General features: G+C 50.6%; 93 protein-coding genes, 1 tRNA gene, 1 pseudogene and 2 riboswitches (2 of these 97 only partly in view). Of the genes and pseudogenes, 68 read left to right on the top strand and 27 right to left on the bottom strand.

From position 1 onward, the window contains the following. The 12 genes from hpf to C557_RS0101090 all read left to right on the top strand — a co-directional run. Positions 1-468 carry the 3' portion of a ribosome hibernation-promoting factor, HPF/YfiA family gene (gene hpf, locus C557_RS0101145; protein WP_018749974.1) on the top strand. The gene continues 84 nt to the left of window position 1, outside the view, so the window shows 468 of its 552 coding nt (coding positions 85-552); its start codon lies beyond the left edge, outside the window; its stop codon occupies positions 466-468. Between the two features lie 221 nt (positions 469-689). Continuing rightward, a complete protein-coding gene (gene secA, locus C557_RS0101140; RefSeq protein WP_018749973.1) occupies positions 690-3,197 on the top strand; it encodes a preprotein translocase subunit SecA in 2,508 nt (835 codons plus the stop codon). Between the two features lie 152 nt (positions 3,198-3,349). Further along, positions 3,350-4,460, top strand: a protein-coding gene (gene prfB, locus C557_RS0101135; RefSeq protein ID WP_154656102.1) for a peptide chain release factor 2 whose coding sequence is annotated in 2 segments (ribosomal slippage) — positions 3,350-3,421 and positions 3,423-4,460 — 1,110 coding nt in all. Because the reading frame shifts where the segments join, the coding sequence is not laid out codon by codon here. 97 nt (positions 4,461-4,557) lie between these two features. Beyond that, the gene (locus C557_RS0101130) at positions 4,558-5,442 is read left to right on the top strand and encodes a YitT family protein (protein ID WP_018749971.1); all 885 of its coding nucleotides are present in this window, start codon (positions 4,558-4,560) and stop codon (positions 5,440-5,442) included. Between the two features lie 253 nt (positions 5,443-5,695). Further along, positions 5,696-6,748: an N-acetyl-gamma-glutamyl-phosphate reductase gene (gene argC, locus C557_RS0101125; RefSeq protein WP_026263226.1), complete on the top strand. Its 1,053-nt coding sequence runs from the start codon at positions 5,696-5,698 to the stop codon at positions 6,746-6,748. Between the two features lie 148 nt (positions 6,749-6,896). Then, the gene (argJ, locus tag C557_RS0101120; RefSeq protein WP_018749969.1) at positions 6,897-8,132 is read left to right on the top strand and encodes a bifunctional glutamate N-acetyltransferase/amino-acid acetyltransferase ArgJ; all 1,236 of its coding nucleotides are present in this window, start codon (positions 6,897-6,899) and stop codon (positions 8,130-8,132) included. 73 nt (positions 8,133-8,205) lie between these two features. Next, positions 8,206-9,045, top strand: coding sequence for an acetylglutamate kinase (argB, locus tag C557_RS0101115; RefSeq protein WP_018749968.1), 840 nt, complete (start codon positions 8,206-8,208; stop codon positions 9,043-9,045). Positions 9,046-9,084: 39 nt separating this feature from the next. After that, complete coding sequence (locus C557_RS0101110; protein ID WP_018749967.1) at positions 9,085-10,347, top strand: acetylornithine transaminase; 1,263 nt, start codon at positions 9,085-9,087, stop codon at positions 10,345-10,347. 3 nt (positions 10,348-10,350) lie between these two features. Beyond that, entirely contained in the window at positions 10,351-11,313 is a 963-nt protein-coding gene (argF, locus tag C557_RS0101105; RefSeq protein WP_018749966.1) for an ornithine carbamoyltransferase, read from the top strand. A gap of 20 nt (positions 11,314-11,333) precedes the next feature. After that, on the top strand, positions 11,334-12,569 hold the full coding sequence (locus C557_RS0101100; RefSeq protein ID WP_018749965.1) for an argininosuccinate synthase: 1,236 nt from the start codon (positions 11,334-11,336) through the stop codon (positions 12,567-12,569). Between the two features lie 41 nt (positions 12,570-12,610). Beyond that, positions 12,611-14,026: an argininosuccinate lyase gene (gene argH, locus C557_RS0101095; protein WP_018749964.1), complete on the top strand. Its 1,416-nt coding sequence runs from the start codon at positions 12,611-12,613 to the stop codon at positions 14,024-14,026. Between the two features lie 456 nt (positions 14,027-14,482). After that, a complete protein-coding gene (locus tag C557_RS0101090) occupies positions 14,483-16,483 on the top strand; it encodes a methyl-accepting chemotaxis protein (protein ID WP_018749963.1) in 2,001 nt (666 codons plus the stop codon). Positions 16,484-16,883: 400 nt separating this feature from the next. Here C557_RS0101090 and C557_RS0101085 read toward each other — a convergent pair whose 3' ends face one another. Further along, on the bottom strand, positions 16,884-18,131 hold the full coding sequence (locus C557_RS0101085) for a CynX/NimT family MFS transporter (RefSeq protein WP_018749962.1): 1,248 nt from the start codon (positions 18,129-18,131) through the stop codon (positions 16,884-16,886). A gap of 526 nt (positions 18,132-18,657) precedes the next feature. Then, complete coding sequence (locus tag C557_RS0101080; protein ID WP_018749961.1) at positions 18,658-20,124, bottom strand: VanW family protein; 1,467 nt, start codon at positions 20,122-20,124, stop codon at positions 18,658-18,660. Between the two features lie 223 nt (positions 20,125-20,347). Here C557_RS0101080 and ftsE point away from each other — a divergent pair, with 223 nt between their 5' ends. From ftsE to C557_RS0101055, 5 genes are all read left to right on the top strand, one after another. After that, positions 20,348-21,034 (top strand): cell division ATP-binding protein FtsE, encoded by a 687-nt coding sequence (gene ftsE / locus C557_RS0101075; protein ID WP_018749960.1) that lies wholly within the window; start codon positions 20,348-20,350, stop codon positions 21,032-21,034. After that, entirely contained in the window at positions 21,024-21,938 is a 915-nt protein-coding gene (gene ftsX / locus C557_RS0101070) for a permease-like cell division protein FtsX (RefSeq protein ID WP_018749959.1), read from the top strand. The genes ftsE and ftsX overlap by 11 nt, the downstream gene beginning before the upstream one ends. A 77-nt stretch (positions 21,939-22,015) precedes the next feature. After that, entirely contained in the window at positions 22,016-23,233 is a 1,218-nt protein-coding gene (locus tag C557_RS0101065) for a murein hydrolase activator EnvC family protein (protein ID WP_018749958.1), read from the top strand. 144 nt (positions 23,234-23,377) lie between these two features. Beyond that, a complete protein-coding gene (locus C557_RS0101060; protein WP_018749957.1) occupies positions 23,378-24,829 on the top strand; it encodes a S41 family peptidase in 1,452 nt (483 codons plus the stop codon). Between the two features lie 119 nt (positions 24,830-24,948). Next, on the top strand, positions 24,949-26,301 hold the full coding sequence (locus tag C557_RS0101055) for a PDZ domain-containing protein (protein WP_018749956.1): 1,353 nt from the start codon (positions 24,949-24,951) through the stop codon (positions 26,299-26,301). 78 nt (positions 26,302-26,379) lie between these two features. On the opposite strand, the gene C557_RS0101050 is transcribed toward C557_RS0101055, so the two are convergent. Further along, positions 26,380-27,168, bottom strand: a complete 789-nt coding sequence (locus C557_RS0101050) for an OmpA family protein (RefSeq protein ID WP_240472910.1) — start codon at positions 27,166-27,168, stop codon at positions 26,380-26,382. A gap of 98 nt (positions 27,169-27,266) precedes the next feature. Next, on the bottom strand, positions 27,267-28,100 hold the full coding sequence (locus C557_RS0101045) for a flagellar motor protein (protein ID WP_018749954.1): 834 nt from the start codon (positions 28,098-28,100) through the stop codon (positions 27,267-27,269). Positions 28,101-28,404: 304 nt separating this feature from the next. Between C557_RS0101045 and uvrB the strand changes: the two genes are divergently transcribed. Both uvrB and uvrA read left to right on the top strand, forming a co-directional pair. After that, positions 28,405-30,399 (top strand): excinuclease ABC subunit UvrB, encoded by a 1,995-nt coding sequence (gene uvrB, locus C557_RS0101040; RefSeq protein ID WP_018749953.1) that lies wholly within the window; start codon positions 28,405-28,407, stop codon positions 30,397-30,399. A 74-nt stretch (positions 30,400-30,473) separates the two neighbouring features. Further along, positions 30,474-33,353, top strand: coding sequence for an excinuclease ABC subunit UvrA (gene uvrA / locus C557_RS0101035; protein ID WP_018749952.1), 2,880 nt, complete (start codon positions 30,474-30,476; stop codon positions 33,351-33,353). A 140-nt stretch (positions 33,354-33,493) separates the two neighbouring features. Here uvrA and C557_RS0101030 read toward each other — a convergent pair whose 3' ends face one another. After that, on the bottom strand, positions 33,494-35,131 hold the full coding sequence (locus C557_RS0101030) for a nitrite/sulfite reductase (RefSeq protein WP_018749951.1): 1,638 nt from the start codon (positions 35,129-35,131) through the stop codon (positions 33,494-33,496). A gap of 318 nt (positions 35,132-35,449) precedes the next feature. On the opposite strand from C557_RS0101030, the gene C557_RS0101025 reads away from it, so the two are divergent. The 3 genes from C557_RS0101025 (at position 35,450) to C557_RS0101015 (ending at position 40,980) form a co-directional block, all read left to right on the top strand. After that, complete coding sequence (locus C557_RS0101025) at positions 35,450-35,659, top strand: hypothetical protein (protein WP_018749950.1); 210 nt, start codon at positions 35,450-35,452, stop codon at positions 35,657-35,659. Positions 35,660-35,838: 179 nt separating this feature from the next. Then, positions 35,839-38,706: a DUF6359 domain-containing protein gene (locus C557_RS22785; RefSeq protein WP_018749949.1), complete on the top strand. Its 2,868-nt coding sequence runs from the start codon at positions 35,839-35,841 to the stop codon at positions 38,704-38,706. A gap of 267 nt (positions 38,707-38,973) precedes the next feature. After that, positions 38,974-40,980: an FAD-dependent oxidoreductase gene (locus C557_RS0101015; protein ID WP_154656101.1), complete on the top strand. Its 2,007-nt coding sequence runs from the start codon at positions 38,974-38,976 to the stop codon at positions 40,978-40,980. 44 nt (positions 40,981-41,024) lie between these two features. On the opposite strand, the gene C557_RS0101010 is transcribed toward C557_RS0101015, so the two are convergent. Then, positions 41,025-41,921, bottom strand: coding sequence for a LysR family transcriptional regulator (locus C557_RS0101010; protein WP_018749947.1), 897 nt, complete (start codon positions 41,919-41,921; stop codon positions 41,025-41,027). Between the two features lie 259 nt (positions 41,922-42,180). Here C557_RS0101010 and pulA point away from each other — a divergent pair, with 259 nt between their 5' ends. The 11 genes from pulA to C557_RS0100950 all read left to right on the top strand — a co-directional run bounded on the left by pulA (position 42,181) and on the right by C557_RS0100950 (position 60,754). Further along, positions 42,181-44,211, top strand: a complete 2,031-nt coding sequence (gene pulA / locus C557_RS0101005) for a type I pullulanase (protein WP_018749946.1) — start codon at positions 42,181-42,183, stop codon at positions 44,209-44,211. Between the two features lie 311 nt (positions 44,212-44,522). After that, positions 44,523-45,893, top strand: a complete 1,371-nt coding sequence (locus C557_RS0101000; RefSeq protein ID WP_018749945.1) for an L-cystine transporter — start codon at positions 44,523-44,525, stop codon at positions 45,891-45,893. Between the two features lie 577 nt (positions 45,894-46,470). Beyond that, positions 46,471-52,017: a glycerophosphodiester phosphodiesterase family protein gene (locus C557_RS0100995; protein WP_018749944.1), complete on the top strand. Its 5,547-nt coding sequence runs from the start codon at positions 46,471-46,473 to the stop codon at positions 52,015-52,017. A gap of 605 nt (positions 52,018-52,622) precedes the next feature. Continuing rightward, positions 52,623-53,201 (top strand): glycerol-3-phosphate responsive antiterminator, encoded by a 579-nt coding sequence (locus C557_RS0100990; RefSeq protein ID WP_018749943.1) that lies wholly within the window; start codon positions 52,623-52,625, stop codon positions 53,199-53,201. A gap of 353 nt (positions 53,202-53,554) precedes the next feature. Further along, complete coding sequence (locus C557_RS0100985) at positions 53,555-54,373, top strand: HAD-IIA family hydrolase (RefSeq protein ID WP_240472896.1); 819 nt, start codon at positions 53,555-53,557, stop codon at positions 54,371-54,373. Positions 54,374-54,529: 156 nt separating this feature from the next. After that, the gene (locus C557_RS0100980; protein ID WP_018749941.1) at positions 54,530-55,876 is read left to right on the top strand and encodes an ABC transporter substrate-binding protein; all 1,347 of its coding nucleotides are present in this window, start codon (positions 54,530-54,532) and stop codon (positions 55,874-55,876) included. A 2-nt stretch (positions 55,877-55,878) separates the two neighbouring features. After that, complete coding sequence (locus C557_RS0100975; protein WP_018749940.1) at positions 55,879-56,760, top strand: carbohydrate ABC transporter permease; 882 nt, start codon at positions 55,879-55,881, stop codon at positions 56,758-56,760. Between the two features lie 36 nt (positions 56,761-56,796). Then, the gene (locus C557_RS0100970; protein ID WP_018749939.1) at positions 56,797-57,612 is read left to right on the top strand and encodes a carbohydrate ABC transporter permease; all 816 of its coding nucleotides are present in this window, start codon (positions 56,797-56,799) and stop codon (positions 57,610-57,612) included. A 24-nt stretch (positions 57,613-57,636) separates the two neighbouring features. Continuing rightward, a complete protein-coding gene (locus C557_RS0100965) occupies positions 57,637-58,512 on the top strand; it encodes a sugar phosphate isomerase/epimerase family protein (protein WP_018749938.1) in 876 nt (291 codons plus the stop codon). A gap of 872 nt (positions 58,513-59,384) precedes the next feature. Continuing rightward, positions 59,385-59,819: an NfeD family protein gene (locus C557_RS0100955; RefSeq protein WP_018749937.1), complete on the top strand. Its 435-nt coding sequence runs from the start codon at positions 59,385-59,387 to the stop codon at positions 59,817-59,819. Next, a complete protein-coding gene (locus C557_RS0100950) occupies positions 59,819-60,754 on the top strand; it encodes an SPFH domain-containing protein (RefSeq protein ID WP_018749936.1) in 936 nt (311 codons plus the stop codon). The genes C557_RS0100955 and C557_RS0100950 overlap by 1 nt, the downstream gene beginning before the upstream one ends. Positions 60,755-60,813: 59 nt before the next feature. Here C557_RS0100950 and C557_RS0100945 read toward each other — a convergent pair whose 3' ends face one another. Then, positions 60,814-61,494 (bottom strand): PspA/IM30 family protein, encoded by a 681-nt coding sequence (locus tag C557_RS0100945; protein ID WP_018749935.1) that lies wholly within the window; start codon positions 61,492-61,494, stop codon positions 60,814-60,816. A gap of 48 nt (positions 61,495-61,542) precedes the next feature. Further along, positions 61,543-61,767, bottom strand: coding sequence for a PspC domain-containing protein (locus tag C557_RS0100940; protein WP_018749934.1), 225 nt, complete (start codon positions 61,765-61,767; stop codon positions 61,543-61,545). Positions 61,768-62,032: 265 nt separating this feature from the next. On the opposite strand from C557_RS0100940, the gene C557_RS0100935 reads away from it, so the two are divergent. The 11 genes from C557_RS0100935 (at position 62,033) to C557_RS0100885 (ending at position 74,760) form a co-directional block, all read left to right on the top strand. Next, complete coding sequence (locus C557_RS0100935) at positions 62,033-62,599, top strand: flavodoxin family protein (RefSeq protein ID WP_018749933.1); 567 nt, start codon at positions 62,033-62,035, stop codon at positions 62,597-62,599. 390 nt (positions 62,600-62,989) lie between these two features. Next, positions 62,990-63,727, top strand: a complete 738-nt coding sequence (locus tag C557_RS0100930) for a glycerophosphodiester phosphodiesterase (protein ID WP_018749932.1) — start codon at positions 62,990-62,992, stop codon at positions 63,725-63,727. A 4-nt stretch (positions 63,728-63,731) separates the two neighbouring features. Further along, positions 63,732-64,922, top strand: coding sequence for an SLC45 family MFS transporter (locus tag C557_RS0100925; RefSeq protein WP_018749931.1), 1,191 nt, complete (start codon positions 63,732-63,734; stop codon positions 64,920-64,922). A 109-nt stretch (positions 64,923-65,031) separates the two neighbouring features. Next, complete coding sequence (locus C557_RS0100920) at positions 65,032-66,009, top strand: diaminopimelate dehydrogenase (protein ID WP_018749930.1); 978 nt, start codon at positions 65,032-65,034, stop codon at positions 66,007-66,009. A 1,053-nt stretch (positions 66,010-67,062) separates the two neighbouring features. Continuing rightward, on the top strand, positions 67,063-68,016 hold the full coding sequence (qoxA, locus tag C557_RS0100915) for a cytochrome aa3 quinol oxidase subunit II (protein WP_018749929.1): 954 nt from the start codon (positions 67,063-67,065) through the stop codon (positions 68,014-68,016). Positions 68,017-68,038: 22 nt separating this feature from the next. After that, entirely contained in the window at positions 68,039-70,015 is a 1,977-nt protein-coding gene (gene qoxB / locus C557_RS0100910; protein ID WP_018749928.1) for a cytochrome aa3 quinol oxidase subunit I, read from the top strand. Then, the gene (gene qoxC, locus C557_RS0100905) at positions 70,012-70,608 is read left to right on the top strand and encodes a cytochrome aa3 quinol oxidase subunit III (RefSeq protein ID WP_018749927.1); all 597 of its coding nucleotides are present in this window, start codon (positions 70,012-70,014) and stop codon (positions 70,606-70,608) included. The genes qoxB and qoxC overlap by 4 nt, the downstream gene beginning before the upstream one ends. Before the next feature lie 2 nt (positions 70,609-70,610). Continuing rightward, a complete protein-coding gene (qoxD, locus tag C557_RS0100900) occupies positions 70,611-70,895 on the top strand; it encodes a cytochrome aa3 quinol oxidase subunit IV (protein WP_026263221.1) in 285 nt (94 codons plus the stop codon). A gap of 144 nt (positions 70,896-71,039) precedes the next feature. Then, positions 71,040-71,462, top strand: a complete 423-nt coding sequence (locus C557_RS25320; RefSeq protein ID WP_018749925.1) for a metal-sensitive transcriptional regulator — start codon at positions 71,040-71,042, stop codon at positions 71,460-71,462. Between the two features lie 306 nt (positions 71,463-71,768). Then, positions 71,769-71,969, top strand: coding sequence for a copper ion binding protein (locus C557_RS0100890; protein ID WP_018749924.1), 201 nt, complete (start codon positions 71,769-71,771; stop codon positions 71,967-71,969). A gap of 556 nt (positions 71,970-72,525) precedes the next feature. Further along, on the top strand, positions 72,526-74,760 hold the full coding sequence (locus C557_RS0100885) for a heavy metal translocating P-type ATPase (protein ID WP_018749923.1): 2,235 nt from the start codon (positions 72,526-72,528) through the stop codon (positions 74,758-74,760). Between the two features lie 1,124 nt (positions 74,761-75,884). On the opposite strand, the gene C557_RS0100880 is transcribed toward C557_RS0100885, so the two are convergent. The 6 genes from C557_RS0100880 to C557_RS0100855 all read right to left on the bottom strand — a co-directional run bounded on the left by C557_RS0100880 (position 75,885) and on the right by C557_RS0100855 (position 80,795). Further along, positions 75,885-76,508, bottom strand: coding sequence for a hypothetical protein (locus tag C557_RS0100880; protein WP_018749922.1), 624 nt, complete (start codon positions 76,506-76,508; stop codon positions 75,885-75,887). Beyond that, positions 76,495-76,689: a type II toxin-antitoxin system antitoxin gene (locus C557_RS25315; RefSeq protein ID WP_018749921.1), complete on the bottom strand. Its 195-nt coding sequence runs from the start codon at positions 76,687-76,689 to the stop codon at positions 76,495-76,497. The genes C557_RS0100880 and C557_RS25315 overlap by 14 nt, the downstream gene beginning before the upstream one ends. 19 nt (positions 76,690-76,708) lie before the next feature. Then, on the bottom strand, positions 76,709-77,563 hold the full coding sequence (locus C557_RS0100870) for an SPFH domain-containing protein (RefSeq protein WP_018749920.1): 855 nt from the start codon (positions 77,561-77,563) through the stop codon (positions 76,709-76,711). A 405-nt stretch (positions 77,564-77,968) separates the two neighbouring features. Further along, entirely contained in the window at positions 77,969-78,613 is a 645-nt protein-coding gene (locus C557_RS0100865; protein ID WP_018749919.1) for a hypothetical protein, read from the bottom strand. 79 nt (positions 78,614-78,692) lie between these two features. After that, on the bottom strand, positions 78,693-79,514 hold the full coding sequence (locus tag C557_RS22775) for a TatD family hydrolase (protein ID WP_018749918.1): 822 nt from the start codon (positions 79,512-79,514) through the stop codon (positions 78,693-78,695). Positions 79,515-79,832: 318 nt separating this feature from the next. Further along, positions 79,833-80,795: a tyrosine-type recombinase/integrase gene (locus tag C557_RS0100855; protein WP_018749917.1), complete on the bottom strand. Its 963-nt coding sequence runs from the start codon at positions 80,793-80,795 to the stop codon at positions 79,833-79,835. Positions 80,796-80,992: 197 nt separating this feature from the next. Here C557_RS0100855 and C557_RS0100850 point away from each other — a divergent pair, with 197 nt between their 5' ends. Further along, positions 80,993-81,613, top strand: coding sequence for an HD-GYP domain-containing protein (locus C557_RS0100850; RefSeq protein WP_018749916.1), 621 nt, complete (start codon positions 80,993-80,995; stop codon positions 81,611-81,613). A gap of 228 nt (positions 81,614-81,841) precedes the next feature. On the opposite strand, the gene C557_RS0100845 is transcribed toward C557_RS0100850, so the two are convergent. Genes C557_RS0100845 through C557_RS0100830 form a run of 4 tightly spaced genes read right to left on the bottom strand, consistent with a single transcriptional unit; the run spans position 81,842 to position 84,875 of the window. After that, a complete protein-coding gene (locus C557_RS0100845; RefSeq protein WP_018749915.1) occupies positions 81,842-82,660 on the bottom strand; it encodes an ABC transporter ATP-binding protein in 819 nt (272 codons plus the stop codon). 42 nt (positions 82,661-82,702) lie between these two features. Then, a complete protein-coding gene (locus tag C557_RS0100840; protein WP_018749914.1) occupies positions 82,703-83,473 on the bottom strand; it encodes an ABC transporter permease in 771 nt (256 codons plus the stop codon). Beyond that, positions 83,470-83,763 carry an MTH1187 family thiamine-binding protein gene (locus C557_RS0100835; RefSeq protein WP_018749913.1) on the bottom strand — a complete coding sequence of 98 codons (294 nt, stop codon included), beginning with the start codon at positions 83,761-83,763 and terminating at the stop codon, positions 83,470-83,472. The genes C557_RS0100840 and C557_RS0100835 overlap by 4 nt, the downstream gene beginning before the upstream one ends. A gap of 38 nt (positions 83,764-83,801) precedes the next feature. Further along, positions 83,802-84,875, bottom strand: coding sequence for an ABC transporter substrate-binding protein (locus C557_RS0100830; protein ID WP_018749912.1), 1,074 nt, complete (start codon positions 84,873-84,875; stop codon positions 83,802-83,804). A gap of 163 nt (positions 84,876-85,038) precedes the next feature. Then, a riboswitch (TPP riboswitch) is annotated at positions 85,039-85,151 on the bottom strand. Between the two features lie 261 nt (positions 85,152-85,412). Here C557_RS0100830 and C557_RS0100825 point away from each other — a divergent pair. Beyond that, entirely contained in the window at positions 85,413-85,613 is a 201-nt protein-coding gene (locus C557_RS0100825; RefSeq protein WP_009223993.1) for a cold-shock protein, read from the top strand. 173 nt (positions 85,614-85,786) lie between these two features. Then, entirely contained in the window at positions 85,787-86,008 is a 222-nt protein-coding gene (locus C557_RS0100820; protein WP_018749911.1) for a cold-shock protein, read from the top strand. Between the two features lie 152 nt (positions 86,009-86,160). Here C557_RS0100820 and C557_RS0100815 read toward each other — a convergent pair whose 3' ends face one another. Then, positions 86,161-86,664, bottom strand: coding sequence for a CcdC family protein (locus tag C557_RS0100815; protein ID WP_018749910.1), 504 nt, complete (start codon positions 86,662-86,664; stop codon positions 86,161-86,163). Between the two features lie 139 nt (positions 86,665-86,803). Here C557_RS0100815 and C557_RS0100810 point away from each other — a divergent pair, with 139 nt between their 5' ends. The 5 genes from C557_RS0100810 to C557_RS0100790 all read left to right on the top strand — a co-directional run bounded on the left by C557_RS0100810 (position 86,804) and on the right by C557_RS0100790 (position 91,340). Beyond that, positions 86,804-87,898: a lactonase family protein gene (locus C557_RS0100810; RefSeq protein WP_018749909.1), complete on the top strand. Its 1,095-nt coding sequence runs from the start codon at positions 86,804-86,806 to the stop codon at positions 87,896-87,898. Between the two features lie 327 nt (positions 87,899-88,225). Then, positions 88,226-89,299, top strand: coding sequence for a sulfate ABC transporter substrate-binding protein (locus tag C557_RS0100805; protein ID WP_018749908.1), 1,074 nt, complete (start codon positions 88,226-88,228; stop codon positions 89,297-89,299). A 30-nt stretch (positions 89,300-89,329) separates the two neighbouring features. After that, entirely contained in the window at positions 89,330-90,160 is an 831-nt protein-coding gene (cysT, locus tag C557_RS0100800; protein WP_018749907.1) for a sulfate ABC transporter permease subunit CysT, read from the top strand. Positions 90,161-90,269: 109 nt separating this feature from the next. After that, complete coding sequence (cysW, locus tag C557_RS0100795) at positions 90,270-91,091, top strand: sulfate ABC transporter permease subunit CysW (RefSeq protein WP_420805381.1); 822 nt, start codon at positions 90,270-90,272, stop codon at positions 91,089-91,091. A 36-nt stretch (positions 91,092-91,127) separates the two neighbouring features. Continuing rightward, complete coding sequence (locus C557_RS0100790) at positions 91,128-91,340, top strand: YezD family protein (protein ID WP_018749905.1); 213 nt, start codon at positions 91,128-91,130, stop codon at positions 91,338-91,340. A gap of 89 nt (positions 91,341-91,429) precedes the next feature. On the opposite strand, the gene C557_RS0100785 is transcribed toward C557_RS0100790, so the two are convergent. Continuing rightward, on the bottom strand, positions 91,430-92,356 hold the full coding sequence (locus tag C557_RS0100785) for a hypothetical protein (RefSeq protein WP_018749904.1): 927 nt from the start codon (positions 92,354-92,356) through the stop codon (positions 91,430-91,432). 496 nt (positions 92,357-92,852) lie between these two features. Here C557_RS0100785 and ssuE point away from each other — a divergent pair, with 496 nt between their 5' ends. From ssuE to C557_RS22770, 9 genes are all read left to right on the top strand, one after another. Continuing rightward, positions 92,853-93,395, top strand: a complete 543-nt coding sequence (gene ssuE, locus C557_RS0100780; RefSeq protein ID WP_018749903.1) for an NADPH-dependent FMN reductase — start codon at positions 92,853-92,855, stop codon at positions 93,393-93,395. Positions 93,396-93,579: 184 nt separating this feature from the next. Beyond that, entirely contained in the window at positions 93,580-94,182 is a 603-nt protein-coding gene (locus C557_RS0100775) for a P-loop nucleotide/nucleoside kinase family protein (protein ID WP_018749902.1), read from the top strand. Between the two features lie 84 nt (positions 94,183-94,266). Then, complete coding sequence (locus C557_RS0100770) at positions 94,267-96,051, top strand: ABC transporter ATP-binding protein (protein WP_018749901.1); 1,785 nt, start codon at positions 94,267-94,269, stop codon at positions 96,049-96,051. After that, complete coding sequence (locus tag C557_RS0100765; protein WP_018749900.1) at positions 96,032-97,942, top strand: ABC transporter ATP-binding protein; 1,911 nt, start codon at positions 96,032-96,034, stop codon at positions 97,940-97,942. The genes C557_RS0100770 and C557_RS0100765 overlap by 20 nt, the downstream gene beginning before the upstream one ends. Further along, the gene (locus tag C557_RS0100760; RefSeq protein ID WP_018749899.1) at positions 97,942-98,709 is read left to right on the top strand and encodes an AAA family ATPase; all 768 of its coding nucleotides are present in this window, start codon (positions 97,942-97,944) and stop codon (positions 98,707-98,709) included. Before C557_RS0100765 ends, C557_RS0100760 begins: the two co-directional genes overlap by 1 nt. Positions 98,710-98,827: 118 nt before the next feature. After that, positions 98,828-99,694, top strand: a complete 867-nt coding sequence (locus C557_RS0100755) for an SDR family oxidoreductase (protein ID WP_018749898.1) — start codon at positions 98,828-98,830, stop codon at positions 99,692-99,694. A gap of 204 nt (positions 99,695-99,898) precedes the next feature. Further along, positions 99,899-100,591, top strand: a complete 693-nt coding sequence (locus C557_RS0100750; RefSeq protein WP_018749897.1) for a response regulator transcription factor — start codon at positions 99,899-99,901, stop codon at positions 100,589-100,591. Next, positions 100,569-102,647, top strand: coding sequence for a sensor histidine kinase (locus C557_RS0100745; protein WP_018749896.1), 2,079 nt, complete (start codon positions 100,569-100,571; stop codon positions 102,645-102,647). The genes C557_RS0100750 and C557_RS0100745 overlap by 23 nt, the downstream gene beginning before the upstream one ends. Before the next feature lie 359 nt (positions 102,648-103,006). After that, positions 103,007-104,500: a family 20 glycosylhydrolase gene (locus tag C557_RS22770; protein WP_018749895.1), complete on the top strand. Its 1,494-nt coding sequence runs from the start codon at positions 103,007-103,009 to the stop codon at positions 104,498-104,500. Positions 104,501-104,549: 49 nt separating this feature from the next. On the opposite strand, the gene nrdG is transcribed toward C557_RS22770, so the two are convergent. Both nrdG and C557_RS0100730 read right to left on the bottom strand, forming a co-directional pair. Then, positions 104,550-105,068 (bottom strand): anaerobic ribonucleoside-triphosphate reductase activating protein, encoded by a 519-nt coding sequence (nrdG, locus tag C557_RS0100735; RefSeq protein ID WP_018749894.1) that lies wholly within the window; start codon positions 105,066-105,068, stop codon positions 104,550-104,552. Next, the gene (locus C557_RS0100730; protein WP_018749893.1) at positions 105,065-107,041 is read right to left on the bottom strand and encodes an anaerobic ribonucleoside triphosphate reductase; all 1,977 of its coding nucleotides are present in this window, start codon (positions 107,039-107,041) and stop codon (positions 105,065-105,067) included. Before C557_RS0100730 ends, nrdG begins: the two co-directional genes overlap by 4 nt. Positions 107,042-107,521: 480 nt before the next feature. Between C557_RS0100730 and C557_RS0100720 the strand changes: the two genes are divergently transcribed. Together C557_RS0100720 and C557_RS0100715 are read left to right on the top strand one after the other, a co-directional pair. Then, the gene (locus C557_RS0100720) at positions 107,522-107,821 is read left to right on the top strand and encodes an MTH1187 family thiamine-binding protein (protein ID WP_018749892.1); all 300 of its coding nucleotides are present in this window, start codon (positions 107,522-107,524) and stop codon (positions 107,819-107,821) included. A 103-nt stretch (positions 107,822-107,924) separates the two neighbouring features. Continuing rightward, a tRNA-Thr gene (locus C557_RS0100715) sits at positions 107,925-107,997 on the top strand. 174 nt (positions 107,998-108,171) lie between these two features. On the opposite strand, the gene C557_RS24775 is transcribed toward C557_RS0100715, so the two are convergent. Further along, positions 108,172-108,351 (bottom strand): hypothetical protein, encoded by a 180-nt coding sequence (locus C557_RS24775; protein WP_205621578.1) that lies wholly within the window; start codon positions 108,349-108,351, stop codon positions 108,172-108,174. A 667-nt stretch (positions 108,352-109,018) separates the two neighbouring features. Here C557_RS24775 and C557_RS0100710 point away from each other — a divergent pair. The 3 genes from C557_RS0100710 to C557_RS0100695 all read left to right on the top strand — a co-directional run bounded on the left by C557_RS0100710 (position 109,019) and on the right by C557_RS0100695 (position 111,158). After that, complete coding sequence (locus C557_RS0100710; RefSeq protein WP_018749891.1) at positions 109,019-109,582, top strand: sigma-70 family RNA polymerase sigma factor; 564 nt, start codon at positions 109,019-109,021, stop codon at positions 109,580-109,582. Next, positions 109,572-110,075 carry a DUF3600 domain-containing protein gene (locus tag C557_RS0100705; protein ID WP_018749890.1) on the top strand — a complete coding sequence of 168 codons (504 nt, stop codon included), beginning with the start codon at positions 109,572-109,574 and terminating at the stop codon, positions 110,073-110,075. Before C557_RS0100710 ends, C557_RS0100705 begins: the two co-directional genes overlap by 11 nt. Before the next feature lie 219 nt (positions 110,076-110,294). Further along, entirely contained in the window at positions 110,295-111,158 is an 864-nt protein-coding gene (locus tag C557_RS0100695) for a copper amine oxidase N-terminal domain-containing protein (protein ID WP_018749888.1), read from the top strand. Between the two features lie 153 nt (positions 111,159-111,311). Here the strand turns inward: C557_RS0100695 and C557_RS0100690 are convergent, their stop codons facing one another. Then, the gene (locus C557_RS0100690) at positions 111,312-111,818 is read right to left on the bottom strand and encodes a hypothetical protein (RefSeq protein ID WP_018749887.1); all 507 of its coding nucleotides are present in this window, start codon (positions 111,816-111,818) and stop codon (positions 111,312-111,314) included. A gap of 127 nt (positions 111,819-111,945) precedes the next feature. Here C557_RS0100690 and C557_RS22765 point away from each other — a divergent pair. Both C557_RS22765 and C557_RS0100680 read left to right on the top strand, forming a co-directional pair. Beyond that, a pseudogene (locus C557_RS22765) lies at positions 111,946-112,960 on the top strand (AraC family transcriptional regulator). A gap of 159 nt (positions 112,961-113,119) precedes the next feature. After that, on the top strand, positions 113,120-113,914 hold the full coding sequence (locus C557_RS0100680) for an SDR family NAD(P)-dependent oxidoreductase (protein WP_018749886.1): 795 nt from the start codon (positions 113,120-113,122) through the stop codon (positions 113,912-113,914). A 207-nt stretch (positions 113,915-114,121) separates the two neighbouring features. Here C557_RS0100680 and C557_RS0100675 read toward each other — a convergent pair whose 3' ends face one another. The 3 genes from C557_RS0100675 to C557_RS0100665 all read right to left on the bottom strand — a co-directional run. Then, entirely contained in the window at positions 114,122-114,436 is a 315-nt protein-coding gene (locus C557_RS0100675; RefSeq protein WP_018749885.1) for a DMT family transporter, read from the bottom strand. Continuing rightward, complete coding sequence (locus C557_RS0100670) at positions 114,433-114,783, bottom strand: DMT family transporter (RefSeq protein WP_018749884.1); 351 nt, start codon at positions 114,781-114,783, stop codon at positions 114,433-114,435. The genes C557_RS0100675 and C557_RS0100670 overlap by 4 nt, the downstream gene beginning before the upstream one ends. An 82-nt stretch (positions 114,784-114,865) precedes the next feature. Further along, positions 114,866-114,965: riboswitch (guanidine-I (ykkC/yxkD leader) on the bottom strand. Positions 114,966-115,031: 66 nt separating this feature from the next. Then, positions 115,032-115,343, bottom strand: partial view of a DUF1836 domain-containing protein gene (locus tag C557_RS0100665; protein ID WP_018749883.1) — the 3' end only. 468 nt of this gene lie beyond the right edge of the window; only the last 312 of its 780 coding nucleotides appear in the window; the start codon falls outside the window, past its right edge — the gene reads right to left on this strand; it ends in the stop codon at positions 115,032-115,034.

Raw genomic sequence — 115,343 nt, 5'->3', positions numbered from 1 at the left:
AAGTACTTTGATGCACCCCCTAACTCTGACGGTACCGTAACCTTAAGTGTGGTGCGAGGCTTGCATGCGGTAGAGGTAACCATTCCTTTGACTGGTGTATTGCTTCGTGCAGAGGATCGCAGCAATGATATGTATGCTTCCATTGATGCGGTTGTGGACAAGCTGGAACGTCAGATACGCAAGCACAAGACGAAGATTAATCGCAAGCTTCGCCAACGAGGCGTGAAGGACATTCTGTTCGCAGAAGGTCAGGCTAACGGTTCTGTCGCCGTGGAAGAGAGCGAAGACGAACTGGAAGTTGTTCGCACCAAGCGCTTTATTATGAAGCCGATGGATGTAGAGGAAGCTATTCTGCAAATGAATATGGTTGGACATAACTTTTATGTATTTTCTAACATTGATACCAAGGAAGTTAATGTAGTATATAAACGAAATGATGGTAAATATGGTTTGATCGAGCAAGACTAAACAGCATCTTCGTTTCAAATTCGACGTTTGTATCGTTCAGGTGGTAATTCCTGTGGGCTACAACGTAAGTGAAACGAGCCTTATCCGCCCGCGGATAGGGCTCGTTATTCGTATACAAGGTGCTTTAACGCAATAGAGACGTGATAGAGCGTGTTGCGGCATGCCCTTCAAACTGTTACAATTTAGGCAAATCATCTGTTTATGCGTGAAAGGGGTAAACCATGCTGGGATTAGTAAAGAAAATCTTTGGCGACACGAACGACCGTGATGTCAAACGTCTGATGAAGACGGTGGATCATATTAACTCACTAGAGCCGCAATTTGAGGCACTCTCGGACGAGCAATTGAAAGCCAAAACTGCGGAATTTCGGGAGAGAGTCGAAAAAGGGGACACCCTGGAAGAACTGCTGCCTGAGGCGTTTGCTACGGTAAGAGAAGCCTCCAAGAGAACGCTGGGTATGCGTCATTTCGATGTGCAATTAGTCGGGGGTATCGCTCTGCATGAAGGGCGTATTGCCGAGATGAAAACCGGTGAAGGGAAAACATTGGTCGGAACCCTCCCGGTTTATTTGAATGCGCTCTTGGGCCAAGGCGTTCACGTCGTAACCGTCAATGATTATTTGGCACAGCGCGACAGCGAGCAAATGGGCCGAATTTATAACTTTCTCGGTATGACGGTTGGAGTTAACCTGAACGGTATGGACCATGGAGCCAAGCAAGAAGCTTATGCTTGCGATATTACGTATGGTACAAATAACGAATTCGGTTTTGATTACCTGCGTGATAATATGGTGCTTTACAAAGAACAAATGGTACAGCGTCCACTTTATTTCTGTATCATTGACGAAGTGGACTCCATTCTCATTGACGAAGCACGGACGCCATTGATTATTTCCGGGCAAGCAGAGAAGTCAACCCAGTTGTACTACGCTGCTGATGTTTTCGTCAAGCATTTGAAAGCGGAAGAGGATTTCACCGTAGATATCAAAGTCAAATCCGTATCGCTGACCGAAAAAGGGGTCGCTAAGGCGGAACATACTTTCGGCATCGATAATTTATATGATCACAAGCATGTAACAGTGAACCATCACATAGTACAAGCACTCAAGGCGAATGTTATCATGCGTCGGGATGTCGACTACGTTGTGACTGACGATGAGGTTATGATCGTTGATGAATTTACCGGTCGGCTTATGGCGGGCCGCCGTTATAGCGATGGCCTCCATCAGGCAATTGAGGCTAAGGAAGGCATTAAGGTTCAGAATGAGAGCATGACGCTGGCGACGATTACGTTCCAGAACTACTTCCGGATGTATCGCAAGCTGGCCGGGATGACCGGTACGGCGAAGACAGAGGAAGAAGAGTTCAAGAAGATTTATGGTTTGGAAGTATTGCAGGTGCCAACTAACCGTCCTAATCAGCGGGTGGACATGCCAGATGTCGTCTATAAGAGTGTTGAGGGCAAATTCAGAGCGGTTGTTGAAGAGATCGTCAAACGGCATAAGAACAATCAACCGGTCCTGGTGGGTACGATTTCCATTGAGAACTCTGAACTGGTATCGGAAATGCTGAAGCGCAAGGGCGTACCGCATAAAGTGCTCAATGCAAAACATCATGCAGAGGAAGCCGAAATTATTTCTCGTGCGGGTGAACCAGGGTCCGTGACCATCGCCACCAATATGGCAGGTCGTGGTACAGACATTTTGCTGGGCGAAGGTGTATCCGCCTTGGGTGGCTTGCATATCATTGGTACAGAACGCCATGAATCGCGCCGGATTGATAACCAGTTGCGCGGTCGTGCCGGTCGTCAGGGAGACCCGGGCTCCACGCAGTTCTATCTGTCGCTGGGCGATGAATTAATGAAGCGATTTGGCGCAGACAATGTGATGGGCATGATGGAACGCCTTGGCTTTGACGAAGATCAACCGATTGAGAGCAAGATGATTACCCGTGCGATCGAATCTGCCCAGAAGCGGGTTGAGGGCAATAACTTCGATCTCCGTAAAGTTGTCCTGCAATATGACGATGTAATGAACCAGCAGCGGGAGATTATCTACAAGCAACGCCGCGAACTGCTGGAATCCGATAATATTAAGCAAATCATTATTGATATGATCAAGCCGGTAATTGAGCGGGTTGTTGAAGCCCATACGTCGGATGAGCTGCCGGAGAACTGGGAATTACAAGATGTTGCAGAATATATGAACAGCAAGCTGCTGGATGAAGGCGCGATAACGAAGGACGATCTTTGGGGCAAAGAGCCTGATGAAATGGTGGAATTCATCTTCAATCGTGTCATAACCAAATATGATGAGCGCGAAGAAGCAATTGGTCCGGAAATGGTACGCGAGTTCGAGAAGGTTATCGCTCTGCGAGCTGTGGACAGCAAGTGGATGGACCATATCGATGCTATGGACCAACTGCGTCAAGGGATTCATCTGCGGGCCTACGGCGGGACTGATCCACTGCGTGAATACCAATTTGAAGGTTATGAAATGTTTAACAGTATGGTTGCCAGCATCCAAGAGGAAGTCGCCACATATATTATGAAAGCACAGGTTGAAACAAACCAGGAGCGTCAAGCTGTGGTGGACGAAGACAAAATCTCTACGAGTGGCGAGCCAACCGAGAAACGCCCGGTCAAGCGCGGCGACCAAGTTGGACGCAATGATTTGTGTCCTTGCGGCAGCGGGAAGAAATACAAGCATTGCCACGGTCAAAACGCTTAAGACACGTTGAGCAATAGGCTAGGGGAGGCGGGGGATTCAAGGATTTCCTTGAATCCCCCGTTTTTGCCCGTGAAGAACAAGTGAGAGTAATATAAAATGTATGATCAACAGCTGATCTTTTGAACAAACCTTACCAAAGAAGGGTGATATATATGATCGATGCGAACATCAAGCACGATATGCGTGAAATAGCGAAAAAATTATCCAACCTTAGGGGGTCTCTTTGACTTAGATCTTAAGCAAGAGATGATTGCTAACTATGAGGAGAAGATGGCGGCGCCTGATTTTTGGGACGATAACGACAAGGCTCAGGCTCTGATTGCGGAAATGAACGGGGTCAAGTCGTCGGTGGACCAGTATACAGCGTTGCAGAATGAATACGATGAACTGGAAATGATGATTGAACTGGCCGAAGAGGAAGGCGACCAAGCATTGGCCGAGGAGATCGGCGGATCAGTTGCCGGGCTGGTGAAGAAGCTGGAGGACTTTGAACTGCAGCTGCTGCTGAATCAGCCTTACGATAAAATGAATGCCATTCTGGAGTTGCATCCCGGAGCAGGAGGCACGGAGTCCCAGGACTGGGGACAAATGCTGCTGCGCATGTATACCCGTTGGGCGGAGAAGCGTGGCTTCAAGGTCGAAACACTGGACTATCTGCCAGGTGATGAGGCGGGCATCAAGAGCGTCACACTGTTGATCAAGGGCTACAATGCTTACGGTTATCTGAAGACGGAGAAAGGGGTCCATCGGCTGGTGCGAATTTCCCCTTTTGATGCCTCTGGACGCCGCCATACTTCATTTGTCTCCTGCGATGTCGTGCCGGAGATCAGCGACGATGTCGAAGTGGATATTCGCACGGAGGATTTGAAGATTGATACGTACCGCGCCAGCGGCGCAGGGGGGCAGCATATCAATACGACCGACTCGGCGGTACGGATTACTCATATTCCTACCGGTATCGTGGTGACGTGTCAGAACGAGCGCTCCCAGATCAAGAATCGGGAACGGGCGATGACCATGCTGCGTTCCAAATTGTATGAGCGCAAGATCGAAGAGCAACAGAAAGAACTGGACGAAATCCGTGGCGAGCAATCTGATATCGCCTGGGGCAGCCAAATTCGCTCCTATGTGTTCCATCCTTACAGCATGGTGAAGGATCATCGGACTTCCGTGGAGACCGGCAATGTAGGCGCAGTGATGGATGGCGATCTGGATGCCTTCATCGACGGTTATCTGCGCAGCCAGATTCGGACAGAAAGCTAAACAGGCGGGCATCCCGTCGATTAGGAGTAAAACCCACCTGAGCTGATGCCATGTCTCGGGTGGGTTTTGTCATGATGTTAATAAAGGAGGAGCCCTTGTGCCACCTAAGGTTCGCAGACGTAGACTTCAACAATATATACCGGTGACAGGCCCGGTTCGACATACATTAGATACAATCATGATTATCGCAGGCTCCCTGATTACGGCGCTGGCCTTCAACCTGTTCCTGGTGCCCAATGACATTGCCTCTGGGGGCGTCTCCGGGCTTTCCATTATCGTACAGGTTGTCTTTGGAATTGAACCGGCCTATACTCAATGGGCCTTAAATATTCCGTTATTTGTGGCAGGCTTTTTGCTGCTCGGGCGTGATTATTCGATTCGCTCCCTGCTGGGTACGGTAATTTTGCCGTTGTTTGTATTTCTGACGAGGGATATTCCGTTACCGACGACAGACCCGTTGCTGGCTTCACTGTATGGCGGGATCGGGGTTGGCTTTGGATTGGGCATTGTCTTTCGGGGACGGGGATCGACCGGGGGCTTATCTACGTTGGCGCAAATTATCCAGAAATACAGCGGCTTGAGCTTGTCTATGTGCGTTGTGCTCATGGATGGAATTGTCATTACGCTGGCAGGCTTCCTGCTATCACCGGAGAAGGCGCTGTATGCGCTGATCGGTCTATACATTACCGGCAAAATCATCGACTTCATCGAGCTAGGCTTTAATTATACCAAGGTGGCCTACATCATCGCCGAGCGCACCGAAGATATTTCGCAAGCCGTGCTGTCACAACTGGACCGGGGCTTGACCAAGCTCAATGGCCAGGGTGGTTATACCGGCGATGATCGCACTGTACTGATGGTCGTGGTTGGCCAGAGCGAGGTAACGCGCCTGAAGACCCTGGTGCAGAGTCTGGACCCGACCGCCTTCGTTATCATCACCAATGCCCATGAGGTACTAGGAGAGGGCTTCAAACGCGGATAAAAAAACTCCTCTATTTCAGTGAGACCTTGTCTTCTCGCGAGATAGAGGAGTTTTTTTAGATAATCAGATCCTCGTAAATGAAGTGCCTACAGGGAAAGCCTGACACAGCGGTGTAAATTTTTACTCAAACGGTTGTATTTATATAAGTGTAGTCGTATAATAATACATATTTATGACGGGTTATACAATTTAGTTGTTCATAGCTTCATAGAAGCGAGAGGAAACAAGTTGCCGGAAAGCGAGGTTGACCAGATTGAACAAAAATAAGATAAGAGTAGCAATCGTCGGTTCTACGGGCTATGGAGGCGTGGAACTGATTCGTTTTTTAGGGGGGCATCCGCACGTTGAGATTACCTCTGTGATTTCCGCTTCCAGTGCGGGCGAACGCTTGACGGATAGCTTCCCTCATCTTGCGGAGCTTGTAGTCCAGCCTTTGGACGGCGTGAACCCGCAAGAGATTGCCGAGAAGGCCGACGTTGTATTTACGGCAACTCCATCCGGGGTCAGCGGGAAGCTGGTGCCTGAGCTGCTGGAAGTGGGACTCAAGGTCATTGATCTTTCGGGCGATTTCCGTATTAAGGATGGAGCGGTTTACGAGGCTTGGTACAAGCATGAAGCTCCAGCACCTGAACTGCTGGAAGAGGCGGTTTACGGCTTGGTCGAAATTTACGGCGAATATGTTCGCGGCAAGCACCTGATTTCTAATCCGGGCTGCTATCCGACAGCTACGCTGCTGGGCCTGATTCCGGCGCTAAGTGCGGGATGGATCAAGGGTCAAGGCATTATTATCGATGCCAAATCCGGTGTGTCCGGTGCGGGACGAGGAGCTAACTTGACGACGCATTATGCGGAAATCAATGAAAATATGAAAGTGTACAAAGTCAACAAACATCAGCATATTCCGGAAATTGAGCAGGTGCTGACACAGGTTGCCGGCGAGCCGGTGACGGTGACCTTTACGACGCATTTAACACCAATGACGCGGGGCATCATGAGTACGATGTATGCGGAGCTGCAGGGGGCCTACACGGAGGACGATCTGATCGGACTGTACCGTCAGTATTATGCCGGGCATCCCTTTGTACGGATTCGGGAGAACGGCAAATGGCCGGCTACCAAGGAGGTATTTGGCTCCAACTATTGTGATATCGGCTTTGCCGCCGATTCGCGTACAGGGCGTCTTACTATCATTTCGGTGATTGATAATATCGTCAAGGGTGCAGCGGGCCAGGCCATTCAGAACCTGAACCTGATGATGGGCTGGGATGAAGCGACGGGCCTGCAATTAACGCCTGTATATCCTTAAATAGGTAGTTCAAAAAGTCTCTAGCTTCATCGGGGCTTAAGCGTTTTGAAAAAACGCACATCGGAAGCTTAAGCTTCGGTCCTGCAAACCTGACTTTTTGAACACGCACTAAAAGAGGATACCTTATATATGTGAAGGGAGAACAGCAATGGGAGTGGTTCGTTTATTTAGTGTAGAGTCGGCGGGGGGCGTAACCTCTCCGAAAGGGTTTAGTGCCGGTGGGCTGCATTGCGGCTTGAAGAAAACCTCACGTAATGATCTTGGCGCGATTGTATGCGAGGTGCCTGCGGTAGCGGCAGCAGTATATACGACCAATGTATTTCAGGCGGCACCACTCAAGGTGACGCGGGATAGCATCGTGAGCGGAGGACAGCGGCTGCGTGCCGTTGTCGTGAATAGCGGAAATGCCAATGCCTGCACCGGGGCGCAAGGGGAAAAAGATGCCTATGCCATGCGTGCAGCGGCTGCGCAGGCGTTTGGACTGAGCGAGCAGGAGGTGGCGGTTGCTTCTACCGGAGTGATCGGGGAGCTTCTGCCCATGGATCGGGTTTATACCGGCATTGCCGGCTTGCCGGCTGCGCTGGATGCCAAGGCAGAGGGAGCGGAGCAGTTCTGTCAGGCCATTCTCACCACAGACCTGGTGAAGAAGGAGATTTGTGTGAAGCTTGATGTGAACGGGCGCGAGGTGACGATTGCCGGGGCAGCCAAGGGCTCGGGCATGATACATCCGAATATGGCGACGATGCTGGCATTCGTGACCACCGATGCGGCTGTCGATTCGCAGTCGCTGCAAGGACTACTTGGACAAACGACAGATGTAACCTTCAATATGATTACGGTAGATGGAGATACAAGCACTAACGACATGCTGTTGACCATGGCGAGTGGTCTTGCCGGCAATGAGGAGCTATCTCCGGCCCATGCCGATTGGGATGCTTTCTCCGCTGCGTTTCGTCATGTGTGCCAGACGCTGGCTCAGATGATTGCCCGCGATGGCGAAGGGGCTACACGATTGGTGGAGGTCACGGTCACCGGGGCCGTAAGCGCTCTGTCGGCCCGAGCTATTGCCAAGACAGTTGTTGGCTCTAGCCTGGTCAAATCCGCCGTATTCGGAGCTGATGCGAACTGGGGCCGGATCATAGCGGCAGTTGGCCGGGCAGGTGAGCCGGTCAATCCGGAGACGGTGGATATCAGGCTGGGCGATATTGTCGTGCTAACCGGCTCACGCCCAATTCCTTTTGACGAAGAGAAGGCGCTGGCTTATTTACAAGGAGATACGGTAGTCATTTCTGTGGACCTGCATCATGGCAACGGTACGGCTACGGCCTGGGGCTGCGACCTTACATATGATTATGTCCGCATTAATGCGGCGTACCGGACGTAATGGATTCGCGTGAAACTGTGGCGATGGAACATGTTTGCAAATACCATTTGGGCAAAGGAGCTGTGGGTGACCGATGACTACTGCACGGAGTAATGAACAAATTCCAGCCAAGCCGCCTTCCGGAGGGCAGCGGTTTGTGATGAAGTGTGGAGGCAGTACGCTGGCGGAGCTGCCGGAATCTTTTTTTGGCGATCTCGTCAAGCTACAGCAAGCGGGCATTCAGCCGATTATTGTACACGGCGGCGGACCGGCGATTTCGGATAATCTGGGCAAGCTCGGAATCGAAAGCAAATTTGTTGGTGGATTGCGCTATACGACTGAGGAAGTGCTGGATGTTGTTGAGATGGTGCTGGCCGGCAGTATCAATAAAGCTATCGTAAGAGGCATTGCGCAGGCTGGGGGCAACGCCTTGGGCTTGTCCGGGACCGATGGCGGCCTGCTGCAAGCTAAACCGGTGGCTAATCATAAAGAAGTGGGGCTTGTTGGTGAGGTGACCGCTGTGAATGCTGACCTGATCGGGGGCATACTCGAGCTCGGCTACATGCCAATCATCGCTCCGGTAGGTATCGGAGCTACGGGCCAACGTTACAACATTAATGCGGATACTGCGGCGGGAGCGGTGGCTTCTGCACTCGGCGTTGCACAGATGATTGTTGTAACGGATGTGCCAGGTATTTTAAAGACCGCGGGTGGGGATAAGGTGGTACTTCCGTCCGTGACGGTTCAGCAGATTGAGGACATGATTTTGACCGGTGAAATTTACGGGGGCATGATTCCGAAGGTGCGAGCAGCGGTGGCCTGCATCAGCGGCAAGGTGAATGAGGTCGTGATTGTAGATGGCAGCGAACCGGGAGTTTTGGGCAAGGTGTTGGCCGGCGAAGCCATCGGGACGAAGATTGTACGAATGATGTAGCGACAAAATCTCAGGTGATGGATGGGAGTGAGGCAAGCGATGACACAACAAAGTGATGTGAAAGAAGCAGGGGCAGCGGCGGGGAATGTTACAGAAACGGCTGCCTTTGCAGCAGGGGAGGGCGTGAGCGCGCTATTCCCTACTTATGCCCGTTATCCCATTCAGTTGGTTAAGGGGAAGGGCAGTTTATTATGGGATGCCCAGGGCAAGCAATATCTTGACTTTATGAGCGGGCTGGCGGTAGCCAATCTGGGTCATGCTAACGAGAAGGTTGCAGCCAAGGTGAAGGCCCAATTGGATGAGCTGTGGCATGTCAGTAATTTGTTTCATATTCCGCAGCAGGAGGTGGCGGCGCGGAAGCTGACGGAGCTTAGCTGTGCGGACGCGGTGTTCTTCTGCAACAGTGGAGCCGAAGCGAATGAGGCGGCCATCAAGCTGGCACGTCGTTATCATCAGAAGATCAAGAATAATGGGCGCTACGAGATCATTACCTTCGAGCACTCGTTCCATGGCCGGACATTGGCTACATTAACGGCGACAGGGCAGCAGAAGGTGAAGGATGGATTTCTGCCTTTGCCGGAGGGCTTCGTAACTGTACCTCTGTATGATATCGCAGCTCTGAAGGCCGCCATTGGCCCGCAAACGGCGGCAATTATGCTGGAGATGGTTCAGGCCGAGGGTGGCGTTTACCCGGTCGAGTCTGCCTTTGTGGAGGAACTGGCGGCGATCTGCCAGCAGCATGAACTGCTGCTGATTATTGATGAGGTACAGACCGGTATGGGGAGAACGGGAAAATGGTTTGCGCATCAGCATTACGGCATTGAACCGGACATTTTTACCTCGGCCAAAGGCATTGCCAGCGGGCTGCCAGCAGGCGCAATGCTTGCCAAGGGATATTTACGCGAGGCCTTCTCCCCGGGCAGCCATGCGTCGACCTTCGGCGGTAATCCCGTCGTGTCGACGGCGATTATCGCTACGCTTGAGACGATGGAGGAGGAGCGTATTCCCGAACAGGCGGGCGAGAAGGGGCACTATTTGAAGGCGCTCTTGCAGGAGACTTTTAAAGATGAGCCGTTTGTGCTGGAGGTTCGCGGTCAGGGCCTCTTGATCGGCATAGAATGTGCAGCTCCGGTTGGAGAGATTGTGCTGCTTGGGCAGGAGCGGGGTTTGCTTTTTGTCACGGCGGGGCCCAATGTTATCCGGCTGCTGCCAAACCTCAAGGTGACGAAGGAAGAAATGGACCAGGCTGTGGCCATCTTGGCGGCGATTATTGCTGCGCATATTTCCGGGAAGGGGAACTGAAGAATGGGATTGCTGGAGCAAGCAAAGCAGAGTACCATTGATTTAAAGGGACGCGATTTGGTTGAGCTGACGGATTATACAACCGATGAGATTCACTACTTGATTGATTTGGCTGTGGAACTCAAGCGGAAGCAGAAGCAAGGGGAGGTCTACGAGCCGCTCAAGGGCAAAACCGTGGGCTTGATTTTTGAAAAATCGTCTACGCGGACACGGGTTTCCTTTGAAGTAGGCACCTATCAATTGGGCGGACATGCACTGTTCCTTAGCAAAAATGATATCCAGCTTGGACGGGGCGAGACGATCGCGGATACAGCAGGAGTTATGTCCCGGTACCTGGACGGTATTATGATTCGCACCTTCGGTCACGATAAAGTGGTAGATTTGGCCCGTTATGCTACGGTGCCGGTCATTAATGGACTGAGCGATCAGGCGCATCCGTGTCAGGTGCTGGCCGATTATCAGACTTTATACGAATACAAGGGTACGTTGAAAGGGTTGAAGCTGGCCTATGTCGGTGATGGCAACAATATGGCCCACTCCCTGATGCTTGGCGGAGCGAAGCTGGGTGTGCATGTCTCCGTAGCCAGTCCGGAAGGGTATGAGCCGGACCCGCAGGTCGTAGCGGAGGCCAGGGAAATCGCCCAAGAGACAGGAGCGGTCATTGAGGTTGTTCGCGACCCCAAGACTGCTGTACAGGACGCGGATGCGATCTACACGGACGTATGGGCCAGCATGGGCTTTGAGGCTGAGCAGAAGGCGCGTGAGGCGGCCTTTAAGGACTATCAGGTTGACGAGACACTGGCGCAGCATGCGAAGCCGGATTATGTGTTTATGCATTGTCTGCCAGCCCATCGTGGCGAAGAAGTTAGCGAAGGCGTTATCGATGGCCAGCATTCCATTATTTTTGATCAGGCAGAGAATCGGTTGCATGCGCAAAAAGCGTTGATGGCCGCTTTAATGGGATAATTTAGAGGAGGGACACCAACATGGCAAAAGAAAAAATTGTACTGGCCTATTCCGGGGGACTGGATACGTCCGTCATATTGAAATGGCTAAAAGAGACCTATGATGCAGAAATCATTGCGTTTACCGCTGATATCGGCCAGAAGGAGGAGCTCGACGGACTGGAGGAGAAGGCGCTGGCTACAGGCGCATCGAAGGTATACATCGATGACCTGCGCGACGAGTTTGCCAAGGACTTCATTTATCCCATGTTCAAGTCGGGCGCACTCTATGAAGGGCAATATTTGCTCGGAACCAGCATCGCACGTCCGCTGATCGCCAAGCGGATGGTGGATATCGCTCGTGCTGAAGGCGCAACAGCTATTGCCCACGGTGCTACGGGCAAAGGGAATGACCAGGTGCGCTTTGAGCTGGCGGCAGCAGCGCTCGCTCCTGAGATCGCGGTCATTGCTCCGTGGCGCCTGGATGAGTTCCGCGAACAGTTCCCGGGCCGGGCCGAAATGATTGCCTATGCAGAAGCCAATGGCATTCCGGTCACCGCTTCCGCAGCTAAGCCTTACTCTATGGACCGCAATCTGCTGCATATCAGCTATGAAAGCGGCATGCTGGAAGATCCATGGTTCGATGCCTCTGCTCCGGAGAACAAAGACATGTACTTGCTTAGTGTCTCACCGGAAGATGCGCCGGATGAACCGGAATATGTGGAACTGGAATTTAATCAGGGCGACTGTGTAGCCCTGAATGGGGAATCACTCAGTCCGCTGGCTGTCATGGAGAAGCTGAACGAACTGGGCGGCAAGCATGGCATCGGGCGTGTCGACATGGTCGAGAACCGTTTTGTAGGTATGAAAAGCCGTGGAGTTTATGAGACACCGGGGGGAACGATTCTGTTTACGGCCCATCGGAAGATGGAATCGCTGACGATGGACCGCGAGGTCATGAATTTACGTGATAGCCTGATCACCCGCTATAGCACGCTGGTCTACAACGGCTTCTGGTTTGCTCCCGAGCGGCTGACACTGCAAGCATTGGTGACGGAGAGCCAGAAGAATGTCACCGGTACGGTACGAGTGAAGCTGTACAAGGGGAATATCATTGCGGCAGGCGTGAAGAGCCCGGTCAGCTTGTACAACCCTGACATTGCCACGATGGAGGCCGATCCAACGCAGGCATATGATCAAGGGGATGCAACCGGCTTTATCCATCTGAATGCCTTGCGCTTGAAGGTAAGCGCTGGTGTTGACCAAAGCAAGAAATAAGTCGAAGAGATAAGAACCGGTATCAAAAAGGAGTGGGTCATGTGAGCAAGCTGTGGGGTGGACGCTTTACGAAGCAGACCAACCGTTTAGTCGAAGAATACACCGCTTCGATCGGATTTGACAAGACGCTGGCGGAAGAGGATGTGCAGGGAAGTCTCGCCCATGTCACCATGCTGGGCAAGTGCGGCATCCTGCCGGAAGAGGATGTGGAGACCATCAAGGAAGGTCTGCATGCCGTCCTGCACAAAATAGAGCGCGGCGAGTTGGAATACTCTGTATCCGACGAAGATATTCATATGAACATTGAAAAGCAACTGATCGATGAGGTTGGTTCCGTGGGCGGCAAGCTGCACACCGGACGCAGCCGGAATGACCAGGTAGCGACGGATATGCATTTATACTTGCGCAAGCGTGTCGTAGAATTCGTCGGACTGCTGCAAGACCTGCAGGAATCCTTACTCACGCAGGCCAAAGACAATCTGGATACGATCGTTCCCGGCTACACCCACCTGCAACGGGCCCAGCCCATTTTGTTCTCGCATCATCTGCTGGCCTATGTTTCGATGTTTGGGCGGGATATTGAACGTTTGCAGGACAGCTACAAGCGTATCAATGTGCTGCCGCTGGGGGCCGGGGCGCTGGCAGGGACCACCTTCCCGATCGACCGTCATTTTGTAGCAGAGCAGTTGCATTTCGATGCGGTCTACGAGAACAGCCTGGATGCGGTCAGTGACCGTGATTTCATTCTTGAATTTCTGGCTGATGCGTCCATCCTGATGATGCATCTCTCCCGGCTCAGTGAGGAGCTTGTGCTGTGGAGCAGCACAGAGTTTCGCTTTGTGGAGCTGGATGATGCTTTCTGTACCGGAAGCAGCATTATGCCGCAGAAGAAGAACCCCGATGTTCCGGAGCTTGTCCGGGGCAAAACGGGCCGGGTATACGGCAATTTGATGGGCTTGCTGACCGTATTGAAGTCGTTGCCGCTGGCCTATAACAAGGACATGCAGGAGGACAAGGAAGGCATGTTCGACACCGTAGCCACCTTGCAAGGGGCGCTGCAATTGTTTGGACCGATGATTGCTACGATGAAGGTGAACAAGGAGCGAATGCGCGAAGCCGTGAACCAAGACTTCTCCAATGCGACGGATATCGCCGATTTTCTGGCGAACAAGGGCTTGCCTTTCCGTCAGGCGCATGAGGTCATTGGCAAAACCGTCTTGTACTGCATTCAGAACGGCAAGTATTTGCTGGATTTGACGCTCAATGAGTTCAAGCAATTCTCGCCGCTGTTTGATGATAGCATCTACCAGGTGCTGCAACCGGAATCGGTTGTCAATGCGCGGAATGTTTACGGTGGCACGGCAACCGGACAGGTGAGCGCAGCGATTGAGCGCGCTGAGGCCAAGCTGGCCAGCGGGCGGTCCTGGACCGAAGAATACGCAGCACACAGTAAATAACAGGTCGGCCTGCTTTGTCAGAAGCGTAAGCGGATCGGATGCTTTAACATAGCCCAGGCAACAGAAGAGAAGAGATAGATCCTCGACGAACTGAGGATTTATCTCTTTTTTTTATTATCTTGTTGGCTCAAGCTTGTAACTAGTCATTGACAACAGACTTCTAGGCAGACGAGGTCGCAGGGCTTCTGGAAAAACGATGAGCAACAGCATCGGAAGAATCTTACGAACCAGCAACTCCACTCTCGTTTAGCCATTCAGCCTCTATGGTAGTTTGAAGCCATATAATTATGAAAATAAGTAATTTATCTAAAATTTACACTGAATTACACAGAAATTTCGGGAATTGATAAAGGATTCGTCGTAAAATGTCGAAATATATGTTATATACTAACTTGCCAGGTCGCTTGAATTCGTGCCAAAAGCCCTGAAGGTTATTGTAAAAAGAGGGGAGAACCTATGAAAAAATTTAATTTAACGGCGTTGAAGCTTCGTTTGGAGGGTATGGGGTTACGCAATCGTATGATGCTTATTTTTACCGTGTTGCTGATTCTTCCTAATATATTGATTGCTTATTCCAGCTATTCGAGAGCTGCGGGGCAATTGCAGGATCGAATGAATGACAGTACGCAGTCCAGTGTTGCTTTGTTAAATAACTCGCTTACACATATTGTGGGGGCTGCAGCGCGAAATGTAGAGCAATTGGTTATGGAAATCGATTCGGCGCAGGTGGACAGTAAATCTCCGGAGGCTCGAGCCTTGATCGATTTGTTCGTTGAGAAGCATCCCGAATTGGAAATTGCTGTCTTGGGCAACGAAAACGGCGCCTGGATGAAGTCTCCCGATCCCGGCAACCAGGAATATGATCCTCGTGAAAGGGATTGGTATATCGCTTCTCTAAACAGTCCTGAGGAAACTGTAATTATTGATCCGTTCAAGTCGGCCACCACCGGAAACTATAATTTATTTATTAGCCGAGCGCTCAAGGATCATCAAGGGGCCCTTACGGTAGCTCTTGACCTGGCCGTATTGAATGAAGAGGTTAGTGACATTACACTTGGCGAGCATGGCTATGTCTACATTTTAGACCGCACAAATCGGTACGTATCCCATCCGCGACTTGAGCTGGGGGAAGAAAGTCAAGGGGAGCACCTCGCCCAAATTCAACAAAATCAGTCTGGCCCGCTCGATTATATTGATCCGCTGACAGGGGTAGAACAAAGCGGCTTCTTCGTGACCAATGAGCTCACTGGCCTGAAGATTGTCGGCGTACTGGATGTCGGAGAGTTCAAGGAGGCTTCCTGGCCTATTTTCCGAGATTCCATCCTGGTGCTTGCTGTATCTCTAATTGTGGCGGGAAGCATTATTTACTTTGTTATCCGCCGAATTACCCGGCCTATTGAACAGCTGAATTATTCCGCCCAGCGGGTCAGCGAGGGGGAATTGAATGGGGAAGTTAAGAGCAACCGCAGGGATGAAATCGGACAATTGGCAGCTAATTACAACAATATGCTGGCTTCCCTGCGCAACATGGTACAGGAGATGGCTGAAACTGCCAGCCAACTGACCGTATCCAGCGAAGAGCTCACCGCAGGAACGGAGCAAAATGCCAAAGCGGTGGAATACGTCGTCGAGCTTGTCCAAGAGGCTTCAAACGATGCGGAACATCAAGCTGTAGCATCGGCGGATAGTGCAAGAACGATGGAGGACATGTCAGCAGGAATCCGTAAAATTGCAGAGGCTTCCGGCATGATTGTGGAGTCGTCCGCGCAGACGGTGGATGATGTGAAGCGGGGAAGCGAACGGGTGACAGAGGTCGGGGCTCAAATGGAGCAAATTCGCCAATCCACCCGGCAGTCTGCCGAGCTAATGGAGCAGATGAACGAACTGAGCTTGCAGGTCGCCGGAATGAGCACTGCCATTTCTGGTATTGCCGGACAGACTAACCTGCTGGCGCTGAATGCGGCCATCGAAGCAGCCCGGGCTGGAGAGGAAGGGCGAGGGTTTGCCGTCGTAGCTGGCGAGGTGCGGAAGCTGGCGGAGCAGGCAGGAGAAGCGGCGGAAATGATTCAGCATCATATTGGGCAGATGACTGAACTGACCGGGAGAGCGCATGAGGTCATGGATCAGGAAGTCAACGCGAATGTCGAGCGGGGAATTACCGTGACAGAGGCTGCCCAACAAGCCTTCCAGGAGATCGAGCTTTCCACGCAGCGGATTGCCGAGCAGATTCATGAAGTGTCGGCTATTACGGAGCAGATGTCAGCCAGTGCGGATGAAATCGCCCAATCCGTCGAACAGATTGCCGTGACATCAGCGAAGAGCCAGGAAAGCTTCCAGGGGGTTACGGCAGCTACACAAGAGCAGCTTGCTTCCATGGAGGAAATCTCCTCAGCGTCGGAGGGACTTTCCCGTATGGCGACAGATATGCATACGCAAATTGAACGTTTCAAATTGTAATCAGGTGATTGAGCAGGGGCCCTCCGTTTTAAGGAGGGCCCCTGTTGATTATTGCGCCCACTTGGGAGTCGCGAAGTGCCATCCTCTGCAGGATGAACATTACTGGGAAATCCTCCTGCTAATTTGCGCAAATAAGGTGATTTTTGATACTTAGTTGGAAAAGCTCCCTATAAATTTGCGGTTTAGCCCCAATTCTGACGTTAGGTGCAAAATTATAGGGAGGAATTCCCTGTAATGGTGGGCAACTAGGGGGTGAAATAGGTTTTATATGGAGGATTTCCCGCTAGATAAAACAAGGCAGGTGAGCTAAGCTTCAACACCCCATATCCCCGCATTAGGCCGCTGCAAAAAATTTGAACTGCCCTACTGCAGGAAGTGGGCTTGAAAATCAAACAAGCCCCTACTTGTCGTCCACATATCCTTTGCGGCCGGCCATATAGCCGAATACAATCGTGAGCAAGGAGAGACCGATAATGACAGCCAGTGGTGTGTTCCAGCTTCCACTCTGGTCATGGATGAATCCGAGCAGGATAGGTCCGATGGCAGCCAGAAGGTAACCTACGGATTGGGCCATGCCCGATAGCTGGTTGGCCTGCTGCGCCGTACGAGAACGTAAAGAGAAAAAGACAAGAACCAGGCTGAATGTTGCGCCCGAGCCGCTTCCGATCAGGATAATGAAGAAGGGAGCCCAGGAAGTTGGAGCGAGCCAAATACCTGTGAATCCGAACAGGAAAAAAGCAGATGAGATAGCGGTGAGCAGCTTCTGGTTATGGGTGCGCACGGCGATGAGCGGCATCAGGAAGGAGCCGGCCATGCTAACCAGTTGCATTAATGACAGCATCCAGCCAGCCTGAGCTGCACTCATGCCTTGTCCGTGCAGAATATCCGGCAGCCACGAAATACTGATATAGAACATGATGGATTGAGAACCCATAAAAATAGTGACCATCCAGGCTACAGGAGAGCGCCAGATGCTTTTGGTCTGAACTGGACGGATTGTATCAGTCTGAGCCGCAGATGAGCCACTTATCGCGGCGCTTGTACCGTATCCTTTGGTACGGCGTTTCAATATCAAAAGCAACCAGAGAAAAGCTGTAATTGCCGTCAATAACGACCAGCTTGCCAGCATACCCCGCCAACCAAGTGTTGTATGTGCGAGGGGAACGCTGATTCCTGAGGATATGGCAGCCCACAGATTTAAGGAGGAAGTAAACAGACTGGTCATAAGTCCGACACGAAGTGGGAAGTTGTGTTTGATCAGACCGGGTAACAAGACGTTACATACCGCGATGCCCATTCCTATTAAGGCTGTCCCGGCAAAAAGTGCCAATGTGGAAGGCAAGGAGCGAATAAGAATACCTCCGGTCATCAGCAGCAGGCAATAGAACAAGGTGTGCTCCGTTCCGAGCTTGGCTGCAAGACCGGGAGCAGTGAGAGCAAACACGGCAAAGGCCAGCAATGGCAAGGTAGTCAGCAAACCGGATAAGGTATGAGATAGGCCTGTAGTGGCCTCAATGTCGCCAATGAGCGAACCAACCCCGGTAATAGGGGAACGTAAGGCGGCTGCGGTTACTAAGATAGCTGTGATCAACAGTCCTGCCGAGACGTTGCGTGATTCACTGGTCGGTGAAGAAATAGATTTGTGCATGAGAAAAGAAGCGCCTCCTTCAAATGTGGCCAACGCTGAACGAGTCGATCAAGTCCAGACTTGCCTAGCCTGTCGATCAATAGACCAACTGCTGCTTAAGTATACAGCAAGACGGCAAAAATCGGCAAATGGCGACTTGACCCACCATAAGTCGGGAGAAGGGAGGCGTATAAGAGGTAGTTCAGCCGGGCCTCGTTGCTCACGCAGATCTGTCTACGCTCCGCTACTCAGTCCCTAGCTTCATCCAATTCAAGCGTTTTGAAAAAACGCACATCGGAAGCATGAGCTTCGGTCCTGTAAATCTGACTTTTTGAACACGCACTATAAGAGGTAATTCAAAAAGTCGTCTTCCCATGACGAAGCTGCTCAAGGAGTAATTCGACATCGAATTGAACTTGCAATAACTTACACTATAAGTCTTTTTTGCAGATTTTATCCGAGTAGAATAGACAATTTCCGGGGAAATATTCAGACTGTTGGGAAAAGATATGACATGCTATGCTTCACTTCGCAACAGTTCGACATATTAACGAAAGTTTGGCCCTGTAACTCCATCCTCTAACAATTGGCGACGAGGCTGCTGTGACGATTTCTTTCCTGCACGATCTGTTGTATGGACGGCAATGACGGTGGGGTGTGCAGGATAAGTATCTCGCGAAAGCTGGGTGCGCTCCACCAGTTTGCCATTCATGCGCTTCACACGATACGTCTCAACGACATAGCCCTGTTTTCCGGGAATCAGTATCTGACGGCTTCCCTTGGGCAGAGAGGGATTAGCAACATATTTATTGAGGGCGGGCAGTGTCTTGGTCGTCTTCGATTCTATGGTGTAGCTTACGTTCTCCGGCATATCACCAAACAACTTTACGGTCAGCACCCGGTTCTTGACCTCCGCTCGAATAAGCAGATGTTGGCCGCTGGTATTCTGGAAGCGAAAGTTAATGTATCCCTTGGCAAAGGTGGCATCCTGTCCTTTCGGTAAATAACTGACGGGCAGGGAATGGTTGCGTCGTTCAATAATCTCCAGGCCTGCCCGGACCGCTGCATTATAGAGGGTGCTGGACACCTGACAGATGCCGCCTCCCACTCCGGGAACCAGCTTGCCGCCAAAAATAACGGGTGCTTCGCGAAAGCCATAGGTCTTCTCTGCGTACTCGATGGCCTCCTCATAGTCGAAGATTCCGTTCGGCTCCAGCGTGATCCCGTCAATGCTTCTGGCTGCCGAATCGATATTATGAACGCGTCCTGCTCCACTAGAGAGCAGGCGGGTAGAAAATTGAACAATTTTGCGGCGAATGCCTTCTTTCTTCAAGGATTCTATCGTGACTTCGGGAGAGACAGCCCTTGTAGGAAGCGAGATAGTCAGTGGGCTTAGCGCCTTTGATAGCGGCTTTCGCATTCCACTGCTCTCTTGCGCCTGCTCTAGACGCTTCAATTCCCTGGAAAGCTGCAACGGCAAGCTCATTTTGAGCTCTTCCCAATGGATACGCCGCGCGGGAGTACCGGGTGAATAACGAATCTGATCATCTGGCGTAATGGTCCTTACAGCATTGACAGGATTGCCAAATTGACTTGTTTCCCATTTGGCTGAAAAAATCAGCTTCAAAGCTGCAGGATCGAAGCTGGCATGAATCGGCCAAGTACGAGCGAATTGTCTGCGTATTTGTGCCCGCTCCCATAGGTTCCCGTGGGTAAGATGCTCCAGTTCCTCGCGAAACCCGCGGGCTTGAAAGGAGATGCCAGCTTCTGCCCAGGTTAAGGTCTGAGCATGATCTCCTGTGGTGAAGATGACCTTTTTTTGCTGAAGAGCCGCTAGCTCTTGCTCCAGTCGTTTGAGGGCTTCCTCCGGCGATAGCCGCCCAAGCTCTATGCCGGCTATGACAACCGATGGCGGAAGTGTATCCCGGGCAGTGTACATATATAATGTTCCAAACATTGCTAGGCTTAGAATTGCGGTACTGATGAACAGTGCGATCCAACGTTTCTTGAGCATCGCAGCCTCCCTGAAATGGCGGAATATACGGCTTCCAGCTATGAAGCCAGCCTGTACTATTTATATATATGTTCCAATTTCAAAAACTTTCAGGTACTCAAAAAGTAACATATTTGTTACAATAAAAATCGGACTGCAATGAATTTACTCGTCTTTTAAAGGATTTGGCGGGAACATGTCGAAAGTATGATAGGGTCATCTAAAAGATTTAGGACGTGATGAATTGATAGAAATGCAAGATGTCTGGAAGACATATACGAATGGAACCCACGCCCTCAAAGGCGTTTCAGTCAAAATTGATCGTAATGAATTTGTATATCTGGTCGGACCCTCAGGTGCAGGGAAATCGACATTCATGAAGCTTATTTACCGGGAGGAAGTGCCTACGAAGGGGCAGATTTCCGTAAACGGATTTAATATCGGCAAGCTCAAGCCTCGTAAAATTCCTTATGTGCGTCGAAATATCGGAGTTATTTTCCAGGATTTCCGTCTGCTACCCAAGCTATCAGCCTATGAGAATGTGGCATTTGCCCTGGAAGTGATTGAAGCGCCGAAGAAAGTGATCAAGAAACGCGTCATGGAAGTGCTCGACCTGGTCGGCCTGAAGAATAGAGCCAATCGCGACCCGTCCCAACTCTCCGGTGGGGAGCAGCAGCGTGTGGCAATCGCCAGGGCGATCGTTAACAATCCGTCTGTTATCATAGCGGACGAGCCTACCGGCAACCTCGATCCTGAGACCTCGTGGGGCATTATGCAACTGCTGGACGAGATTAATTTCCGGGGAACGACGATTGTCATGGCAACTCATAATAAGGAAATCGTTAATACGATGCGTAAGCGCGTTATCGCAATTGAACATGGCAACATTGTGCGAGACCAGCTGAGAGGAGATTACGGCTATGAGCATTAGTACCCTCTTGCGTCATTTGCGAGAGGGCGCTAAGAGCGTATTTCGCAATGGCTGGATGTCAGTGGCCTCGATCACTTCCATTATTGTCTCGTTATTCATTTTAGGCGTGTTTTCTTTACTGGTTCTTAATGTGAACTCCTTTGCAGATGAGGCCGACAGTCAAGTACACCTTAAAGCTTATCTAAGCTCCGGGGTGCCGCAGGCTATGATCGATCAACTCCATAATGATATTGCCGCCATGGAGGAAGTTAGTCAGGTAAAGCTCATTCCCAAGGCGGAAGGCTTGAAGGACTTCAGGGAGAAGCTGGGAGATGAAGGCAAGGATTTGCTGGAAGGGTATGACGAAAAGACCAACCCAATCCCCGATACGTTTGAGGTCAAGGTTGTAGAGCCGACAACGGTCCCCCATGTAGCGGACAAAATAACGGCATTAAATGACAAATACAAAGACAAGCCTGTTTACAAGGTTAATTATGGTCAGGGCACGGTGGAGAAGCTGTTTAAGGTCACCCGGGCGATTCGTAATATTGGATTTGCTTTTGTGGCAGGACTTGCTTTAATGGCCATGTTCCTGATCTCCAATACCATTCGGGTCACCATTCTGGCCCGTCGCCGCGAGATTGGAATTATGAAGCTGGTAGGAGCAACCAATGCCTTTATCCGCGGGCCGTTTTTTGTAGAGGGAGCGATGATCGGCCTGATTGGCTCCTTAATTACCGTAGGTGTTCTGTTTGTCGGCTACAATCAGTTGGTTCAGTCGGTGAGCGCAGACATTACCTTAGGGCTTCAACTGGTACCGATCAGTGATGTTGGCCTGGAATTGGGCGGACTGCTGGTGGGGCTGGGATTGTTGATCGGAATTTGGGGCAGCACCATGTCTATTCGCAAGTTTTTGAAGGTGTAATTTGGAGGAAAACAAGTCTGTTTTGTTGATTATGATGAGGTTCTGATAATCTCTGAGAGAAGGATGGGGAAACGAAGTTGAGAAAATGGGTATCCGTAATAGCGGCAGTTGCCGTGGCCGCTCTGATCATTCAGCCTGCGGAAGGTACTGCAAAATCAAAAACCGTTAGCCAAATCGACAAAGAACTGAAGCAACTCCAGCAACAAGTCAAGCAAGCGAAGCAGCAACAGGAGAAAGCAACTAACCAGAAGCAGGAAGCCCAGCACTATGTAAACAAGAACACCAACTATCTAAAAGAATTACTCGTACAGATTGATGCTGTTAGCAACCAATTGAGTAAAATTGCGATGGATATCGAGAACACGGAGCACGATCTGCGTGCAACGGCTAAACAATTGGACGAGACGAAAGCGAGAATCGAGGAGCGTTCCCGTCTGCTCGATTCCCGCATTCGGCTGATGTATACGGATGGAGCCGTATCCTATCTGGATGTGCTGCTATCCTCTACCAGCTTTACTGATTTTCTGGAGCGTGCCGATTCCTTGCAGGCCATTGCCAATCAGGACCATGTATTGCTGGAGGAGCACAAGCATGACAAGGAATTGATCGTACAACAGCAGCAACAACTGGAGCAGGATTATGCCAAGGTTAAGAAGCTTTATGCCGATGCTGAATCTCATAAGAGCCAGCTTGAAGCCAAAGAGGTAGAGAAGCAGCAGCTTATAGCCAAATACAGTGAAGAAATCGAGCAATCGGAAGAAATCAGTGAAGAGCAGGAAGCCTTGCTCATCGAGCTTGCCACCAAGCGTGCGGCTTTGGAAAAGGAAAAAAACAAGCTTAAGGCGGCTCAGGTATACACCTACAGGAAGAAATCTAACGGTTCCGGAGGCTTTAAAGGAAATGGCGGATCGATGAGTGTGCCTGTTAGCGGAGCACGGCTGTCCTCGAATTACGGGACGCGCATCCACCCGATCACCGGCGTACGGAAAAAGCACACCGGTGTTGATATGGCGGCGCCTCAAGGGACGGACATTCATGCGGCCGAGGGCGGTGTCGTGATCGTCGCCGAATGGTGGAGTGGTTACGGCAATACGGTGATCATTGACCATGGCGGCGATGTCTGGACGCTTTACGGTCATATCCGCAACGGCGGCATCAAGGTTGAGAAGGGTCAGCAAGTGAAGAGAGGTGAAAAGATCGCCGAGGTAGGCAGTACCGGTAACTCAACAGGCCCGCATCTTCATTTTGAAGTACGTATTGATGGTAATCCAGTAGACCCTATGCCGTATTTGTAATAAAATAATGCTGTGTTCGCGAAAAACGGATACCCAACCCATCGGGGGTTGGACTATCCGTTTTTCCGGTTGTAAATATTTCTCATTAGCTGGACATATACTATGGGACGTCAGATTCCATCATCAGAGGCGGTGAATTCATCGATGTTTAAGGGGCGTACAGTGGCCTTGCTTGTGGTCGTGACTATGCTGGTCAGTTCTTTACTGACATTGACTTTTACGGGAGAATGGAGCTTTGCCGGATCGGGTCCGCTGCGCAGCGGAATTTTTGCCGATACGGCCAGCTCGGGGGCAAAGGAAGATATCAGGAAGATCGAGACGGCGCTACAACTTGTACAGAACAATTACGTAGAAGAGGTTGACCGGACGAAATTGGTTAATGGCGCCATCGACGGGATGATGGACGCATTGGAGGACCCGTTCTCCTCTTACATGGCCCCGGATACGGCGCAGCAATTCTCGGAGCAGATCGAAGGTTCCTTTACGGGGATTGGTGCTGAGGTGTCATTGGAAAATGGTAATGTTGTGGTAGTGTCTCCGATTAAGGGTTCCCCTGCGGAGAAAGCGGGCATTCAGCCCAAGGATATTCTGCTGGCGGTTAACGGGGAGCCGCTGGATGGGCTTGGCTTGAATGAAGCAGTAGCTAAAATTCGCGGTCCTAAAGGCACTATAGCGAAGGTGAAGGTCAAGCGTAGTGGTTCCGCTACTCCGCTGGAGTTTAACATCAAGCGTGATGATATTGCACTGGAGACTGTGTACGCGAAGATGGAAAGCGGCGGTATAGGCGTGCTTGAAATTACGGAATTCTCGATGAATACGGTGGAACGGTTCAAGACCGAGCTGGACACGTTGGAGAAGCAAGGAATGAAGGGTCTCGTCATTGATGTACGGAATAATCCGGGTGGTGTGCTTAACGTTGTTGAGGCCATGTCGGAAATGTTCGTGCCTCAAGGCAAAGTGATTGTACAGGTAGAGAACAAGAACAAGGAGCGCCAGCAGACGACTTCCAACGGCCAAGGCAAGAACTACCCGATTGTTGTAGTAACGAATAAGGGAAGCGCCAGTGCATCGGAAATATTGGCTGGTGCGCTCCAGCAATCGGCGGGAGCCAAGCTGGTAGGAGAAGCTACCTATGGCAAGGGTACGGTGCAATCCAGCTACGGCAGTGAGATGGGCGATGGAAGCTTGTTGAAAATAACGGTGGCCAAGTGGTTGACGCCAAATGGAGAGTGGATTCACAAGAAAGGCATACAGCCGGACGTTGTGGTATCGCAACCGGACTACTTTACCGTGGCGCCGATCAACAAGGAGAAGACCTATCAGTACGATATGCTGGGAGATGATATCAAGAGCGCTCAAACGATGCTGGACGGCCTTGGCTACCAGCCTGGTCGGAAGGATGGGTATTTCGACAAACATACGGAAAACGCATTGAAGAAATTCCAGGTGGCCCAGAAGCTTAAGCCATCCGGGGTGCTTGATGCGAAGACCGCAGAAGCGCTGGAGAGCCGTCTCATCGAACAAATCCGTGATCCTAAAAATGACGTGCAGTTAAATCGCGCGGTGGAGGAAGTGCGGAAGGAGATTGGCTCATAAACGTCGAATTCTTCTCTTAGAAGGCTGAACTTCGGCCTTCTTTTTTTCTTGAATGGATTATGATGAACCCGCCTATACAATTTGAACCGAATTCGTTGAGAAGAGGAGTGTGAGGACCGGTGAATCTCATTCTGGAAGGATTGTGGAGCTTGGCTATGGCCGCGGCTCAATTGTTCTTGCAGCCGTTTTACTATATTGCGATTATCATGACGATGCTGATCTATCGCAGGCAGGTTGTGCTGGAGCGGCGGCTGTTCCATGTTCGTTTACATGGCTGGGGAAGGCAAACCTGGAGGACGGTGCTGGGGGGATTGCTAGCGGGTATAGCCGTTTCACTGGTCTTCGTATTCCTGGGGATGAATTTGACCTGGGAAGGGCTTCTTTGCCTGTGGGTGGTTACGCTGCTGTTCATGTTGCTGCGCGTCCGTTATTTGTGTTTGGCCTATGCTGTCGGAGCGCTTGGTGTCATTCAGTTTATTATTCAATTCTTCCCCGGTTTGCAGAGAACAGGGGGAATTTACGAGGTAGTTCGTATCATTCAGGAGCTGGACATCCCGGCACTGCTTTGTCTGGTGGGGCTATTGCATATCGCTGAAGGGCTGCTGGTGCGGTGGCAAGGCGCTTCTTTTGCGGGCCCGTTATTTTATGAGGGTAAGCGAGGGAGAGTGATTGGCGGCTATCAGATGCAGAGCCTGTGGCCTGTACCGTTGTTTTTGCTGGTTCCGGCACAGACGGCTGGCGGGGTTCTGCCGTGGACGCCGTTGTTCGGAGGGGAGGCCTGGCAAGGAGGCTTTAGCATGCTGGCCTTGCCGATTATGATTGGCTTCTCGGAGATAACCACAGGGGTGCTGCCTAAAGATAAGGCCAAAGTATCCTCAAGCCGTTTGCTTGCTTATGGTGTACTGGTATTAGCTCTGGCCCTTGGCAGTGTCTGGTGGAGTCCGCTTGTCCTGGCAGCATCACTGGTTGCCTGGCTCCTGCATGAGGGGTTGGTCTGGTACAGCCGCCATGAAGAGCAGCAGCGCAGTCCGCTGTTTGTTCACCCGCCGGGCGGCGTCAAGGTTCTTGCAGTGCTGCCGGGCAGCCCGGCTGAAGAGCTGGGGATTCAGCCTGGCGAGACGATCATCAAGGTCAATGGCATGCCCGTGCCTACGAAGGAAGAATTGCATGCCGCGCTGCGAATCAACCCCGCTTTTTGCAAGCTGGAGGTGCTGAATCTCGCGGGCGAGAGTAAATTCCTCCAGCGCGCCATTTACGCAGGCGATCATCATCAGCTCGGAGCCATTTTGGCCCCGGATGAATGGTCGCCAGCGGCGGTGCGGTTGCAGCCGTTGTCACTCTGGCAGCTGCTGCGGCCGAAGCGGAGCGCCCGCACCACGGAAGCAGGGCGTGGCCCCACTTCCGGGAGTACGGAGTTCTCCGCCGCCACCATGCCCATGCCGCCAAGCGATGGCCCGGCGGCTGGTGTCTAATTCAGAGGCGGCAAGACGCCGTTTGACTGCTGCTCCTACTGGAGTATGGCGGCCAAACGGCGTCTTTTTTAAACTTTTCTATTGCTGCAGCTGGCGCAATACGGTAATTTCTACGCGACGATTCTTTTGACGCCCCTGTGGAGTATCATTATCCGCAGCGGGACGTGTATCGGCATAGCCGGCGTATTGGAAATCCTGCGGGTCAAGGTGTTCCTTCTCAAGGAAGAAGCGGAGTACGGACAGAGCACGCGCCCCTGATAACTCCCAGTTGTCCTTAAATGCCGCGGAATATTTGATGGGCTGGTCGTCGGTATGCCCTTCAATGCTGATGATGGTATTCAATTCCTTGAATAAGCTGGCTAATCGGCTTAAGGCTTTCTCTGATCCGGCTTTCAACTCGGCTTTTCCGATATCGAACAGAAATTGATCGCTTAAGGTGATGGAGATTCCCTTAGGCAAATCAGTAACCTTAATTTGTTCTTCTAATTGATTGTCCTGAATATACGATTCAATACGTCCCATTAAGGAGGCTAGCTCCTGCTCCTGCTGGCGGAAGGCGAGCTCCCGTTCTGTCAATGGAGCCTGGGCCTCCGGCCCGGCGGCTGGGGAGGCCGATTGTTGTTCCCCGCCATTTCCCTGACCATAGTTATCCTGACTGTCCGCTGCGGCTGTTGGGTTTTTATGATGATATCGGTCAGCGGTTCCGGTGATGCCACTGCCTAACTCCAGCACCGAATCACTGCTCATGAACGTTTGCTGCAAGGAGGTGGTGACGACTTCGTATTTCTCCACATCCAGCTGGCTCATGCCATACATCACTACAAAAAAAATAAGCAACAAGGTAATTAAATCGGCGTACGTGATCATCCAGCGGTCCCTGGTGTCCTGATGCTGCGACAGCCTTCTACGCCGCGGTCTGTGCGAGCCGTTATTTGCAGGCGGCGGATTGGGCTTACCCCTCATTCTCATAGCTCATTCTCCCGGGGGCCTGAAGGAAAGCGCGTGTTGCTCCGGCTAAAATCAAACTCGGAATTCGGATCAGGCAAGGAGCGATCGACATCGGGGCTATAGGCTTCCAGCTTGCGGCGCACGAGCAAAGGGTGATCTCCGTTCTGGATCGACAGAATGCCTTCCAGAATCAGCTCCATCCGGTCCAGCTCCTCCTCGCTGCGCGCCTTGATTTTAGAGGCGATTGGCAAGAAGAGCAGATTGGCGCTGGCTACGCCATACAAGGTGGCGGTGAAGGCAAGCGCAATGGCTGGCCCCAGCGCAGTAGGCTCGGTCAGGCTGCCCAGCACATGGATCAACCCCATTACCGTACCAATAATCCCCATGGTTGGGGCGTAACCGCCGGCAGATTCAAAAATTTTAGCATATCCCTCGTGCTTTTTGGCGACTGCATCGATTTCAAGCTCTAGCATTTGCCGCACAGCACTATGATCAGTTCCATCGACAATGAGCTGAATTCCTTCGCGCAGGAAAGGGTCCTGATGCGTTTCAGCGGTTTTTTCCAGGGCCAATACGCCCTCCCGACGAGAGATCGATGACATGGCGGTGATATCCTCGACAAGATTTTGGTCTGGATTTGATTTAGCAATAAATGCCAAAGATAATGCTTTGGGAACCGTCCGCAGTTTGGCCAGAGGGAAGCTGATCAGAACAGCGGCGAAGGTGCCTCCAAAGACGATTAAAGCAGCGGTAAGCTGAAATAACCCCCCGACTTGGCCGCCCTCAAGCAGAAAGCCTCCGACCAGTGCCACGAGTCCAATAACAAGGCCAATAATTATAGTAATATCCATGGGTTAAGAACCACTCCTATTCAGAACTTGCCGTGACTTACCGTTTGCATCTCAAGGATGAAAAAGGTATAATACACGGGAACACGTATTCCTATTTTGTAAAATAAGGAAGCTTACGTTAATTTCGACTTGGTTTATTCATCGGAATGATGACGATGCTAGTTTATATCAGCCGCCAATATTGAGACGGGAGTCTCATTCATTTTTTTTATAGAAGTGCGAGTTCAATAAGTCGGGTTTACAGGAACGAGCTTGCCTTGAACTCTCTAGTATTCCATTTTAGACGATAGGGTGATGTTGGACAATGAGTGAAATCGTGGTTAGCGACAATAAGTTTGAGCTGGTCTCCGACTTTATGCCGCAAGGGGACCAGCCGGCTGCTATCGACCAACTGGTGGAGGGGGTGCTTGCGGGCAAGAGACATCAGACATTGCTTGGTGCGACGGGAACGGGCAAGACCTTTACGATCGCCCATACCATCGCCAAGCTTGGACGCCCTACCCTGATTATTGCGCATAACAAGACGTTGGCAGCACAGCTTGCCAGCGAATTTCGCGAGTTCTTCCCCAACAATTCGGTAGATTATTTCGTCAGCTATTATGACTATTATCAGCCGGAGGCTTACATTCCTTCCTCGGATACGTACATTGAGAAGGATTCCAGCATCAATGAAGAGATCGACAAGCTGCGCCACTCTGCAACGACTTCCTTGTTTGAACGGCGGGATGTCATCATTGTGGCGAGTGTATCGTGCATCTATGGTCTCGGCTCACCTACAGAATATCGTGATTTGGTATTGTCGTTGCGGGTGGGCATGGAGAAGCCGCGCAATCAGATTCTGAGCCACCTGGTAGACATTCAATATCAGCGCAACGATCTTAACTTCGTACGCGGTACGTTCCGGGTTCGTGGCGATGTGGTAGAGATTTTCCCTGCTTCTCGGGGAGAGCATGCGATTCGTGTGGAGTTTTTTGGCGATGAAATTGAACGTATTACGGAAATTGATGTTTTGACCGGCGAACTGATCGGTGAGCGGGAACATGCGGCTATTTTTCCAGCCTCTCACTTTGTGACCCAGGAGGAAACGATGCGCGTGGCCATAGGCCATATTGAGCGTGAACTTGAGGAGCGGCTGGCGTTGTTTCGGGAGCAAGGGAAGCTGTTGGAGGCCCAACGGCTGGAGCAGCGGACACGTTATGATATCGAAATGATGAAAGAGGTCGGGTTCTGCTCCGGAATCGAGAACTACTCCGGTCCATTGACCTTTCGTGAGCGGGGGGCTACTCCGTATACACTGCTGGATTATTTTCCGGATGATATGCTTGTAGTCATCGATGAATCCCATGTCACGCTTCCCCAGATTAGAGCGATGTATAACGGTGACCAGGCCCGTAAGAATGTGCTGGTGGATCATGGCTTCCGTCTGCCATCAGCTTTGGACAACCGCCCGCTTCGCTTTGAGGAATTTGAGGAAAAGGCCACACAACTAATTTATGTTTCTGCCACGCCAGGCCCGTATGAGCTTGAGCATTGTCCGACAACCGTCCAGCAGATCATCCGTCCGACGGGACTGCTTGATCCTATTATTGAGGTCCGCCCTACAAAGGGGCAAATCGATGATTTGATTGGGGAAATACGCGACCGTATTGCCAGGGACGAGCGGGTGCTGGTAACGACGTTAACGAAGAAGATGTCCGAGGATCTGACGGATTATTTTAAAGAAGTGGGCATTAAAGTAAGATACCTCCATTCCGATATTAAAACGCTGGAGCGGATGAGCATCCTGCGTGATTTACGGCTGGGGACCTTTCATGTCCTCGTCGGCATTAACTTGCTGCGCGAGGGGCTGGATTTGCCGGAGGTCTCCCTGGTAGCGATTCTGGATGCCGATAAAGAAGGGTTCCTGCGCTCCGAGCGTTCGCTGATCCAGACGATTGGTCGGGCCGCGCGGAATGCGGATGGTCGCGTACTTATGTATGGAGACAATATCACGGAGTCTATGGATCGTGCTATTAAGGAAACCGAGCGCAGGCGCACTATTCAGATCGCATACAACGAGAAGCACGGGATTACCCCCCAAACGATCCGTAAGAGAATCAGGGATGTTATCGAGGCGACCAAGGTGGCGGAGAGCCAAAGCGATTATTTAACGGATGCGGCCAAGAGCAAAATGTCGAAGCGCGATCGCGAGGCGCTGATCAAACGTCTGGAGATCGAGATGAAGGAGGCGGCGAAGAATTTGCAATTTGAACGCGCTGCCGAACTGCGTGATGCCATCCTGGAGCTTAAGGCGGAGTAGCCCGAAAGACAGATATTTTATAGTGTGAAGCAAGGGACGGAATATAGTAAATTTCTTCAAGGGAGATGGAGTCGTTGGCTAGTGAAAATATCGTTATTAAGGGCGCTCGGGCGCATAATCTCAAAAATATCAATCTTACCATCCCGCGGGACAAATTTGTTGTACTTACAGGATTAAGCGGCTCGGGGAAGTCTTCGCTGGCCTTCGATACCATCTATGCCGAGGGGCAGCGCCGCTATGTGGAATCTTTATCCGCATATGCGCGGCAGTTCTTGGGCCAGATGGAGAAGCCTGATGTTGATTCCATTGAAGGGCTGTCCCCTGCGATTTCGATTGATCAGAAGACAACGAGCCGGAACCCCCGTTCCACGGTAGGGACTGTAACGGAAATCTATGATTATCTGCGGTTGTTGTTTGCCAGAGTGGGACACCCGCATTGCCCAGAGCATGGGGTTGAGATTACATCCCAGACCATTGAGCAGATGGTGGATCGCATCATGCAATATCCGGAGCGTACCCGGCTGCAAATTTTGTCTCCAGTCATTTCAGGCAAGAAGGGCGAACACAAGACTTTGCTTAGCGAAATCGCCAAACAAGGCTTCGTTCGGGTACGCGTAGATGGAGAACAACGCGACTTGTCAGAGAATATTGAACTGGAGAAGAACAAGAAGCACTCCATCGAGGTGATCGTTGACCGTATCGTGGTGAAGGAAGATGCACGTACCCGTCTGGCGGACTCGATTGAAACGGCGCTTAAAATGTCGGGAGGCCAAATTTTGGTGGATATCATTGGCCAGGAGGAACTGCGATTCAGCTCTAACTATGCTTGCCCCATTTGCGGCTTTAGCATTGATGAACTGTCCCCACGCATGTTCTCCTTCAACAGCCCCTTTGGGGCTTGCCCCGAATGTGACGGACTTGGGGTCAAGATGATTATTGATCCCGAACTGTTGGTGCCGGATAAATCTAAAACGATTGACGATGGTGCTTTTGAAGCTTGGGCGGGCAGCACTTCCAACTATTATCCGCAATTTCTGAAATCGGTCTGCGAGCACTACAATATTCCGCAAGATGTTCCCATCTCCGAGCTAAGCAAAGAGCAGATGGACAAGTTGCTCTACGGAACCGGAGAGACCAAGATTCGCTTCCGCTATCATAATGACTTCGGAATGACCAAGGATGCTTACGTCACCTTTGAGGGGATCGTTCACAATCTGGAACGGCGTTATCGGGAGACGGCTTCTGAGGGAATTCGTGAATTTATCGAACAATTCATGGGCAGCAAGCCTTGTGGAAGCTGTAAAGGCCATCGCTTGAAGAAAGAAGTCCTCGCGGTAACGGTGAATGGTCAAAATATGGCCTATGCTACCTCATTGTCGATTGGCGAAGCCATGAATTTCTTTGGCACGCTGGAGCTTTCTGAGAAGGAACAGGCTATTGCCAACCTGATTCTCAAGGAAATCAACAGTCGGCTAGGCTTCCTGGTGAACGTAGGTCTGGAATACCTGACGCTTAGCCGGGCTGCGGGCACCTTGTCCGGGGGAGAGGCCCAGCGCATTCGTCTGGCCACTCAGATTGGCTCCAGTCTGATGGGCGTGCTATACATCCTTGATGAACCCAGCATTGGCCTGCATCAACGGGATAATGACCGGCTAATCAGTACGCTGACGCATATGAGAGACTTGGGCAACACCCTTATCGTGGTTGAACATGATGAGGATACTATGATGGCGGCCGATTACATCATCGACATTGGTCCGGGAGCTGGTATTCATGGCGGAGAAGTGATAGCTCAAGGGACTCCGCAGCAAATTATGGATGATTCAGCTTCCTTAACGGGTCAGTATCTGAGTGGCAAGAAGTTCATTCCGGTGCCGCTTGCGCGGCGCAAGCCTAATGGCCGTTGGCTGGAAGTGAAGGGAGCCAGTGAGAACAACCTGAAGAACCTGAACGTCAAATTCCCTATAGGTGTGTTTACAGCGGTGACTGGAGTTTCGGGCTCAGGCAAGTCCACACTGGTCAATGAGATTTTGTATAAAACGTTGGCTCGCGATTTGAATCGCGCCAGAGTTCGCCCTGGACAATACAAGGAAATCAAGGGACTTGAGCATGTCGATAAAGTTGTAGATATCGACCAGTCTCCGATCGGCCGCACACCGCGGTCCAATCCGGCGACATACACTGGCGTTTTCGATGATATCCGTGACTTGTTCTCGCAGACCAACGAGGCCAAGGTGCGCGGCTACAAGAAGGGTCGCTTCAGTTTTAATATCAAGGGTGGACGTTGTGAGGCTTGCCGGGGAGACGGCATCATCAAGATTGAAATGCATTTCCTGCCGGACATATACGTGCCTTGCGAGGTATGCAAGGGCAAGCGTTATAACCGGGAAACGCTGGAAGTTAAATATAAGAACAAAAGTATTGCGGATGTGCTGGAGATGACGATTGAGGATGCTACAGAGTTCTTCCAGAACATTCCGAAGATTCATCGCAAGCTGCAAACTCTGCTTGATGTTGGTCTGGGTTATGCCAAGCTTGGCCAGCCGGCAACAACCTTGTCCGGTGGCGAGGCTCAGCGGGTGAAGCTGGCATCCGAGCTGCATCGCCGGAGTACAGGCAAGACCATCTACATTCTGGATGAACCGACAACAGGACTGCATGTCGATGATATCGACCGTTTGCTGAAGGTATTGCACCGCCTTGTAGACTCGGGAGAAACGGTACTTGTCATTGAGCATAATCTGGATGTCATCAAAACAGCGGATTATCTGATTGATTTGGGACCGGAGGGCGGAAGCGGGGGCGGTACGGTCATTGCGACGGGAGCACCGGAGAGCATTGTACAGGTGGAGGCTTCCTACACCGGACGTTACCTGGCGCCAGTTCTTGAACGCGATGCCCGCCGCACGGCTGAACTGGATGAAGCTGATATCCAGGATCGTGAAGTAGGATAGAGCTACAAAAAAATCATAGACCTTGCCCTTAATCTCTGAAAGATCGGGCAAGGTCTATTTTGCGTGAAAGAACATTTTCTCGTCTGCTTCTTTGCGTTAATCATAAGTTCAACTTAAATAGTTGCTGCGGCGTTAATGCCTTAGGAAGCGATACTGCTCTCCAGAATGCGGTTAAGCTGCTCCTGGAATGCCGGGACTCCTACGCGTTGCACAAATTCATGAAAGGACTCCGTGTCCGTTCGCTGCTCCTTGTAGAATTGGAGTAATTGCGCCAGCACCGAGGCAACCTGATCGCCCTTCACCCGGCCTTTCAAGACTTGATTGAACCGCGCTTGCAGGCCATGATCTCCACCGCCAAGGGTTCCCCCTACCGCGATGTCGAAGGCATCAACCATCCCTTCAGGTGTCTTGATCAGCGAGCCCTGCAGACCGATATCGGCGATGTGCTTATGTCCGCACGAATTGGGGCAGCCCACGAAATGGATACGTACCTTATCCGCCAGGGTTACATGCTGATCAAGATGCTCCGCAACCTCCACGGCCCGACGTTTCGTCTCCACGATAGCCAAATTGCAAAACTCATTCCCTGTGCAGGAGACGGTTCGGCTCATAAAATGCTGCGGAAATGGAGTTAATCGCTCCAGCACCGGAGCTGCCAGAGCTTCATCAAGCTTCTCGTCAGGAATGCCACTGAGCAAAATATTTTGCGACATCGTGGTCCGGATTTTGCCATCGCCATAGTGCTCGGCGACCTCAGCAAGTTGAATGAGCTCATCTGCGTTCAAACGGCCTACCGACACGCTAAGACCGATATAGTTGAGGCCCTGCTGCTTTTGTGGATGCACTCCATCAAAATAAGCCGCATGCCAGCCAGCCGTTTTGTCTTCTCCTCGCGCAGGAAGATCACCCACCAACTCCAACAGCTTCTCCTTGAACTTGTCTGGTCCCCAGTCTGCGACCAGGAACTTCAAACGAGCATGATGGCGTTTCTCCCGATATCCATAATCGCGGAAGATCGTCGTTACTCCGATAGCTACCTTGAGTACTTCTTCGGGTCTGACGAAGATATCCAGCGGTTTGGCCAAGTGTGGCTTAGCAGACAGGCCGCCGCCAACCATAACATGAAAGCCGATAATTTCCTCGCCATCGATCACTTTGACAGCAGGTGTAAATGATAGATCGTTGATTTCAGCCTGAGCATTGTTATAAATATTAGATGAGATCGACATTTTGTATTTACGAGGCAGATTGGAGAAATCGCGATTTAATAAGAAGAAGCGGTTAACCTCTTCAACGATTTCCGTGGTATCCAGCAGCTCATCCTTGTCGATTCCGGCTAATGGATTACCGACGATCGTACGTGGACAATCTCCGCAGGCTTCGTAGGAATAGAGGCCGACCTGCTCAAGCCGTTGAAAAATATCGGGCAAATGCTCTACACGCAGCCAATGGAACTGGATGGCCTGGCGAGTCGTGACATCGACAAGCTCTCGCCCGTACAGGCGGGCAATCTCGGCAAGAGCATAGGCTTGGGAAGTGTCCATGATTCCGCCATTAATGCGGACCCTCATCATAAAATGGCCGTCCTTAGGCTTTTGCTGGTAGACCCCGGCCCATTTGAAGCGGTCCATATCCTCCGGAGTGATAGAGTCATACCCTGACGTGGCATAATCTTCAATAATGGTGCGTATGACATCCAGTCCGTCCTTTTCCAATTTTACAAATTCAAATTTGTTGAGCTTCTCGGGTGTGGCGGTCCAAATCGGCTCATAGGCCATATGCATACCCCTCCTTCATACTACCGTAGCACGTACAATTCCGATTGAATAACTATGATATATTATCGTAATGGTATCATAGATATATGACAGGGTAAATAAAGAAAGCGAGTATATTTGTATAAAACTTCCTTATAAAACGATAAAGAATAAATGATATCTTATTGTGTCAAGAACTTTTTTAGCAATGAAACCGTTATTTGAGGATGATTTTGGCAATAAATTTGACGTTTTCTTGTCTTTTTACTTGCGTTCAACGAAAAGGCAAGATAACATAGAGGGAGATTATCATTTTCTGGATTTAGAGGGGGGTTCGGGATGTTGCTTGCAACGACCGGAGCATCGGCAGCAACGTTCAACGGGTTCGATATTTTTATGATTTTATTTACAATCATTATTTTTATCGGTGTAGTTCGCTTGCTCATGGAACGCCCGAAGAAGAACCTGTTTGCCATTGGCTTTGGGATCATCAGCCTGCTGGTCTTTCTGGCTTCTGACGCCGTTATGATTAAATCCTGGTTTGGATAACAAGACGAGTAACTCATGATATAGCAACTGATCGAACACATCTTGCATCGTTACAAATGGCAAGATGTGTTTTTTATGTGATAAATTACAATATTTTAACATTCAGGTAATCATCAGCAATTCAATCGCTTCTATGATGAAGGAGTAGTCCAATCATACAGGATAGGGAGGAATGGTTGATGATGAACGCTTGGCGCAAGAAATGGCTTGGCCTCATGCTGGCAGGGATTTTGGCAATAACCGGGATGCCGGGATGGGGGGCGTCCGTAGCGGCTGAAGCTGCACAGGACGTGCAAGCGGTAGTCCAGACGCAAGAATCCTCAGCTTTGACACAGCAAGTAACGGAGGAACTGCTGCCTGATCTTCAGCAGCCGGAAGAAGCTTTACCTGTAAATCCTGGGTCAACCCCAGGTGCAGGCCTGGAAGCTGCGGAGCAGACCGACAGCGAACAGATCGGCATTTATGCAGACGTAGCCCGGATTCGTGTTGCGGATGCTATTGCCAAAGGCAATAACGGTGAAGCAGTCTGGGTTGCCGGCACTGTTGTAGGACATGCTACAGGCTCCTTATCTGCTAACTTCACAGCCCCCTTTGGTAATGACTTCAATCTCCTGATTGCCGATGCGGCAGGAGAACGGGATAAGGCCAAGCTTGTCAATGTACAAGTCCCCTCTGGATTACGTGCGCAGTTCGGTCTGCAAAGCAATCCTGATTTGATCGGACAGCAGATTTATGTCTCGGGCACACTGGCTGCCTACAACAATTTCCCGGGGCTGAAGAGCGTTACGCAAATAACTTTGTCTACTACGGAGCCCGGCAACCCTGGTGAAGGGGAAGAACCGGGAGAAGACCCGGATGAAGAAGAACCTGGTGAAACCCCATCTTTACCGGATGGTACGGGAAAAAGTGTGCTATTCGACAATGCGCATGCCCAAACTGCGGGTGCAGCCGACTGGATCATAGATGGTGCTTTTTCTGATTTTGCCCAAGGGCTGCGGGAGGCTGGCTTTACCGTAGATTCTCTGGAACGTCCAGTACCGTATACATTTGGCGAGGCGCCTATAACTTATGCGGGCTTGCAGCCTTATGATGTATTTATCATTCCAGAGGCCAATATTCCGTTTAAAACGTCGGAGCAAGAGGCACTGGTACAATATGTAGAGGATGGCGGGGCCGTCTTCTTTATTTCCGATCATTACAATGCTGACCGCAATAAGAACCGCTGGGATGCCTCAGAGGTCTTCAATGGCTATCGGCGTGGAGCTTATGAAAATCCGGCCAAGGGGATGTCCTCGGCGGAAGCCGGCTCTCCGGCGATGCAAGGGGTTGCCAGCTCAGACTGGCTGGCAGACCATTTCGGCGTGAGATTCCGCTTCAATGCGATTGGAGATGTCAACGCTAATGATATTGCCAGTCCATCTCAAAGTTTTGGAATCACGGCCGGCGTGGACGCGGTGGCGATGCACGCTGGTTCTACGCTGGCTATTCTGGACCCGGAGAAGGCTAAAGGTCTGGTGTATGTTCCTGTCGGTGTACCGGCATGGGGCAATGCGGTAGATGAAGGTGTTTATAATAACGGGGGCCGGGCTGAGGGTCCGTATGCGGCCATTGGAAAGTTAGGTCTGGGCAAGGCGGCCTTTATCGGTGATTCTTCGCCGGTGGAGGACGCAACTCCCAAATACGTCCGTGAAGAAAATGGACAAGCAAAGAAAACCTATGACGGCTTTAAAGAAGTAGATGATGCCTTGTTCCTGGTACAAACCGTCAAGTGGCTGGCCCATGATGAGAACTATACTTCGTTCAGTGAGGTGCCGGGGTTGGAGCTGGACACGCCAACCGTCCTGGATGCTGACGAGGCACCGGCATTGACAACAGAGCCTGAGCCAGAACCATGGGCGCAGCCGGCTCCCGGATACAAATGGTATGACCCGGCCACCTTCAAGCCAGGGTCTTACGGCTCTACAAAAGCTCCAGAGACGGAGCCCGTTTTGGCCTTTGTTCATCAAGCTACTCTTCCGACCCGGCAGGAATTCCAAATTCGCTTGACGGCGAATGGACTAACGCCGGGACAGACTGTCTCCGGTCTGCGTGCGGGTATTTATTTGCCTGGCGGGGAGCAGATTGCCAGATTTAAGCATGATGCGGGTACATGGTCCGGCTATAACTATAGCCCCGAGTTTTCATTGACGGGAAATGCTCAAGGTTATGCCTCCAGGGATTTGACGGTGCAGCTTAAACCGGGTGTAACGGCTGCTAAAGCCAACCTGCGTTTGAAGCAAGGCAGCGCCAATGTCATTACGAATCAGGTGACTCTGGGGAATGTGGCGGCTGAGCCGCTGCCAGGGGATCATCCTCCTGTGCCTGAGGTATCTACCATTTTCGTTGCCCGTGAAGCTGCTGAGGGGACCGTGGTCACTGTTGAAGGAGTAATTACTTCTCAGCCCGGTCTATTCGGCGGCCAAGGTTTTTACTTGCAGGATGAAACAGCAGGAATTTATGTATTCCAATCCGACACGGGTTATCAGGCGGGCGATCTGATTCGCATCAGTGCGGTCCGTACCGTGTACAACGGCGAGGTGGAGCTGGAGAATCCGGTGCATGTCGAAAAGCTTGGGACTGCGCCACTTCCTTTGCCGCAAATTCAGGACACGGTAAACGAATTAAACCAAGGGCAGCTCATCACCTTAACGAATGTGGTAATACAGGATGTGGTTACAGCAGCTCCGGCAGGATCATTTGAATTTAATGCGTTGTCCGAGGGGGGACAAACGATTCGTGTTCGGTTTGACGGACGAACAGGCGTAACCTTGGACGAGTTTAATACACTGCATCCCGAGGGCTCGCAAGTGGACCTTACTGGTGTTGCTTCCGTGTTCCGCGGGACTTATCAATTAAAGCCGCTAACGCTGGCCCACGTGGTGCCAAGCTCTTCCGAAGCTGACCTGATCGCTCCGGTAGCTGATGTAGCAATAATGACAGGAGCAGAGCGTTACAACCTGGACGTGGTCGCCTCCGATATCATACCGGGGATGAGGGCGGCGGCGTAAAACGTATCGCATACTGCCTGAACGGGAACATTTCATAACATAGACAGACGCAAATCGTGCTGCATTTGCATACGGAGAAGCGCAATTGTGAGGGTCAAGTGAAACCCTGCGATTGCGCTTTTTCTGTAAGGCTGCATTATAACCAAATCATTATAGTAAATATCGAAATCACGTATTAGCGTCAATACCCCTTTTCATGCACAATGAATAACAGATTCAAAACTATGTGAAATATTTCTCATTTGTTTGTTCTTCTCATAGTTAATTATGTTAGCGAATCTAAACCTACAGCTTGAATTGGGAGGAAGTAGAGTCATGAGGAACTTAAAGTCATGGAGAAAAGCTCTGAATATCTCATTAAGTCTTTTGCTTGCATCTGCAATGCTATTGACGGCGTGTGACAATGGGGCGAGTAATGGGGCAAATGGAGAAAATAAGACAAAAATGGAGCAGAATAATTCATCTGCGGAGCCTGCTGGTAATGAAGCTACCCTGCAAAATTACAAAGAGGGTACATACGTAGGCACAGGGAAGGGTAAAAATGGTGAAGTGAAGGTAGAAGTTACTTTTACCAAAAATAAAATTGAATCTGTTGTAATCCAGGGAGAAAATGGCGAAACCAAGGGAGTCAGCGATGCGGCATTAGCGCGCATTCCGGAGCAAATTGTAGATCAGCAGAGCCTGGCAATTGATGCTGTGGCTGGGGCAAGTCTGACAAGTAATGCGATCCTGGATGCCGTTGCCGATGCTGTCCAGCAAGCAGGCGGGGATGTCACGGCTCTAAAATCTATGAGTAAAGCGAAGAAGTCTACAGAGGTACAGGAACTTACTACAGATGTTGTTATTGTAGGAGCAGGAGCTGGTGGAATGACCGGTGCAATGGAAGCAGCGCGTAGTGGGCTTAAGGTTATTGTCCTTGAAAAAGGGGCAAGCGTTGCAGTCAGCAATGGCGCAATGGCGGGTGGTCCTATCGCTGTTGGTTCGCGAATTCAGAAGGAAGCCGGGGAGACCTTTACCGTGGATGATGTATTCAATCGTATGATGGATTATTCTTCCTCGACAGTGAATGCGTCCTTGGTACGTCAGGCATTGGAGATTTCAGGTGAGACGATTGATATGTTCCAGGACCTGGGCATGGAGATTTCACTACGGGAAGATAACTTCGGTGTTGGCTATCGCCCGCGGATGAAGTTTGAGAAAAAAGGTCTGGATCGTATGGGCATATTGCAAAAGGATGTAGAAAGCCATGGCGGACAATTCCTGTTTGAAACTACTGGCAAGAAGGTATTAATTGATAATGGGAAAGCAGTTGGTGTGGAAGCCGAGAAAGCAGATGGCACGAAGGTAATCGTCCATGCGAAGTCGGTCATTATGGCAACAGGCGGATTCTTAGGTAATGATGAGTTGATGAAGGAGTATTTCGGTGGTGTGAAGGTAAATCCGCTAGGCTCTACGCTGAGTGTGGGTGAAGGAATGGATATGATCGTAGAAGCGGGCGGAATGCTGGATAGCAATTTTGGTATTGTGGCAAATGAGTTTTCGGCATCCAATGAAAAAAATGGCACTTGGAAAAGAAATGCAAATGAAGCCCTGAATCTTGGGGTATATGGCACCTTGCTTGTGAATCGTGAAGGCAACCGCTTTAATAATGAAGGACTGATTGCTAAGGAGCCGTTATCTACAGGTGGGATAGTTACACTGCGAGAAGGCTTGTATTATGCAGTTGTAGACCAGGCCTATATGGACGGATTAAAAACCAAAGGCGTGTACCAGCATATTGGCAGTCCAGCAGAGTGGGTCTATGGGAAAAAGACACTGGATGGACGTAAGCTGGAAAATTTGGATGCAGGTGTAGAACAAGCCATTGAACAAGGCTGGGGTGTGAAGGCAGATACACTTCAAGAAGCTGCCGAAGCCTTCAAGCTCACAAACCTGGAAGAAACGGTGCAAGCCTATAATGAGATGGCTAAAAAAGGTGTAGATACCCAGTTTGGCAAGGATAAAGCCTTTTTACAACCAATTCATAAAGGTCCTTATTATGTGTTCGAGTATCAGCCAAGTGCTTGGTGTACTATTGGCGGTGTACGTGTAGATGACAATTTACGTGCCTTGAATAAAGATCGTACACCAATTGAAGGCTTGTATGTTGCTGGTGTGGATGCAGGAAGCATGTATTCTAATCCTTATTATGATATTGAAGGAGCAGCATTTTCACTTGCTCTTAACTCTGGACGTTTGGCAGCCATGAATATCGCGAAGGAACTGAAGCAATAGGGAATAGGAGGGGCAACTCAGGCTGAGTTGCCCCTCCATCAAGTTCAAACCTGGAACTCACTGTAGACCATCTCTAAGAATTTAGAGGCAGCTAGACTGGTGTAGGTCTGTGGATTGGTGACAATGGAGATGGTAAATTTAGGCGCCTGCTCCTTTAGTGAAAAGTAGACAAGATGATGCGGGTTGTTCTCCTTGTCAATCATTGATTCGTGCAGGAACATGACACCAAATCCTTGAGCGACTAACGCTTTAGCGGTTTCACTATTTTTACAATTTAGCAGCACATTATAATCGAGCTTTGCTTCTTGGAAAAATTGCTCAAGTTGTTCTCTGAATAGTGTTCCCGGAATGTTAGATACAAATTGCTCATTTGCCAAATCAGACACGGAGAGCAGCCGATCCGGGAATTTCTGAACAAAGGGATGATGGGCATGGGTAGCTAGCTTGTACACCTGATTCAGAATTGGTACATGACTCAGGTTTTTGTCCTGTGTCATGGAGGATGTAAAAGCAACGTCCAGTTGCCCTCTAGCTAACCTGTGTTCCATTTCAGCAATCAGTAATTCATGTAGCTCCAGCTTAATTGCAGGATACTTGAGGTGAAATTTAGGCAGGATCAAAGGCAGGATATAGGAGCCAAGGCTAAACGGACAGCCGACGCTAACCTTTCCTGCCTTTAACTGCTTTATATCTTGTAGTTTATGCTCTAATTGATTATGCAGGTCGATCATTTTATAGGCAGCTTCGATATATAAATGGCCTGCATAGGTTAGCTGGAGAGGAGATACAGAGCGATCAAACAGCTTAACGCCAAGGCTTTTTTCAACATTAGTAATCAAAGCGCTTAAATAAGGCTGGGCGACAAATAGCATTTGCGCTGCCTTCGTAATATTTTGTTCTTCTGCAATGGTACAGATATATTGTAATTTGCGAATATTCAAGATGTAACGACCTCTTTCATGTAGACACTCCGTATTGTTTCTGAAATCCTTAACAAAAAATCTTGGGAAATGCTAAAGGAGGAAATGGGAGCGAGTAAGGTCATTATAAGCGATCAATGAAAAACATAATATGATATTTAAGGGTGCTCCTGCAGCATCGAAATATTGTTTGACCGCTTGAGGGAATCCTGCCATATGATAAAGCAATAAGCAGAGAGGAGGAACAGGGCTGGCTGTACAAAAGGACTATGCCGGGTCGATGGATTACGGTGATCCGGCAGTCACAGACGGAATTTCCGTATTCGATGCTTTGGCATTTGACCAGCATTATTTCTATGACGGCAATGACCTGGGGGCTGTATATACGCCGGAGCAGACACGCTTTCGCTTATGGGCGCCTACTGCCTCTGAGGCGAGGGTGGTTCTCTATATTTCCGGGGAAGATGAGTCAGCCAGCGAGATGGTGATGCAGCGGGATATTCGGGGGACATGGACGTTGGCAATTGCCGGTGATTATCGAAGCTGGCTGTACACTTACCGGGTGCGAATAGGATCGCAATGGAATGAGGCGGTAGACCCTTATGCCAGGGCGGTTGCAGTGAATGGAGAAAAAGCTGCCATCCTTGATCTTAAGGAGACGGATCCGCCGGGATGGGAGCAGGACCTGAATTCTCGTCCAACCTTACTGTCCCCTGTCGATGCGGTCTTTTATGAGCTGCATGTGCGCGACGCATCCGTGCATCCGGAGAGCGGGATTAGACATAAGGGAAAATTTCTGGGTCTTTGCGAGAAAGGAACCCGTTCCCCACAAGGAATAGCCACGGGGCTGGATCACATCGTGAGCCTTGGGGTAACGCATGTTCAGTTATTGCCTGTTTTTGACTACGCCAAGGAAAGTATAGATGAAGAAGCGCCGGATGATTCCCGCTACAATTGGGGGTATGATCCGCATCATTATAATGTCCCGGAGGGGTCTTATGCGACCGATCCCTATGTTCCGACAGTAAGGATTGCGGAGCTCAAACGCTGTATACAGGAGCTTCATGCCAGCGGTCTGCGGGTTGTGATGGATGTTGTTTATAATCATGTATATGATGGTTACCTTATCCATTTCAGCAGGCTGGTGCCGGGTTACTATTTGCGTTATCGGGCGGATGGCACTTTGTCCAACGGTTCTGCCTGCGGCAATGAGTGTGCGACACAGCGGCCCATGATGAGTAAATATATCGTGGACTCGGTGCTCTATTGGGCTCGGGAATATCATATCGATGGCTTTCGCTTTGATCTGATGGGGTTGATGGATATTACCACGATGCGCGAGATTCGCCGTCGTCTGGATGAGTTGGCCCCTTCGCTGCTGATGATTGGGGAGGGCTGGCAGATGGAGACGGTGTTGCCCCAGGAACTTCAGGCTAATCAAAGCAATGCTGCCAAGCTGCCCGGAATCGGCATGTTTAATGACGGGCTGCGCGATGCAATCAAAGGCCCGGTGTTCCATGCACCGGTTAAAGGCTTTGTCAGCGGCGCAGAGGGCTGCGAGGAAGGCATCAAGTGTGCCGTAGTTGGAGGCATCTTCTATGAAGAAGCCATTCAGCAGTTCGCGCAGTCCCCTGCGCAATCCGTGAATTTTGCGGAGTGTCATGATAACCACACTCTATGGGATAAGCTGGCCTTGTCCGTGCCGGATGCTACGGAGGAAGAGCGCCGGGACATGCACCGGCTGGCGTCGGCCATCGTCTTGACGAGCCAGGGCATCCCGTTCCTCCACGCCGGACAGGAATTTATGCGGACCAAGGGCGGGGTAGAGAACAGCTACCAGTCCAGCGTCGAGATTAACTGGCTGGATTGGCGACGTTGTGCGGAGCGTCAGGACGATGTGTCCTATATGCGCAGCTTGATCGCTTTGCGCCGTTCGCATCCCGCGTTTCGCTTGCGCACGGCGGAGGAGATCCGCGCTCGGCTCCGCTTCGAGGCGGCCCCGGCACGCGCAGTTGCGTTCACGCTGCGCGATCATGCAGGCGGCGACCCCGACCGCCACCTGTACGTGCTCTACAACGCCCGCCCCGGCGCGTTGTCGCTGGAGCTGCCCGCCCTCGGACCCTGGGAGGTCCGGTTCGGCGGTGAGCATGTGCTCGCGCTGCTGAACGCAGGCGCGAGCGCCCCGGCAGCGGGGGAGCTGCTGCAGCTCCCCCTGCGGGGTGCGGCTGCCACCGGCGGGGCAGCCGAAGCCCCGATGCCGCGCCTGGAGGTGCGCGGCATCGGGATCGTGGTGCTGGCCGTGGCGCGCTGAGACGAGTTGAACTGAGATGCGCTAAAGATTAGACGAGGAGGAAAGCTCTACTCTCGATCCTGTTGAGTTGGTGATATGGTTCAATGCGACCCCACGACCAGTTCCGGTTAATTCCCGTTGCTCCATATAATCGTTACCATAAACAAGGACCCAGCAATAAGCTGAAGGTCCTTGTTCTATTTTGCTCCAAAATTAATCCTATCAAAATACTTGTGTTTGTGCTATTATACATTTTGTGCTTGGAAATTGGGCATAAAGCCCAAAGGCCAGTGAATAATAATTAGAAGACTTTGTACGGGGGGAGTGCAGTTATGGATACATTGCGTATTATCATTAATGTAGCGGTTATGCTGGTGCTTATCGGTGTTCTGATATGGATGCAGAAGAAACATATTTCTTTTACAAAGCGGGTGTTTGCCGGACTGGGGCTTGGGCTTGTGTTCGGAGTCATCTTGCAGTTGGTGTACGGAGCGGGCTCCGAGGTCATATCCAAGTCTACAGATTGGTTTAACCTGGCCGGACGTGGATATGTCGGGCTGCTGCAAATGGTGGTCATCCCATTAATAATGGTATCGATTATTTCAGCGATTATGAATTTGAAGGGCAAGCAGAACCTGGGTAAAATGAGCGGCCTGATCATCGCCATTCTGCTGATTACAACGGCAATAGCGGCTGCGGTAAGTATTGTAACCACCTTGACCTTTGATCTCAAGGCCATTGAGATTGAAGCAGGAGAACGGGAGCAGCAACGCGGAGCAGCCCTGGAAGAGCGGCTGGGAACCGTGGAGGACAAGACCATTCCACAGCAGGTGCTGGACTTCATTCCCACTAATCCGTTTGCGGATATGACCGGGGCGCGCAGCACATCTACGCTGGCTGTTGTTATTTTCTCCGCTTTTATCGGCGTGGCTGTGCTGGGGCTGGATAAGAAGAAGCCGGAGCAAGCCGACATGTTCCGTAAAATGATAGAAGCTGTGTACGGCGTTGTTATGCGTATTGTTACGCTGGTGCTGCGCCTGACACCTTATGGTATCCTGGCGCTAATTACGAATGTAGCCGCCACGACGAATGCCCAAGAAATTTTGAAGCTGATCAAGTTTGTAGGGGCCTCTTATGTCGCTTTGATCGTGATGTTTATCATCCATCTGATCCTGCTGGCCATCTTCCGCTATAATCCGGTGCAATACTTGCGCAAGGTGCTGCCAACACTGGTGTTTGCTTTCACCTCGCGTTCCAGCGCGGCTGCAATTCCGCTGAACGTAGAGACGCAAACCAAGCGGCTTGGCGTATCTGAAGGTATTGCGAATCTGTCGGCCTCCTTTGGAGCTACGATTGGACAGAACGGCTGCGCCGGAGTTTATCCGGCCATGCTTGCGGTGATGATTGCACCGACAGTCAACATTAATCCGTTGAGCTGGGATTTCCTGCTTACGTTGATTCTTGTTGTGGTCATTAGCTCTTTCGGGGTGGCCGGAGTTGGCGGTGGAGCAACCTTTGCTTCCCTGATTGTATTATCGACCATGAATCTGCCTGTTGCATTGGCGGGCTTGCTAATTTCCGTAGAGCCGCTAATCGACATGGGTAGAACCGCGTTGAACGTCAATGGCTCAATCACTGCTGGCGTCATTACCGGCAAGGTGCTTGGGGAAAATGACCCCGTAGTATTCGAGCGCAGTACCTGAACCAGCCCAGCGTCAACATTCAGCAGTCTCAAATTCTGATCTCTCTTGCGGAGAAAAAATAGCGATCCAACCCAGGTGGGGATCATGAGCATGCGGAACATGTTGCTGCCAGCGGGCAAATAAGCTCATCGAATGTTTTAAGCTGGGGGAAGACCAAGCTGGCAAGAATACTACGGAAACTCCGTGAGGCTTGGCGCGGGATGAAGTGAGATGAGTAAGCTTGTGACGGAATTTACCAGTACAAACACGAATTGAATTGACAACCCGTTTACGCTGGTTTGATACAGGGAAAATAAATCCCCTTTAAAGTGAAAATATCGTTAGATGCAGGAGAGCGACCCGTTCGGCTAGGCGAACGGCGGCAGTCCGATCTCAAGCTCAATTGAATCCCGGGTAGAGACTAGGAGAAAACCCTCTTTACGCAACCTTAACGCCAATGGATTATTTAGGTCCAGGTTTTAGGGATGCGGACGGAAGGGTTTTTTGTGCTGCCGTAAAAAGCTTGAGGTTTGGCCGGTTTGAGCGAGGACGGGCGTCTGCCGCATCTTTCAGATCATCGCGGGGAGGGCAATCACGAATGAACAAAGCAACAAAGCTGCTGAATCTGATATGCACGCTGTCACTTTTGGTGGGGCTGGTGGATGCCGGGCTGCGGGCCGCGCCGGTCTCGGCGGCGGAGCAGGAAAGAAAGGAGATAAGGTCCGCGCGGACGCTGACTGCGCCGGTTATCGACGGACGGCTCGACGAATCGTTCTGGAGCGTGAGCGAGCCGCTTATGGTACACACCGATCCGTCCGCAAGCGAAGATCACCGGTTCGGTCTGCTGTGGGACGATACCTATTTGTATATAGGTGTGCAGACCGAGGATGCTACACCGGTTAGCGGAGCGTCCGGATATTGGTTCGATCAGGACAGCCTGCACCTGTTCTTCGATCCAACGCTGCACCGGTCGTCGCCGTTTGCCCAGGACGATATGCAAATCGGGATCGTTTACGGCCAGGACGGCGGGACGCCGGAGTTCAGGTTCGGGGCGGCTCTGAATAATCACGCGGGGAAAGATGAGAAGAAGGTGCTGAGGTCCATCCATTCCACGCCGGACGGATGGAGCGCGGAGCTTGCCGTACCTTGGGACTTGCTGAACATGGACCCGCGCCTGAACCGGCAGCTCGGTCTGGAGGTCGGCGTCACCAACCGCTATGATGCCGCGGATACCGCCAAACAGCGGACAAGCTATTGGAGCGCCTACAATACGATGAGCTTCTGGAACGACACCTCCGGTTACGGGGTGGTGAATCTGGCTTTCGACAGCCCGGTGTCCGGTGTTGTCGATCCGGTGCTGTTTGAGGAAAATTTCGATGAGCTGCCGGAGGATGCTGTTCCGGCTGGATGGATATCCGATGTCAATGGGAGCAGTCCGGCATTCCAGGTGGTGAATGACGCGGCCACCGTCACTGAGGACACTTACAGCGTAACGGACGCGACGTATGAGAACGGCCGGCTGCGCTTCGACGGCAACGGAGCGGGACTACAGGCGCGAATTACGGCGCCGGTGCAAAGCGATAATTATACCGTGGAGGCGGATGTCCGCTTTGAAAGCGTGCTGAACGGAGCACGCTGGGCGGCCTTGATGTTCCGGGTTCCCGCGAACGGCAAAGCGCCCTACAATCAAATGGCCGTACGTCAAAACGGCGCGTATGAGCTCGCCTACCGCAAGCCCGACAACAATTGGTCTGTTCCCGCGAGCGGAACCTGGCAGCCGCTTACGCTGGGCGAGGATTATACGATGAAGGTCCGGGTGTTCGGTAATAACGTCAAGGAATACATCAAGGCAAAGAATGACGAGGATTTCATCCTGCTGATGGACAAAACGCTGGAGAACGATTTGCTGGAGCGGGGGAAAGTGGGCTTTCAAGCCGACCAGATGACGGTCTCCTTCGATAACCTGAAGGTGACGCGCATCACGGCCGACCGGCTCGACTTGCAAATCCCGGATACGGTGGAAGCGCTGGCCGGTTCGCTGACGGTGACCGGGACCGTATACTACTCCGACGGTTTGGAGGAACCTTTAGAGCTGCAGAAGCTCAAGCTGTATTCTTCGGACGAGAGTGTGATCAAAATCGTCGATGGCCAGCCCGTTCCGTTAAAGGAAGGCGAGGCTACTGTCACCGCGGTGTACCATCAGGCGGAAAAAAGTGTAACCGTCCGGGTGACGCCATCATTGACCGGGGCGAAGGTGATGAAGCTTGAGCATGATACCGGCTATCTGCTGGCGGATGCCGGAAATCCGGTTCCATTGGCGAACGTCCGGTTTGCGGCGGAATCCAGCGATTATTCCACGTCGGAGCTAAGCGGTGACGCTGTGGAGTGGTTCGAAGGCAGCGGGGCAATCCGCTTTGAAGGCGGAGAATTGACGGCGGAGCATCCTGGCGTATACGAGGTGAAGGTCCGCAAAGACAACGCCGAGCTAAGCCTGACCATCGTGGCCAAGGCTGCAGAAGACGGGGAATATGTCCTGTATGAAGAGAATTTCGATCAGCTAGCGGAAGGCGCTTTTCCCGAGGATTGGACACGCATTCAGGGGGCATCCGAGGGCAAAGCAGGAGTACGCGCAGGGGCGTTCGAAATGCAGGCGTCCGCTTCTCCGGACAACCCGTCCCGAGTGCTGCTCCCGGATTATCTAAAGCTGTTCGGCAACTATACTATCGAGGCCGACATTACGAATGTGGCGGCCAATAACACCGGGCGCTGGAACTCGATCATGTTCCGGATTCAGGATGGAAACTACCCTTATTATCAGATGGCCGTCCGCAAAGACCCGTCCGTATACAACGGCGTTGAGTTCGCGGAACGCACGCCTTCGAATCAGTGGAACGTGATGGAGCGGGGCTCTTACACGGAGCCGATGAAGGAAGGGCAAGCGCTGCATTATAAGATAAAAGCCTTTGGAAACCGGGTGCAGGAATGGGTGGACGAAATGATGATCATCGATTCAGTCAAGGCAACCACCTACAATCAAGGAGGCATCGGCTTCCAGGCGGACGGCAGTGTCATGAGAATCGACAACATCCGGGTGACGCTGCTGGAGCAGCCGCTGCCCGCTCCGGCGATCGTATCGTTCGTCAAGGTCACGGAGCCGGAAACCCGGATTGCCTTGGCGCCTACAATCGTGACTGACATAACGAGTCAAGGTGATCTGTCCAAGCTGACGGGCAACCAGCTGCCCGCCACGGCCATTTTTCATCTGAACGCGGAGCTGGCTGTCACGGAGCAAAGCGGCGGCAAACAGATAGCGAGTCTGGAGGAAGCGCTGGCCCAGGCCGGCGAGAGAGTCATTCCGGCCTTTTATGTGACCGAAGAGCTGGCTGTGGACCGATTGATTCATGAACTGCGTTCGCGTGGACTGGAGGACGTGTTTATCGTTTCGGACCAGGCGGATCTGGTAAAAAGAGCCCGAGCGGCTTACCCGATGATCCGCGGCATTCTGGATTTCACGTCCATCGCCAATCCTTCCCGGGAAGAGTTGCTTGAAATCCGCAGGCAAACGGCCGCGAGCCAGGCTAGAGTTGCGCTGCTGCCGGAGAGTGCGGTGACCCGGGAGAACGTGTCTTTCCTGCAGAAGCTGGCAATCATGGTCTGGAGCAAGGAAGCGCCGGGTTCCGCCAGCGGCGCCTTGCCGCTGCACCGCATGATTACGGCCGGGGTCAACGGGCTGGTGGCAGCCGATCCGGCTAGGGCGCATGAAGCGCTGAAGGTGTACAGCCGGGACACGACGCTGGTGCGGAAAGTCTACATGATCGGGCACCGAGGCATGCCATCCGTGTCGCCGGAGAACACGATCGAAAGCAATGTTATGGCGCTGGATGCCGGAGCCGACTACATTGAAAATGACATGTTCCTGACCAAGGACGGTTATCTGATCATTTCGCACTCTAGCTTGCTGGAAACGACGACGGACGGCTATGGAGCGGTAGAGAACCTTACGCTGGCCGAGTTAAAGGCGTTTAACGCCAACAAGACCTATCCGCAAGGCTTCCCGGTAGTCAGGATGCCGACTCTGGACGAGCAGCTGGAACTGGCCCGCGCCAGAGGGCGGATGGTGTACGCCGAGATCAAAACCCAGACACCGGAGGCGGTGGATGCCTTCGTAAGCACCGTGAAAAAACATAACGCGGAGGATATCGTCAATGTCATGTCCTTCTATCCGGCACAATTGGACCGGCTTGCGGCTCTGATGCCGGAAATGAACGCTGGCCTGCTGACCGGCTATATTGCAAGCGAGAACAATGTCGAGGGCTCACTGCGCGACACGCTCAAAACATTATCCAAGCAAAACTGGACTTATAACACCGATTATAACGGACTGGGTCCGAAATTTATGGAAGCAGCCAAGCACCGCGGATTGTTGGTTTCCCCTTGGACGTTGAATAAGCGCGAGGATATCGTCAAGTATTTTAAGATGGGAGCGTTCGGCATTACGACCGATTACACGTATTATGCTTCCGATTGGGCTGCATCGCTTGCTGCCCGGGAGCCGGTCATTACCCTGAAGAAGGGAGAGAGCCGGGCTTTAAGCGCCCAGGTGGAAACGTATAAGGGCGACAAAAAAGAGATTGAACCCGAAATTGTGCTGATTGCCGGAGAGGATGCGGTTCAGGCGGACGGGGCGACACTGAAGGCCGTCGGAACCGGTAAATCCCATGTGCTGCTGCGTTACTCCGCATCGATCGACGGCGGCGGCACCTACGACCTGTATTCCGAGCCGGTTGAAATTGTAGTTAACGGCGGAGGAGGCAATGGCGGCGAATCGCCGGGAGGCGGAAATAACGGCGGAAATAACGGCGGAAATAACGGCGGAGATAACGGCGGAACGAACAGCGGAAATAACGGTAAACCCGGAAACGGCGGAGCCGCGCAGCCCGGCCAGACGGAACGGCCTGGCGTAGTGGAAGCCAGCGGCGGCGCAGTTACGGCCGCAGAGCTGAAGCAGGCGTTCCAGGACAGCCCGCAGGTCGAGGTCCGGTTTACGGGCGAGCGTCTGACGCTTCCGCTTTCCGTGCTGGCCGAAGCGGCCGGAACGAGCGAAGCGGAGCTGAAGGTGGTAAACAGCGCTCTGAACGCAGGCTATAGGCTGCCGCTGCGGCAGCTCGATAACGCGCAGGCAATCCGGGCGCTAGGCACTGCCATCGATGCGCTGGAACTGGTCGTCACCGTTCGCGAGCTGAGCGGCACAGAAGCGGAAACCGTACGGAACGCGGCTGTCCGCGCAGGCGGAACGTTGGCTGGACCTGCGGTAGAGTTCAGCCTTCAGGCGGCGGACCATTCGTCCAATTCCTCCGTACCGTTCGCCATCCCTGGCAGCATCAGATATATTGGTCTAACTGGGAACGGAAATGGCGTGGAAATCTCCGGCGCGTGGTACGATCCGGAACGGAAGCTGCTGTCCTTTACGCCGGGCGGGTTTGCGTCTGACGCTTCGGAAGTTGTTCTGACTCATAGCGAAAACGGGATTTATACGGTTGTTGCTATGAACAAAGCCTTTGAAGATATGAACGGCCACTGGGCCAAAGCCGCCGCCGAGAAGCTGGCTAACCGTCTGCTCTTAAACGGCACCGGCAGCGGAGCGTTCGAACCCGATCGTACCGTGACTCGCGCCGAATTCGCGGCGATGCTGGTACGCGCGCTGGGCTTAGGCGTTGACGAAGGCGCGCCCGCTTCGGGCGAGGCCGGAGCATCCGCGGCGCTGTCCGATGTCGGCGCGGACGAATGGTTCGCTTCATATGTGCAGGCAGCCTCCGCAGCTGGGCTCGTGAGCGGCTTTGCCGATGGAACTTTCCGCCCGAATGCTCCTGTAACCCGCGGTGAGCAGGCGGTTATGATGGCCAGAGCGATGAAGCTGGCCGGCCTTGGCGGCGAAGCTGCAGCCTTGAAAGACTCCGGCGGGCTTGAGCGTTTCCGGGACGCCTCCGAGGTGAAATGGGGACAAACGGAATGGAACCTGGTCATTGAGGCAGGCTTAATTAACGGTATAACCGGGAATAGGCTGGCGCCTGCGGCTCCATTATCGCGCGCTCAATCGGCGATCATCTTGCACCGATTCCTCGAATTGGTCGGGTATCTGCAGTAAGGTTACGGGACGGGCGTTTATCCTGCACTGATAAACGCCCGTTATACTAAGGACAAACGGACGAGAATAGGAGGCTTAAGTCTGAAATCCATTGTCAACGCACGTATTAACGGAAATGAGCATGCCAAACCAGCCGTTCCTAAGACAGTTATATGTTAAATTATGGTTCTAAGTCCTTCAGAGAGCCGTGAATAAGCGTTGTAAGTGGTGACGCCCTTGGTATTGGTGGAAGCGATACAGGCGACGACGAAGGTTTTGTGCACATCGATTCCGCAGCAGTTGGGGTAAACAATTTTCAAGGCCATATCATGACTCCTTTCCATGATGTACAGAGATAGCTAGCAGGGACTGATTGTCCAGCTATAAACGAGTTGTTTATCAAAGATAAGTTTGCGTGCTCGAGGCGATACTTATTTGTGCTTGAAAAGGCGATCTACACATATAAGCATGGGGTCACCCTGCAATAAAGGCGGCCCACTCCCCTCCACGTGATGATTTGTAGTGTACTGATTATCTTTGCAACTCCAGCATACAAAAAACGCACAAGGCTGACGGATTTCGCTCCGTTTTGTGCCTTGAGCGAAGCGAAAGGAATGGATATAAGCATGAAAAATGGGCTGTTCACGGGCACTGGCGGACGGACAATTATTCCCGCCGTACGCCAGCCCGAGGATTTGGGGGCGGCCTGCCTCAGCGATTGGCCGGTTCTGTTTTTGCTGACAGGCAATCTGTTCACGGTAGAGGACTATGTCAAGCAAGCCGATAGTGCGGGAAAGAAGGTGTTTCTTCATGTCGATTTTCTCGCCGGGCTTGGCAATGATTCAGTCGCTGTGGAGTATATAGCGGACAGGGTCCGTCCGACCGGCATCATATCGACCAAAAGCCATATGGTCAAGCAGGCCAAAAAATGCGGCCTCCAGGCAATACAACGGCTGTTTCTGATCGATACCTCCGCGCTGGAGCATGGTATCCACACGGTCCGCCAGAACCGGCCGGATGCGCTCGAAATCATGCCGGGCCTGATCCCGAGAGTGATCAGCGAGCTGCGGGCAAGCACGTCGCTGCCAATTATCGCGGGAGGGCTGATCAAGAAGCATGAGGAAATTGAGACGGCCTTGCGAGCGGGTGCCGCGGCGGTGTCGATGGGCAACAAGAGTCTATGGCATTCTTTTGCAAACAGTTAACAATACGTTAATACCGGGATGACATAAAAAAATTATAGTAAGTAACGGAAAGATTGTTTTCTATAGGTGCGAGTTCAAAAAATCACGTTTACAGGATCGAGAAGCTTGCATGAAGCTAGGGACTGAGTAGTGAGCGTAGTCAAAACTACATGAACAACGGAAGCCCCGGCTGAATTCAAAATTCGACATCAAAGCTGTTTCATGAGCACTACGTCATGGAAAGATGACTTTTTGAACAACCTCTATAATTTCATCATAACAAGGGTCGGAGACGAGGAGAAAGCCCTTATGCGGTACCGGAAGGAATGGCCTGTTTGCCATGCCAGCTTCCATGCGCCGCATAACGGGCTTTTTTGTGTTGTCTCGCACCAAAGGAGGCTGCTCATTCGTTGCCGGACAAGCTGTCATTTGAAACATACTTTTTCGATCTGGATGGCACCATCTTCCTAGATGACGTTCTGCTGCCCGGTGTGCAGGAAACGCTGTGTCATTTAAGAAGCTTGAACAAAAAGGTAAGGTTCCTCAGCAATACAACGATCCGTACGCGAAGGGAATGCCGGGACCGGCTCCTGAAGCTTGGTCTTGCGGCGCACGAAGAGGAAATCGTGACGGCGGGATCTATGTCCGCCGCGTATTTTGGAGAATCGCTTGAGGTGGTCCGGGTTCTTGTGGCCGGAGAGAAAGCCCTCCGGGAGGAGCTTGTTTCGGTCGGAATCGCCACGACGGAGGAGCCGGCGGAGGCGACGCATGTGCTGGTCGGCATGGACAGGGAGTTCAATTACGGCAAGCTGCACCGGGCGATGAAGGCGGTCCGGAGCGGCGCGCACCTGATTGCCGCCAATCCCGACCCCAACTGCCCCGTCACCGGAGACCTGATTCCCGACACCTGGTCCATGGTGAAGGCGATAGAAGCGGCAAGCATGGGGACGGTGGGGGAAATCATCGGCAAGCCGTCCGCCTACTTTGCGGCCAAGGTGCTGGAATGGAGCGGTACGAGCGGGGACCGCTGCCTGATGGTCGGAGACCGGCTGGATACCGACATTGTGTTCGGGGCCAGCCACGGCATGCGGACCGCGCTCGTATTGACCGGAGTTGCCTCGCTCGGCGATTTGGAACAGTTTCCGGTCATGCCGGATTATATCTGGGCCACGATGGACGAGATGCTCGCGTAGGGAGAGGGGATGGGCTCCGGTGTTTGAATTTAACCGCATTTTTACCTGCTTCTAATCGAGGAAATAAACGTTTTTGCTACAGTGGAAGACATGCCGTTCCCTACAAACGGTGATTCTTTCGCAAACCAAAATATGAATTTGGAGGAGATTAACGTTATGAAAAAATGGAGTACGAAAGTGCTGGCGGTCACGCTGGGTTTGTTGCTGCTGGCGGGATGCGGAAACGGAAGCGGCGGTAATGGAGGGAACGGCACCGGCGCGAATGCGGCCACAGATGGAGCAAAGATGGCTACTGCATCTGAAGGGAAAAAGACCGAGCTTACGTTCTATTATCCGATCGCGGTTGGCGGACCTTTGACCGCCACGATCGAGGCGATGACCGCGGAATTTGAAACCGAGCATCCCGATATCGATGTGAAACCGGTATATACCGGCAGTTATGCGGATACCGCAGTGAAGACGCAGGCCGGCGTTCAGGCCAAGCAGCCGCCCGATGTGGCGGTGCTGCAATCCACCGAGCTGTTCAGCCTGCTGGACATGAATGCGATCGTTCCGCTGGACGATTTTATCGCGCAGGAAGAGGGCGACTACCTAGCGGATTTCTATCCGGCATTTTTGGCCAATTCGCAAACGGATGGACGTACGTACAGTATTCCGTTCCAACGCAGCACTATCGTGCTTTACTATAACAAGGACATGTTCAAGGAAGCCGGCCTCGATCCGGAGAAGGGCCCGGAGAACTGGGAGCAAATGCAGGAGTATGCGATTAAGCTGAAGAAAGACGGGCGCAACGGCCTGGAAATTCCGGTTACGGGCTTCGCTTACTGGATGATGCAGACTTTTGCGCTGCAAAACGGAGATAATCTGATGACGACGGACGGAAAGAAAGTCAAGTTCGACACGCCGGAGAATGTGGAGGGGCTGCAGTATTGGGTGGATCTGGCCGCGAAGCACAAGGCGATGCCTGAAGGCGTGACCGATTGGAGTACCGTACCGTCCGATTTCCTGGAAGGCAAAACTGCGATGATGTATCACACGACCGGCAACCTGTCGAACGTGAAAAAGAATGCCACATTCGATTTCGGCGTCAGCTTCCTGCCCGCGAAGAAGCAATACGGCAGCCCGACAGGTGGCGGCAACTTCTATATTTTCAAAGACATCGCGGCTGAGAAGCAGCAGGCTGCCTGGAAGTTCGTAAAGTTTATGACCGAGTCCGAGCGCGCCGCCCAATGGAGCATCGACACCGGTTACGTGGCCGTGCGCAAGTCCGCCTATGAGACGGAGCGGATGAAGGATTACGCAGCAGAATTCCCGGCGGCACTCGTGGCCCGTGATCAGTTGGAGTACGCGGCGGCTGAGCTGTCCACCCACAACAACGGCAAAGTGATGAAAATTTTGAACGATTCCGTTCAGGCCGCGCTGACAGGCGGTATGACCCCGGCCGACGCGCTGAAGAAAGCGCAAGCGGAAGCCGACCAAGCGCTGGCATCCTTTAACAAATAGCCATGAAACGAATCAGGCTTGGAAACAACGGATTCGCCTGGCTGCTTCTGCTGCCGTCGTTGGTGATACTGGCGCTGTTCACGTTTTACCCGATCTTCCTAACCCTGCGCCTGAGCCTGTTTCAGGCCGACCTGGCTACGCCTGAGCCCATTTTTGCCGGGTGGGACAATTTCCGCAAACTGGCGGAAGACGAGGTGTTCTGGAAGGTGATGCGCAATAACACGCTGTTCGCGGTGGGGACGGTTCCTACAGGAATCGCCCTCGCCCTGCTGATGGCGGTGTTTGCGAACAAAGCGATCCGGGGCAAAGGACTGATGCGGACGGCCTTTTTTTACCCGACGTTGATCCCGATGATCGCCGCAGCAAATATCTGGCTGTTCATTTATACACCGGAATACGGTTTGATGAGCAGGATCCTGTCCTGGATAGGACAGCCCGAGCTGAACTGGCTGGGTACGCCAGGGCTGGTGATGTGGGCGATGATTTTTATGATTATCTGGAAGGAAGCGGGCTATCTGATGATTTTCTATCTGGCCGGTTTGCAAAATATTCCGAAGGAGCTGTACGAGGCCGCCCAGATGGATGGAGTCGGGGCTTTTACCGTATTTCGCAAAATTACCTTTCCGCTGCTGATGCCGACTACGCTGTTTGTCAGCATTGTCGCCTTGACGAACGCATTCAAGCTGGTCGATCATCTGATGATCATGACCCGTGGGGGCCCAAACAATTCCAGTAATTTGCTGCTCTATTACATTTACGAGACGGCGTTCAGCTTCTGGGACCAGGGTCTCGCTTCCGCGCTGACCGTGGTTATGATCGGACTGCTGCTGCTGTTTGCGGCGTTGCAGTTCTTCGGGCTCGACAAACGAATTCACTACAATTGATCCTGGATTATCCGTCCGGGAGGAAGGGCGTTTTTCATGCTGCAGAAACATGCAAAGAAAATCGGCAATTATGTTATGCTGCTGCTGGCCATCATCTGGCTTGTGCCGCTCGTCTGGATGACGGTTACGGCGTTTCGTCCACGGCAGGCGGCGCTGTCGGGATTTTGGACCGCGGATTTTACCTTGGACAATTTCTCCACGGTATGGTCCGCCGCCCCCTTTGCGGTATATTACCTGAATACGCTGCTTATCGTGTTCTGCGTCTTCGCGGTGCAGATGCTGACATCAACCATGGCGGCTTTCGCGTTTGCGCGCATTCCGTTCGTCGGAAGCGGCCTTGTGTTTCTGTTGTTCCTGGCGCAGATTATGATTCCTGCGGATGTGCTGATTTTTCCGAACTACAACATCTTGAAGCAATTGGCGCTGCTTGATACGAAGCTGGGCATCATGCTGCCTTATTTAGCCTCGGCCTTCGGCATCTTTCTGCTGCGGCAGGTCTTCAAGACGATTCCTCACGAGCTTGAGGAGGCCGCATATTTGGAGGGTGCAAGCCGCTGGGAAGTGCTGTGGAAGGTGTATTTTCCTCTGTCCAGACCTACTTATGTCGCGTTTGCGCTCGTTTCGATCAGCTACCAGTGGAACAATTTCCTGTGGCCTCTAATCGTGACGAATTCCGTGGAAAACCGGCCTTTGACGGTCGGACTGTCCATTTTCGCCCAATCGTTCGAGGTGGGGGTGCAGTGGACGGAGGTCAGCGCGGCGACCCTGCTGGTCATCGTGCCGCTCCTGATTATCTTTCTGGTGTTCCAGCGCCAGTTTATCGACAGCTTTATGCATTCGGGAATTAAATAGAGAAAAGTCCAAAGGAGGATCAGAATGATGGCGCGCAAGGACTGTTCCGTTTCGACTTTTGCTTACATCGACCGGCCGCTTATCGAGGCGGTTCACCTGCTGGCTGCGGCCGGCTGGAAGCAGCTTGAAATCATGTGCGAGGGCCGCCACGGCGAGCTGCTCGCCTGGCCCGAGGAGAGGCTCGCGGAGCTGGAGCGCACAGGCAGGGACCTGGGGATTTGCTGGAGCATTCATTCGCCGATCACCGGCTGCAATCCGGCTGCGGATGATTGGGAGGAAGCCGAGCGTTCCGAGCGTATGCTGCTGGATACGCTTCGCGTGGCCGAGCGGCTCGATTGCCGCTGCGTCGTCCTGCATACGGGAAGCGGAGCTGGAGGCTGGAAGGAATACGAAGATGGGGCGGCATCGGTCTCCGAACATGATAAACAGAAGGAGGAAGCGGCCAAGCATCGCATCATAGAATTTCTCGTCGGAGTTTTGGAGCGGACGGCGGATTCGGACATCGTCATCGCGCTTGAGAACGTTCCGCCTTATCCGGGGCTGTATGGCGTCGAGGTTGCTTTTCTGCGGGAGATCGTGGATAAGCTCGATTCCCCCCGGGTGGGTATCGTTTTTGATGCCGGCCATGCCCATATGACGGGCGGCGGGCGCTGCCTGCTGATGCTGCAGCAGGCGACGCCGCGGCTGGTGGCGCTGCATTTGAGCGACAACGCCGGGCAGGCGGACGAGCATCTGGCTCTGGGCGCGGGCACTGTACCGCTGGAGGCGATGGTCGCCTGGCTGGCTGCCTGCGAGTACCGGGGATCATGGGTGCTGGAAATGCGCAGTCCGGAGGCTGTGCAGCCCTCGGCAGACCGGCTGCACAGCCTGCGGCGGCAGTTTGCGGGCCGGTTAAAATAGCCGGGAGAATCGCTTAAGTGCATCGTACTTTATTCACCTTATAGGGAAATGGAAGAAAAAAAGATTGTGAAGCGTTCCGTTATCCCGACTCAAACCCTACGACCACAAGCAGGCTCAGATGTTTCTGGATCTCGAAATGTGCATCCCTTCCCATCATATTGCTCGAGTCATTGATGAGATGATCGAAGCGATATATATTTACAATCAAGGAATCTATTTCTTATAATTGGTATTGATATATACCAATTTATGGAGGTGATTCAATAAATGTTTTTAAGTTATTTTTTTCACTAAGTCTAGTTATTTGCTTGCTAGGGTACGGTGTAGTAGAGACTTCTGCCAAAAGTGATCAAGATTTTAATTCCGCTGCAGAGAAAATTGCTCAGAACGTAGCCAACTATACAGAATATGGAGAAATTGAACTTGAAAAAAGTGACTTAAATAAAATACTTGAAAGTGCTAAATTTAGTTATACAGATCGGGGTGCATGAATTATTAAATTTTTAATTAGTCTGACTAAAATAATTACTGGATTAGTCATACTGTATATTCCTAATTATGTTGCCGATTTTCTTAGGGATTCACCCTATCAAGGGAATTATTATATTGCTTATTTTATTGTGAAAAGCGTTTTCCTACTTATTGGAGTGTGCCTGATCTCGTATGGGATATGTTATTTCCTCAAGAAAATCGATGAGAGCAGGGGAGCTTAAGCTGCAAAAGGAAACAAAATATAGTTAAACAGGCGTTTTTGCGGCTTGCTTGGCCGGAGAAACGTCTTTTTATTTAGAAAACCATATCATTCCTTGATACTTTTTGGTATTGTCACCGTATATATAATTATATATGGGAAAGGTGGTGCAACAGAGGGGATGGAGGTATGGGCGATTTGGCTGATCATTGCCGGAATTATATTCGTGCTGGAAATGATGACGCAAACCTTTTACATGTTATGGTTCTCGGTCGGTGCGCTGGTAGCCGCCCTCGTCGCTTGGGTCGCCCCCGAGGCTTATTTCCTGCAAGTTCTGGCAGGATGCTTGGTTGCTATCGTGTTGACGATATTTACAAAGCCAATTTCAAGGAAATTTCGGACGGCCAAAGGATTTAAGGATATCGGCACAGAACTTATAGGGCAGCAGGGAGTTGTAGTTGAACCGATTGAGCCAGGGCAGTTCGGCATTGTCAAGGTCGGCGGAGATACCTGGAGTGCCAGGTCAACCGCTTCTTTGGCCAGGAACGACAAGGTTCGGGTAGTGAAGCGAAGCAGTACAATAATCGATGTTGAACGATGGGAGGAATTTATTTAATGTTTTGGATTTTTACGGTAGTAGTTATTTTGGTGGTTGTTGTATTCATATCGTTAACGATTAAGATTGTACCTCAACAAAGAGTGGGTGTCGTTGAACGGTTGGGTAAATTCCACCGGCTCCTGACACCGGGCTTGAACATTCTGATCCCGGTCATTGATCAGGTGCGTCATACTCATGATTTGCGGATTCAACAGGCCAACGTGCCGCCGCAAACCGTAATTACCAAAGATAACGTTCAAGTGCAAATTGATACCATTATCTTTTATCAAGTAGTGGGTCCTGAACAGGCTACTTACGGAATCTCTGATTATGTATACGGGGTGCGCAACATCTCGACAGCAACGATGCGTCAAATCATCGGTAAGATGGAACTCGACGAAACCTTGTCCGGTCGGGAGAAAATTTCGACAGAAATCCGGATTGCGCTTGATGAAGCGACGGAGAAATGGGGCGTACGGATCGAGCGGGTAGAAGTTATCGACATCAAGCCGCCGCTGGATATCCAGGAAGCGATGGATAAGCAAATGAAGGCCGAACGGAATAAACGGGCCATCGTGCTTGAGGCCGAAGCTGCCAAGCAAGATATGATCCTGCGTGCGGAAGGTGACAAGCAAAGTAAAATCCTGAAAGCCGAAGGGGACAAGGAAGCACGGATTCGTGAAGCGGAAGGTTTCCGTCAAGCGCAAGAGCTGGAAGCCCTGGGTGAAGCGAAGGCGATTCAGGCCGTTGCGGAAGCTGAAAAATCACGGATTGAATTGCTGCGCGACGCGGCACTTAATGAGTCCGTATTGGCTTACCAATCCTTTGAAGCGCTTAAAGAAGTGGCTAAAGGACCTGCGAACAAAGTCTTTATCCCTTCTAATGCAATTGAGACGCTCGGCAGCCTTGGGGCGATTGGCGAAGTATTCAAAGCGACCAAGGACGGCAAATAAGCAGTTTTTGAAGTGTATAACAAAAGGCGATGCAGATGATCTGGCATCGCCTTTTGTGCTTACGAATGGCGGGAGGACAGTTGTTCCTTCAAGCGCTCAAGCTCCTCGTTGACTGCTGCGGATTGAGTAGCATCGCCACTCGCGCTGCCTGCCGATCCGTAATGGGTAGCGGAGCCGGCAACCTCCTGACGAGTCTCCCAATCCAGAATTTTCTCTTCCATACGCTCGAAGCCGCGTGCGGCGTCCCCGCTTTCAATGCCGTAGCTAAAGTTAGGGCGCTTGGTTTCGGATTTGACCTGAGCTTTGCGCGCCCGGGCAGCCAGTTCGTTGCGTTTTTCCTTCAAGCGGGCATATTCGGCTTTGCCTTCGGCTAGACGAACTTCAAGTTCCGCCACACGGTCATGGGCTTCCTTGGCTTCGTTGGCATAATGCTGTGCCTGTTCCTCATACCGGATTTTCTCGGCTGCGGCATGACGGGCAGTTACTTCGTCACCATTCTCCAAGGCGGTGAGTGCCCGAACTTCGCATTGTTTGGCCAGATGGGCGATATCCGCGCTTTTTCTTTCCTGAACGGTGGCAGCAATTTGCTGCTCCTTAATCATTTTCTCGGCGGTATCGATATCCTCCTCCAGGTTGCGCAAGTATTGTCCAGTCATCAATACCGGGTCTTCCATCTTGTTCAATACTTCGTGAAGTGAAGCTTTCGTCAGGTTGGCAATACGATCAAATAAGCTGCTCATTATTATCTCTCCTTTGTGATTTGTATGTTCTTATTTAGGTTATCTACATTAAAAGCTGGAAAAGGGATCGTCATAACCCAAGCCCGCGGTCGGCTCTTTGGGAACGATGAGACTGCCTATCAGGTACAAGGCCACCACAGTACCGAAGCTGAAGAAGACAGCGACGACGGCGATCAATCTCACGACGGTGGAATCCATCCCGAAGTATTGGGCCAATCCGCCGCACAAGCCGCTAATCTGTTTATCCGTAGCCGAACGATAAAGTTTTTTCATTGAATATCACTCGCTTTCTGTGTATCCGATTTTGCTTATGGTTCTATTCTAGCGGTAAGCGAGGCAGAGTATAACGGGCGTGAGAATGGGTTGTGAACTGGACTTTGGTCGGGTTCATTCCTCATCCGGGGAATGGGTGATTGCGGCGAGAAACAACGCTTTTTCACGGAAAAGTTGGCATATGAAGGAAGATCATCGTATAACAATAGAGTAGACATTATTTCGGGAAATTTCGCCGGATAACATCGGAAGGGAAGTGCGTGCTATGCGTATCGCAGTATTGCAAGGGAGCGCAAGAGACGGCGGCAACACGGAAGAGTTGACGAAGCTGGTCTTGGATGGAATTCCATTTACCAATTTTCTGCTCCGGGAGATGGAGATCAAGCCGATTCACGATCAACGTCATGAGCCGGGTGGATTTGATCGGGTAGATGATGATTATGATCATTTGATCCTTGAGGTGCTAAGTCATGATGTGCTGATCTTTGCCACGCCGGTATACTGGTATGGAGCCTCGGGACTGCTCAAAAATTTTGTGGACCGCTGGTCCCAAAGTCTTCGAGATGTGCGGTTTGACTTTAAGGAACTGATGTCGCACAAAAAGGCTTATGTCGTTGTGGTTGGTGGAGACAACCCCAGGGTCAAGGCGCTGCCGCTAATCCAGCAGCTGCAGTATACGTTTGATTTTGTCGGCATTCCTTTTGCTGGCTACGTGATTGGAAAAGGAAGCAAGCCGGGTGAAGTGCTTGAGGACGTCCGGGCGATTCGTGAGGCGGAGGCATTAAATGCGGAGCTGCGGAGAGCAGAGCCGGTAGCGGCGCATCGGTCTTGACTGGCCTGATTCTCGAACAGCTTCGTTCTGGGAAGCCGATTTTTTAGACAACCTCTTAAAGTGCGAGTTTAAAAAGTCGGGTTAGCAGGACCAAGAAGGTTGGATGAAGACAGGGACTGAGTAGCGGAGCGTAGACAGATCTACGTGAGCAACGGAAGGCCCGGCTGAATTCAAGATTCGATGTCGAATTTACTCCTCGAACAGCTTCGTTCTGGGAAGCCGATTTTTTAAATAACCTCTGAAAGAGAATAGCTTAGGGTCGCCTCAGGCTTCCTTAGGCTATTATTACTTTAGGAGATTGTAGGGTCTAATATAGCATTTACAATACAGGCGTATACTATAGGGATGCAGCTTATTTTGGAAAGTTGAATCCTTAGGAGGATGAGCGTGTTGAATCCAATTATCAATTTTGCCCATCGCGGGGCGTCGGGGTATTACCCGGAGAATACGATACTTTCTTTTGCCAAAGCTATGGAGCTTGGGGCGACCGGGATTGAAACGGATGTACAGGTTACGAAGGACGGTCACCTGGTTCTGATACATGATGAGACGCTGCAGCGGACCGGAGGGACTCAGGAATGGGTTAAGGACCTTACGCTGGCCGAGATTAAGGAGCGCGAGGTGGGAGGGTGGCTCAGCCTGGAGTTTGAAGGGGAAGAGATCCCGACGTTGGAGGACTTGCTGGAACTTGTGAAGGGGACAGACATCATCATTAATTTGGAGCTTAAGACCGGGATCGTGATGTACCCGGGGATCGAGCAGAAGGTGACCGACGCCGTGCGGCATTTTGGGTTGAGTGGACAAACGATCATCTCCAGCTTTAATCACTACTCTCTGGTGGAATGCAAAAGGCTGGCTCCAGAGATACGCACCGGTATTTTATATATGGAAGGCCTGTACGAGCCGTGGGTTTATGCCAAAGGGATCGGTGCGGATGCGCTGCACGCCTACCAATACGCTCTGATACCAGAACTGGTTGTTGCGGCAAAAGCGGCAGGCGTGGTCTATCACCCTTTTACGGTTAATGACCCCAAGGTGATGCAGGCTTTGCTGCGTGCCGGGGTGGCCGGGATCATTACCGATTATCCTGACCGCCTTGCAGAGCTGCTACAGAAGCCAAGAGGGTGAATGGATGAAGAGAACCTGGCTGCTGGGATTTGGCTTCTTCAGTATCAGCTTGACCTGGGCGCTGTACAATGCGTTTGTTCCGTTATTCCTGGACGATTATTTGAAGAGCGCTGCTATGATCGGGTTCATGATGACCATTGATAATTACTTTGCCATTGTATTGCAGCCATGGATTGGACACCGCAGCGATATGACCACCACCCGGTTTGGACGCCGAATGCCTTATCTGTTGATTGGCATGCCGCTTGGAGCGGTCTTTGCTTCGTTAATCCCTTGGCACACAGGGCTTGTTACGCTGGTTCTGTTCATGGTGCTCATGAATCTATCGATGAGCATCTTCCGGGCACCCACGGTTGCGCTGATGCCGGACATTACGCCCGAGCGGCAACGGACCAAGGCCAATGGAGTCATTAACTTTATGGGGGGGATCGGCTCGGTGCTGGCCTTTGGTATCGGTTCCCGGTTGTACGGGCTTGGCTCGCATGTGCCGTTTCTGTTCGCAGGTATAGTTATGCTCATTAGTCTGGTTGTACTCAAACTGACCATAAGAGAGCCTGTTACACGGGCCGCAAAGTCGGGGGGACAAGCGGCAGCTCCCCTGAAGTCTCCCATAAGAATCAGGGAGCAGTTGGACAAGACCACCCTGTTGATCCTTGGAGCTATTTTCTTCTGGTTTGTCTCCTATCAAGGGGTAGAGGCATTGTTTACACTTTATGGTACTAAGCGGTTGGGGATGAGCGATGGGGCAGCTTCCTTTTCCCTGACGTTCTTCTCTCTGGCCTTCCTGCTCTTCGCCTTGCCCAGCGGCTGGCTGGGGGCGAGGTTCGGGAAAAAGACGATCATCTCCATTGGGGTAACCGGATTAGGTATCACTTTTGGCACTTTGGTATTTATTGAATCGGTGCTATGGCTGCGTATGCTGCTGCTAGTGGGTGGTATATTTTGGGCGTGCATAAATATTAATTCTTATCCATGGATCGTGGCTACGGGTCGGGAAGAGAGCATCGGGACACGGACGGGAATCTATTATTTCGTCTCCTCCTTGGCAGCAATTACCTCACCACCGCTGCTGGGCTGGCTAATTGACACCTTTGGCTACTCAGCATTATTCGCCAGTGCCTCCTTGGGGATGCTGTTTGCTTTACTCTGTCTGCTGGCCGTAGATTCGGAACGCAGTGCGGTAAGTTCGACATAATTCTGCTATATTGCTGGCACAACATGTCATACCTTCATTGTTAGCTATTTAAAAATAGCCGAGGGTAAGCTACAATAGAAAAAACCTGACATGTTGAGGAGGAAATGGTGTGACAGCAACGATTAAAGTAGGAATTGTAGGGTATGGAAATTTGGGACGTGGTGTGGAACTCGCGTTGAGACAGAACCCGGATTTCGAGTTGAAGGCGATTTTTTCGCGGAGAAACCCTGACCATGTGGCGGCAGCAAGCGGCGTCGTACACATTTCCGATATTGAGAAATATAAAACTGAGATTGATGTTTTGATCTTATGTGGGGGTTCCGCCACGGATTTGCCGGAGCAGGGGCCTGAACTGGCAGCGATGTTCAACACAGTCGACAGCTTTGACACCCATGCCAACATTCCCGCATATTTTGAGCGGATGAATGAAGTGGCAACGAAAGCGGGTACAGTCAGCGTGATTTCGACAGGCTGGGACCCCGGCTTGTTCTCGTTGAACCGGCTGTTGGCTCAGTCGGTGCTGCCGGAAGGTAAGGAGTACACTTTCTGGGGCAAAGGGGTTAGCCAAGGTCACTCAGATGCCATTCGGCGGGTAGCCGGAGTCAAGAACGGGGTGCAATATACCATTCCTGTCGAATCCGCTGTCGAGCGGGTGCGTTCAGGCGAGAATCCCGAGCTGTCAACAAAAGACAAGCATTTGCGCGAATGTTATGTTGTCGCGGAAGAAGGGGCAGATTTGGCTGAAATTGAGCAAGCCATCAAGACGATGCCAAACTATTTTGCCGACTACGATACCACCGTTCATTTCATTAGTGAAGAAGAACTGAAAGCAAACCATTCCACAATGCCTCATGGCGGAAATGTGTTGAGAAGTGGACGAACCGGGGAGAACAGCACCCAAATTGTCGAGTTCAGCCTGAAGCTGGACAGCAATCCGGAATTTACGGCCAGCGTATTGGTAGCTTATGCCCGCGCGGTCTACAAGCTGTCTCAATCAGGGCAATCCGGAGCGAAAACGGTGTTCGATATCCCGTTTGGCCTGTTGTCGCCCAAGTCCCCCGAGCAACTGCGCAAGGAACTGCTGTAGAGAGAGGAAGTTCAAAAAATCGTCTTCCCAGGACGAAGCTGTTCGAGAAGTGGATTCCGCGTCGAATCTTGAATTCAGCCGGGCCTTCCGTTGCTCACGTAACCACTACGTACGCTGCGCTACTCAGTCCCTAGCTTCATTCAACCTTCTTGGTCCTGAGAACCCGATTTTTTGAACACATATTAAAAGAGGAAGTTCAAAAAATCGTCTTCCCAGAACGAAGCTGTTCGAGAAGTGGATTCCGCGTCGAATCTTGAATTCAGCCGGGCCTTCCGTTGCTCACGTACCCAATACGTACGCTGCGCTACTCAGTCCCTAGCTTCATTCAACCTTCTTGGTCCTGAGAACCCGATTTTTTGAACACATATTAAAAGAGGAAGTTCAAAAAATCGTCTTCCCAGGACGAAGCTGTTCGAGAAGTGGATTCCGCGTCGAATCTTGAATTCAGACGGGCCTTCCGTTGCTCACGTACCCATGCTTCCGAGGCCGTTTTCTGCGAAAACGTGTAGCTCCGCTTCGCAGTCTCTAGCTTCATCCAGGATCGTAGTCGAGGTTGTTGTTGTCCTCGGCTGCGATTTTTTTATTCTATAGTAACCGTTTGGAACGAAATTTCCTCCCCGGGCAAGATCACCTCCATTTTACTATTAAGCTCTTTCGAAACGTTTCCAGTTATTTGTATGAACAGTAAGTTTATTCTATATGTTTAAATTTTAATAATTATAAACAAGCATTCAAAAGTGAACAAAATCACAATATAAGCTGTTTATTATGACAAATTTGCGAACTATTGAAGCGAAGCATGATATTGTGAACAAATATCAAAATCGTGAAATTTGCCTGAATTTGCCCGAATTTGATCGGTAATCGGATTTAATTGCTAAAAAACACATGAAGTCAGCAAAAATGAATAGAAAAAATTTACATAAATTACATTCTGTATGAATTGTTATTCGTTGACCCCTTTCCTAACATATAGGGTAGCTAAATGAGCGAAGCCGCCCGAATTGCCGGGGGTTATAAGTTCATTAATGAAGAAAGGGGTATCGTTATCCTATGAAAAGGAAAGGGTTGCTTTTGGTTCTGTTTTCGGCCCTGCTTGTCTTCCTGACCGGTTGCAACTCCTTGGCCGTATTGAACCCGAAAGGTCCGGTGGCCAAGACCCAATCTGACGTCATTATTTTCTCGATCATTACGATGGCGTTGATTTTGCTGGTAGTTTATATTCTGTACATTTACATGCTGACCAAGTATCGTGCTTCCAAAGCGGCTCCCGATTATGAACCGCCGCATGTGGAAGGCAGCAAGTGGCTGGAGATTACCTGGATTGCGATTCCAGTGATCATCGTAGCTGTACTGTCAGTTGTTACTGTACGTAGTACCAATGCCGTGGAGAAAGTACCGGAGGGATACGAGGATCAGAAGCCACTCGTTATTTACGCATCCTCTTCCAACTGGAAGTGGCATTTCAGTTATCCTGAGGAAGGGATTGAAACCGTTAACTACGTAAATATCCCAACACATCGTCCGGTAGAGTTCCGACTGTACGCCTTTGGTCCAATATCGAGCTTCTGGGTGCCTCAGCTTGGCGGGCAGAAGTACGCGATGAGCGACATGGTGAACAAGCTTAATCTGGTAGCCGAGTATGAAGGCTCTTATATGGGCAAGAACTCCAACTTCTCCGGAGAAGGCTTTGCGCACATGGAATTTGAAGCGTTAGCCCTGTCACCTGCGGCTTATGAGGAATGGGTGCAGGAGGTAAAGGCTACAGCATCTGAGCTGACGGAAGAGGAATTCGACGAATTGCTGGAGACCGCTCATGTCGGACGCAAGACATATTCCTCTACGCATCTCACGTTCAGACCAGCGCCGGAAGGTGAAAATGGGGGACATAACCATGGCGGCGATCATGATGCAGAAGAGACAGATTCACTAGATATGGATATGTCCGAGATGGACCATTCCGAGATGGATATGTCCGAAAATCATGATCACGGAGCGCATAATTAACCAGGAGAAGGGAGTAGCTAACATGAAATGGGACGAATTTTTCGTCACCGGGGAACCGATGATTTACGGCGCGATGGTAAGTATCGTCGTAGCTTCGCTGGCCATTCTCATCGGGCTGACCTATTTTAAAAAATGGGGCTATCTGTGGCGCGAATGGCTGACAACTGTCGACCATAAGCGGATCGGAGTCATGTACATTATTGCCGCATTGTTGATGTTGTTCCGCGGCGGTGTTGACGGCTTGCTCATGCGGGGGCAGCTCGCCAGACCGGAGAACGGCTTGCTGGATGCACAACACTATAATGAAATTTTTACTACCCACGGGGTGGTCATGATTCTGTTCATGGCTATGCCATTTATTATCGGAATTATGAACGTCGTCATTCCGCTGCAAATCGGAGCACGGGATGTAGCCTTCCCGCGACTGAATGCCGTGAGCTTCTGGCTGTTCTTTGCCGGGGCCATGCTGTTTAACATCTCTTTCGTTATCGGGGGCTCGCCGGATGCCGGGTGGACTGCTTATTTCCCGCTCGCCAGCATTGAATTCAGCCCGACGGTAGGGAATAACTACTATGCTATTGCACTGCAAATTGCCGGGATCGGTACTTTGATGACCGGGGTTAACTTCCTGGTAACGATCCTGAAGATGCGGGCGCCAGGCATGACATTGATGAAAATGCCGATGTTCACCTGGTCTGTATTGATTACAAACGTCATTATCCTGTTTGCGTTTCCGGTTTTGACCGTCGCGCTTGCATTGATGATGTTCGACCGGATGTTCGGAACGCAATTCTTCACGATGGCTAACGGTGGGATGGATATGCTCTGGGCCAACCTGTTCTGGGTATGGGGCCATCCAGAGGTATACATTGTAATTCTGCCGGCCTTCGGGATCTATAGCGAGATTATATCGACCTTCTCCCGCAAGAACCTGTACGGCTATAGCTCCATGGTATGGAGTATGGTTGTCATCTCCATTCTGTCTTTCGTTGTATGGGCGCATCACTTCTATACAATGGGACACGGAGCCATGGTCAACGGCGTCTTCTCCATCACCACGATGGCGATTGCGGTGCCGACCGGGGTGAAGATCTTCAACTGGTTGTTTACCCTGCATAAGGGACGTATAGAATTTACGACACCGATGATGTATTCCCTGGCCTTTATTCCAATCTTTACTATCGGTGGTGTGACCGGAGTTATGCTGGCGATGGCCAGTGCGGACTATCAATATCACAATACAATGTTCCTGGTGGCTCACTTTCACTATGTGCTTATTCCAGGTACGGTGTTTGCGGTTATTGCCGGTCTTTACTATTGGTTCCCTAAAATATTCGGGTTCCGGCTTAATGATCGTCAAGGCAAATTGGCTTTCTGGACGATTGCGATCAGCTTCAACGTGACGTTCCTGCCGTTGTTCTTCCTCGGCTTGAAGGGGATGACACGCCGGATGTATACGTACTCGGAGAGTACCGGCTTTGGTCCGCTTAATCTGGTTGCCTCTATCGGCTCGGTGGGGCTCGCCATAGGTTTTATTCTCCTGGTCTACAATATTTACTGGAGCTTCCGTTATGCGGAAAGAGACAAGACTGGCGACCCGTGGAATGCGCGGACTTTGGAGTGGAGCACGCACAGCCCGGTGCCGGAGTACAACTTTGCGGTTGTGCCTAAAGTGGATAGTCTTGATCCGTTCTGGCAAGCCAAGAAGAGCGGGAAGTCATTGTACGCTGATGGCAAATTTGAAGAGATTCATATGCCGAACAATAGCGGTCAACCCGTTATTCTTGGGGCGATCTTCTTCTTCTTCGGATTCTTTATGGTATTCAGTTGGTGGGCACCGGCTATTGTTGCTGGCATAGGCATTATTATCATGCTTGCGGTGCGTTCGTTTGAACGCGATCATGGAAGACATATCCCGGTGAACGAGATTATCAAGACAGAGAAGGCCTTGGCTAATCGGGCCGGGTTGGATGCAGAATTGCGGGGTGAACAGGTATGAAGATAGATCATAGTTTACCGCTCGAATATCAGACAGAAGAGAACAGTAACCGCATCCTTGGCTTCTGGCTCTTTCTGGGTGCAGAAATTGTATTGTTCTCCACCTTGTTCGCGGTCTACTTCACGCTGTGGAACCGCACAGGAAGTGGCCCGGACGGACGGGAAATCTTCGAGATTGCCCCGGTGCTGGCCGAGACCTTCCTGCTGCTAACCAGCAGCTTTACCTGTGGCCTGGCGGTGCACAGCATGCGTCTGGGATTGAAGAAGCCCTTTATGGTCTTCTTCCTGATCACGCTGGTATTGGGCCTGGCTTTCCTTGGAGTAGAAATCTTTGAATTTGTAACCTATGTCGGTGAAGGTGCTACGATGCAGACGAGCGCATTCCTGTCCAGTTTATTCGTCCTGCTAGGTACACACGGCGCTCACGTGGCGTTGGGTCTGCTATGGGGCGGGGGATTGGCTATTCAGATCGCTCGCGAGGGCTTCAACCGCGGAACGGCGAACAAAGCCTTTATTTTCTCGCTGTACTGGCACTTCCTTGATGTTGTCTGGATCTTCATCTTCAGCTTTGTCTATTTGAAAGGACTGATGTGACTATGAAACAACTATTCCCGATCAAGCATGTAATGGGGTATGTATTCTCGCTCATCCTTTCCGTTGTAGCGCTGGCGGTAGTCTTTTGGGATATGTCCTTTGTCATGGGCATGACCATTCTGCTAGCGTGTGCGGCCATTCAGATGTCGGTTCAATTGTTTATGTTTATGCATATTGGCGAAAACGGCACGAAGGGCGCACTGTTCACCAATATCGCTTATGCCCTTTTCGTGGGCCTGGTGACGATATTCGGCACCTTGTTCACGATGATCTGGGGATATCGCTAATTTCTTGTCATGCCCGTCTTCACCTTAAAGAGGTTGTTCAAAAGGGGAGGCGGTCTTTTTTTTGCTCTTTACATACCCCATGGGGGTATATTATAATGGACCTATCGAAGGTCACCAAGCTGCTTTTTGGAAAGGAGAGAACCTATGACGGCAGAGACAGAGAAGAAACACGGAGCTGTTCAGGGGCACGCTTTGTTGGTGAATGAATCAGACCAGAGAACCGGCCAGGCTCACAATCATTGTTCATCGGGGCAAACGCAACCTGAACTGGGCAAGGATGGCAAAATCGTAAGGCGCAGTCACCACTCTGAAGAGATGAAAAGCAACCTGACCAGCAGGTTAAACCGTATAGAAGGGCAGATTCGTGGAATTAAAGGCTTGATTGAGAGAGATACTTATTGTGATGATGTGCTGAATCAGGTAGCTGCTGTGCAATCAGCACTTAATAGCGTAGGCAAGCTGCTGCTGGAGGGGCACATGAGAAGCTGCGTCGTGGAACGTATTCAAGCCGGGGAGACAGAGGTGCTTGATGAGCTTCTGGTCACCGTCAATAAATTAATGAAGTGAATGAAAGGCTTAATTTAAAAAACAGTGGTTGACAATAGGCAGCTATGTAACAGTGTGTCGCAGGGATTATGGAGAAACTTAAAGCTTTCTGAAAGAAGGCTTCCTCTTTTAGCCTGTGGTTGGTTGCCTTTGCGAGTGGATGTCAACCCTATAAGAATTTATTGAATCAGGAAAAATTTATGAGGGAGCAGCGAGCGGAAGAACCCTATGAACCCCGCAGTTCCTTATCGTTCAATTAACAAGCGCTGATTTCGGCTTTGAGCCGATCTAAACCATCAAAATAATATTAATCAGGAGGTTAATCAAATGCAAAATATTACTTTAAACGTGGAAGGTATGTCCTGCAATCATTGTGTGAAGTCTGTAGAAGGTGCTATTTCTGGTCTCGGAGCTGCCGGCAAGGTGGACCTGGCCGCCAAGAAAGTAGATATTTCCTTTGATGAAGCTAAAGTCACGGTTGATCAAATTAAAGCAGCGATTGAGGATCAAGGCTACGACGTGGTCTAAGTTATTCAAGAGTGCGAGTTAAAAAGCTGTTTTTTTGGCTCCATCTAAAAATCAATGGTTGAACAGGCATCTCTGGAGCGGAGGGCCGTAGGGATTCTGATGCAACTTGAAGCTCTCGGCTTTCTGAGAAAGAACTGAATCCTTAAGCAAACGCTTGTTCACCTCAGAGTGGATTTCAACCTCTATGAATTATTGAGGTAGGAAATCCATGAGACGGCAGCGATCGGAAGAACCTTACGAACCCCAGCGCCTTATCGTTCATGTGACAACCGCTGATTTTGGTTTAGAGCCCTTTTAGTGTAGTGAACAAGTTGCCGAGAGCTGTTATGGAGCTGGAGCGGTGAGTGTAAGCCCAGACAGGCGTCAGCTCTGTATGTTGACCACACCTCGTAAATGAATGCTTGCACCAAACGCTTGTCCTGCTGCCGGAGCATGATACCGTGCCCGGATGCAGAGAAATTGATGTTGCTTGGATCAAAGCAACATCCCATTTTTATTGTCTGTTTGATACCCCTGGGGGGTATTGGATGGGCCCGATGATATTGGAGGAATCATTATGGAAAAAGCGCTTGATAGAGAAAGCGATTCAAATGGACAAACGGTGCTGCAAATTACCGGTATGACCTGTGCCGCTTGTGCGAACCGGATCGAGAAGGGGCTAAACCGCCTTTCCGGGGTAGATCAGGCAAATGTGAATCTCGCGTTAGAAACGGCTCAGGTTCGATTTGAACCGGCTGAGGTGACACTGGAGCAAATCGTAGCCAAGGTCAGTCAATTGGGCTACGGAGCTATTGTGAAGCCTACGGAGCAGGAATCCGAGGACATTCGGTCGCGAGAAATACACAAACAGCGTAATAAACTGATTGTATCCGCACTGCTGTCGTTTCCGCTGCTATGGGCTATGGCCGGACATTTCTCCTTTACCACGTGGATTTGGACACCGGATTTGTTCATGAATCCCTGGTTCCAATTTGTGCTGGCAACGCCGGTTCAATTTGTGATTGGCTGGGGGTTTTATGTCGGAGCGTATAAAGCGCTTCGCAATCGCAGCGCCAACATGGATGTGCTGGTGGCGCTTGGGACATCGGCTGCTTATTTTTATAGTCTCTATCTGAGCTTGAAAGCTTTGCCGATGTCCCATGGACACACTATAGAGCTATATTATGAGACCAGTTCCATCCTGATTACGCTGATCTTGATGGGCAAATGGTTCGAGGCGCTGGCGAAGGGCCGTTCTTCCCAGGCGATCAAGACGCTCATGGGTCTGCAAGCCAAGACGGCTCTGGTCATCAGGGATGGCGAAGAAGTGCTGGTACCGATTGAAACGGTAGTGCCGGGGGATATTCTGATCGTGAAGCCGGGCGAGAAAATTCCGGTGGACGGCTTCGTCATCGGCGGGGCTTCGGCAGTGGATGAATCCATGCTGACGGGGGAGAGCATTCCCGCGGAGAAAAAAGAAGGCGACCCCGTGATCGGGGCCACAGTCAACAAACACGGTATGCTGCGAATTGAAGCTGCCAAGGTAGGGAGTGAAACGGCGCTGGCCCAAATCATCCGGGTTGTGGAGGAGGCTCAAGGCTCCAAAGCTCCCATCCAGCGGGTAGCGGATGTGATCTCGGGCATCTTCGTGCCGATCGTGGTCGGGATTGCGCTGGTGACGTTCCTGGCCTGGCTCTTCCTCGTGGAGCCTGGCAGCTTTGCCGGAGCGCTGGAGAAAGCGATCGCGGTGCTGGTCATTGCTTGTCCGTGCGCGTTGGGCCTGGCTACGCCAACGTCGATTATGGCCGGTTCCGGCCGTGCGGCGGAATACGGCATCTTGTTCAAGGGCGGCGAGCATCTTGAGGCCGCCCAAGGCATTCAGGCGATCGTGCTGGATAAGACCGGCACGATCACTCGGGGGCAGCCGGAGCTGCGCGAGGTTGTCCCTGCCGCAGGCTGGGACGAGACGGAGGTGCTCCGGCTCGTCGGCGCCGCGGAGCGCGGCTCGGAGCATCCGCTGGCGGATGCGATCGTAGCCGGGGCGCGAGCGCGCGCCTTGGCTTTGCCCGAGGCCTCCGCCTTTGAGGCGGTGCCGGGGCATGGCATTGCGACGGTCATAGAGGACCGCCGGGTGCTCGCCGGCACGCGCCGCCTGATGGCGCGTGAGGGCGTAGACGTCACCGCTGCGCTGACGGAGATGGCGGCGCTGGAAGCCGCCGGCAATACCGTGCTGCTGGTAGCGGTGGACGGCGTCTACGCCGGGATGGTCGCCGTGCGGGATAACGTGAAGGACACCTCCCAGGCCGCGGTAGCGCGGCTGAAGGAGCTTGGACTTCACGTGGTGATGATCACCGGCGACAACGAGCGCACGGCCAAGGCCATCGCCGCCGAGGTCGGGATCGACGAGGTCCTGGCCGAGGTGCTGCCGGAAGGCAAGGCAGCCGAAGTGAAGAAGCTGCAAAGCCGCGGCATGAAGGTAGCGATGGTGGGCGACGGTATCAATGACGCCCCGGCGCTGGCCGTAGCTGACGTCGGCATCGCCATCGGCACGGGGACCGACGTCGCCATGGAAGCCGCCGATGTCACGCTCATGCGTGGTGACTTGCAAGGTGTACCCGATGCCATCGCCATGAGCAAGAAAACGATGGGCAACATCAAGCAGAATTTGTTCTGGGCCCTGGCCTACAACACGATCGGCATTCCGATCGCGGCTGCCGGTTTTCTGGCCCCATGGCTGGCCGGAGCGGCAATGGCCTTCAGCTCTGTGTCCGTCGTACTGAACGCACTCCGTTTACAGCGAGTGAAGCTGTAAACGGGCTGAGGGATACTATTGATATGGTGATACAGTGATACAGTGATACAGTGATACAGTGATACAGTGATACAGTGATACAGTGATCGTGCTGGCATGTTGATATAGTGATATGTTGATATGGTTCCCATTGTAGCTGTTACTGCCGCCACGGGTACTGTACTCCACTGTGCCAATATAGCTTTACTGTTCCGTTATCCCACTCCATGCTAGGGTGGCCTGCTACATAGGCCACCCTATTTCTATATATAGCAACGTAATATGGCAACGTGTAGCAACGTAATATGGCAATGTATAGCAACGGATCTGCCGCATCAACTTAGCTGGAAATCCTCATGTTAATTCGACGATAACAGCTCTGTAGAGAGCTTTATATGGAATTTCTCCCTATAAAATCAGCAAATTACCCATATTTACTGTGATTAGGGAGGATTAGCTGGAGGATTTCCATATAATAGTGCCAAAAGTGGGTAAACTGAGCATTTTAGCTGGAGGATTTCCCTATAATATGGTCAAACTGGCTAACCGCACTAACCGCACTAACCGCACTAACCGCACTAACCGCACTAACCGCACTAACCGCACTAACCGCACTAACCGCACTAACCGCACTAACCCCACTTACCCCGACTAGTCCATCTCACCAATCTTACTTATGCTACTAAATATCACCAATAAACTTATTACCTATATTACTTATCTCACTATCTCACTCATCTCACTATCTCCTATCTCATCAATCTCTCCCAACTAATTAATCTAACCCATTTTATCCATCCCACCTATCTCATACACCCTACACATTTCACCAATTTCACCGATCTCGCCGATCTTTAAGTAGCCTAGCTTGCCGCAAAAATGGGCGTGCTTACTACGACATTACCGTGGGGAACAGCGGTGAGAGTATATTAGCTAAAACCTGCCTTAATTAAACAAGCCTTGCGGTAAAACGGAAGCTTTATCCGTTCAATCCGCAGGGCTTGTGGAGTTGAGGCTATTAAGTGGAGAACATACCCAGCGAAATGCCGATCACCTGGTTTTGAGCGCTCGTCACAGCAAATCGCTAGGAACGGAATACGATTAAATCCACAGGCAGCACCCTTAACCTATGTGCTTCCGCCAGTTCAATCGTTCCTTCTGTGAGTGTGAATAGGCTCGCCGACGGCGCTTTGCTCCTCCAGTGCTTGGAGGACGAGCTTCGTCAGCTCTACCACGTCCTGCAAGGAGTTGACATCGGCCTCCTTGACCTTATTTGCACAGCTAAGGGTGGCGATGCCGTTCTTCACACGAAGCCGTAGATGAACCCCGGGATGCCGTTCCAGCCACTCGCTTAACCCGTCGTGTTTTAGCGCTGAGCGCAGGAGAGAAGGGTGCGATGCCTTGGCTGCGTAGTTTTTGCTCATCGCGGAATTTGGCATCGCGGTTACTCTAAGATGCCTGATGAACATCAGCAGCATCGGATTTTTGGCAGGAGCAACCGCGAATTCCAGCTTGCGACGTGGGCGATAGCTGTATTTAATAGTAATGCCAAACATATTGCCCGTTTCATTGGTGGGATCAGTAATGGTAAGCTCGCCTGTGCCGTAGTGCTGTCCGAGCCTGATACGCACATGATGACCCTTGTATTTCCAGCCATGGAGTTTGGCGGGGACGAAGGTGCCGTCATTATAGCTTTCCTCATATTCCTTGAGAAGGGCTGTTGCTTTTGATTGCCACCATGATTGATTCAACTGGTTAGTCCTGGTCATGTTTTTCCTCCTCCTTGTCAGTTCTTTTTGACGAAGGGAGTCGGCCCTCCCGGCGCAACGCTTCCCGGAGTAGGTACTCCATATGACCGTTCACGCTTCGGAATTCGTCCGCTGCCCAGCGTTCCAAAGCCTGATAAAGCATCGGGTCAAGACGAAGAGGGAAGCTTTTTTTGCTGGCCATTGGTTATTAATTGCCTTTCTTAGTATAAGCTGCTCGTGTTGATAACCGGCTGGGCGGAACGGTCAGATACAACGGCAACGAGCAGGTTGTTGATCATCGCGGCCTTGCGTTCATCATCTAGCTCAATCACTTGACCGGCCTGCAGTCGTTCAACGGCCATTTGTACCATCGTTACGGCCCCGTCAACAATCTTCTCGCGGGCTGCGATAATGGCCTCGGCCTGCTGCCGCTGCAGCATAGCGCTGGCAATTTCCGTGGAATAAGCCAAATGAGTCAGACGCGATTCAATGACCTTGACCCCTGCAATAGTAAGCCGCTTTTGTAGCTCGCTGGTTAACTCCAGAGCAATCTCCTCTGTATTGGCACGAAGCGAGAAGCTGACGTCATCCGGCTGATCGTACGGATATTTGCTGGCAACATGGCGCAAGGCCGTTTCACTCTGAATTTCTACAAACGTCTCGTACTCATCGACTTCAAACAAGGCCTTGGCCGAGTCAACTACCGAGAACACGACGACGGTGGAAATTTCTATTGGATTTCCGTTTACATCATTAACCTTGAGCTTGGCACTGTTAAAATTACGAACACGCAGCGAAACCTTTTTGCGGTTGGAGAAGGGAATCGCCAGATAAAATCCGCTCTTGCGAATTACGCCCAGATAACGACCGAAGAATGTCACGACCGCTGACTGGTTAGGCTGGACAATGGTTAGTCCCGTGAGCAATACGAGCGCGATAAGACAAGCCACAATTCCAACAATGAGCGGCAGAACGGCATTTAAGGTGCAGAGGTAAACCCCAACTCCTGTAAAGATGAAAATCAAAAGCAAGGCGACAAATCCGTTCAGATAGGGCACTTCTTTTTCCTTAAACATGAACAGCACTCCTCTATATATTATTTTGATATTTATATGATATCACTTTTTCAATTATTTGTAAATTATCTTTTTTCTACATGTTCTTTATATTTTCTCAAAAAGTATGGCGAATAAATAGTAGGCCCTTACCTGACAACAATAAAAACCGTTTTTGAAGGCGGCCGCTTTCGCTGTTTCAGCTCCATACCGATTCTCTGGCAATTTAGTCAGCGCATTTCTAGGCACCACAAATCTAGGCGCCACAAAAAGGTTAGCCAAACTCGGAGCCTTGTCCCTTCAAGCAGGTGGATGTAATCAACAAACCGTCTGCTTAAGAACGCAGTTCATTTTGGCTAACCTCATGCAACCTTTTTTCTATTTTACAGATGCTTTTTATAGCCTTGTCCGGCATATTGACCTGGCTTAACTTTCCCAGTTAATGTCGGAGCCAGATAGCTTCCAGACCCCATCCACGAATTCCAACGATACCTTGACACCAAGAGACCCTGTGTCTGAGCGATATTTGGCTCCTTCGATCAAGGCGCTGGCCACGCCGATGTCCACCTTGTCCACGCGCAAGAACACGCCGCTTAGCAGCAAGGGGGCGTTTTTGTTGCTTTCCTCCAGCTTCAACTGCTCCAGTGTGCGATCGCGGATGACGGTGTCGAAGGTCTGCAGATACTCCATAATGTAGCTTTTGTCCTCAGCGGTAAGCTGCGTCATTTTACTTAAGTCGATGGCAATATATTTCATGTCGTTGTTTAGGGTTTTCTCTATCTTCATCATCGCTTCAAAAGCAATGGCATAGAGTTGTCCGGCGGTACCATCCATTTCGCCGCTATGATCCTGTTTGGGGTCATCATCATGTTTGGGTGTATCATCCAGCGCGGGCTGTGGCTCCATATCCTCGGTTGTCTGATTGCTATTCCAGACAGGCGCTTGTTCCGCGTTATTTTTGCCGATGGTTGGAGGTGTGGGCGGACTGATGGTGTCGCTATCGCTTGACGAGCAAGCCACGGATAACATCAGAGCTGCTATGATGGTCAGATAGGCTGTACCTTTAAGCATGGCAATTCCCCTTCCTTACGTAATATAAACGTGGTGGGGGCATATATAGTTACCGCTTTCAAAAAAAGAAGATACAGGATCATATCCCGTAAAAGCTTCGTGCGTTATGGCACAGGGCGCCAGCAGCTTCCTCGGGAGACAAGCCCTGAATATGGGCCCAGGCAGCAGCAACTTCCGCTGTCATTGCGGGATGGGTGATTCGACCCGCGAAGGGACCTTCAAACGGCCAGGGGCCATCGGTTTCGGTCATTACCCGGTCAGTAGGATAACGGCGTGCTAAATCTTGAATTTCCGACTCGTATAAGAGATCAGGGGTAAACGAAACATAGTATCCTCGTTCTGCCATTCTCCGGGTTGTAGAGGAAGCCCCTTTAAACCAGTGGAAATGAGCACGAGAAAGACCATGCTGCTCCAAAAGATCGCAGACCAGGTCGGCATCCTCATAAACGGCGTGTAAGGCTACCGGTTTATCCAATTCTCGTGCCAGCGCAAACAGCTTGTCCAACAGAGCGAGATAAGGCTCAAGTTCAAAGGAAGCCCCTTGTTCCTCTGCTTCTTTACGAGCATAATAAGGAAGCCCGATTTCACCCACAGCAACCATACTGTCGGCATGCCCCCGAATCCAGCCCAGGAGTTTGTTCATTTCCTCATCTGTCGGCAGCGGCTGCTCAGGATGGAAGCCAAAGGCCGGAAATATCAGGCTGGGATAACGCTCAGCCAAAGCAAGATTCACCTTAGAGGAAGCCAGATGCATTGAGACGGCAATAACGGCTTGTACTCTGCAAGCTGGCAATTCCTGTATCAGCCGTTCACGGGTTACCTCATCATAGTGGTCCAGATGTATATGGGCATCAATCAACGGAAATGAGGCCTCGCATGCTAATTTGTGTGCGTAGGACATATCGCAAACTCCCCTTTCATAACAGGTCTTAATAAACTTTAGACCTGTCTTCATTATACCTGTTTTATGGAAAAAGGTTCCACGATATGTTGGCAATCATCTCGAATTACGTAGTTAGACGAGTAGGTTGACATGGATGTTTATATGTCCAAAAAAAGATGTCGCATAATATCAATTATGCGACAAAATAAGGAAGATTATGGTGTGAATTTGGCAAGGTTTGTAATCTACTCTTGTTATATTATAGGACAAAAGGGCGATTAATGCATTAATATTAGAGAAAATGTAGATAAAAAGGACTATTATTTTTTCACTAATCTACATAAATTCCGATAAAGAGTCCTGAACGAAGTCAGGAGCTGCCTTCTTCATTTGCTCTACCGTGTGCAAATATCGCTGTGTTGTATTAATATGCGAATGCCCCAAAGTTTCCTGTACTTGCTGCAATGAAGCGCCTTGAAGCAAGGCAAGAGTTGCATTTGTATGTCTCAGCCAGTGCGGTGTTGGCTCTTTTTGCAAACCGCTAGCTTTCCCAGCCTGCTTAATAATCCGTTCGATTTGTCGAGGCGTAATGGGAAAAAGAAGCTGATCCGGATTGGCGCATTCTGATCCCGCCAGCCTGCTCATATATTCCTGATACATCTCCCAAAGCTGGGGTGGAACCTTGACTTCCCGAACTTTACCCCGCTTGGCGCGGGAGACTGTTAGCCACACGGATGTATCCATTAGATCTGAATTAAAGTCTCCCCACTTGATTCCACTGAGTTCAGATACCCGCAATCCTAGCATCACCAATGACAAGCCAATTAAATAGTTGCGCAAGCTCTGCCCCCTTAATGCATCGAGTAGTCTACCTACCTCGCTTCGAGTCAAGAAATGCCTGCGGCTAGTCACCGTGATCGACGGAATCCGTATACTTTGTGTAGGGTTGTGCTTAAAAATGCCAATTCCCTGGTCACTTCCCCATTTGTAGAACGATTTAAGCGGGGCGATGAAGGCGGCAACGCTAGCCGGAGCCAGTGGCTTTTGAGAATCACGGTAGAAGCCCTGCATCAGATAGATTTTAAAAGCCTCAATTTCTCGCCAGGTTACATCGTTAAAAGATTTACCAGATAAAAAAAGCTTAAATTGCATCAAGGCTCTGTAATAAGTTTTACGTGTATTAGGTGATTTGGCGCATGCCGCAAGAAACATTTGAATAATTTGTTCATCACGGTAATCCTGCATGGGCAGGTGAAATGGATATTGCTGGGTTACAGCCGACAAATCGTTGTGAGCCATGTATAGAGTCCTCCTGTTGACTAGATTTTGTCGCATAATTGATATTGTACGACATCGTTCGCTTTTTCTGGTATTTTCTCTGAAAAATATCGGGTAAATGTCAGAGAAAAATTAATTGGAAAATAGTGAAATTTTTATTTCATCGTCAAAATGGATAGGCAAGTGAAGTCAGAAGCTTTTTTAGGGGGCAGAGTTGGTTGATTGGGTTGAATGAGTTCATTGATGGACTATATATGGGCAAGGGCCACGATGCGGTAAAATGGTTCGACATGCTCGTACGGAAGCATCCGGAGACCTATCATCACAGTATCCGGGTAGCGATTCTCGCTGAGAAAATAGCTGAGCCCTTGGGGATCGCCGGAACGGAGAAGGAGCTTCTGATCCGGGGTTGCTTCATGCACGATATCGGCAAGACCATGGTGCCGCGAGACATTATCGAGCAGTGTGAGCCGTTAACCGAACGGCAATGGAAGATTGTCAAGCTGCACCCGGTGGTAGGGGCAGAGCTGGTTCAGGAGAATCCGGCCTTTGGTGAGGAAATCGTAGCTATCATCCGATCCCATCACGAGCGTTGGGATGGGGCAGGATATCCCGATGGCTTGAAGGCAGAGGAGATTCCCTTTGCGGCGCGGATTTGCGCAGTAGTAGATGCGTTTGACTCTATGACCTCGGACAGGAATTATCGGGAGCGGCGGTTGACGATAATGGAGGCCAAAGAAGAGCTGCTGCGTTGTCAAGGGAAGCAATTTGATCCCAAAGTAGTAGATGCGCTTATGAAATTGCCTGATGATATGTTGAATATTTATTCGACAAAGTAAATGTAATTATGAGCTCAAATTTATGTTCAGCATCAGGAAGAGGAGATACCGAGTCCGCCTTCTGAACCATTTCGTGACCAAGAGACGATTTTTTTGGACTACCTCTTCAAGAAAAAGGACGCAAACACCTGACCCGTGTTTACGTCCTTTTGTAAAGATGAACGAATTTATAAATTTGTAGCGGCATCTAGCATTCTTCTTTATCAAGTACTTAATGACGCTAACCAGCTATTGGCCTACAATCATGCTCTGACGTTGCTGTTTGGCCATTCGATCAGAGATTTCCCGCTTGAGCCTGATGAACTCGGGGTCCTCCATGATTTCCTCCCGTCGCGGGCGAGGAAAAGGGACTTTAATCGTGTGCAGCAAGCGGGCTGGCCGATTCGAGAACAGGTAAATCTTATCCGAAAGCAGCAGCGCTTCGTCGATACTATGCGTAATCATCAGCACTGCGCGCTTGCTCTCCTCCCACATTTCCAGCAGCCACCGCTGCATTTCACTGCGGGTTAACGCATCCAGGGCACTAAACGGCTCGTCCAGACACATGACTTCCTGGGGAGCCATCAATCCGCGCAGGAAGGAGGCACGCTGTTGCATCCCTCCGGATAGCGTATGAGGATATGCCTTCTCAAAGCCGCCAAGGCCAGCCTTCTCCAACCACTGCTGTACATCGCTGTGTGGCAGGCGTTTGCGCCCGCGAGCGGCGATGTCTCTTGCCAATACGATATTGTCCTCTACGGTTCGCCATGGAAATAGGGCGGGCTGCTGCGGTACATAGCTAATATGACCGCGTTGCCCGGTGACCGGCAGGCCGCGCAGCAGCACTTCACCTTGATCGGGCGCTGTCAAACCGCCGATGATGTGAAAGAGCGTGCTTTTTCCGCAGCCCGAAGGTCCGATAATGGACACAAACTCGCCAGCCGGTACGCTAAGTGAAATATCATTCAAGACAGGAACAGGCTTCCGCCGGTCGCGGAAGGTTTTGCTGATATGCTTGACTTCCAGGGCCGAAGCCTCCGGTGCGGGAGCAGGGGAATGACCGCTCATGATTGAACCTCCTCTCAACAATTCCTTGGTTGCAATCCTGTTCTATCTCTGGTCGTTCGCCGGCTTATAACGGACCAGCCATCTCTCGAGCAGGGCTACGCAGGCGAACATCATCAGGCTGATGGCTACGATGATAGCAATCGCCACGAATATCTTGTCCGTACGGAAAGAAGATTTCTGCAACATCATATAATAGCCAATACCTTGATCTGCGCCAATCCACTCGGCGATGACTGCCCCCATCACGCTGTAGGTGGCGGCAATTTTAACACCTGATAGTATAGAAGGAATCGCATAAGGAATTTCCAGCTTGCGAAAGATGTCGCCTTTGGTTGCGCCAATCATTCGCATATAGTCCAGCATAGCCCGGTCCGTGCGCATCAGTCCATCCATTGCGGCGACGGCCACCGGAAAGAAGCAAACGAGCGTAATCACGATGATTTTGGGCAGGATACCGAAGCCGAACCAGATCATCAATAGCGGGGCAAGGGCAATGGTAGGCACGTTTTGACTCAAAATGATGAGTGGGTACAGCGATTTTTTTAAGAACGGTACATAGTGAAGGGTAAAAGCCACCGCCAGACCAACCAGTGTCCCGATAGCAAAACCAACCAGCATCAGACGCAGGGTAGCCAGCGTATGCCCCCATAGACCCGCAGCTCCTGCAGCCGCTTCCCGGCCGATATCCACGGGACTGGGAAGAATCCACTTCTCGATCTGGAACCAGGTTGTAGCGCCTTGCCAGATTAGTAAAAACAAGATGACCGCCACAAGGGGCGGCCACATGCTGTTCCACAGGCTGCGAAGATTCATGGCCGATATTTCTCAATCAGCTTGTCCATACTGACACCTTGGGGATTATAAGATATTTTGATTTGCGAGATCACGCCGTTACTGCCGAATTCAATCAACGCCTGGTTCATTTTCTTGACGATCTCCAGCAGCTCGTCAAGCTCGCCCTCCATGGTTGTCTCCAGGGGGTTAACCTGATATTTAACACCTGAAGCCTGAATGACCTCGATAGCCCGGTCTACATAAGGAATAACATTTTCACCGTTAGGCGTCTTCGGAATGACTTGAATACTAAGTAGTGCGTTTGACATAGTGGATAACCATCCTTTCAAGATAAAAGCTTATTGTATTATTCAGGCAGGAATTCGTTGGTAAAGGCGGCATCAACATCAAGCGGCTTCTCTAATAAGCCTCGTTCATGCATCCAGTCCGCATACTTCTCCCAGACTTCACGTTTTTGTTCTCCCCAGCGAGGGGCATCCTCCTGATATTTCGGGCTCAGCCATTTTTGACTGGCTACCACCAGGTCCTTATCCAATTCCGGGACGGCCTTGAGCAGAATTTCGGCGGCTGCTTCCGGCTGATCGATCGCGTACTCATACCCCTTTGTGACGGCTCGCATGAATGCCTTGACCAGTTCCGGATCCTCCTTAATCGTCTGCTCATTGGTAACGATGACCGGGGTGTAATAGTCAAGCTGGTCAGAGAAGTCCTTCACGTACAGCATATCCAATGGCTCGCCCCGAAGCTCGGCTTCGATACCCGTCCAGGCGTAGAAGATCCAGGCAAAATCGATATCCCGCTTCACGGCTGTAAAATAATCGGCATCTCCGATATTCAGGTACTTCACTTTGCTGGAATCAGCGCCTTGCAAATCCATGATCGATTTAATGACAGCTTCCTCAACAGGGGAACCCCAGCCGCCATAGGCCTTACCTTCAAAATCCTTTGGAGATTTAATATTTTTGGCTACTGGCGCGGCAAAGCCGGAGGTATTATGCTGAATAACCGCCGCAAGCGAGACGAGCGGCACGTTCTGAACACGTCCTTGCGTAACATTCTCCTGAATGCTGACACCAAACGGAACCTCACCCGAGGCTACCATGGCGTCGGCGCCCCCGGCACCCGGCAGCACGATCTCCACGTTCAGGCCTTCCTCATCAAAATATCCTTGATCTTTAGCGGCATAAAGCCCGGTATGGTTCGTGTTGGGACTCCAGTCCAGCACCAGTCTAATATCCCGCAACTCCTGACTAGATGATGGGTCCGGTTCAGCGGCCGACGCATTGTTGCCGTTACCTCCGGAATTATTGTTCACCGCTCCTGGGTTGGCATTGGCGCCGCAGCCGCTCAGTGCAAGTGTCAGCAGCATGCCGCAGAGGGCCAGCGCGATGAATGTGCCGAACCGTCTTTTTTTTCTCATGGCAGTAGTCTCCTTCTTGTCATTTATTTCCGCAGTGTTGTTCTTGTATAACCCTGGATGACTGTCCATAAACGGCCTGCTGCCCGAAGACAACGGCCTGGACGCAAAAAAAGCGCCCCAGACTGGGACGCGACAGGTAGACGGAAATGAAGCAAGCTTCTTCCATTAATCATGTCATGGCTCCCTACGCTGGCATTATCCAGATCAGGTCAAAGGGTCAGTATTATAAGGAATACAATCTCAGCCGGCCTTGCTCCGGCACCCCCTAACTATTCAACTGCAGTTTACCTTGTCATTATAATGAGATTGCTTCCCATTTGTCCACCCTTGCTTTTTTTTCATTTGAAATCAACAGGAGATTTGCTTTTTATTTGGCAAAGGGCTATAATACAAATAACTCTTATTTTTGAAAGAAGATATTCACACATTGAAAAGGGTGTCACTTTTGAAAAATGGAACTTTTTTCAATATGTGAATTTTTTTTATGCAAGTAGAAAAAATGGATCATGTTAATCTTTAAGCAGGAGGTATACCTTCATGGAAACAGGAACAGTTAAATGGTTTAACGCAGAAAAAGGTTTTGGCTTCATCGAAGTGGAAGGCGGAAATGACGTATTCGTACATTTCAGCGCGATCACTGGCGAAGGCTTCAAAACGCTGGACGAAGGCCAACGCGTACAATTCAACGTGGTTCAAGGCAACCGCGGCCCACAAGCTGAAAACGTTGTAAAACTGTAATGCAGGCTGAAACTGCTCTTAATGCGTTTTTGCATTAAGGGCAGTTTTTATTAATTCTTTTTAATTCATGAGGTTAATTATTTTGAAGTTCGCTTCGGCCTCTGAATAGCATATATAAGAAATGACCAATACATCCGGGTGGCTGACATGTTCACTTTTGGAGGAGGGGAATTATGAACTACCGTAAAAAAACGTTAGAAGAAATTCCTGAGGAGAACACACCGGTTTGGACTTGCACGAGTGAGGATTGCAACGGTTGGATGCGGGACAACTTCACCTTCGATTACAGCCCTGTTTGTCCGCTTTGCTCTTCCGAAATGGTAAAAGGGACGCGTATGCTTCCTCAATTGTCAAATCCCAGTTCAGAACACAAATCCGCGACCAAGAAGGCATAGATACTTAAGGTCAACAACAAAAAGAAGCTTGCCCATCGAACTTCAGTGGGCAAGCTTCTTTTTGTTTTACACGGAAGTTATGGGGGGGCGGGGATTGCATGTACATGTAAAATCTAATATGTTTGGAGGTAATCAGCTCCGTAGTATCTGAGTCAGGCGGTGGTTCTATCGCTAGTAATCGAACGGTATTGTTTGAACATGAACAGCCGCCAGCGGGTAATCATGCCGTAGGCAAGCAAGAAGAAGACCGCTCCCGTCTGCATGACGGAGATGTACTGGTATACGACTTCGTGAAGCAAGAGCCGTACGGCGAGCAATCCAATCAGAATCAGCACGAAGCTTCGGGAGCGTTCAGCATAGATTTCGCCACTGATGTTCTCGAATTTGGTCGTGCGGATCAGCGGATACGAGAACAGGAACCAGCCGCAGATAAAGGCGATGAGTCCCCAAAGTATCGGAATATGGGTCTCCGGGACAATAAACATGCCAAAGCCGGTCGTCATGCCCAGCGGCGGGATGATGATCTTCTTGACGGTAAGGGGGCGACGACTGGCCTTCAAGCGAATGAATATGGCGGTAACCGCCATAGCAAGCGCACCGAGGGTAAAAGCAACCTGCATATATGGGGAATTAACCAGATTCATGATTAGATTCATGGGCGAGTCCCTTTCTACAAGAGATAGTTCATAAAGTCATAGTCATCTTTCGATCACGATTATATCACAGTCCATCCACTTTGTTTCAAATCGTCGTCAGAAAGGATAGCAGATCAATCTTAGGAGGAATTTACCGTTTATGAACAAGGAAAAAGTAGAGGTTTTACGCTTTTATGTCGGTACTTATGCGGAGAAGAGCGAGCCTGGCATTTATTTGTGCGAGCTTGAGCTTCGCTCTGGCAAGATACGCAAATTACGGGAGCAGGCGGGGATAGCTAATCCTTCCTTCTTGATTGCTGATGCCAAGGCACGGCGACTCTATGCCGTTAGCGAACGGAGCGATGGACAGGTGGCCGGTTATGCCGTGGATCCGCAGGAGGGCAGTCTCACTATGCTAGGGACCACAGCAAGCACCGAGGGGGCGGACCCTTGTCATCTTGCGCTGCGGCGGGGGGCAGAGCGACATCTGTTGGCCGCCAATTATTCCAGCGGTGATATCAATGTCTTTGCTTTGGACTCGGGTGGGGCGCCGGGAGAGATGACGTCCAGGGTTCGTCATCAGGGCAGCAGTGTGAACGCAGAGCGGCAAGAGTCAGCTCACGCTCATAGTGCGGTTCCAAGTCCGGATGGGCGATTTGCCTTTGTCTCCGATCTGGGTATGGATCAAGTGATCATCTATCGGTTGGAGGGCGGAAGGCTGGAGCGTCATGGAGAGGTTCATCTGCCTCCGGGTGCAGGCCCCCGCCATTTCGTTATTCATCCATCGCAACGCTTCGCCTATGGTATTAATGAATTGAACAATTCGCTGACGACCTATACCTTCGATTCCGAGCGGGGACATTTAGAGGTGGTGCAGCATATCCACTCACTGCCGGAGGATTACACAGGGGAGAATTATCCGGCGGATATTCAGTTGTCTCCCGATGGGCGATTTGTCTATGGCTCCAACCGCGGACATGACAGTGTCGTGGGCTTCCGGATCCATCCCGATACGGGGCATCTTTATGATCCGTCCTGGACCGCTGCAGGAGGCAACTGGCCGCGTAATTTTGCCATGCTGGCCAATTATGCACTGGTGGCTAACCAGTACAGCGACAATATCGCCGTGCTGCGGCGGGATGAGTTAACGGGGCGGTTGGAGCTCACGGGTCAAAGCCTTGCCATCAGCAAGCCTTCGTGTATTGCATTGTGGGACGAGAATGGAATTTTCAATTTTTTACATAAAAAGGTTTGACAGAAGTTGGCCGCGCATATAAAATAACACCATAGCATACTAAATAGGTAGGATTAATTAAGTTCTCGCCGTACAGACGGAGGAACGCTCTGCTTGCCTCGGCAGACACGGGTAGTAGCTCGGTTTGACCGCAGGGACAGGGCGTTTTTCCGTTTTTTTAGAGGTATGGTGACCGGCACTGGAGAGTTGATAGGGAGCGGAGTAGAGAGTGGAAGCTCCTACTGATGGTAAGCTCCACGTTGCTCACTTAACTTTTAGAGGGGCGAGTTGCTTTGTCTGCCTTGTTGAAGTAACGCGAACAATTAAGGGAGCTAGGGGAGTGATACGATGAGCAGAAGGTTGAAGCGAGGGGTTCTGAATGGTCTGGCAATAGCATTAGTTGTGGTGATGGCAGCTTGCTCGGCAGGCGAAGAAGGAAGCGGAACTGCTGGCGCGAAGGCGGAGGCGTCCGGGGGAAGCGAGAAACCGGAGGAAGTTCAACTGCTTAACGTATCCTACGACCCGACTCGGGAATTGTATGAGAAATATAATGAAGCCTTCGCCGCGTATTGGGAGGAGAAGAGTGGGCAGCAAGTCAAGATCAGGCAATCCCATGGAGGGTCAGGGAAGCAAAGCCGCTCGGTTATCGACGGCTTGAAGGCGGATGTGGTCACGCTGGCACTCGGGTATGACATTGATGCCATTCAAGAGCGCGGGTTGATTGAGAAGGGGTGGCAGCAAAAGTTCGAGCATAACAGTTCGCCTTATACCTCTACCATTGTTTTCCTGGTACGCAAGGGGAACCCCAAGGGCCTGGAGGATTGGGACGATCTGATCAAGGAAGGCGTTGAGGTCATTACGCCGAACCCGCAAACTTCCGGCGGGGCGCGCTGGAATTATCTTGCCGCCTGGGGATACGCGCTGCACAACAACAATAAGGATGAAGCGAAGGCCAAGGAATTCGTTCAGAAGCTGTTCAGGCATGTTCCGGTGCTGGATAGCGGAGCTCGCGGTTCCACGACTACCTTCGTGGAGCGTGGCCTGGGGGATGTATTGCTGGCCTGGGAGAATGAAGCCTGGTTATCCGTAAAGGAGCTGGGCCCGGATCAATTCGATATCGTGTACCCGTCGGAAAGCATTTTGGCCGAGCCGCCTGTAGCGATCGTCGACAAAAATGTTGATAAGAACGGGACGCGGGAAGTGGCTGAAGCCTACTTGAAGTACCTCTATACGGAAGAAGGGCAGACGATTGCCGCAGAGAATTATTATCGTCCGACCCTGGAGAGCGTGCAGGAGAAGTATGCCGATCAATTCCCGGAGATCCAGCTCTTTACTATTGACGAGTTTGGCGGCTGGGAAGAGGCTCAGACCAAGCACTTCAAGGATGGTGGCATCTTTAGTCAAATCTATGTACCGCAGTAATCGCTCTGGCTGAAAGGAAGGAGTTGTTCTATGTATAGTGGCACTACCAAGCGCGGCGTCTTGCCCGGCTTTGGCCTGACGATGGGATACAGTGTCCTGTATCTTAGTCTGGTCGTATTGATTCCGCTCTCTGCGCTGCTGCTGAATTCTACGGGACTTACCTGGGAGAAGTTCTGGGATATTGCTACTGATCCCAGGGTGCTGGCATCATACAAGATCAGCTTCCTGACAGCGGCGTCAGCGGGCTTGATCGATGCGGTGCTGGGCTTGCTGCTGGCTTGGGTGCTGGTGCGTTACGATTTTCCCGGCAAAGCTGTGTTTGATGCGATGATTGATCTTCCATTCGCCTTGCCTACAGCAGTGGCTGGAGTATCGCTAACGGCTATCTACTCTGCGAATGGCTGGATTGGCTCGTTGCTGGAGCCTTTGGGCTTGCGCATAGCTTTTACGCCGATCGGCATTACACTGGCACTGATGTTCATCGGCATCCCCTTCGTGGTCCGTACCGTACAGCCGGTGCTTCAGGATCTGGATGCCGAGGTGGAGGAGGCGGCATCTACGCTTGGGGCGAGCCGCTTCCGCACCTTCCGTTCGGTAGTGCTGCCGGAGCTGCTGCCTCCACTGCTTACCGGCTTTGCGCTTGCCTTCGCCCGCGGTATCGGGGAGTATGGCTCCGTTGTCTTTATTTCCGGCAACATGCCGATGAAGACGGAAATTGCACCGCTATTGATTATGTCGAAGCTGGAGCAATTTGATTATGCCGGAGCGACAGCGGTGGCGCTGATGCTGCTGTTCATCTCCTTCGTATTGTTGCTTCTGATCAACTCGCTGCAGCGCCGAATCCAGAAAACCGCACGCTGACGAAGAATGGCAGATAGACAAGCCGGGAATATAGCCGGGGGATATGAATGCATGTACGGGAGGGAAGAGGATGGCAGGGACTGTACCCATGGCTGCGGGGCAGCCAACAATGCACGGCAGAGCAGCAAAAAAGGACTCGGGCGTCGTCAAGTGGGTGTTGGTCACGGCCGCTGGGCTGGTGTTGCTCTGGTTAATCGTGCTACCGCTGGCGGTGGTGCTGACGGAAGCACTCCAGAGAGGTTGGGAGGTATACGTGGCGGCCATTCGCGATCCCGATGCCTTGTCGGCGTTAAGGCTCACCCTGCTGGTGGCAGCCATCACCGTTCCGCTGAATACGGTGTTTGGCGTAGCGGCCGCTTGGGCGATTACGAAATTTAGATTTCGCGGCAAGCAGGTGTTTGTGACGCTGATTGATCTGCCTTTTGCCGTATCTCCGGTTATCGGCGGCTTGATTTACGTTCTGGTCTATGGCTCCAATGGCTGGTTTGGACCTTGGCTGGATGAACGTAATATATCAGTTATTTTTGCTTTTCCCGGTATTTTATTGGCTACGCTGTTTGTTACTTCCCCCTTTGTTGCCCGGGAGCTGATTCCGTTGATGGAGGATCAGGGGCAGCAGGAGGAAGAAGCCGCGGTTATGCTTGGGGCAAGGGGATTTCGAATTTTCTGGAAGGTTACTTTGCCCAATATTAAATGGGGGCTACTGTATGGCATCGTATTATGCAATGCCCGGGCGATGGGGGAATTTGGGGCCGTGTCTGTCGTATCGGGGCATATTCGGGGAGAAACAAATACGCTGCCATTACATGTAGAAATATTGTACAACGAGTACCAGTTCTCCGCTTCATTTGCGGTAGCATCCCTGCTGCTGTTGCTGGCGCTGGTTACGTTGTTGCTCAAAAGCTGGTTTACGCGCAAGAGCCGTCATTAACGCAGGAATCTGAAAATAGTTGGGGAGGCTATCGTGATGGCGAAACCATTAAAGGTAGACGAGGTATGGCTGGAGAGAATTGGGGAATTGCTCAGTGGATTGGAATTTGGTTCGCTGAACATCGTAGTTCATGAAGGACAGATTGTTCAAGTGGAAAGAACGGAGCGTAAACGCTATGAATTGGGCACAGGAGCAGCCCGGTCGGCCGTTCCTGCCCGCCGTACAGCCAAGGCTATACGTGAATCATAACGATATTGTTTATGCAAAGGCGAAACACCCTCGATTCCGGTACATTTCTACCGGAGTCGAGGGTGTTTGTTGTTAGGGCAGATGTATTGCTACTGCGCCTTGTCGTCTTCACTGATGAGAGGGGGCGAAGACTCGGCTTTGGACGCTGCAGAGCTGGAGGCGACAGGGACAACAGGGACAGGATCGGTATGTCCCGCATAAGGGCGGGATTTACGCGGCTTGCGCCCGTTCAGGCGGAAGCCGGCAAGCACCAGCAGCCCTTGAACGCCCAAAATGTAAGGAGCCAGCCAACCGCCAACGAGATGCAGCAAGACCAGCAAGCCGGTGAACAGAGCCAATAGCCGCATCGAGAGCGCGCGTGGATGTCGGTTGGGACCGCTGGCGATAGCCAGATAAATTAACAGCAGGGAGAGCCAGGCGGAGACCATACGAATCCAGGAGAAGCTGATGGACTCAATGCTAGAGCTACTATAGAGGGTAGTGTGGAGCAATCCAAGCGACCCAAGCAGCAACCCTCCGAGGGCGAATATGCATAGCACAGGCAGCAAAGGGCGGCATACACGCCAGATCCAGCTTCCCCAGCCGGGCCGTTCCCGGCGGTCTATCAGCCTATTACGTTCGGCAATAAGCTGTTCGCTTTCATTTTCGATCGTTCTCAGCAGGACAGGCAGACGTGTCTCATCCCCTTCGGCCATGAAGGTGGAGATCAGCGATAAGGCGTTCTCTGATGCGTAGGGAGCAGTGCGGCATGCCAGCAGCCGTTCGTTCAGTTCCTTACGCTGGTCGTCCGAGATTTTGTCTTCGTCCAGAACGTTTATCAGTGAAGCCAAGGCAGCGGCATACCGTTCCAGACTGAGCGTTATATATTCCAGCCGGGTCTGTTCGTTCCGGGATAGGCTGTAGCGCGAGGCGCCGTATAAGCTTGCAAGAATAGTTAATCCTATGAAGGCTGCGAATGCGGAATGATCTTGCTGATGCAGCCAGGCTATAGAGTCCGGCAGTGACAAGACGATCACCCTTTCCAGTTTCCTCTTTCCACTATTGCACACGAGCTTGCCGGATTCAAGTTCAGTGGGTAAAAATGAGACCAGCGATGATGAGCAGGCTGAGGTAAAGGATGCTTTTACATACGCGCCTGAAGCCTCATAGGAACAGTAAATTCGGCCCAAGTTGCTGTCCTGAGCATGTTCAGATACCCCTAATGGGAAATCCTCCAGCTAATCTGCGTAAAGCGGATGTTTTTGGATGTCTAGCTGGAAAAGCTCCCTATAAATTCGTGTTTTGGAGCTGCTTCTCGTGTTTGGAGTAATATAATATGGAGGATTTCCTGCTAATGGCCGATAATCGTGGGAAAAGCGGGTTTTAGCTGGAGGAAATCCTGTTAAATAGAGATTTAGAGGCTTTGCGTTGACTTTTGCTTAAAATGTTGATAGCATTATTTTAAAGTGTAGTTATTTTGTCGGAATTATATATAGCTTATATTTGCCATATGCAGGGAGGAATAATCTATCTATGAAAATTACCATTATTAACGGCAGCCCTACACCGGGTTCGCGTCTTAATGCGGTTATAGCACGGACAGAGCAATTGCTGGTTCAAGAAGGATTTGAAGTGAACCGCTTGAATGTGAGTGAGCTGCCAGCCGAAGATTTGATTCATGCCCGCTTCGAGAGTGAAGCGATCGTGAAGGCCAATGCGCGCGTGGCGGAAGCGGATGCTGTCATTGTTGCAAGTCCGGTGTACCAAGCCTCGTATACTGGAGTGCTGAAGACATTCCTCGATCTGATTCCGCAAAAGGGGCTGACTGGCAAGGTAGTATTGCCCCTCTTTATAGGCGGAAGCCTGGCCCATCTGCTCAGCATTGAATATGCCTTGAAGCCGGTCTTGTCTGTACTAGGTGCGCGTTACATACTGGGTGGCGTTTATACGGTTGATTCACAGGCGGCACGCAAGGAGGAGGGCGGTTACGAACTGGCCGCTGAATTGGTTAGCCGTCTGGAGGACAATGTTCGTGAACTGGTACGGGAAACCCGCCTGCGTCAGGGGCAGGCTTAAGCAGCAGACACAGCAGCCGGTGGTTCGGGAGATTTCGGAGGCCGGCTTTTTTTGTGCCAAGGGATGGCTGTGAACCCCTGTTAAATAGTACAATAGAATAAGCTTTGTTGCTGAAAATCTGACTTTTTGAATTCGCACAGAACGCACATTTTAAGTTTACAAGTACATAGGAGGAAATGACACCATGTTGAAGTTGGTCTTTTTTGTAGGGGTTGCCGGAACCGGGAAAACCACGGTGGCCCGTAAGCTGGCAAGACGCATGTCTGCGGCATTCCTGGATCGGGATACGGTGGGCGGACGCTTTGCCGAGAAAATTCTGGAGATGAACGGGCTGGATACCAATGACCGGGATTCCGATTTTTACAAACAGCATTTGCGTGATTTGGAATATGAGGCCACCCGTGATATTTGCATTGAAAATTTGTCGGCGGGTCAGAACGTCTTTATGATCTCCCCCTTTACAGCAGAGCTGAAGAGTCGGGAGTGGCTGGGCAAGCTGCTGCAGGATGCAGGAATGTCGAGCCAAGAGGTTGACGTGAAGGTCGTTGTGGTTACGCTTGAGGATATGGACACGCAGAAGGAAAGGATTATTGAACGCAGCACAGACCGCGATAGCTGGAAGCTGAGCCATTGGGACGATTTCAAGCAGCGCGTACAATTTGTACCGGAGATTAATTGGGATATTCCCAAATCATCTATTTATATATTCGATAATAGCGGCCAACTGACGGAAGAGAAGGTGGACGCGGTCTTTGAATTTGTCCAAAGTGAGACTGGACGGATGTAGCTTATAGCATATGCCTTTCCTGCGGCCAGGCCGTCAGGAGGGGCCTTATTTGTCTTCGCACGGGCCGGAAACGGAGGGACAGGGATGACTGTCATATTTGGATTTCTTAAAAAATACCGGATAGCCGCCATTTCGGCGCTTGCCATGCTATTGCTGGAGCTGGCTGTTGAGCTTATTCAGCCGTTATTGATCGCACGTATCATTGATGATGGCATAAGGGAAGGCAATGCGGCCGTCGCCTGGCTCTGGGGCGGAGTCCTGACAGGCAGTGCATTGCTGGCCTTTATTGGAGGAATTGGCAGTTCCTTTTTTGCCGCTCATGTGAGCCAAGGGGTAGGTTATGACCTTCGGGACAAGCTGTATGAGAAGGTGCAATCCTTCTCTTATGAGGTGTTTAACCGCTTTGCTGCTTCCTCGCTGATCACCCGGCTAACCGGGGATATCTCCGTATTGCAGGATATGATTTTTATGAGTTTGCGTTTTGCCACAAGGGTCCCATTGTTAGTGATCGGCAGCGTGATCATGGCTTTGCTGGTCCATGCGAAGCTAGGGCTTCTGCTCACGGTGATGGTGCCTGTACTGCTGTGGTTCGTGTTATGGATGATCAGGAAGGCAGCGGCCTTGTTCCGGACGGTACAGCAGCGCACCGACCGCATGAATGGCTTGATTCAGGAAAATCTGACCGGAATGCGGCTGATTCGGGTATTCGTACGCAAGGGGCATGAGATCGGCCGGTTCGAGCGGCGTAATCGCGAATTAAGAGAAGACTCGGTTGCGGCATTGCGGCTGACGGAGACGACGATGCCGTTCTTAATATTCGTCATGAATGCCGGAATTATTGCGGTGCTATGGTTTGGCCGGCTGGAGATTGAACATGGCGGGGCCACCGTAGGTGAGGTTGTCGCCGTCATTAACTATTCCTTGCGAACGATTGGCGCCTTGTCGGCGTTGTCCTGGATTATGAATTCGTTCTCAAGAGCTTCGGCTTCGGAAGGGCGAATTCGGGAGGTATTGACCACCGATGATCCGGAAGCTGAGCTTGGGGTCATTACAGGCAACCGGACGCAGCCGGAAGGTGAGGACGGTGCGGAAGCTGATTTGACGTCAATTCATGGAGCGATTGAATTCTCCGGGGTGTCCTTTCATTATCCGGGCCGGGAGCAACTCGTTCTGAAGCAGGTTTCTTTTACGGTAAAGCCGGGGCAACGAGTAGCGATTATGGGGGCAACGGGCTCCGGCAAGTCATCGCTGGTCCAACTGGTTCCCCGCCTGTACGAACCGACTGATGGAACGATCCGCATCGATGGCCAGGATATTCGGGATATGGATCGTACCGAACTGCGCCATGCCATCGGTTATGTTCCCCAGGAGGTGCTGCTGTTCACCGGAACGATTCGCGAGAACATTGCGTGGGGGCTGGAACATGCAGATGACGGACAGATTGAGACGGCGGCAAGGCGTGCGCAGATCCATGAGATGATTACCCGCCTTCCGCTTGGCTACCAGACGCGGCTTGGTCAACGCGGCGTGAATTTGTCGGGCGGGCAGAAGCAGCGTTTATCGATTGCCAGGGCCTTGGTGCGTGAGCCTTCAATTCTTATTCTGGACGACAGCACCAGCGCTCTGGACGTGCGTACAGAGGCGGCCTTGCTGGAGGAAGTATCGCATCTCTCCTGCACAACGCTGCTGGTGACGCAAAAGATCAGTGCTGTGGCTTCTGCAGATTTGATTCTGCTGCTGGACGATGGTCGCCTGATCGCAAGCGGGAAGCACGAGGACCTGCTGCAAAGCTCGCCGTTGTACCGTCGCATCTATGAATCCCAATATGGCAAGGAAGGGGAGGTTCGGCATGTTCAAGACCTTCATTGAGCCATTTCGTCATCCTTATCCCAGGCTGGATGAGACTCAGGGGAATCCGGAGCGGGATGTGCAGGCTGAACGGGTAATGGGTCAGGAGAAGCAGAGACGGGCCGGACATGGCGGTAGCCGGGGGATGCCGGCTCCCAAGCTCAGAGCCAAGAACTGGTCAGGCACGCTGGGACGAATCTGGCAGTATTTATCTGTGCACCGTGCCCGGCTGGGGGCCGTTCTGCTGATGGTTGTATTCAGCTCAGGGCTTGCCCTGCTGGGTCCGTACATGGTCGGTACGGCTGTGGACCATTATCTGGAGGGGGGAGACGGGTCATGGGGGCTATTCCTGCTTGGACTGCTGACCGTGTATGCCGGATTTTCACTGACCACCTGGCTGCAGAATATATGGATGATTGAGATTGCTCAGGAAACGGTGTACCGCATGCGCTCCGAATTGTTTGCCCAGCTTCATAAGCTGCCGATTTCCTTCTATGGGAAACGCCAACAGGGCGATATCATGAGCCGGTTGACCAATGATATGGATAACGTCAGCTCTACGCTCAACAGCTCGGCCATCCAGGTTTTCTCCAGTGTGCTCACCTTGCTGGGTACGCTGGCTGTGATGCTGTATCTCAGCCCGCTATTAACGTTGTTAACCTTTCTCGTAGTTCCGCTTATGCTGGCTGGCATGCGTTGGATTACGAAGCGAACGGGTCCCTTGTATCGCCAGCGTCAGCAGGATCTGGGCAGTCTGAATGGCTATATTGAAGAAACCTTGTCCGGCCAGCGGATCATCAAGGCCTTTTCACAGGAGCAGCGTGTACTGCGGAGCTTCCGTGAACGCAATGAGGCGATTCTTAGCTCAGGCTTCTGGGCACAGACGATCTCCGGATTTATCCCGAAGCTGATGAACGGGCTGAATAATCTTAGCTTTGCCATGGTTGCCGGGATCGGGGCTATTTTGGCTATCCGTGGACAGGGTGCGGTGACGGTGGGGGTTATCATCGTATTTGTGGAGTATGCCCGCCAATTTACCCGACCGTTAAATGACCTGGCCAATCAGTGGAATACCTTGCTATCAGCCATTGCCGGGGCAGAGCGCGTGTTTGAAGTGCTTGATGAGCAGGTGGAAGCGGACGATGAAGCTGAAGCAGTAGAGCTGAATTCTGTGCGCGGAGCGGTTGCATTCTCCCAGGTAGCCTTTTCCTATGTAGAAGATGGGAAGGGACATACTCTGGAGGACATCAGCTTTGAAGCTAAGCCCGGCGAGTTAATTGCTCTGGTTGGGCCAACAGGGGCGGGGAAGACGACGCTTATACAGTTGTTGTCGCGATTTTATGAGCCTTCGCAGGGAGCAATAACCATTGATGGACAAGATACGAGGACGATCCGCCGCGAAAGCTTGCGTTCGCATATGGCCTTCGTGCTTCAGGATTCCTTCCTGTTCCAGGGCACAGTTCGTGAAAATATCCGTTATGGGCGGCTGGATGCCACCGACGCCGAGGTAGAAGCAGCGGCCAAGCTGGCGAATGCCCACTCCTTCATTGTCCGATTGCCCGGGGGGTACGACAAGGTGCTGGATGTAGGGGGAGGGGGAATCAGCCAGGGCCAACGGCAATTGCTGGGCATTGCTCGGGCGATCCTGGCTAATCCGTCCATCCTGGTACTGGATGAGGCTACAAGCAGCATCGATACGGTCACGGAAATCAAAATTCAGGAGGGCTTGCATCGCTTGATGCAGGGACGTACCAGCTTTGTTATTGCCCACCGGCTGAACACGATTCGGATGGCTGATAAAATTATCGTCCTCAAAGAAGGACGGCTTATTGAGCAAGGGGCGCATGAGGAGCTGCTGGCGCAGCGTGGGTTCTATTACAGCCTGTATCATGGCGGCCTTATGGAGGAATAATGAACGGGATATATATACATGCTTATTTGCGTTCCATGCTGCTGCTGCGGGAAGAGATACCCGACTTCGGGGATTATCCCTTTAACCTTCCAGCCGTTGCCTCACTGGAACGATTGGAGTTCCATCCCAAGGTAACCTATATTGTTGGGGAGAACGGTATGGGCAAGTCGACATTGCTGGAGGCGATTGCGGTCGCGCTCGGCTTTAATGCGGAGGGTGGAACCCTGAACTTGAACTTTGCTACTGCGGAGACTCATTCCGAGCTGTATCGGCATCTACGTATGGTTAGGGGGGCGGTAAGGCCTCGCGACGGCTTTTTCTTCCGGGCGGAGAGCTATTATAATCTGGCAACGGCCATCGATGAGCTGGATCAGCAGCCAAAGGCCGGACGGCCTATTAAGGACTCGTACGGCGGGAAATCATTGCACATGATGTCGCATGGAGAATCGTTTTTTGCTACCTTTCTGAACCGCTTTGGCGGGCGGGGCTTATACATTCTGGATGAGCCGGAGGCCGCTTTGTCTCCGTACCGCCAGATGGCTATGCTATCCCGCATTCATGAATTGGTGGGGCAACATTCACAGTTTATCATTTCCACGCATTCACCTATTTTGATGGCCTATCCAGATAGTCTCATGTATCAGTTAACCTCAGCAGGCATTGAACAAACGGTGCTGGAGGAGACAGAGCATTTTGTCATTATGAAGGAGTTCGTCAATAATCGGGCGGGGATGCTGGAAGAGCTGTTCAAGGAGGACCAGGAATAGACACTATTTTGTGCAAGACAAATGAAGATGTTTGACTTATCATCAACCTGGAACTATAATGGTTACAGGTTGAAAAAATCTTCAGAAAAAAATCTATCTTGTAATGGAGGAATTCAGGATGAAAATATTAGTAACAGGTGCAACGGGGCAACTGGGCTCCAAGGTAGTGGATGCGTTGTTAGGCTTGGTTCCGGCGGAGCAAGTGGCAGTCAGTGTACGTCAGCCAGAGAAGGCCGCTGCGTTGAGCGCTCTTGGCGTGGAGGTGCGGCAGGGGGACTTTGATGAACCGGCTTCGCTGGATAAGGCCTTTGCCGGTATTGATCGATTGCTGATCGTGTCCACGCAAGGGGATAACGATACCCGGATTCGTCAGCATGGGGCAGCCGTCGAAGCGGCGAAACGGGCAGGGGTACAGTTGATTGCCTACACCAGCGTATCGAATGCAGCCGATAGTAATTTGCTGCTGGCTCCGGTGCATAAAGCAACAGAGGAATTCATTCTGAAGACAGGAATTCCTTATGTTTTCTTGCGCAACAACTGGTATATCGAAAACGAAATGAGTACGATTCAGGGCGTTCTTGCCGGAGCACCAGTCATTACTTCGGCTGGCAGCGGCAGAGTAGGCTGGGCTACACGTGAAGATTTCGCTGTAGCGGCTGCCAAGGTGCTTGCCGGAGCTGGACATGAGAACAAGGTTTATGAGCTGTCGGGCAAGCTGCTCACCCATGATGAACTCGCGAAGAACATTGGTGAAGCGTTGGGACGCGAGGTTTCTGTCCAGCATGTGGACGATGCAGCCTACGCTGAGGCTATGCGCGGAGCCGGGGTACCGGATCCACTTGTTTCTTTCCTTGTAGCCGTCCAAGCTAACATTCGTGATGGAGAGTTGGCTGTTGCCAGCGACGATCTGGAAATGCTGCTTGGCCGTCCTGCGACTTCGCTGGTCGAAGGCATCCGCGAAATGCTCAAAGAAATTCAGAATTAAACGATAGATCGCAACTCTATATAAGTTATACAAGACAAAGCATTCTTCCCTTATCCTTGGGGAGGATGCTTTTTTAATTGTATTGCTTGGTTATACTACGAGAATAAAATTAAGAATTTCTTCAGAAATACCCTTCATGAATGTTAAGATTTCCCCTTTAATATACAATGATGAGAGCAGATTCATAGAGAAAGTAGGGAGCGCATGAGTCATTACATTGTGCTGGTCGTCGATGATGATAAAGAAATTCGGGATGGCATCGAGATCTATTTGAAGAATGAAGGACTTACGGTATTGCAAGCAACAAACGGAGTAGAAGCTCTGGAACTTCTGTCCGTTCAGCAGGTTCATCTTGTTATTATGGACATTATGATGCCAAAGCTGGATGGAATTGCGGTAACGTCAAAGATTCGTGAGGAAAAAAATATTCCTATCCTGATGCTAAGTGCTAAAAGTGAGGATAGCGACAAAATATTAGGACTTCATGTAGGGGCGGACGATTACGTGACCAAGCCATTTCATCCGATGGAGCTGGTGGCCCGGGTCAAGTCTCAGTTAAGAAGATATGTGAATTTGGGAGCCTATGAAGCAACCTCCTCATTGATTGATCTAAAGGGCCTTCTTCTGGATACAGTCTCCAAAGAGGTCAAGGTCTTTGAACAACCGGTGAAGCTTACGCCAACAGAGTATAAAATCGTCGAATTGCTGATGACTAACGCAGGGCGTGTATTTTCTATTCATGAAATTTATGAGCGGGTATGGAAGGAGCCTTGCTTTAACGCAGAAAATACCGTTGCAGTTCATATACGAAGAATAAGAGAAAAAATCGAAATTGATCCTAAAAATCCAAAGTATTTAAAGGTGGTGTGGGGGATTGGCTACAAAATGGAAAAATAAATATGCTATAGGACTCTGGGCCATGCTGCTCACCTTTGGCTTGAGCGGGATCGTAGTTATCTTCTCTTTAGGCGGCAACTATGTGCAACGGAATTATTTTCATACATCTGCTTTTCAAAGTGAGCTAGACAGTTTTGCCAGCTACCTGAATATGTTTGTGCTTAACGACATTCCTCTTGAAGAGGCCAAGAAGATGCTGACAGTCACTGAGGAAGAAATGAATGAGAACGGTGCTGCTGCTCGAACCAAATTATTGCAAGAAAAGGAAAAGCAATTGGAGGAATACTATCGAGAGAGAGAAACCTTCCGCAGCGAGTATGCTAAGTATAATGATCAGTTCGTATATTATTTTAGAAGCAGCCTTTCCGATGAATTTTACACTAATATGAACAGTGGTAATGCCGAAGCGGCTCGGAAAAAGATGGATAGGGATAACCAGAGGCTGCTGTTTCGGACAAGCTATTATGTAACCAAGGAATTACAGCCCACCATCTTGAACGCTGTACATGGTGAATTGAATGAGAAGTACATACCGTTTCAGGGAGAAATTGCTGTATACAAAGACTTGCCTGCAAGCAGTCCCTTTATGGTTGAGTATAACAGGTACAGGCAAGGGCAGCTCATCGTGTGGTCATATGCGTTTGCAGCCATAGCTGCGTTAGTCATTTGTGGCCTGAAGCTGAACAAGAAAATGGTTTTTCCTTTGACAGTCAGTAAATGGGAGGTTCACTATAATAAGCTGCCGATGGATCTGCGCATCATTTTGATGGCTTTGACAGGTGTTAGTGCGATCCTTCTTCTATTTTCCGTGAAAGGAAACTTTGAGTATTTGTATGGCAGCTATTTTGCAGGCTTGTGGACATTTGTTCAAAATATGCTGATCTGGTGGGTATTGGCCTCGTTGCTTGTTTTGCTCACCTTTATTCAAGGGAAGTTTATGTTGGACACATTAACTAACTGGCAGTATACTCGGCAGGAGTGGGAGAGGGGGCTGCTGAACCGGGCTGTCCAACGGATGAAGTTATCGCATCGCCAATTCAAAATGATCCTGGTTAACGCCTTTCTGAGAAAGAGTACAGGTATGCAATGGGTGTTGCTTGTACTTGCGGTATTCACTTGCGGAGCGCTGACCGTGATAACCGTGCTTCATCCCGGAATGATTTTCTTGTATGCTCTCTTCCTTGTTATAGCAGGGATTCCGCTGATTTGGTTCTTCATCAAGCAGCTTGGATATTTTAACCGGATTGTGATTAAAACAGATGAATTGGCCAGGGGCGTCACAAGTCAGGACTTACCGGTGAACGGCAAATCGGTATTGGCTGCAATGGCTGGAAATATGAATGTGTTAGCTCAAGCCTCCAAGACCTGGCAGAATGAGCAGGCCAAGAGCGAACGATTAAAGACGGAACTCATTACGAATGTCAGTCATGACTTGAGGACACCGTTAACCTCTATTATTACTTATACGGAGCTGTTAAAAAAGGAAGACGTATCCCGTGAAGATCGGCAGGCTTATGTAAATATCATTGATCAGAAATCCCAACGGCTAAAGGTGCTGATTGATGATTTATTTGAAATTTCAAAAATGGCTAGTGGAAATGTCGAGCTAGTGAAGGAAAAAGTGGATTTGATTCAGCTTCTGCAGCAAGCACTCGCCGAATACAATGATATGATTCATGAATCCAGTTTGCATTTTAGATTATCCCACGATTCTGATCCGGTGTATGCCATGGTGGACGGGCAAAAGCTGTGGCGTGTATTCGACAATCTGATTGGAAATATATTAAAATATTCGCTTGAACACTCGCGCGTCTATATCTCTGTGCAGGCATTGGAGAATCAGGCAGCGATTTCTTTCAAGAATGTATCTAAATATGAGCTTAGCGGAGATAGGGATGAGCTTCTGGAAAGGTTCAAACGGGGAGACTCGTCGCGTCAAACAGAGGGCTCTGGTCTGGGACTGGACATTGCCAAATCCATTGTAGAGCTTCATGGAGGACAATTTGATGTTACAGTGGAGGGGGACTTGTTCAAAGTAAATATTACTTTGGGCTAAAATTGAACTTGCAGCTTGATAGGAAGAGGTAGGTTATACAGGAGAATGTCATATCAAAGTGAAATATGATAAAACAGAAATAAACGGCCGTACCCCAAACGATTCTAAAGAAGCGTGTGGCGTAGACTTCTTCAAGCTGATTGATCGCTGTCGGAGTATAGCAGAGTACGGGTCTTCTTTTTAACGCGATGCCAAGGCATGTGAGGAGAAACAAAAGAACCGCCGATATGAAGGAGCATAGAGCGGATTGAAGCCTTAATAAAAATGATCATATCATCCATGTTGTTTGAATAAGCCAATAGCGTGTACTAACTTTAGTTACGGAATGGATTATTAAGCAAAGGGGATTATTACCGACCATGCCAACGAAAAATAACTATGTTATGACCAGTGTCCAGTCCGGGTGGACTCATGCCGAGCAGTTCTGGGAAATGCATTCCCAGTCCAGATTAGTAGTTGATCCTGCCTCCTATACAATAGAAAGCGCATTGCAGCAGATTATGGATCTGTTTCAAGCTGAAATAGTTGATGGCGTTTTGCCACCTGCGGGATTGCCGGTGGTTAAGGGGCCAGCGGCTGAAGCGGGACCAGGGGATATCTTCATTCAACTGGAGGAATCTGCCGATCCTGACAAGCAGGAGAGTTATACCTTGGCAATTGGTCAGTATATTCATCTCCGTGCGGCGAGTGGACGGGCGTTGCTTTATGCTCTGCGAACGCTGTTGCTTCAGGCTGCCAAAGACCAGCAGCGTCTTGCCTTTGGAACAGTGACGGATTATCCGGTGCTGCAGGAGCGGGCACTTCATCTGGACATGGGACGCAAGTTTTTCTCCTGTGACTGGATTAAGGCACGCATCAGGGAAATGTCACGACTTCGTTTAAACACGTTGCAGCTCCACTTTTCCGAAAATGAAGGCTTCCGGCTGGAAAGCAAACGTCATCCCGAGGTGCTGTCTGATGAGTATATGACACAGGATGAACTGGCCGAGGTGTTGAAGGAGGCCGCTGCGTATCAAGTGACGGTTATCCCTTCGTTTGATTCGCCAGGACATCTAGGTCATGCACTCCGGCTGCACCAGGAGTGGCTGCTGCATAATCATGCGGGGCAGGCGGCCAAAGGCGCCCTGGATATTACCAACCCGCAGGCCAAAGCATTTGTGTTCGATTTAATCGAAGAGTACGCTGAGCTATTTAAAGACAGTCCCTTCTTCCACATCGGCGGTGATGAGTTTATTGATTTTGAGCATTTTGATCAATATCCGCAGTTGGCTCAATATGCAAGAGAAACATTGGGGGTGGCTGGCGGAACGGGAATCGATGCCTACCTTCACTACATTAATGAAGTGGCCGATATGCTGGAAAGCAAGGGCTTCGTGGTGCGGGCCTGGAATGACGGGTTGTACCGGGCCAATCAGACGCAACGCGTGGAACTGAAAACCTCCATCCAGATCACCTATTGGACCAAGTGGCATCATAATATGGCTTCCGTGCAAACAATCCTGGATCAGGGGCATGAATTGATCAACTTTAACGATGCGTTCTTCTACTACGTGCTTGGGGAGAATGCAGGCTACAAATATCCAACGGGCGATAAAATTTACGATGCCTGGCATCCCGGTCTTTTTCCAAGAGTGAACGAGTCAGAGAAGCAGGAATATCTGCCTCCATATCCTCCACAGCTTAAAGGCTGCTCTTTTGCCATTTGGAGCGATAAGCCGGAGGCCCAGACTCAGGAGGAAGTCAGTGCGGGTATTCAGGAGCCATTAATAGCTATGGCTGAATTATCCTGGATTGGAGAGAAGCGCATGGGAAGCTTTGACGAGGTCAAGGCAGCCTTCGCTGCATTCTCTTAAGAGGGAATGCAAAAGACCTGCATCCGATTGGATGCAGGTCTTTTGCAATTTAAAATGACAGCATAGACTCCCATAAAACAACCTGTCCATGGCGCAGACTTTGCTGAATATCAATCAAGCGCTGATTGGAGCTGCCACAATAGAGCAGGGAGGGATCGCGTTTGGCTTCCTCAAACCGGCCATCCACCAGGACCTCGCAGCGCCGCAGCAGCTCATATTCATCAGAGCCGGGACGGGCTAACAATTCCTCATACGTATAGCCCGTATAAATCCATATGGAAATCGGTCCGGTTGCGGCAACCAGCCGGTCAATAAACCCACTTACCTCGGCGGCAGAGAAAAAAGGATCGCCTCCCAGAATCGATAAGCCGCTTAGTAAAGGATTGTTTTTGATATCATCAATAATTTCTGCTTCCCGCTCCGGGGTAAACGGCTCACCATAGTCGAAGCTCCATGTCTTGGGACTGAAGCAGCCCTTGCAGTAATGACGACAGCCACTGATGAAGATCGCTGCTCTCAGTCCTTCTCCCTCATTGATGGATTCCGGGTAATATCCGCAAATATTCATGCGTCGTGCTTCACGCGATCCCGCACTTCCGCTTGTTTGGCAGCATTAAACCGCGTTTGGAAATCTCCGGTCAAGTAGCCCGTTACCCGGCGCAGACGGCGAATATGCACGTCATGCTCATGAGCTCCGCACGATGGGCAGTTCGCCCCGATAATGCCTTCGTAGCCGCAAGCTGAGCAGCGGTCGATAGGGTGGTTGATGCTGAAATAGCTGACCTGCTGCTCAAGCGCATATTGAATGATCTTGAGGAAGGCGGCCGGATTGCTGCGAGCATTGCCGTTCAACTCGATATAAGAGATAGCTCCAGCATTGCACAGGTCATGAAATTTGGCTTCCAGTTCAATCTTCCGGGCTGCGCTCAGGTTGTAATATACCGGAATGTGGAACGAGTTCGTGTAATACTCACGATCCACAACACCGGGAACTGCGCCGTATACCGCATGATCCCGTTTGGTGAATTTACCGGACAAGCCTTCGGCGGGCGTAGCAAATAAAGTAATGTTCAGATTGTGGCGTTCGCTTTGCTCATCGCAATAACGGCGCATATAAGCGATGGTATCATAGGCTTTTTGGTAGACTTCTTCATCTTCACCATGATGTTTGCCATACATAGCCTTCATGCATTCAGCCAATCCGATGAACCCGATAGACAGGCTGCCATGCTTGAGCAGCTCGCCTACGGTATCCTCAGGTCCCAACTGTTCGCCGCCTTCCCATACCCCTTCTCGCATCATAAAGTCGGAAGCCTTGGCCTTCTGGGAGGCTTGAATCTGGAAGCGGTGCAGCAGTCCTTCCAAGGCAATGTCCATATAGTGCGTCAGCTCGCGGTAGAAGCCGCGTTCGTCCGGGGTTTTGCGTTTGCCAAGCACGATACCATGCTCCAGCCCAAGCTTGACCAGATTCAATGTGTTAAAGGAAAGATTGCCTTTGCCGGACAGATGGTTACGTCCAAAGCGGTCTGCCAGCACCCGCGTGCGGCAGCCCATCGTGGCAAATTCCGTGTCCGGGTTGGCCGGATCGTAATACATCAGATTTAGCGGAGCATCCAAATTGGCAAAGTTCGGATACAAGCGTTTGGCCGAGCATTCCGCTGCTTTGAGGAACAAGGCGTAGTTGGGTTCTCCCGGATTTTGATTAACGCCTTGCTTGCATTTGAAGATTTGAATCGGGAAAATCGGCGTTTCTCCGTTGCCAAGGCCGCGAATAGTGGCATCCAGCAAAGAGCGAATGACAAGCTGACCTTCTGGCGATGTGCAAGTACCATAGTTAATACTGGTAAAAGGAATCTGTCCTCCAGCCCGGCTCGACATCGTGTTCAGGTTATGCACGAGACTTTCCGCCGCTTGCAGGGTTTCGATTTCCGTTTCCTTCATAGCATATTTAAACGTTCTGGGGAATTGCTCTTGGAGATCCAGGCGGCTCATCGTAATCTCGCTCAGGTCGGCATTTACCAGCTTCTCTTCAAAATATTCAAGACCTTTACGGAAATATTTATTAAATGATTTGGCAACATAAGGTGCCAGATCATAATCCAGCTTATTGGCCGACACACCGCCGTATTGAGAGTTTTGCTGGGATTGGAAAATAATGGCCACCAAAGCCATCGCCGTCATAATTGACGTTGGCGGACGAACGCTGCCGTTGCCTGTGTTGAAGCCCTCGCGGAGAAGCTTGCCAAACGGAATAAAGATACAATTCGTTGTGCCGATGGCATATTGGTCGAGATCATGGACATAGACAATATTGTCCTGAATGGCCTGGACCAAGCGACCTGGCATCACAAAATGATTGGCATACCACTTGGCATATTCACTGCCGAGCTTGCTCATTTTCCCGGAGAAGCTTTCTCCATTCAAGTTGGCGTTCTCACGCAGAACCTCCAGATTTCGGCTCTGGATGATTTCCTCCCCTAGTTCAATGACTTCGTCGAGCATGATGTCCTGGCTTGTATATGTTTGATTTAATAAAGCCATAGCAATCTTCTCCTCCCTGTTAACTGAGTTTTTTGGTTCTTGAGGTATCAGAAATGATGGTGTATTGATCACTGTTTTTCATATGAAAAGGCATCTCAACGCTTTAAGTTGATATGTCTTTATGTGCTGTGAGAACTACCCGTATATATGTTGTAAGGCTTGTATGTATACTATATTTTGTTGCGGTGTTTTTAGAATAGCCCAAGATGTAGTGTTTGTAAACGGGATTTAAGGATGTGAAAATGAACGTAAAAGTCATGAAAATCGCCAATCCCAATACTGATGCGGGCAGTGGGGAAAAGGCAGAAGTTGTGAATTTTCTTTGACCAGGACCTTGGTTCTAGTATAGGTCTTAAGAATCTATTAAAAGTGGATTTGGCTTAATACCAAGGGTAAAGCGCTATCATGATAACGTTGGAATTATTACGGGAGGATTGCTAAAATGGATGTAGTAAAGAAGCAAAAAGGAGAGGATAACAGATGGCCATTGCCGAAGTTACTGTCATTCCCATCGGGACGGGAAGCACCAGCCTTAGCAGTTATGTAGCAGAGTTGCAGCATGTTTTAGAGAAGCAGTCAGGGATTACGTATACGCTAACCTCGATGAGCACCATTATTGAAGGGCCGTTGGATGAGGTGTTTTCTGCCATTCGGGCCATTCATGAAGCACCATTCCAGTCTGGGGCAGGTCGGGTATCCACTTCGATCAAAATCGATGATCGCCGCGACAAGGCAAGCTCGTCAGAGCAGAAGCTGCGTTCGGTGCGGGAGAAGCTGTAGCCCTTGGCAGCAGCCAGATATGAACCTGGGATATATGCTTTAAATTGGTGCTTGCATTATTCATAAAACGAGTTATAATAATTCCTGTTCGCAAAAATGACTTGCTGGTGTAGCTCAGTTGGTAGAGCAACGCATTCGTAATGCGTAGGTCGGGGGTTCGAGTCCCTTCACCAGCATCCTTAACAAGTCAAGTGTAGCGCGGCCTCCGGGATTTTCGGGGGCCGCGCTTTTTGGTGTGAAAGGGGTGGACTACTTAAAAAACGCAAACAACGCGCACCGATTGAGTATGGCACGCGCTGGCTGCTTAGCTTTGTATCTGTTTACTTGACTGAAGTGAAAAATGCATAAATTTACTGTGCTTTTTGAATAGTTGATACAGCTAGTAGGATAGAGATAGTCGTACCGCCACTTATGTTGTCAAATGAATACTGTGCTGCTGGGACGCCCCTCATAGTAACAAAATCATTGTCAAGAATATCGCCGGTAGAACCAACATAAACGCCCACTATTGAATTATCATCTTCATCCAAAATATGAACTTCCGCTACTGTTCCAACATCAGTCTCTTCCTCTTGAATTTGTACTACATACCCACTAGTTACTATCATCTTGTCAAGATAAGGAGAAACGTTTTTAAAAAGATGCCGTGAAGTTACAGTTTGATCAACCTCGGTCTCGGCTTCTCTTTTCAGATCTACAGTAGTTGCTGGAAAAAGTTTGTAATGATCGACTATGTAGTTGTAGGTCTTTTCATTTAATTGTTCCCCCCACAGGCTGAAATGATTGAGGCGATGATAAAAATTAGTGCAATAACTTTAAGACCTTTCATATAAATTCACTTTCTCTTTCTTGGTCCCCATCGGTTGGGCGATATGAGGAATAAAATCCATGAATTTTTTTGTTAGGGGCTAAGTGGAACGCAGATAAGCTGAATATAATTCCTCTTGAAACTGAAAAAAATCTGTACAAGGCTGCACACTTTTGTGGAGCAGAAATAATTCTTTAGTCACACAATACTAGGTTAGGGATAATTCATCGTAGAGGTGTGAGATAGGGATATGCCGACTGCACTTCAGGTTAAGCTAAAGCCTAAATCTGAGCCTAACGATATCAGGCATTGGACTGATTATTGAAATTACTGAACCTTTTTCCCCGCAAGAGCGAATTAAGGGGTGTAACACATTTAGGAGGGGCCCCATGAATGATAATGAGTTACTACCGTGGCTTGAGAAAGCGACGTTGGGCGACGAGTCGGCCTTTCGGCTTGTCTATCAAGCGACTCACCAAGACGTCTATCGAACGATTGCCTTTCTTGTCTACAACAAACAGGACATTGAGGATATCGTGAATGAGGTTTACATGTGCATGTGGCGGTCGTTTCACAAGTATGATCCGAACCGGCCGTTTCGGTATTGGCTGCACGGGATCACTGTGCGTCAGGTCCAGGATTGGAAAAGAAAGGCCTGGCGACGAATTCGTCTCTTTGGACGAACTCGTCAGATGACTTCCGAACAAGTTGAATGGACGGACAAAGCTGTCCTGCAGTCCGAAACTCAGCATGAACTGTTTAAGCTGGTCCGCCAGTTATCTTACAAACTACGAGTGGTCGTCATCCTGCGCTATTTTCACGACTATGCTCTGGAAGAGATCGCAGACATGCTGCAAATTCCCGTGGGCACGGTGAAATCCAGGCATCATCTGGCATTGAAAGAACTCCGGAAACGAATCGAAATGACAGGAGGAGATACGTATGTCCATTGACAAGGAATTGCGTGAAGAGCTTTGCCAGGTGGCAGATTCGATGCACTGCCCACCCGAGTTGTATGGACGTGTCCAACAGTCCTATCAACACTATGTGAAAGAAAAGAGAGGTAGATATTCCATGAAAAAACGCATGATCGCAGGTATTATGGCAGCAGCAATCCTGATCCCGTCTGCCGTATTTGCTTCTTCCTACTTAGCTGATGATATATTTGGTTCTTCGACACCCATTGAACAGCACGGCGTTTCGCAGGAGGATTATCAAGCCATTGAGGAAATGCTGCAAGGAGCAAAAGGCAAGCTTACGGAAGATGAGTTTAAAGAGTATATGGAGCTAACCAGACAAATCGTACAACTAAAGCTGAAGATCACCGATGAAAACGGGGTTACACATGAAGAGAAGCTGACGAAAGAAGAACAGCAGCAGTTCGAGCAGCTTAGCTCCAAGCTTGCCCCGTACTTTGAGAAGATTAATGGAAACGCCAAGCCGTAAAAAAACAAGCAGGAACCCGTCCCATGTGGATTGGGGACCTGCTTGCCTATTGCAAACGAGCTAACGATTTCAAAGAGTCTGCGATTTTCGCCAGGCTCTTTTCTTTTGCCCAAAAGGAAGAAACATCATCTATGAATATATTACCTGGACTGCTATAGTTATAGAAATTGGATTTTTGGGGAAGGAAATCATATGCTTAGAGTATAGGAGTGATAGAATATGAAAAATCATAAAATGCTTTTGGCGTTATGCGGCGTTATCGTACTGTTGGGCTTGATGACCCCTGCTGTGTCTGCTGCGAAGATCCCGGTAAGCGTGCAAGTGGACGATATGTCCCTGAAGTTTCCTGATGAGGAGCCTTACTTTGAAAGCAACCGAGTCTTAGTTCCAATTCGCTTCGTCAGCGAGGCATTGGGGGCCAAAGTCGAATATAAGAAGGAGTCCGCAGGCAATCAAAAAGAGCGAGTCGTCTACGTCAAGCTGGATGGGAAAACGGTTCGGATGCCGATTGACTCAGATAACGCAACAGTAGATGGTGATATTGTGAAATTGGATGTGCCGGCGAGAGATCAAGGTTCCCGGGTATTCGTGCCGCTGCGTTTTGTCAGTGAAGCCCTTGGGGCTGACGTAGAGTGGAATCAGTCTAAGCTGTTGGTCAGTATTTACACAGAAGTGGAAACAGGCAGCCCGATTGCCGGTCATAATAATATGTACAACACAGATTTTCAGTGGAGAGATGGACATAACAATTTGGCGGAGCAGCTTTTCGTAAATAATATGAAGACAGAGAATGGAAAATTGACCTTCAAAATGCCTAGCGGTGCTATGGGCTATGCCGGAAATACAGAGTTTATTACTGGTAAAAGCTATTCCTTTGACTTGGGTAAAGGGGTGCTCACGTTTGCCAAAGTCTATCCGGATCAAGGGGAACAAGAAGTGTATACGATATCCTTGGACAGTAGCGCCAACGAGGATTTGAAGGCACTATTTAACGGAGTGAAGGACGCCATTGTCATTGGCGATAAAGGGGCCGCGGCGCCCCTTGCTGAAGTGCTCAAATTAGCCCAACAATTAAAAAATTAAGATAAGAAGCGAGGTGAACAGGTTGCCAGGTGCTCCCGTGGTTCACCTCGCTTTTAGGAAGTGGAGGCCATATATGGAGCCAAATTATCATATTGCAAGTCTATAGAGCCTTGCCCGAAGAGACGGGGGAAGTCATGGATGAGAAGCCTATAGCTATAGCTGAATGATATGCTGCTGATCGGAGGAAGAGAACGGCTTCATCAAGCTATGCAGCTTTACATTGCCAGTGAGATGCTTGGCTGTTCCGTTCACGGTATATTTGATCTCGATATAAACGTTATCCTGTGCTTTGACCTTGACATTCTCCATCAGATATCGGGTATCGTAGTGTCTTTTTCCTTCATAAGTATCTGGCAGTGTAAACGGATCGCCGGCTTGATTTACTGACAAAATCATCTGATCTTCAATCGATATGCCGTAGACGATGCCTGCGAACTGCTGATCTGCCCCGGTGACCTCCAAGTCATGTCCTGTGACGTATACGGAATTAGAACCCTGGTTAACAACAAATTCAAGACCTTGCAGGCGAAAATCGTCGGTTTCTACAGTGAAGTTATACACCTTTGGAACCTGCTTAAGCTGAAATTGCTGAACAGATAACACAATGACCGCCACAAATAAGATGAGGCTGATCGAGGTTAAGACGTAACGTTTCCTCAATATAATCCCTCTCCTTGGCTCGTTATGAGTTAATAATATAGCATAAAATCGCTTTTCTTACTGTAAGGCAATTCTCAATTTGTACGTACCCAAGAAAACATATTATTCAAGGAGGTCCGTTTCAGCTATGGAGTTCTGTCCTTCCGGTCGCATCAAGGTACCTCCCGGATTTTGGGCTGGGTTAGGGTTGTTGGGAATAACGGCTTCTGATGTAGCCCGTAGCGCGGGTCTGCCTGTTAGCATTACTACTGCTTCTGAAGTTACGACCCATGAATACTTTATGATTTGGCAAGCCTATTCTGAGCTTGCCGGGGATACGGGCTGCGGGGATCATTAAGCTGGCTACCGTCTTTGAGACGGCAAAGTATCCACCTACCGTGCTGGCAACCTATCATGCCCGAAATTACCGTGATGCGCTGAAGCGAATGGTTCGTTATAAGCGACTATGTCCTCCTGAAAGCTTGCGTATATCCGAGATAGGTGAGCAATGTCAAATAGAGTTGGAGTGGGTGGATACCCAAGCGCCGGGCCCACCACTGCTGATGGGAATTACATTGGCGTTGCTGCTGGAGCTTGGGCGCAGAGGGACCGGTCTGCCCTTGAAGGCGCGTGATGTTGAATTTCAGTCTCCGATGGGAGAAGTACAGGCGTTAGAAGCTTATTTTGGCTGTCCGGTCCGTACTGGAACAAAATTCAATCGCTTGACGCTGCATCGTCCGGATTTGGATCGCCCGTTTAGTTCATATAATGAAGAATTATTGGAGATTTTAACCCCTGCCTTGGAAGAAACGCTGGAGGTAGAGCGCCGTGGCCATTCGATGAGCGAGAGGGTTAAGTGGATTATCAAACAGAGTCTCTCCGCTGGACGTCCAGAGATTGGCTTCGTCTCCAAGGAACTGAGCGTAAGTAATCGAACCTTGCAGCGTCGGCTTACCGAGGAAAATACGAGCTTCCAGCTTCTGTTGACACAAGCCCGCCAAGAGCAGGCCCGTGAGTATTTGACAAATCCCTCCCTTGATATTAAGGAGGTGGCTTTTCTGATTGGTTATGAAGATCAGAATTCATTCTATCGTGCTTTCCGGCTGTGGGAGGGGGATACACCGTCTCATTGGCGTGCCAAGCGAATAGGGACCCCGGTATAACCCGGAAGGGAAGAGGGCTCTACATTTTTATTCTTTTGGCAGCTTCGGCAAGTCATTTGGCGTCACAGACTAGTTACGTCTGTCCTCAGGCCAAGTAATATAATCCCTATCCGAAAGCCAGAGTGCTTTTGAGATTGATGGATAGGGGAGACATGCATCATGGATATGGGTTTAAAACATAAAACGGCTTTGGTTACGGGATCAACGAAAGGCATTGGAAGGGCCATCGCCATGGAGTTGGCTAGCGAAGGGGTGAACGTACTCGTCAATGGGCGGAGTGCCGAGGAGGTAGCCCGGATGGTTCAGGAAATTCAGGCCGAGTATCCGAAGACCAGCCCTCAAGGGGTTGCAGCAGACCTTGTCGATCACCAGCAGAGAGAGGCTTTATGTAAGAAGCATCCCGACATCGACTTTTTGATTAACAATATGGGTATATATGAAATGATGCAGTATGAGGATACTGATGATGACGTGTGGGAGAACTACTTTCGGACCAATGTCCTGGCTGCTAACGGATTAACTCGCTTTTATCTGCCGCGAATGCGGGAGAAGAAGATGGGGCGCATTATTTTCATAGCTAGTGAAGAGGCTGTTATGCCATCGGGAAAAATGCCCCAATATGCGGTTACCAAATCCGCGTTGTTATCCTTATCCAAGAGCTTGTCCAAATTAACAGCAGGGACCGATGTAACGGTGAATACGATCATGCCGGGACCAACGTTGTCGGAAAATGTGCAGCAGATTATTGAAGGTGTCTACGCCAACGAGGATATAAGGTTTGAGGAGAAAGAACAGCGGTTTATGGCAGCCCGTCTTCCTCAGTCTGAGCTGCAGCGATTCATCCGCCCTTTCGAAATTGGCAGATTAGCTGCTTTTCTGTGCAGTCCACACGCCTCCGCGTTCAGGGGTTCTCCACTGCGCATGGATGGGGGCATGGTACCCACGATTTTTTGAAATTGCACCTATAATTGTAGACATGAATATACAAGGGAGGATGATTTCATCATGATTACCGATATGGATGTCGCCAGAGGAACGGGCTCAGGCCATCGTGTACACCTCCGGGGAACACTGTCCGATGTGTGAATAAAATAGAATAGATTCACCACACTTTAAAGAAAACATAAAAGGGCAGCCGATATGGCTGCTCTTTTATAATCATTAATCAATTAATTTAAGGCCGATGACCGAGGCAAGAATGAGTCCAATAAAGAACAATCGCAGCAAGCTTTTGGACTCCCCATAGAGAATCATCCCAAGCAAGGCGCTGCCAACCGTTCCGATGCCAGTCCAAATGGCATAGGCGGTTCCCATGGAGATGTCCTTCATGGCGATGGCCAGGAGCACAAAGCTTAGCGCGAATCCGCCAGCCATGATCAGAAAAGAGCGCGCCGATGGCTTCTGATTGACAAGTGTAATGCCCATCACCCCAACGACTTCAAAGCATCCGGCCAAAATCAAAGCTACCCAACTCATGACATGCCCCCCTGCTTCGGTTCTGTTTCTCCTTCTGTGGTTATCAGCTTAAGCCCGATAATGCCTACGAGTAGCGAGAGTATGAGCCAGACCTTGCCCCAGCTAAACGGCACATCGAACAAGACCATTTCCGTCACGACGGTTCCTGCTGTACCCAGCCCGACGAAGATCGCGTATACGGTGCTGGTAGGTAGCTTTTTACCCCCATAAACCAGCCCGGCAAAGCTGATGATTATCGCTACGGCCGTAAGCGCCCATTCCAGCCCATTATTTGCGTGTTTTAATCCTGCGACCCACATGACCTCAAATAAGGCCGCAACAATGACCAGTAGCCAATGCTTGTTCATACGTCTACACTCCTTTTCTCACGCAGCACTCTCCGGGAGGGAAACAGGTAAAGCCCGGAAAGAACACCTGAATAACAGATGCTCCTCCCGGGCTTTTATCCCTCCGTGTACACGTCTATGCGTGCGTTTTCTCTCGGACCTGGCCGATGACGTCTCACCGCGGAACCCTAGAAAACCTGTGGTATAAAGTTATACTGCGTTTCAACTTCAATAAATTATACAACAGATGAGCCGGGTAAGGAACCCCCCTACCTTAAATTATGCAGAAAGAGGGAAGCATTCAGGAAACGCTTGGCCAAGGTTTGAAAATAGGTCGTCTGCACAGACAGCATGGCGATGACGAGAGTGTTGCTGACCGCCTCCTGCTGCTCCGAATTTAATCCCGACAGGCTGGATGCGAACTCATCGGCCTTTTTCTTGATCATGGTTTCCATAAGATGGTCCTGCTTCTTGTCCTTGCTCAAGTGATTGACCTGCAAGTCGAGCACCTGGTCATTATTCTGATCAAGCTCTTCAAAAATGCGAGAGTAGCCGGCGTATAAATCAATAGGACTAATTAG

Origin of the sequence: Paenibacillus sanguinis 2301083 = DSM 16941 (genome assembly GCF_000374825.1) — a bacterium.
Taxonomy (GTDB): domain Bacteria; phylum Bacillota; class Bacilli; order Paenibacillales; family Paenibacillaceae; genus Fontibacillus; species Fontibacillus sanguinis.
Note: the sequence above shows the minus strand (reverse complement) of the source record. Positions and strands in the feature narration are given on the sequence as shown.

Bases quoted from the DNA above. Each gene is read 5' to 3' on its own strand.
- secA (WP_018749973.1), top strand. From the start codon at position 690: ATGCTGGGATTAGTAAAGAAAATCTTTGGCGACACGAACGACCGTGAT.
- argJ (WP_018749969.1), top strand. From the start codon at position 6,897: ATGGGAGTGGTTCGTTTATTTAGTGTAGAGTCGGCGGGGGGCGTAACC.
- argB (WP_018749968.1), top strand. From the start codon at position 8,206: ATGACTACTGCACGGAGTAATGAACAAATTCCAGCCAAGCCGCCTTCC.
- C557_RS0101110 (WP_018749967.1), top strand. From the start codon at position 9,085: ATGACACAACAAAGTGATGTGAAAGAAGCAGGGGCAGCGGCGGGGAAT.
- argF (WP_018749966.1), top strand. From the start codon at position 10,351: ATGGGATTGCTGGAGCAAGCAAAGCAGAGTACCATTGATTTAAAGGGA.
- C557_RS0101100 (WP_018749965.1), top strand. From the start codon at position 11,334: ATGGCAAAAGAAAAAATTGTACTGGCCTATTCCGGGGGACTGGATACG.
- C557_RS0101090 (WP_018749963.1), top strand. From the start codon at position 14,483: ATGAAAAAATTTAATTTAACGGCGTTGAAGCTTCGTTTGGAGGGTATG.
- C557_RS0101085 (WP_018749962.1), bottom strand. From the start codon at position 18,131: ATGCACAAATCTATTTCTTCACCGACCAGTGAATCACGCAACGTCTCG.
- C557_RS0101080 (WP_018749961.1), bottom strand. From the start codon at position 20,124: ATGCTCAAGAAACGTTGGATCGCACTGTTCATCAGTACCGCAATTCTA.
- ftsX (WP_018749959.1), top strand. From the start codon at position 21,024: ATGAGCATTAGTACCCTCTTGCGTCATTTGCGAGAGGGCGCTAAGAGC.
- C557_RS0101060 (WP_018749957.1), top strand. From the start codon at position 23,378: ATGTTTAAGGGGCGTACAGTGGCCTTGCTTGTGGTCGTGACTATGCTG.
- C557_RS0101050 (WP_240472910.1), bottom strand. From the start codon at position 27,168: ATGATCACGTACGCCGATTTAATTACCTTGTTGCTTATTTTTTTTGTA.
- C557_RS0101045 (WP_018749954.1), bottom strand. From the start codon at position 28,100: ATGGATATTACTATAATTATTGGCCTTGTTATTGGACTCGTGGCACTG.
- uvrB (WP_018749953.1), top strand. From the start codon at position 28,405: ATGAGTGAAATCGTGGTTAGCGACAATAAGTTTGAGCTGGTCTCCGAC.
- C557_RS0101030 (WP_018749951.1), bottom strand. From the start codon at position 35,131: ATGGCCTATGAGCCGATTTGGACCGCCACACCCGAGAAGCTCAACAAA.
- C557_RS0101025 (WP_018749950.1), top strand. From the start codon at position 35,450: ATGTTGCTTGCAACGACCGGAGCATCGGCAGCAACGTTCAACGGGTTC.
- C557_RS22785 (WP_018749949.1), top strand. From the start codon at position 35,839: ATGATGAACGCTTGGCGCAAGAAATGGCTTGGCCTCATGCTGGCAGGG.
- C557_RS0101015 (WP_154656101.1), top strand. From the start codon at position 38,974: ATGTTAGCGAATCTAAACCTACAGCTTGAATTGGGAGGAAGTAGAGTC.
- pulA (WP_018749946.1), top strand. From the start codon at position 42,181: ATGGATTACGGTGATCCGGCAGTCACAGACGGAATTTCCGTATTCGAT.
- C557_RS0101000 (WP_018749945.1), top strand. From the start codon at position 44,523: ATGGATACATTGCGTATTATCATTAATGTAGCGGTTATGCTGGTGCTT.
- C557_RS0100995 (WP_018749944.1), top strand. From the start codon at position 46,471: ATGAACAAAGCAACAAAGCTGCTGAATCTGATATGCACGCTGTCACTT.
- C557_RS0100990 (WP_018749943.1), top strand. From the start codon at position 52,623: ATGAAAAATGGGCTGTTCACGGGCACTGGCGGACGGACAATTATTCCC.
- C557_RS0100980 (WP_018749941.1), top strand. From the start codon at position 54,530: ATGAAAAAATGGAGTACGAAAGTGCTGGCGGTCACGCTGGGTTTGTTG.
- C557_RS0100975 (WP_018749940.1), top strand. From the start codon at position 55,879: ATGAAACGAATCAGGCTTGGAAACAACGGATTCGCCTGGCTGCTTCTG.
- C557_RS0100970 (WP_018749939.1), top strand. From the start codon at position 56,797: ATGCTGCAGAAACATGCAAAGAAAATCGGCAATTATGTTATGCTGCTG.
- C557_RS0100965 (WP_018749938.1), top strand. From the start codon at position 57,637: ATGATGGCGCGCAAGGACTGTTCCGTTTCGACTTTTGCTTACATCGAC.
- C557_RS0100955 (WP_018749937.1), top strand. From the start codon at position 59,385: ATGGAGGTATGGGCGATTTGGCTGATCATTGCCGGAATTATATTCGTG.
- C557_RS0100950 (WP_018749936.1), top strand. From the start codon at position 59,819: ATGTTTTGGATTTTTACGGTAGTAGTTATTTTGGTGGTTGTTGTATTC.
- C557_RS0100945 (WP_018749935.1), bottom strand. From the start codon at position 61,494: ATGAGCAGCTTATTTGATCGTATTGCCAACCTGACGAAAGCTTCACTT.
- C557_RS0100940 (WP_018749934.1), bottom strand. From the start codon at position 61,767: ATGAAAAAACTTTATCGTTCGGCTACGGATAAACAGATTAGCGGCTTG.
- C557_RS0100935 (WP_018749933.1), top strand. From the start codon at position 62,033: ATGCGTATCGCAGTATTGCAAGGGAGCGCAAGAGACGGCGGCAACACG.
- C557_RS0100925 (WP_018749931.1), top strand. From the start codon at position 63,732: ATGAAGAGAACCTGGCTGCTGGGATTTGGCTTCTTCAGTATCAGCTTG.
- qoxA (WP_018749929.1), top strand. From the start codon at position 67,063: ATGAAAAGGAAAGGGTTGCTTTTGGTTCTGTTTTCGGCCCTGCTTGTC.
- qoxB (WP_018749928.1), top strand. From the start codon at position 68,039: ATGAAATGGGACGAATTTTTCGTCACCGGGGAACCGATGATTTACGGC.
- qoxC (WP_018749927.1), top strand. From the start codon at position 70,012: ATGAAGATAGATCATAGTTTACCGCTCGAATATCAGACAGAAGAGAAC.
- qoxD (WP_026263221.1), top strand. From the start codon at position 70,611: ATGAAACAACTATTCCCGATCAAGCATGTAATGGGGTATGTATTCTCG.
- C557_RS25320 (WP_018749925.1), top strand. From the start codon at position 71,040: ATGACGGCAGAGACAGAGAAGAAACACGGAGCTGTTCAGGGGCACGCT.
- C557_RS0100890 (WP_018749924.1), top strand. From the start codon at position 71,769: ATGCAAAATATTACTTTAAACGTGGAAGGTATGTCCTGCAATCATTGT.
- C557_RS0100885 (WP_018749923.1), top strand. From the start codon at position 72,526: ATGGAAAAAGCGCTTGATAGAGAAAGCGATTCAAATGGACAAACGGTG.
- C557_RS0100880 (WP_018749922.1), bottom strand. From the start codon at position 76,508: ATGACCAGGACTAACCAGTTGAATCAATCATGGTGGCAATCAAAAGCA.
- C557_RS25315 (WP_018749921.1), bottom strand. From the start codon at position 76,689: ATGGCCAGCAAAAAAAGCTTCCCTCTTCGTCTTGACCCGATGCTTTAT.
- C557_RS0100870 (WP_018749920.1), bottom strand. From the start codon at position 77,563: ATGTTTAAGGAAAAAGAAGTGCCCTATCTGAACGGATTTGTCGCCTTG.
- C557_RS0100865 (WP_018749919.1), bottom strand. From the start codon at position 78,613: ATGCTTAAAGGTACAGCCTATCTGACCATCATAGCAGCTCTGATGTTA.
- C557_RS22775 (WP_018749918.1), bottom strand. From the start codon at position 79,514: ATGTCCTACGCACACAAATTAGCATGCGAGGCCTCATTTCCGTTGATT.
- C557_RS0100855 (WP_018749917.1), bottom strand. From the start codon at position 80,795: ATGGCTCACAACGATTTGTCGGCTGTAACCCAGCAATATCCATTTCAC.
- C557_RS0100845 (WP_018749915.1), bottom strand. From the start codon at position 82,660: ATGAGCGGTCATTCCCCTGCTCCCGCACCGGAGGCTTCGGCCCTGGAA.
- C557_RS0100840 (WP_018749914.1), bottom strand. From the start codon at position 83,473: ATGAATCTTCGCAGCCTGTGGAACAGCATGTGGCCGCCCCTTGTGGCG.
- C557_RS0100835 (WP_018749913.1), bottom strand. From the start codon at position 83,763: ATGTCAAACGCACTACTTAGTATTCAAGTCATTCCGAAGACGCCTAAC.
- C557_RS0100830 (WP_018749912.1), bottom strand. From the start codon at position 84,875: ATGAGAAAAAAAAGACGGTTCGGCACATTCATCGCGCTGGCCCTCTGC.
- C557_RS0100825 (WP_009223993.1), top strand. From the start codon at position 85,413: ATGGAAACAGGAACAGTTAAATGGTTTAACGCAGAAAAAGGTTTTGGC.
- C557_RS0100820 (WP_018749911.1), top strand. From the start codon at position 85,787: ATGAACTACCGTAAAAAAACGTTAGAAGAAATTCCTGAGGAGAACACA.
- C557_RS0100815 (WP_018749910.1), bottom strand. From the start codon at position 86,664: ATGAATCTAATCATGAATCTGGTTAATTCCCCATATATGCAGGTTGCT.
- C557_RS0100810 (WP_018749909.1), top strand. From the start codon at position 86,804: ATGAACAAGGAAAAAGTAGAGGTTTTACGCTTTTATGTCGGTACTTAT.
- C557_RS0100805 (WP_018749908.1), top strand. From the start codon at position 88,226: ATGAGCAGAAGGTTGAAGCGAGGGGTTCTGAATGGTCTGGCAATAGCA.
- cysT (WP_018749907.1), top strand. From the start codon at position 89,330: ATGTATAGTGGCACTACCAAGCGCGGCGTCTTGCCCGGCTTTGGCCTG.
- cysW (WP_420805381.1), top strand. From the start codon at position 90,270: ATGCACGGCAGAGCAGCAAAAAAGGACTCGGGCGTCGTCAAGTGGGTG.
- C557_RS0100790 (WP_018749905.1), top strand. From the start codon at position 91,128: ATGGCGAAACCATTAAAGGTAGACGAGGTATGGCTGGAGAGAATTGGG.
- ssuE (WP_018749903.1), top strand. From the start codon at position 92,853: ATGAAAATTACCATTATTAACGGCAGCCCTACACCGGGTTCGCGTCTT.
- C557_RS0100775 (WP_018749902.1), top strand. From the start codon at position 93,580: ATGTTGAAGTTGGTCTTTTTTGTAGGGGTTGCCGGAACCGGGAAAACC.
- C557_RS0100770 (WP_018749901.1), top strand. From the start codon at position 94,267: ATGACTGTCATATTTGGATTTCTTAAAAAATACCGGATAGCCGCCATT.
- C557_RS0100765 (WP_018749900.1), top strand. From the start codon at position 96,032: ATGTTCAAGACCTTCATTGAGCCATTTCGTCATCCTTATCCCAGGCTG.
- C557_RS0100760 (WP_018749899.1), top strand. From the start codon at position 97,942: ATGAACGGGATATATATACATGCTTATTTGCGTTCCATGCTGCTGCTG.
- C557_RS0100755 (WP_018749898.1), top strand. From the start codon at position 98,828: ATGAAAATATTAGTAACAGGTGCAACGGGGCAACTGGGCTCCAAGGTA.
- C557_RS0100750 (WP_018749897.1), top strand. From the start codon at position 99,899: ATGAGTCATTACATTGTGCTGGTCGTCGATGATGATAAAGAAATTCGG.
- C557_RS22770 (WP_018749895.1), top strand. From the start codon at position 103,007: ATGCCAACGAAAAATAACTATGTTATGACCAGTGTCCAGTCCGGGTGG.
- nrdG (WP_018749894.1), bottom strand. From the start codon at position 105,068: ATGAATATTTGCGGATATTACCCGGAATCCATCAATGAGGGAGAAGGA.
- C557_RS0100730 (WP_018749893.1), bottom strand. From the start codon at position 107,041: ATGGCTTTATTAAATCAAACATATACAAGCCAGGACATCATGCTCGAC.
- C557_RS0100720 (WP_018749892.1), top strand. From the start codon at position 107,522: ATGGCCATTGCCGAAGTTACTGTCATTCCCATCGGGACGGGAAGCACC.
- C557_RS0100710 (WP_018749891.1), top strand. From the start codon at position 109,019: ATGAATGATAATGAGTTACTACCGTGGCTTGAGAAAGCGACGTTGGGC.
- C557_RS0100705 (WP_018749890.1), top strand. From the start codon at position 109,572: ATGTCCATTGACAAGGAATTGCGTGAAGAGCTTTGCCAGGTGGCAGAT.
- C557_RS0100695 (WP_018749888.1), top strand. From the start codon at position 110,295: ATGAAAAATCATAAAATGCTTTTGGCGTTATGCGGCGTTATCGTACTG.
- C557_RS0100680 (WP_018749886.1), top strand. From the start codon at position 113,120: ATGGATATGGGTTTAAAACATAAAACGGCTTTGGTTACGGGATCAACG.
- C557_RS0100675 (WP_018749885.1), bottom strand. From the start codon at position 114,436: ATGAGTTGGGTAGCTTTGATTTTGGCCGGATGCTTTGAAGTCGTTGGG.
- C557_RS0100670 (WP_018749884.1), bottom strand. From the start codon at position 114,783: ATGAACAAGCATTGGCTACTGGTCATTGTTGCGGCCTTATTTGAGGTC.